93 protein-coding genes, 1 tRNA gene and 1 riboswitch are annotated in these 90,172 nt (G+C 68.3%); of the genes, 51 read left to right on the forward strand and 43 right to left on the reverse strand.

Annotated elements, in window-relative coordinates; all coding sequences use genetic code 11:
• Positions 1–305, forward strand: a 305-nt coding sequence (locus DL991_RS37595; RefSeq protein WP_148106376.1) for a fasciclin domain-containing protein, incomplete at its 5' end; no start/stop codon positions are given.
• Between the two features lie 208 nt (positions 306–513).
• Here the strand turns inward: DL991_RS37595 and DL991_RS37600 are convergent.
• From DL991_RS37600 to DL991_RS37620, 5 genes are read right to left on the reverse strand one after another with little or no spacing between them, the layout of a single operon-like run.
• A complete protein-coding gene (locus tag DL991_RS37600) occupies positions 514–735 on the reverse strand; it encodes a hypothetical protein (protein ID WP_125789103.1) in 222 nt (73 codons plus the stop codon).
• A 58-nt stretch (positions 736–793) separates the two neighbouring features.
• The gene (locus DL991_RS37605) at positions 794–2,212 is read right to left on the reverse strand and encodes an ABC transporter ATP-binding protein (RefSeq protein ID WP_125789104.1); all 1,419 of its coding nucleotides are present in this window, start codon (positions 2,210–2,212) and stop codon (positions 794–796) included.
• Complete coding sequence (locus tag DL991_RS37610) at positions 2,209–2,994, reverse strand: ABC transporter permease (protein WP_125789105.1); 786 nt, start codon at positions 2,992–2,994, stop codon at positions 2,209–2,211. The genes DL991_RS37605 and DL991_RS37610 overlap by 4 nt, the downstream gene beginning before the upstream one ends.
• The gene (locus tag DL991_RS37615) at positions 2,988–3,929 is read right to left on the reverse strand and encodes an ABC transporter permease (RefSeq protein WP_125789106.1); all 942 of its coding nucleotides are present in this window, start codon (positions 3,927–3,929) and stop codon (positions 2,988–2,990) included. The genes DL991_RS37610 and DL991_RS37615 overlap by 7 nt, the downstream gene beginning before the upstream one ends.
• Before the next feature lies 1 nt (position 3,930).
• Complete coding sequence (locus tag DL991_RS37620) at positions 3,931–5,439, reverse strand: ABC transporter substrate-binding protein (protein WP_125789107.1); 1,509 nt, start codon at positions 5,437–5,439, stop codon at positions 3,931–3,933.
• Between the two features lie 83 nt (positions 5,440–5,522).
• A riboswitch (cobalamin riboswitch) is annotated at positions 5,523–5,637 on the reverse strand.
• 57 nt (positions 5,638–5,694) lie between these two features.
• Here DL991_RS37620 and DL991_RS37625 point away from each other — a divergent pair.
• From DL991_RS37625 to DL991_RS37655, 8 genes are all read left to right on the forward strand, one after another.
• Positions 5,695–6,438: a trans-aconitate 2-methyltransferase gene (locus tag DL991_RS37625; protein WP_125789108.1), complete on the forward strand. Its 744-nt coding sequence runs from the start codon at positions 5,695–5,697 to the stop codon at positions 6,436–6,438.
• 291 nt (positions 6,439–6,729) lie between these two features.
• Entirely contained in the window at positions 6,730–7,212 is a 483-nt protein-coding gene (locus DL991_RS42775) for a hypothetical protein (RefSeq protein WP_158634493.1), read from the forward strand.
• A gap of 520 nt (positions 7,213–7,732) precedes the next feature.
• Positions 7,733–7,903, forward strand: a complete 171-nt coding sequence (locus tag DL991_RS42780) for a hypothetical protein (protein ID WP_158634494.1) — start codon at positions 7,733–7,735, stop codon at positions 7,901–7,903.
• 205 nt (positions 7,904–8,108) lie between these two features.
• Positions 8,109–8,750 (forward strand): hypothetical protein, encoded by a 642-nt coding sequence (locus DL991_RS37635; protein WP_125789109.1) that lies wholly within the window; start codon positions 8,109–8,111, stop codon positions 8,748–8,750.
• Positions 8,747–9,949 (forward strand): hypothetical protein, encoded by a 1,203-nt coding sequence (locus tag DL991_RS37640; RefSeq protein WP_125789110.1) that lies wholly within the window; start codon positions 8,747–8,749, stop codon positions 9,947–9,949. The genes DL991_RS37635 and DL991_RS37640 overlap by 4 nt, the downstream gene beginning before the upstream one ends.
• A gap of 75 nt (positions 9,950–10,024) precedes the next feature.
• Positions 10,025–10,714: a Crp/Fnr family transcriptional regulator gene (locus DL991_RS37645; RefSeq protein ID WP_125789111.1), complete on the forward strand. Its 690-nt coding sequence runs from the start codon at positions 10,025–10,027 to the stop codon at positions 10,712–10,714.
• A 129-nt stretch (positions 10,715–10,843) separates the two neighbouring features.
• The gene (locus DL991_RS37650; protein WP_125789112.1) at positions 10,844–11,146 is read left to right on the forward strand and encodes a hypothetical protein; all 303 of its coding nucleotides are present in this window, start codon (positions 10,844–10,846) and stop codon (positions 11,144–11,146) included.
• Positions 11,147–11,180: 34 nt separating this feature from the next.
• Complete coding sequence (locus tag DL991_RS37655; protein WP_125789113.1) at positions 11,181–11,882, forward strand: hypothetical protein; 702 nt, start codon at positions 11,181–11,183, stop codon at positions 11,880–11,882.
• A gap of 60 nt (positions 11,883–11,942) precedes the next feature.
• On the opposite strand, the gene DL991_RS43130 is transcribed toward DL991_RS37655, so the two are convergent.
• Genes DL991_RS43130 through DL991_RS37670 form a run of 3 tightly spaced genes read right to left on the reverse strand, consistent with a single transcriptional unit; the run spans position 11,943 to position 13,750 of the window.
• Entirely contained in the window at positions 11,943–12,290 is a 348-nt protein-coding gene (locus DL991_RS43130) for a hypothetical protein (RefSeq protein WP_233599229.1), read from the reverse strand.
• 13 nt (positions 12,291–12,303) lie between these two features.
• On the reverse strand, positions 12,304–12,885 hold the full coding sequence (locus tag DL991_RS37665; protein WP_125789114.1) for a dihydrofolate reductase family protein: 582 nt from the start codon (positions 12,883–12,885) through the stop codon (positions 12,304–12,306).
• A gap of 40 nt (positions 12,886–12,925) precedes the next feature.
• Positions 12,926–13,750, reverse strand: a complete 825-nt coding sequence (locus DL991_RS37670) for an MBL fold metallo-hydrolase (RefSeq protein WP_125789180.1) — start codon at positions 13,748–13,750, stop codon at positions 12,926–12,928.
• A 160-nt stretch (positions 13,751–13,910) separates the two neighbouring features.
• Between DL991_RS37670 and DL991_RS37675 the strand changes: the two genes are divergently transcribed.
• Entirely contained in the window at positions 13,911–14,495 is a 585-nt protein-coding gene (locus DL991_RS37675; protein ID WP_125789115.1) for a dihydrofolate reductase family protein, read from the forward strand.
• Positions 14,496–14,510: 15 nt separating this feature from the next.
• Here DL991_RS37675 and DL991_RS37680 read toward each other — a convergent pair whose 3' ends face one another.
• From DL991_RS37680 to DL991_RS37695, 4 genes are all read right to left on the reverse strand, one after another.
• Positions 14,511–15,518, reverse strand: a complete 1,008-nt coding sequence (locus tag DL991_RS37680; protein WP_125789116.1) for an RNA polymerase subunit sigma-70 — start codon at positions 15,516–15,518, stop codon at positions 14,511–14,513.
• 173 nt (positions 15,519–15,691) lie between these two features.
• Entirely contained in the window at positions 15,692–16,111 is a 420-nt protein-coding gene (locus tag DL991_RS37685; RefSeq protein WP_125789117.1) for an Lsr2 family protein, read from the reverse strand.
• 129 nt (positions 16,112–16,240) lie between these two features.
• Positions 16,241–17,530 carry a hypothetical protein gene (locus DL991_RS37690; RefSeq protein WP_125789118.1) on the reverse strand — a complete coding sequence of 430 codons (1,290 nt, stop codon included), beginning with the start codon at positions 17,528–17,530 and terminating at the stop codon, positions 16,241–16,243.
• Positions 17,531–17,817: 287 nt separating this feature from the next.
• Complete coding sequence (locus tag DL991_RS37695) at positions 17,818–18,264, reverse strand: STAS domain-containing protein (protein WP_233599231.1); 447 nt, start codon at positions 18,262–18,264, stop codon at positions 17,818–17,820.
• A 498-nt stretch (positions 18,265–18,762) separates the two neighbouring features.
• Between DL991_RS37695 and DL991_RS37700 the strand changes: the two genes are divergently transcribed.
• From DL991_RS37700 to DL991_RS43910, 3 genes are all read left to right on the forward strand, one after another.
• Positions 18,763–19,245, forward strand: a complete 483-nt coding sequence (locus tag DL991_RS37700; protein ID WP_125789119.1) for a DUF5994 family protein — start codon at positions 18,763–18,765, stop codon at positions 19,243–19,245.
• A 91-nt stretch (positions 19,246–19,336) separates the two neighbouring features.
• Positions 19,337–20,248: a universal stress protein gene (locus tag DL991_RS37705; RefSeq protein ID WP_125789120.1), complete on the forward strand. Its 912-nt coding sequence runs from the start codon at positions 19,337–19,339 to the stop codon at positions 20,246–20,248.
• Positions 20,249–20,464: 216 nt separating this feature from the next.
• Positions 20,465–21,790 (forward strand): hypothetical protein, encoded by a 1,326-nt coding sequence (locus tag DL991_RS43910; RefSeq protein WP_125789121.1) that lies wholly within the window; start codon positions 20,465–20,467, stop codon positions 21,788–21,790.
• 879 nt (positions 21,791–22,669) lie between these two features.
• On the opposite strand, the gene DL991_RS37715 is transcribed toward DL991_RS43910, so the two are convergent.
• The 3 genes from DL991_RS37715 to DL991_RS37725 are packed head-to-tail and all read right to left on the reverse strand — an operon-like array spanning position 22,670 to position 25,134.
• Positions 22,670–23,518, reverse strand: coding sequence for a hypothetical protein (locus DL991_RS37715; protein ID WP_125789122.1), 849 nt, complete (start codon positions 23,516–23,518; stop codon positions 22,670–22,672).
• A 53-nt stretch (positions 23,519–23,571) separates the two neighbouring features.
• The gene (locus tag DL991_RS37720; protein WP_125789123.1) at positions 23,572–24,333 is read right to left on the reverse strand and encodes a hypothetical protein; all 762 of its coding nucleotides are present in this window, start codon (positions 24,331–24,333) and stop codon (positions 23,572–23,574) included.
• A gap of 45 nt (positions 24,334–24,378) precedes the next feature.
• Entirely contained in the window at positions 24,379–25,134 is a 756-nt protein-coding gene (locus DL991_RS37725) for a hypothetical protein (protein WP_125789124.1), read from the reverse strand.
• On the opposite strand from DL991_RS37725, the gene DL991_RS37730 reads away from it, so the two are divergent.
• The 5 genes from DL991_RS37730 (at position 25,133) to DL991_RS37750 (ending at position 31,732) form a co-directional block, all read left to right on the forward strand.
• Complete coding sequence (locus DL991_RS37730; RefSeq protein ID WP_125789125.1) at positions 25,133–26,302, forward strand: DUF418 domain-containing protein; 1,170 nt, start codon at positions 25,133–25,135, stop codon at positions 26,300–26,302. The two genes, DL991_RS37725 and DL991_RS37730, sit on opposite strands and share 2 nt — an antisense overlap.
• A gap of 13 nt (positions 26,303–26,315) precedes the next feature.
• Positions 26,316–27,509, forward strand: coding sequence for a sensor histidine kinase (locus DL991_RS37735; protein WP_158634495.1), 1,194 nt, complete (start codon positions 26,316–26,318; stop codon positions 27,507–27,509).
• Positions 27,506–28,156 carry a response regulator transcription factor gene (locus DL991_RS37740; RefSeq protein WP_125789127.1) on the forward strand — a complete coding sequence of 217 codons (651 nt, stop codon included), beginning with the start codon at positions 27,506–27,508 and terminating at the stop codon, positions 28,154–28,156. Before DL991_RS37735 ends, DL991_RS37740 begins: the two co-directional genes overlap by 4 nt.
• A 104-nt stretch (positions 28,157–28,260) precedes the next feature.
• The gene (locus DL991_RS44125) at positions 28,261–30,729 is read left to right on the forward strand and encodes an ABC transporter permease subunit (RefSeq protein ID WP_125789128.1); all 2,469 of its coding nucleotides are present in this window, start codon (positions 28,261–28,263) and stop codon (positions 30,727–30,729) included.
• A gap of 28 nt (positions 30,730–30,757) precedes the next feature.
• Positions 30,758–31,732, forward strand: coding sequence for a glycine betaine ABC transporter substrate-binding protein (locus tag DL991_RS37750; protein WP_125789129.1), 975 nt, complete (start codon positions 30,758–30,760; stop codon positions 31,730–31,732).
• Positions 31,733–32,033: 301 nt separating this feature from the next.
• On the opposite strand, the gene DL991_RS37755 is transcribed toward DL991_RS37750, so the two are convergent.
• Entirely contained in the window at positions 32,034–33,371 is a 1,338-nt protein-coding gene (locus tag DL991_RS37755; RefSeq protein WP_125789130.1) for a serine hydrolase, read from the reverse strand.
• A 178-nt stretch (positions 33,372–33,549) separates the two neighbouring features.
• Positions 33,550–33,705, reverse strand: a complete 156-nt coding sequence (locus tag DL991_RS42785) for a hypothetical protein (protein WP_158634496.1) — start codon at positions 33,703–33,705, stop codon at positions 33,550–33,552.
• Positions 33,706–33,865: 160 nt separating this feature from the next.
• On the opposite strand from DL991_RS42785, the gene DL991_RS37760 reads away from it, so the two are divergent.
• Genes DL991_RS37760 through DL991_RS37770 form a run of 3 tightly spaced genes read left to right on the forward strand, consistent with a single transcriptional unit; the run spans position 33,866 to position 34,861 of the window.
• Positions 33,866–34,192, forward strand: coding sequence for a PadR family transcriptional regulator (locus tag DL991_RS37760; protein ID WP_125789131.1), 327 nt, complete (start codon positions 33,866–33,868; stop codon positions 34,190–34,192).
• On the forward strand, positions 34,189–34,545 hold the full coding sequence (locus DL991_RS37765; protein WP_125789132.1) for a DUF1048 domain-containing protein: 357 nt from the start codon (positions 34,189–34,191) through the stop codon (positions 34,543–34,545). The genes DL991_RS37760 and DL991_RS37765 overlap by 4 nt, the downstream gene beginning before the upstream one ends.
• Before the next feature lies 1 nt (position 34,546).
• A complete protein-coding gene (locus DL991_RS37770; RefSeq protein ID WP_125789133.1) occupies positions 34,547–34,861 on the forward strand; it encodes a DUF1048 domain-containing protein in 315 nt (104 codons plus the stop codon).
• On the opposite strand, the gene DL991_RS44130 is transcribed toward DL991_RS37770, so the two are convergent.
• The 3 genes from DL991_RS44130 to DL991_RS37785 are packed head-to-tail and all read right to left on the reverse strand — an operon-like array spanning position 34,800 to position 36,919.
• Positions 34,800–34,991: a DUF6653 family protein gene (locus DL991_RS44130; RefSeq protein WP_125789134.1), complete on the reverse strand. Its 192-nt coding sequence runs from the start codon at positions 34,989–34,991 to the stop codon at positions 34,800–34,802. The genes DL991_RS37770 and DL991_RS44130 overlap by 62 nt on opposite strands.
• Before the next feature lie 51 nt (positions 34,992–35,042).
• Positions 35,043–36,311 carry a glycosyltransferase gene (locus DL991_RS37780; RefSeq protein ID WP_125789135.1) on the reverse strand — a complete coding sequence of 423 codons (1,269 nt, stop codon included), beginning with the start codon at positions 36,309–36,311 and terminating at the stop codon, positions 35,043–35,045.
• Complete coding sequence (locus DL991_RS37785; RefSeq protein WP_125789136.1) at positions 36,308–36,919, reverse strand: TetR/AcrR family transcriptional regulator; 612 nt, start codon at positions 36,917–36,919, stop codon at positions 36,308–36,310. The genes DL991_RS37780 and DL991_RS37785 overlap by 4 nt, the downstream gene beginning before the upstream one ends.
• Before the next feature lie 716 nt (positions 36,920–37,635).
• On the opposite strand from DL991_RS37785, the gene DL991_RS37790 reads away from it, so the two are divergent.
• Together DL991_RS37790 and phoU are read left to right on the forward strand one after the other, a co-directional pair.
• On the forward strand, positions 37,636–39,615 hold the full coding sequence (locus tag DL991_RS37790; RefSeq protein WP_125789137.1) for an amino acid transporter: 1,980 nt from the start codon (positions 37,636–37,638) through the stop codon (positions 39,613–39,615).
• A 108-nt stretch (positions 39,616–39,723) separates the two neighbouring features.
• Positions 39,724–40,407 carry a phosphate signaling complex protein PhoU gene (phoU, locus tag DL991_RS37795; RefSeq protein WP_125789138.1) on the forward strand — a complete coding sequence of 228 codons (684 nt, stop codon included), beginning with the start codon at positions 39,724–39,726 and terminating at the stop codon, positions 40,405–40,407.
• 253 nt (positions 40,408–40,660) lie between these two features.
• Here the strand turns inward: phoU and DL991_RS37800 are convergent, their stop codons facing one another.
• Positions 40,661–42,460, reverse strand: coding sequence for an APC family permease (locus tag DL991_RS37800; protein WP_199754232.1), 1,800 nt, complete (start codon positions 42,458–42,460; stop codon positions 40,661–40,663).
• Positions 42,457–42,885: a hypothetical protein gene (locus tag DL991_RS37805; protein ID WP_125789140.1), complete on the reverse strand. Its 429-nt coding sequence runs from the start codon at positions 42,883–42,885 to the stop codon at positions 42,457–42,459. The genes DL991_RS37800 and DL991_RS37805 overlap by 4 nt, the downstream gene beginning before the upstream one ends.
• Before the next feature lie 289 nt (positions 42,886–43,174).
• On the opposite strand from DL991_RS37805, the gene DL991_RS43850 reads away from it, so the two are divergent.
• From DL991_RS43850 to DL991_RS37815, 3 genes are read left to right on the forward strand one after another with little or no spacing between them, the layout of a single operon-like run.
• A complete protein-coding gene (locus DL991_RS43850; RefSeq protein ID WP_255433423.1) occupies positions 43,175–43,297 on the forward strand; it encodes a hypothetical protein in 123 nt (40 codons plus the stop codon).
• Positions 43,297–44,058, forward strand: coding sequence for an ABC transporter ATP-binding protein (locus DL991_RS37810; RefSeq protein ID WP_125789141.1), 762 nt, complete (start codon positions 43,297–43,299; stop codon positions 44,056–44,058). The genes DL991_RS43850 and DL991_RS37810 overlap by 1 nt, the downstream gene beginning before the upstream one ends.
• 4 nt (positions 44,059–44,062) lie before the next feature.
• Positions 44,063–44,830, forward strand: a complete 768-nt coding sequence (locus DL991_RS37815) for an ABC transporter permease (RefSeq protein ID WP_199754234.1) — start codon at positions 44,063–44,065, stop codon at positions 44,828–44,830.
• Positions 44,831–44,912: 82 nt separating this feature from the next.
• Here DL991_RS37815 and DL991_RS37820 read toward each other — a convergent pair whose 3' ends face one another.
• Complete coding sequence (locus tag DL991_RS37820; protein ID WP_233599233.1) at positions 44,913–45,989, reverse strand: S9 family peptidase; 1,077 nt, start codon at positions 45,987–45,989, stop codon at positions 44,913–44,915.
• On the opposite strand from DL991_RS37820, the gene DL991_RS37825 reads away from it, so the two are divergent.
• The gene (locus DL991_RS37825; protein ID WP_125789143.1) at positions 45,963–46,502 is read left to right on the forward strand and encodes a helix-turn-helix domain-containing protein; all 540 of its coding nucleotides are present in this window, start codon (positions 45,963–45,965) and stop codon (positions 46,500–46,502) included. The genes DL991_RS37820 and DL991_RS37825 overlap by 27 nt on opposite strands.
• 284 nt (positions 46,503–46,786) lie before the next feature.
• On the opposite strand, the gene DL991_RS37830 is transcribed toward DL991_RS37825, so the two are convergent.
• Positions 46,787–46,863 (reverse strand) — tRNA-Leu (locus DL991_RS37830).
• A gap of 173 nt (positions 46,864–47,036) precedes the next feature.
• Here DL991_RS37830 and DL991_RS37835 point away from each other — a divergent pair.
• On the forward strand, positions 47,037–47,648 hold the full coding sequence (locus tag DL991_RS37835; RefSeq protein WP_005157321.1) for an ANTAR domain-containing response regulator: 612 nt from the start codon (positions 47,037–47,039) through the stop codon (positions 47,646–47,648).
• A 2-nt stretch (positions 47,649–47,650) separates the two neighbouring features.
• Here DL991_RS37835 and DL991_RS43640 read toward each other — a convergent pair whose 3' ends face one another.
• Together DL991_RS43640 and DL991_RS43645 are read right to left on the reverse strand one after the other, a co-directional pair.
• Positions 47,651–47,983 (reverse strand): hypothetical protein, encoded by a 333-nt coding sequence (locus DL991_RS43640; RefSeq protein ID WP_233599235.1) that lies wholly within the window; start codon positions 47,981–47,983, stop codon positions 47,651–47,653.
• 28 nt (positions 47,984–48,011) lie between these two features.
• Positions 48,012–48,254, reverse strand: coding sequence for a hypothetical protein (locus tag DL991_RS43645; protein WP_233599237.1), 243 nt, complete (start codon positions 48,252–48,254; stop codon positions 48,012–48,014).
• 1,208 nt (positions 48,255–49,462) lie between these two features.
• Between DL991_RS43645 and DL991_RS37845 the strand changes: the two genes are divergently transcribed.
• From DL991_RS37845 to DL991_RS37855, 3 genes are all read left to right on the forward strand, one after another.
• Positions 49,463–49,771, forward strand: coding sequence for a hypothetical protein (locus DL991_RS37845; protein WP_125789144.1), 309 nt, complete (start codon positions 49,463–49,465; stop codon positions 49,769–49,771).
• Between the two features lie 34 nt (positions 49,772–49,805).
• Positions 49,806–51,053: a nucleotide sugar dehydrogenase gene (locus tag DL991_RS37850; RefSeq protein ID WP_125789145.1), complete on the forward strand. Its 1,248-nt coding sequence runs from the start codon at positions 49,806–49,808 to the stop codon at positions 51,051–51,053.
• Positions 51,054–51,123: 70 nt separating this feature from the next.
• On the forward strand, positions 51,124–51,660 hold the full coding sequence (locus DL991_RS37855; RefSeq protein ID WP_125789146.1) for an EF-hand domain-containing protein: 537 nt from the start codon (positions 51,124–51,126) through the stop codon (positions 51,658–51,660).
• Between the two features lie 49 nt (positions 51,661–51,709).
• On the opposite strand, the gene DL991_RS37860 is transcribed toward DL991_RS37855, so the two are convergent.
• From DL991_RS37860 to DL991_RS37885, 6 genes are read right to left on the reverse strand one after another with little or no spacing between them, the layout of a single operon-like run.
• Positions 51,710–52,111 (reverse strand): hypothetical protein, encoded by a 402-nt coding sequence (locus tag DL991_RS37860; protein WP_125789147.1) that lies wholly within the window; start codon positions 52,109–52,111, stop codon positions 51,710–51,712.
• Positions 52,044–52,988, reverse strand: a complete 945-nt coding sequence (locus DL991_RS37865) for a Gfo/Idh/MocA family protein (RefSeq protein WP_125789148.1) — start codon at positions 52,986–52,988, stop codon at positions 52,044–52,046. Before DL991_RS37865 ends, DL991_RS37860 begins: the two co-directional genes overlap by 68 nt.
• Entirely contained in the window at positions 52,985–54,034 is a 1,050-nt protein-coding gene (locus DL991_RS37870; protein WP_125789149.1) for an Ldh family oxidoreductase, read from the reverse strand. Before DL991_RS37870 ends, DL991_RS37865 begins: the two co-directional genes overlap by 4 nt.
• Positions 54,031–55,251 (reverse strand): M20/M25/M40 family metallo-hydrolase, encoded by a 1,221-nt coding sequence (locus DL991_RS37875; RefSeq protein WP_125789150.1) that lies wholly within the window; start codon positions 55,249–55,251, stop codon positions 54,031–54,033. Before DL991_RS37875 ends, DL991_RS37870 begins: the two co-directional genes overlap by 4 nt.
• On the reverse strand, positions 55,248–56,066 hold the full coding sequence (locus DL991_RS37880) for a sugar phosphate isomerase/epimerase (RefSeq protein WP_125789151.1): 819 nt from the start codon (positions 56,064–56,066) through the stop codon (positions 55,248–55,250). Before DL991_RS37880 ends, DL991_RS37875 begins: the two co-directional genes overlap by 4 nt.
• Positions 56,056–57,084: a Gfo/Idh/MocA family oxidoreductase gene (locus DL991_RS37885; RefSeq protein WP_125789152.1), complete on the reverse strand. Its 1,029-nt coding sequence runs from the start codon at positions 57,082–57,084 to the stop codon at positions 56,056–56,058. Before DL991_RS37885 ends, DL991_RS37880 begins: the two co-directional genes overlap by 11 nt.
• 249 nt (positions 57,085–57,333) lie before the next feature.
• Here DL991_RS37885 and DL991_RS37890 point away from each other — a divergent pair, with 249 nt between their 5' ends.
• From DL991_RS37890 to DL991_RS37930, 9 genes are read left to right on the forward strand one after another with little or no spacing between them, the layout of a single operon-like run.
• Positions 57,334–58,398, forward strand: a complete 1,065-nt coding sequence (locus DL991_RS37890) for a DegT/DnrJ/EryC1/StrS aminotransferase family protein (protein ID WP_233599238.1) — start codon at positions 57,334–57,336, stop codon at positions 58,396–58,398.
• Positions 58,395–59,516, forward strand: a complete 1,122-nt coding sequence (locus DL991_RS37895; RefSeq protein WP_125789153.1) for a DegT/DnrJ/EryC1/StrS aminotransferase family protein — start codon at positions 58,395–58,397, stop codon at positions 59,514–59,516. Before DL991_RS37890 ends, DL991_RS37895 begins: the two co-directional genes overlap by 4 nt.
• Positions 59,516–60,157: a class I SAM-dependent methyltransferase gene (locus tag DL991_RS37900; protein ID WP_125789154.1), complete on the forward strand. Its 642-nt coding sequence runs from the start codon at positions 59,516–59,518 to the stop codon at positions 60,155–60,157. Before DL991_RS37895 ends, DL991_RS37900 begins: the two co-directional genes overlap by 1 nt.
• Positions 60,154–61,077: a UbiA family prenyltransferase gene (locus DL991_RS37905; protein ID WP_125789155.1), complete on the forward strand. Its 924-nt coding sequence runs from the start codon at positions 60,154–60,156 to the stop codon at positions 61,075–61,077. The genes DL991_RS37900 and DL991_RS37905 overlap by 4 nt, the downstream gene beginning before the upstream one ends.
• Entirely contained in the window at positions 61,074–62,366 is a 1,293-nt protein-coding gene (locus DL991_RS37910; RefSeq protein ID WP_125789156.1) for an NAD(P)/FAD-dependent oxidoreductase, read from the forward strand. Before DL991_RS37905 ends, DL991_RS37910 begins: the two co-directional genes overlap by 4 nt.
• Positions 62,363–63,856 (forward strand): class I adenylate-forming enzyme family protein, encoded by a 1,494-nt coding sequence (locus DL991_RS37915; RefSeq protein ID WP_233599240.1) that lies wholly within the window; start codon positions 62,363–62,365, stop codon positions 63,854–63,856. The genes DL991_RS37910 and DL991_RS37915 overlap by 4 nt, the downstream gene beginning before the upstream one ends.
• Complete coding sequence (locus tag DL991_RS37920; RefSeq protein ID WP_125789157.1) at positions 63,847–64,638, forward strand: class I SAM-dependent methyltransferase; 792 nt, start codon at positions 63,847–63,849, stop codon at positions 64,636–64,638. The genes DL991_RS37915 and DL991_RS37920 overlap by 10 nt, the downstream gene beginning before the upstream one ends.
• Positions 64,635–66,008 (forward strand): CoA transferase, encoded by a 1,374-nt coding sequence (locus tag DL991_RS37925; protein ID WP_125789158.1) that lies wholly within the window; start codon positions 64,635–64,637, stop codon positions 66,006–66,008. Before DL991_RS37920 ends, DL991_RS37925 begins: the two co-directional genes overlap by 4 nt.
• Positions 66,005–67,468, forward strand: a complete 1,464-nt coding sequence (locus tag DL991_RS37930) for a class I adenylate-forming enzyme family protein (RefSeq protein ID WP_125789159.1) — start codon at positions 66,005–66,007, stop codon at positions 67,466–67,468. The genes DL991_RS37925 and DL991_RS37930 overlap by 4 nt, the downstream gene beginning before the upstream one ends.
• A gap of 405 nt (positions 67,469–67,873) precedes the next feature.
• Here DL991_RS37930 and DL991_RS37935 read toward each other — a convergent pair whose 3' ends face one another.
• Both DL991_RS37935 and DL991_RS37940 read right to left on the reverse strand, forming a co-directional pair.
• Positions 67,874–68,530 (reverse strand): response regulator transcription factor, encoded by a 657-nt coding sequence (locus DL991_RS37935; protein WP_125789160.1) that lies wholly within the window; start codon positions 68,528–68,530, stop codon positions 67,874–67,876.
• A 34-nt stretch (positions 68,531–68,564) separates the two neighbouring features.
• Positions 68,565–69,677: a sensor histidine kinase gene (locus tag DL991_RS37940; protein WP_125789161.1), complete on the reverse strand. Its 1,113-nt coding sequence runs from the start codon at positions 69,675–69,677 to the stop codon at positions 68,565–68,567.
• 193 nt (positions 69,678–69,870) lie between these two features.
• Between DL991_RS37940 and DL991_RS37945 the strand changes: the two genes are divergently transcribed.
• On the forward strand, positions 69,871–70,218 hold the full coding sequence (locus tag DL991_RS37945) for a DUF6223 family protein (protein WP_125789162.1): 348 nt from the start codon (positions 69,871–69,873) through the stop codon (positions 70,216–70,218).
• A 149-nt stretch (positions 70,219–70,367) separates the two neighbouring features.
• Here DL991_RS37945 and DL991_RS37950 read toward each other — a convergent pair whose 3' ends face one another.
• Entirely contained in the window at positions 70,368–71,012 is a 645-nt protein-coding gene (locus DL991_RS37950; RefSeq protein WP_125789163.1) for a carbonic anhydrase, read from the reverse strand.
• A gap of 146 nt (positions 71,013–71,158) precedes the next feature.
• Entirely contained in the window at positions 71,159–71,608 is a 450-nt protein-coding gene (locus DL991_RS37955) for a MarR family winged helix-turn-helix transcriptional regulator (protein WP_125789164.1), read from the reverse strand.
• A gap of 82 nt (positions 71,609–71,690) precedes the next feature.
• Here DL991_RS37955 and DL991_RS37960 point away from each other — a divergent pair, with 82 nt between their 5' ends.
• A complete protein-coding gene (locus DL991_RS37960; RefSeq protein ID WP_125789165.1) occupies positions 71,691–72,161 on the forward strand; it encodes a cupin domain-containing protein in 471 nt (156 codons plus the stop codon).
• Between the two features lie 73 nt (positions 72,162–72,234).
• Here the strand turns inward: DL991_RS37960 and DL991_RS37965 are convergent, their stop codons facing one another.
• On the reverse strand, positions 72,235–72,768 hold the full coding sequence (locus DL991_RS37965; RefSeq protein ID WP_125789166.1) for a hypothetical protein: 534 nt from the start codon (positions 72,766–72,768) through the stop codon (positions 72,235–72,237).
• A 153-nt stretch (positions 72,769–72,921) separates the two neighbouring features.
• On the opposite strand from DL991_RS37965, the gene DL991_RS43915 reads away from it, so the two are divergent.
• Positions 72,922–75,207, forward strand: coding sequence for a LuxR C-terminal-related transcriptional regulator (locus DL991_RS43915; protein WP_125789167.1), 2,286 nt, complete (start codon positions 72,922–72,924; stop codon positions 75,205–75,207).
• On the opposite strand, the gene DL991_RS37975 is transcribed toward DL991_RS43915, so the two are convergent.
• The 3 genes from DL991_RS37975 to DL991_RS37985 form a co-directional block, all read right to left on the reverse strand.
• Positions 75,208–76,065, reverse strand: a complete 858-nt coding sequence (locus DL991_RS37975; protein WP_125789168.1) for a dienelactone hydrolase family protein — start codon at positions 76,063–76,065, stop codon at positions 75,208–75,210.
• A gap of 184 nt (positions 76,066–76,249) precedes the next feature.
• A complete protein-coding gene (locus DL991_RS37980) occupies positions 76,250–77,440 on the reverse strand; it encodes an oxygenase MpaB family protein (RefSeq protein WP_125789169.1) in 1,191 nt (396 codons plus the stop codon).
• Positions 77,441–77,574: 134 nt separating this feature from the next.
• A complete protein-coding gene (locus DL991_RS37985) occupies positions 77,575–79,131 on the reverse strand; it encodes a long-chain-fatty-acid--CoA ligase (protein ID WP_125789170.1) in 1,557 nt (518 codons plus the stop codon).
• A gap of 158 nt (positions 79,132–79,289) precedes the next feature.
• Here DL991_RS37985 and DL991_RS37990 point away from each other — a divergent pair, with 158 nt between their 5' ends.
• The gene (locus DL991_RS37990) at positions 79,290–80,456 is read left to right on the forward strand and encodes a TetR/AcrR family transcriptional regulator (RefSeq protein ID WP_370309106.1); all 1,167 of its coding nucleotides are present in this window, start codon (positions 79,290–79,292) and stop codon (positions 80,454–80,456) included.
• A gap of 9 nt (positions 80,457–80,465) precedes the next feature.
• On the opposite strand, the gene DL991_RS37995 is transcribed toward DL991_RS37990, so the two are convergent.
• Positions 80,466–81,227, reverse strand: a complete 762-nt coding sequence (locus tag DL991_RS37995; RefSeq protein WP_125789171.1) for an IclR family transcriptional regulator — start codon at positions 81,225–81,227, stop codon at positions 80,466–80,468.
• Positions 81,228–81,282: 55 nt separating this feature from the next.
• Here DL991_RS37995 and DL991_RS38000 point away from each other — a divergent pair, with 55 nt between their 5' ends.
• The 7 genes from DL991_RS38000 (at position 81,283) to DL991_RS38030 (ending at position 87,942) form a co-directional block, all read left to right on the forward strand.
• A complete protein-coding gene (locus tag DL991_RS38000) occupies positions 81,283–82,263 on the forward strand; it encodes a 2-dehydro-3-deoxygalactonokinase (protein WP_125789172.1) in 981 nt (326 codons plus the stop codon).
• Positions 82,260–82,856: a 2-dehydro-3-deoxy-6-phosphogalactonate aldolase gene (locus DL991_RS38005; RefSeq protein WP_125789173.1), complete on the forward strand. Its 597-nt coding sequence runs from the start codon at positions 82,260–82,262 to the stop codon at positions 82,854–82,856. The genes DL991_RS38000 and DL991_RS38005 overlap by 4 nt, the downstream gene beginning before the upstream one ends.
• An 11-nt stretch (positions 82,857–82,867) precedes the next feature.
• Complete coding sequence (gene dgoD / locus DL991_RS38010; RefSeq protein ID WP_125789174.1) at positions 82,868–84,016, forward strand: galactonate dehydratase; 1,149 nt, start codon at positions 82,868–82,870, stop codon at positions 84,014–84,016.
• A 5-nt stretch (positions 84,017–84,021) separates the two neighbouring features.
• A complete protein-coding gene (locus DL991_RS38015) occupies positions 84,022–85,341 on the forward strand; it encodes an MFS transporter (protein WP_199754236.1) in 1,320 nt (439 codons plus the stop codon).
• A gap of 100 nt (positions 85,342–85,441) precedes the next feature.
• Positions 85,442–86,878 (forward strand): MFS transporter, encoded by a 1,437-nt coding sequence (locus DL991_RS38020; protein WP_125789176.1) that lies wholly within the window; start codon positions 85,442–85,444, stop codon positions 86,876–86,878.
• Between the two features lie 137 nt (positions 86,879–87,015).
• Positions 87,016–87,486, forward strand: coding sequence for a carboxymuconolactone decarboxylase family protein (locus tag DL991_RS38025; protein WP_125789177.1), 471 nt, complete (start codon positions 87,016–87,018; stop codon positions 87,484–87,486).
• Between the two features lie 21 nt (positions 87,487–87,507).
• Entirely contained in the window at positions 87,508–87,942 is a 435-nt protein-coding gene (locus DL991_RS38030; protein ID WP_125789178.1) for an ester cyclase, read from the forward strand.
• 3 nt (positions 87,943–87,945) lie between these two features.
• Here DL991_RS38030 and sigJ read toward each other — a convergent pair whose 3' ends face one another.
• Complete coding sequence (sigJ, locus tag DL991_RS38035; RefSeq protein WP_125789179.1) at positions 87,946–88,866, reverse strand: RNA polymerase sigma factor SigJ; 921 nt, start codon at positions 88,864–88,866, stop codon at positions 87,946–87,948.
• Between the two features lie 110 nt (positions 88,867–88,976).
• A complete protein-coding gene (locus DL991_RS38040) occupies positions 88,977–89,795 on the reverse strand; it encodes an RNA ligase family protein (protein WP_233599242.1) in 819 nt (272 codons plus the stop codon).
• Positions 89,796–90,172: the final 377 nt, after the last annotated feature.

The raw sequence follows: 90,172 nt of genomic DNA on the forward strand, positions 1-90,172 counted from the left end.
CCCCCGCGGACCCGGCCTTCGCCGCACTCGGTGACGCCAAGTTCGCCGAACTGGCGGGCAAGCCGGACCAGCTCGCCCCGATCCTGCAGTACCACGTCGTCGGGAAGCGTTACGACGCCAAGGGCCTCGCCACCGCCGGTTCGGTCGACAGCCTCAACACCTCCGGTGGCCCGGTCAAGATCGAAGGCACCGGCGAGAACATGACCGTCAACGGCGCCAAGATCCTGTGCGGCAACATCCCCACCAAGAACGCGACCGTCTTCGTCATCGACAAGGTGCTGACCCCCGGCACCAACAAGAACTGATCCTTCGTCCGGGCCACATCGAATACTCCCCTTACGGGTGGCCCGGTCATGGTGGCCGCCGCGGCTTCTTCGACCCCCGAGCCGCGGCGGCCATTCCTTGTGTCCACAGTGGCCGGTGAGGGGCATGACCCGGTCGTGCGGCGGATTTCGGGCCTCCGCCGCCGGGGGCGCCGATGCGGCGGCGTCCCGCCGGTCGTCGTCGTGGCCTTCACTCCATGGCCACGGCGGCGGCCGGCCTCCGTTCGTCGCGGTCGCTCATCGCGCAGCTGACCCGGAAGCCCAAGACCCATACCTGGCGCTTCGAGACCGAACCCGCCGCCGGCCGCACCGAGCTGGCCGCGGGTACCGCGATCGAGCCGTTCGTCACCGAGGTGACGAACCATCCCGGTGTCCACGCCGCGCACGCGACGCTCGCGGGGACCCGTGACACACCGGCTGCCGGTGACCGTCGAATTCCGCTTTTCCGCCAAGGCGGGAGCGCGCGCCCTTTAGTGGGTGATCACGCTCGTGGAAAAGCGCCCATCGGTGATGACGAGCGTGCGATCCACGAACGGAGCCAAGGTTTCGTCGTGGCTGATCATGAGCAGCGCGGTGCCGTGCCGGGTCGCCGCGGCGGCGAGGACGTCGAGCAGCCGGGTGCGGTTGGCCGCGTCGAGAGCCGAGGTCACCTCGTCGCAGACGAGGACTCTCGGGTGGGCCATGAGCGCGCGGGCCACGGCACAGCGCTGGAGCTGTCCGCCGGAAAGCAGGCCGGGGCGGGGGCCGGGTGGGCCGAGCGGCTCGACGCCGAGGGAACGCAGGAGCTCCTCCGCTTCGAGCCGGGCGTCCGCGCGGCTGAGGCCGCGGAGGAGGCGGCCGGTGTCGGCCACTTGGTCGAGTACGCCTCGGAATTCGTCGAAAGAGGCGCGGCTGTCCTGGTGGACGTAGTGGACCGCGCGGAGTTGCGCGCGATCGCGACGACGGGCCAGGCGCGGAAGACGGACGCCGTCGACTTCGATCGTGCCCGCGGCCGGTGGGGTCAAACCCGCCAGTGCGCGGCCGAGCGTCGTTTTGCCCGCGCCCGAGGCACCGGTGAGTGTGGTGCGGCTGCCCGCCGCCAGCTCCAGGTCGACGTCCTCGACGAGCGTCGTCCGCCCGGCCCGCACCGTGAGCCCGCGGACGACGAGCACCGGGGACGTCGGCGACGCGGCCGAAGATCCCTCGAAACGTCCGTGTTCGGGAACGGCGGGGGACGGCACCAACCGGTGGTCGCGGAGTTCGGCGACGTCGTCGGCGAGGGCACGCGCCAGTGTGAGGTCATGGGTCAGGATCAGCATCGCCGTCCCGGCACGGGAAAGCGCCGCGAGGCGGGTGGTGAGGGCGGTCCTGTTCGCCGCGTCGAGACCGCTGGTCGGTTCGTCGAGGACGAGCACACGGGGCCTGGTCACGAGGGTGGTGGCGAGGGCCATGCGTTGCTGCTGCCCGCCGGACAGCTGGTGCGGGAACCGGCGCCACAGATCCGGTTCGAGTCCCGCTTCCGCCAAGGCGGAGCGGGCCGCCGCCAGCCGCGCGGCGCGGCCATCGTGGTGAAGCGCGGCGAGTTCGGCCAGCACCGGACCGCAGCGGCGGACCGGGTCCAGCACCGCAGACGGCTGCTGCGGCAGGTGACCGATCACCCCTGCCCGCGCCCGCCGCAGTTCGGACGCGGGCCGGTCCAGCAGCGGGAATCCCGCGAGGCGGACCGAGCCGGACAGCTCGATCCCCGGGCGGGCTCGTCCGGTCGCGGCGAGGCCCAGTGTGGTCTTTCCCGCGCCGGACGCGCCGAGCACGACGAGGACGCGGCCGGGTTCGAGGGCCAGTGAGACGTCCTCCAGCAGAACGGTTTCCCCGGCGCGGGCGGACAGTCCGGCGATCTCCAGTACGGTCACGGGATCATCCGCCGGGTGGCGAGCAGCCGGTCGGTGACGAGGTTGGTGCCGACGCACAGAGCCATCAGCAGCGCGGCGGGCACCAGGACCACCGCGGGGGCGGTGTAGAGGGCTTCGCTGTTGCGTTCGATGACCACGGCCCAGTCCGGGGAGTCGGCCGGCAGGCCGAGCCCGAGGAAGTTCGCCGATGCCAGCAGATAGAGCACGACGCCGAGCCGTGTGCCGGCGTCGGTCGCGACCGGACCGGTGACGTGCCGGGCGACGTATCCGAGCTGGACGCGCCACCACGATCGTCCTTGCAGGGTCAGGGCTTCCACGGCGGTTCGGCAGCCCGGCGCCAGTGCCGCGGCCCGCACCACGCGGGTGATCGCCGGTAGCTGAAGGACGGCGACGGCCGGGACGAGCACGCCGGGCCCGCGGTGTCCGGTCGCGGCGAGCACCATGAGGACCAGCAACGAGGGGAAGGCCAGCACGAGGTCGAGTGATCGCATCACGGTCTCGTCGGCCAGCCGTCCGCGCCCGGCCGCGGCGAGACCGAGCGGTACCCCGACGAGGTAGGCGAGCAGGAGCGCGGTGACCGTCATGCCGATCACGGGAAGGCCACCCGCGAGGATCACGGTGAGCGTGTCGCGGCCGAGGACGTCGGTGCCGAGCGGATGGGCGGTGTCCGGTGCCTGCCACGGTGCCCCGACGGACACAACGGGGCCCGCGATCACCGGCCCGGCCACCGCGAGCAGGAGCGGCACCGCGAGCAGCGGCCAGCCGAGGGCTCTGCTCACCACGTGACCAGCTCCCGGCGTGGGGTCAGCCGGTGCGCGACGAGGTCGGCGACGAGGTTCCCGAGCACGACCACACCGGCGAACACCAGCACGTATCCCTGCACCTGCGGGATGTCCCGGTTCTGCACGGCTTCGACGAAACCCGTGCCGAGGCCGGTGATCGCGAACAGGGACTCGACGATCACCGTGCCGGTCAGCAGCCCTTCGACGGCGCGGGCGAGTTGCTGCACGGCGGGGGCCGCGGCGGCGGGCAGGAGGTGCCGCAGCACCACGGTGCGTTCGGGCAGGCCGAGCAGCCGCAGATGCTCGGCCACCTGCCCCCGGGTCTGCTCGGCGATCCCGATCCGGAGCTGCCGGGCGACATCGCACAGTTGCCTGCCGACGAGCACGATCACCGGCAGCACGAGCACCTCGGGGCGCGCGGCGAGGTCCGTTCCGGCCGCGGTGGCCGGGAGCAACCCGGTGTAGACGGCGAATCCCGCGACCAGCAGCAGGCCGAGGACGAACTCCGGTATCGAATGCAGGAACAGCGTGACGGCGGTGAGCATCCGGTCGATCCGCGACCCTTCGCGGAGTCCGCAGGTGACCCCGATGACGAGCGCGAGCGGTACGAGCACGAGCAGGGTCACTCCGGCGAGCACCGCGGTTGCGGCGAAGCGGCGGACGATCTCGTCGGTCACCGGGGCGCCGGTCACGAGCGACCGGCCGAGATCGCCGGTGACCAGTCCCGAAAGCCAGTTCCCGAACCGGTCGAGGAGCGGCTGGTCGAGGGCGAGCCGTTGGCGTACGGTCGCCACCTGCTCGTCGGTGGCCTGTTCGCCGAGCACGACCGAGGCCGCGTCGCCGGGGAGCAACGCGGTCACGGCGAATGTCGCGATCAGCACGACCATCGCCTGCAGCACGGCGAAACCCAGCCGCCGCACGGTGTGACCCGGCACGTCAGGACAGCCGGGCGCGGTCGAACCTCGCCCACTCGAAGGTGTTCGGCGGTGCGGTCACCAACCCGGAAACCCGCTTCGACACGGCGATCGTCCAGGTGCTGAACCCCCAGGCGAGCAGGCCGCCGGAGTCGTGCACGATCCGCTGGGCGTCGCCGAACAGCGCGAGCCTGGCGGCTTCGTCCGGGGTGGCCGCGGCGCGGTCCATGAGGGCGTCGAATTCCGGTGAGCCGAATCCGTTGACGTTGTTGGAGCCGCCGGTGCGGAAGCGCTGGTTGAGGAACGTCGCCACCGGCAGGGTGGCCGTGCGGGTGAGCGCGGCGACCCCCTTGGTCTTGATCTCGCCGAAGTAGGTGCTCGACGCGCGTGTGTTCGGCGTGACGGTGAGCCCGATTTCCTTGAGCTGCTGGGAAATCAGTGTGGCCGCGGTGGCGAAGCCCGGGTCGACGTCGCTGGTTTCGACGGCGAAGGCGAGCCCCTCGGCTCCTGCCTCCCGCACGAGCGCCCTGGCCAGTTCCACGTCGCGCCGACGTTGCGGGATGCCGGCGGCGTACCCGCGGAGTCCTTTGCCGAACAGGTCGTTGCCGATTTCGCCGCGACCGGCCAGCGCGACCCGGTTCAACGCCTCCCGGTCCACTCCGGACAGTACGGCGCGCAGCAACCTCGGGTCGGTGAACGGCGGCTGCGTCAGGCGCAGGATCAGGCCCTGCATCGTCGTTCCCTTGGCTTCGAGCAGCGAGACACGCCCGTCGCCGGTCAGCCTGGCCGCGGTACCGGCCGCGAGATCGTGGGCGTAGTCGATCTGCCCGGACAGCAAGGCGTTGACGCGCGCGGTTTCGTCGTTGACCGGGACGAACTCCAGCTCGTCGATACTCGGTGCGCCGTCCCAATAGGACTCGTTCTTGCGGAACACCGCCGGGCCGCCGGGAGTGAACGAGACGAAGCGGAACGGGCCGGACCCGATCGGCGCCGTGAAGCCCGTCGTCCCGGCAGGCACGATCTCCGCGCCCGGCGAGCCCCACCCCGACGGGAATTCGAAGTCGGGAGTGGTCAGCGTCAGTTCGAGTTCGGTGGGCGACAACGCCTTGCTGCGGGCGAAGTCCACCTTCGCGAAGTATTGCCGGGACGAGGAAGCCAGCGCGGGATCGGCGATCCGCCGGAAGGTGTAGAGCACGTCGTCCGCGGTGACCGGACGCCCGTCGTGGAAGGCCGCCTGCCGCAGCCTGATCCGCCAGCGCGTACCGGAACCGTCACTTTCCCAGGACTCGGCCAGCCGCGGCCGCAACGAGGTGTCGGCGTTGTAGGCGACCAGCGTGTCGAAGAGCGCTTTGGCCCGCGCCTGGTCGACGAAAAGCGAAACCTGTGCCGGATCCAGGGTTTCCTTCGACCCGCCCGCGGCGAACGCGACCTTCAGCCGTCCCGCGTCCGCGGGTGCGGCCCCGCAGGCGGCCAAGGGCGTGAGCGCGGCCAAAGCGAGCAGGCGCCGACGAGTGAGCGGATGACGCGTCATAGGGACCTCCGGGACATCGAGCACTGTCCCGGGCGCGCGGCCGCACGTGAACGGGACCCCGCTCCGTACTCCACGACAGTTGGGGCTGGCAGCACTCGGCGGGCAGTCCGGCTCACGGCACAGGCCGTTCACGGTTGCGGGTCAGCGCCGGATTCACACCGGCTTCCCCCGACGGGCACCTTCTTACGTTGTGACGCACACGGTAACCCATGATCGAGGTGTGCTACACAGGATGAAGATCACGAGGGGAGCGCGGTGGACCAGGGACTCGCGGCAAGCTGGGTGCGACGGTGGGATGTCCAGCAGGAACGCTACATCGCCGACCGCGAAGAACGCTTCGACGTCCTGATCGATGTCGTCGAGCACGTCTGCCGCGACGTCGCCGAGCCGCTGGTGCTCGACCTCGGCTGTGGTCCGGGTTCGCTGGCCACCAGGCTCGCCCGGCGGCTACCGCGAGCGCGAGTCGTCGGCATCGACAACGATCCGTTCCTGCTCGGCCTAGCCGAGGCCACCCGGCCTGCGCACGCGGACATCGAGTACCTCCAGGCCGACCTCGCCGAACGCGGGTGGCTGAAGTGGCGGCCGATCGACGCCGCGGTCTCGACGACCGCCCTGCACTGGCTGCGTCCCGAGCGGCTCGCCGAGACCTACCGTGACCTCGCCGGCGCGTTGAGGGAAGGCGGGGCGCTCGTCAACGGCGACCACTTCTACGACGCACAACCCGGCATCCGAGACCTCACCGAAACCGTCAAGAACCGTCGTGCCGCGCGGGCCGGAGTCGAGTCCCACGAAGACTGGAAAAGCTGGTGGGCCGCGGTCGCCGCCGATCCCGCGCTGGGGGAGCGGTTCACCGCGGCCGAGTTGCGGGGTATCTCGACCGGCTACGGCAACCGGCTCAGCCCGCAGGAGCACACGAGACTGCTCAGGGAGGCGGGCTTCGCGGAAGCGGCCCCGGTGTGGCAGTTCGGCGACGACTACGTCCTGGCGGCGCTGCGCTGACCCCGCCGGACGGCACACCGAGCTGCCGGTGGTCGGTCCGTGAAGGCCTCCTTGAGGGACTCTGGGTCCCTCAAGGAGGCCTTCACGGACGGGTGAGCGTTCCTCGTCCGGCGGTGCATAGTGGTCCGGATGTGTCCCGTGTGGACAGTCGAGGTGTGCTCGTCTCGTTGCCCTGTTCAGGAATGCGGGCTTCGACCTCATGAGTGAGGGCCCTTACCTATTGCCTTCGGGCTGGCCAGTGCCGCCAACGGCGTAGAAGCTGTGCGGGGACTGCCTGCCGAAGGGAAGACTGTGTCGAAGCGATTCCGGGAGCCCGTGGCGTCCGCTCTCGAGTTGCGTCTGGTCCGGGACCGCATGGTGGCAGGCGTGGTGCGCAGGATGGCCACCATGCCGGACGTCGCCCCTTACCTGCGAGGCTCCTCTCGTCCGGTGGCGGTCCGGCTCATCGGAGAGGTGCTCTCGCGATGCCTCGACGCACTCATGCCGGGCAGCGCGCTCGGCGGAGGAAAGGGCGCGTTGCGCTCACTCCCCGGCGAACCGGCCGCGGTCAGGACCGTGGTCGCCCGGGTGCTGGGCAGGCTCGCCTGGGAGCAGCTTTCCAGGCTCATCGAACCGCTCGACACCACCTCGCAAGCGGTGCGCGACGCGGCGGAGGGCTGGCCGAATTCGGTGTGGTGCGCAGTCACGTCCAGAACGGCGAGGACGGCGCGTTCACCGTCACCGCTGTCACGGTCGATGGCGAGTTGTCGCCGGGCAGCGACGCCCGTCTGCTGAGTGAAGGCCACGCGACGGTGACCGCGCTGAATTCGGTCGCCGAAGACCCTGACCTGGACTGGTGATCACCCGCATGCCTTCTGACGACCGGGGAAACGTCATATCCGCCGCAGCGCTCGCCTTGCTGGGGAGCGACTCGCGCCTCGAACGGAAGATCGACGAAGCGACGGCCGAACTCGCGCGACAGGACGATCGGCGCGGTAGCGCCGGCCTTCCAAGGCCGCCGAAGGGGCCGCGCTGACGCGAACAAACCACTGCTCGGGTCCATCGCCGATCAAGGCGGCCGGATCATCCTCGACTTCATCTCCTGTGTCATGACCGTTCATCGTCCCGGAGAAATACGTGGTAATCGTTTGCCACTCGTTCGGCGCGGTCGCTTCAAGCTGAGCCCGTGCCGGCTCGGGAGAAGCTTCCGGAACTTCATCCGGTCGAGCGCGAGGCCATGTTCACGTCTCGGGGTGTAGCAGTGGCATCACTGGGAACGACTCCCTTACGACCTTGGCCCAAGGAGGATCTTGTAGTGCAACAGATCGAGAGCTTCGTCCACGACGATCTGAACGATTTGGCTTTGAGGATCGGGAAGTGCGCGAAAGACCTGCGCGAAGAGAAGAAGAAACCGGTTCGTGTTTCGTCGATGACGTTGACCAACGTCTTCGTCCCCCGAGGACACGAGGATGCCGGGCTGACGTAGTCCGCGCTCGTTTGCTTCGACATCGGTTGAGACGGACCGGGAGCCCCACACGCGTGAGTGGGGCTCCCGGTCCTTCGTCTGGAGGCGGCTTTGTGGTGGCGGAGTGATCGGGCGGTTGTGCGTACCGTGACGCACAAGAAGTCGCTTCGCTCCGCGTTCTTCGGTTCAATCGCGCTCGACCGCGAACCTGAGGGACTGGAGCTGCATGAGCGACAAGGACGACCGCCCCTTCACCGTGGGTGGCGACTTCTCGGTGAAGGGCTCCAACTTCGCCGGCCGGGATCAACACATCGGTGACACCGTCGGTGGCGACAAAGTCGGCCGCGACAAGGTCACGAACACGAAGGTCCGGTTCGGACTCGGCGTCCTCGCCCTGGCACTGGTGGGTGGTGGTGGGTACATCGTCAGTCAGGAACTCGGCTCGTCACCCACCGACGTGGTGTATCAGGAAGGGCTCGACGGCGCACTCAACACGGTGAGCGCGATCAGACAGGCGGAGATCGATCTCAACGCCGCTGACTGGTGCGTGCTGGCATCCGCGAAGTCCGGAGACACCTGCCGGGACGTCATCGCTTCCGCCTTCACCCGGAACCCGGAGATGCGTGCCGAGATCAACGATGTGGTGATCGGCGGAGTCGCCGGCTCGAACAACGCCGCGCAGGTGAACGTGTCACACCGCGGCGCCAAGGTCGGTGTACTCCCCATGCGCTGGGACGGCAAGCGGTGGGAGATCGACCCTGGCGCCTATCTCCTGGCTGTCAACAATGGCGGTGTGGTCATGACGGCTGTGCTGAACGCCCACCAGTGCGGCGCCTTCCTCGGAACGACCACGGGGTGCAAGAAATGAGCGAGTATCCGTTTCCCGCCACGATCGTGGTCGTGGACCTGCGATCGTTCAGCAAACTGAGGAACCCCGACCAGATCGCCGCTCGGCGACAGCTCTACGGCTTGCTCGCGGACGCGTTCACCGCGGGAGGGGTCGACTGGAAGCTGTGCGCGCACGAAGATCGTGGTGACGGCGTGCTGGTGATCGTGCCGACCGAGACTCCGAGAGCGGTGCTGCTCGGGCCCGTCCTCACAGAGTTCGCGCATCGCGTGGAATCGGCGGAGAGGCTCCCTTCTGGCTGGGCTTGCCAAGTACGGGTGGCGGTCCAGGCAGGCGAGGTGCATCAGGATGAGAACGGTTTCGTCGGCTCGGACGTGAACCATGCCTTTCGGCTCGTGGACTCCGACGTACTTCGCGAAGCGTTGTCCACCACCGACCGAAGGTGTGCCGTCCTAGTCTCGGACGTGCTGTACCAGGCGACCGTCCGGCACGGTTACGACCAAATCGACCCCAATGCCTTCCATTGCACGGTGGTGCACGTAAAGGACGTCACAGCCACGGCATGGCTGTCGATTCCCGGCGACGACGCCGCCGCACGTGCTGTGGCGGCGCGGCAACGCGGCCCCCAGCGATCGGACGCGCAGAACGCCGTCGGCGGGAACGTGACCATTACTGACTCGAACGTCTCCGGCAGAGACCAACACATCGGCGACAAGGTGGCCGGCGCCAAGGTCGGCCGCGACCTCATCAACAACCAGACGTTCGTAGAACAAGTACGCCGCCACCCGCGCGCCGCCATCCTGATCCTGCTCTTGCTCCTCCTCGGTGTCGGCTGGGTTGGTTACGCGTTGCTCAGCGCGGACGACGGAGGCGCGGCCATGCCGGACAACAACTCGTCCTCACCGGACGCCGGTCAACCGCTGCGCGATCCCGGCATTCTCGTTGGCAGCTGGCGATCATCGGACGACACGGGAACAAAGGTGTACAGCGGAAATGGAGGAAGCTGCGAAGGATTCTACTACCACCAAGGTAGGGTCCTTGACATCGGCGGCCAGATGACCTGCCGTATTTCGAGTCAGCCCGACGTCAATGGACGCTACACTTTTCAAGTTACCCAGAAACCCAATCAAGCCAGTTATAAAATCACGTTCGACTCGCCTGATCAGGCAACGATATACGGTTCCGACGGCGCGCCGATCTACCGACTCAGCAGGTTCTGATCACCTCGTTACGTTTAGCCCTGCGACGACGATGTAGTCAGCGACCTCGCAAGCCGGACGGAACGAGACACGAGCGTGACAGCGATTTCGCAGTTGGCCATCGTGACCTCCGGGCACCGCGTCGGCAGTTTCTGGCGAAGGCTCGACGATGCCGAACGTGAAGCCCTGGTCTCCAAGGCCGTCCTGCGCCGATATGAAGTCGGCGCCACGCTGATCCGGGCCGGCGATCCGGACAATTGGGTCGCTGTGCTTCACAGCGGACGAGTCCGGCTGTTGGCAGCTGACGGGAAAACGCCCATCGCGCCACGGTTCGCCGGAGACATTGTGGGCGAACAGGCTGTGCTGGATCGCGAAGTGAGGTCTGCGACAGTCCAAGCGGAGACACCGGTGCGCGCGCTCATCATCGACGGCAGCGCGTTCGACCGCTACCTGGCACAACGTCCCCGCGTGCTCCGCGTCCTTTGCGCCGTAGTGTCCGAGCGCCTGCGCGAGTCGGATCGGAACATCGTCGGCCAGAACGACGATGCTTTCACGAAGATCGTCGAAATGCTGTTGCGTTATGTCGATGATTTCGATCCGGCCTACAGTGATCGGCTCAGGTTCGCCATCGGATCCCAGGCCGCGTTGGGTGAGTCATTGGGGTTGTCGCGAGAATCGGTGGTGCGCGCCCTCAAAACACTTCGAGAAGATAAAGTCATCACGACCGACCGTGGTGTGATCACTATCAAGGACGTCGACGAGTTACGCGCTCGGACCAGTCGATAACAAAGAGGGCCGGTCTGCCACATGTGACGCACATGCACAAGCCGATGAAGCGCCTTCAATGGTTACCTCGGCACGATCCGGTCGAGCATCACATATGTCCAGAACGGACTGGGCAGCGAAGGAGAAATCATGCTCTGGCGTTTGACGGCCTGCGCCGTGATCATCGCGGTGGTCGCGGGTGGGTGCGGGGTATTCGGCGGTAAGCACAAGGTCGGCGAGTGCGTCCGTACCACTGTCGGCGTCGGCGGCACCGACATCAAGCCGGCGGAATGCCCCACGAGTGGGAACGTGATGGACAACCTCGGCGACCCGATCTACAAGATCACCCACGTCGGAGGCTACGAGGAGAGTTGCCCCGAGGACGACAAATACGGGATCCAGCTGAAACACGAGCCGGACGACGCTGTCTACTGCCTCGCGATCGCGCGCTGACGTGGGAAGACCTTCGAATCTCACGACCGGCGCGATGCTCCTGACATTCCTTGTCGTCCTGACATCGTGTGGCGGGGATACGGGCCAAGGCGCTACCACGGCCACGACGACCTCGTCGACGGCAGCGACGACAACGACCAACTCGGCCACGGCCGCTCCGACGACCACAGCCGCGAACTACGGGCCGCTTCATAAAACCGTCACCTTCGCAATCACCACAAAGGACGGCTACAAAGCCGATATCGCGGTCGAGTGGCATCAGGAAATGACCATCAGCGAAGGTAGCCTCTTCCAGGCGTGCCGCGACCTCATGCTCGGTACGAGCGAGAAAGCGGACAGTGGGAAGATCGTGATGTCCGCGGTCGTCGCCGAGGTCACCGCCCAGTTCCCGCAGGTCACGGGGTTCAGCTGGCCGTCGGACAAGACGATCGCCCTGTCGTACGGAGACGGCAAGGAGACCCAATACTGGGACCGCGCCAGCACGTGCTTCGACTCCATGGACCCCAACGGCAGCCCGGCGCAGTTATCCGGACTGGCGATGAGCCCCGCCAGGTCATCGCTGAAGATCATGTGGGTCCGGACTGGCGAGAAGACGCCGAAAAATCCTGAAGGTACCCCGGAAGGCGACCCGCGAACGTATCACGTGGCACCATCGATCGACCTCGACGGAAGCTGCGTCGCGTCCGACACAAAGGGCGATGCCAAGAGCTATTGCAGGACGGCATACGGGTCATGACCGGTTCAGGTGGCGGCCAGAACCGGTGTTGCGACGAAGTTCGTGGTGGTCGGTGTTTCGTCAGCGCATCGGGCGGGACAGGCCGGCCAGGACCTGCTTCGCTGCCCGCTCACCCGACGAGGCCGCGTCGGGTGAGTGAGGGCATATCGAGCCGATAGTCGCCGGCGAGGTGAACGGGGCCGAGGTGTCGGCACAACGTCGGCAAAGAAGGTCCGCGGTGAGCCGGGTGACGATCCCCTCGTCGGTGAGCCCGAACAGGCTGAGAAGACCCGCGCCGCCGACGAACCCAGCGTGACCTGCGACTTCGGCGCACGACGGGGACTCCTCGGTGTCGACGTCGTCCGGGACGTGGCGGTGCTGACGCTCCGGCGTCCCGAGAAGCTCAACCGGCGTCTCCCGGTTCGTCATCGGCAACCCGTGCCTAGCTTCGATCGGGCCCCTTCGCCGTGCCGGCAGGCCGGTACCGCACGTTGACTTCCGAGCTGGGGTCGCCGTCACCGACCTGGTGCAGGTGAATGGGCGCGCGGCCCGGGTTGTGGTAGAGCCGGATGCCCTCGCCGAGCAGGACCGGTGCGATGTGCAGGTCGATCTCGTCGATCAGTCCCAGGTCGAGTAGCTGAGCGCCGATGGTCGGGGACAACACTTCGAGGTTCTTGCCGCCGGCGGCTTCGAGTCCGAGCCGTACCGCCTCCGCGGGGTCACAGTCGAGGAAGGTGACTCCCTCGGCGGGTGCCGCGTCTTCGGGGTGGTGGGTGAGCACGAAGATCGGCCCGTCCCAGTCGCCGCCGTACGGGCGGCCACCACTCGCGGCGGCCATATCCCAGCCGTCTCGACCTCCCAGCACGGCGCCCGTGGTCGTGACGTATTCGCCTTCCAGGCCCGGGCGGTTCGTCCCGGTCATCCAGTCCATCGCGTGGTCCGGGCCCGCCACGAAGCCGTCCAGCGACATCGTGAAGTGCCAGAGCACCTTTCCCGCCGCGGTCTGCGGTTCGGTGTCGTTCATCCGTAGGCTCCTCGGCTTGGTTGCGGCAGCGGGACGTTCGTCAGCCGCGTTCGGTTCTCCCGGCGAAGCGCCGGCGTTGTCCTTCGTGGATGTCGCTCACCCATTCCCAGCCGGGCTCGGCCGCCGGGCCGATTCGCGGGTCATCGGGGTCACGGCCGTCACGCAGGGCGTGCACGTACGCCCGATCCTGGCGCATCCTCGCGCGTACCCGATCACCTCTGCCGACGGAACCATGCCCGGGGACGACGACCTCGACGTCGTCTGCCACACCTTCGAGCAGCCGCAGCCCGACGAGGTACTCCTCGATCGGGTCATTGGTGTCGTGCACGTCGTCGAGCATCGGGATGAAGACATCCGAGAGCATGTCGCCGGCGACGAGAACGCCGCGTTCTTCGATCAACAGTGCCGCGTGGCCCGGGGCATGCGCCGGATGCTCGATGATCCGGACTTCAGGACCATCCCAAGGAATCCTCGCGGTCTCGGCGGGCAGACCCGTGATGAGACCGTACAGGTCCAGCGGTGTCACCTCGGCGATTTCCGGCGGCAACCCCTCGGCGGCGCGGGCCTTCCAATCCGCCTTCGACCGCACATCTCGCATATGAGCCGCACAACGGGCTGTACCGAAACGAGGCACGTCGCCAAGTTCGGCGTGCCACAGCACGTGATCCCAATCAGGATGGGTCGAGAATCCCGCCACGACGGGCTCGCCCAACTCCCGAAGGTCGTTCGCGAGACAGGTCATCTCATCGCCCGTTATCCCGGGGTCGATGAGCAGCACGCCGCCATTGCCCCGCACGACAACGGTGTTGTTCCGAAGCAACTCGCTCTGATGGACCAGCACTCCCTCGGCAACCTGGGTCAGCATGAGGCTCCTTCCGCGGCCTGCGGCTTGATGTCGTTCATTCGTAGTCTCCCGCCTTGCGTCCGAGTCGACGGACTGCGCCCCGACAGGCGACACGCACCGATCAGGTTTTCGCGCCGCGTCCGTCTATACGTGTGAGATCGACTCACAGGAGGCTGACGCCATGCGGAAACTGACCTTCGGCATGAATGTGACCCTGGACGGCTACATCGCCGCACCCGGCGACGACCTCGGCTGGAGCGGGGGTGAGGGACCGGACTCGTCGCCGAGCGACGAGCTGTTCCAGTGGTGGTCCGACCGGGTGGCGGCGACGGGACTGGCGCTGTACGGGCGCAAGTTGTGGGAGGCGATGAGTTCCCACTGGCCGACCGCCGACCGGCAGCCCGGCGCCACACCGGCGGAGATCGAGTTCGCCCGCCGCTGGCGGGACATGCCGAAGGCGGTGTTCTCCTCGACGATCGACAAGGTCGATTGGAACACCCGCCTGGTCACCGGCGACGCGGTCACCGGGATCACCCGGCTCATGGCCGAGGACGGCGGCCCGATGGACATCGGCGGCGCGACGCTCGCCGGGGCGGCCATGCGGGCCGGGCTGATCGACGAGTACCTGCTGGTCACCGTGCCGGTCTTGGTGGGCGGAGGCACGCCGTTCTTCACCGCGTTGGACAGCTGGGTGAAGCTGACCCTGGTGGAGACGCGGACGTTTCCCGGCGGCGTGGTGCTGACCCGATACGAGACGAGGCACTGATGGGGCCGGGTTCGATCACAGTGCCGGGAGCGGGTCCAGCCATGGTTTGCCGGTGGCGTCGAAGCCGGTGAGCTCGGCGATCTTCCCGTCGACGATGCGCAGCACCGCGATGGCGAACAGCCGGTACTCCGTGTCTTCGGGGGCGCGGAGGTACAGCGCGGCGGCCGGCATGCGGTTGACCGTCGTGCCGATACCGCGCCAGTCGTCACGGCCGCGCTCGAAGAGCCCACCGGAGACCCAGCCGTCCACCGCGTCCTTGGCCGTCATGGTCACGGGGCCCAGCTCGGGCAGCATCGCGAAGCGCAGGTCGTCGCGCAGCAGGGACATCAGCCCGTCGAGGTCGTTGCGCTCATGGGCGTCGATGTACGCCTTCACCACGCCGCGCTCGTCATGCGACAGCTCGTGAGGGGCGGGGCTCCTCCAGTCGAGGCGACGGTCGGGCAGCTGCTCGCGCATCGTCACGCGGGCTCGCTGCAGTGCGCTGGTCACCGATGCGACGGTCAGCTCGAGGGCGTCGGCGACCTTCGAGGCGGGCCAGCCGAGGACGTCGCGCAGGATGAACACCGCCCGCTGCCGCGGCGGCAGATGCTGGACGGCGACGATGAACGCCAGCTCGATCGTCTCCCGCGACACCACCGATTCCTGCGGGTCCTCGGGGAGCATCCGGTCGGGGTACGGCTGCAGGTGCGGCACCTCGGAGCCGGAGTCCGACAGCCCGGACGGCACGGGTGTGCGGTCATTGCGCTTCTGAAGGAAGTCGAGGCAGGCGTTCGTCGCGATCCGGTACAGCCAGGTCCGCAGTGCGGCGTGGCCCTTGAACGACTTCCGCTTGTTCCACGCTCGCAGGAACGTCTCCTGCGTCATGTCCTGGGCGTCGTCGTAGTTCGCGAGCATCCGGTAGCAGTGCACCTGCAGCTCACGCCGGTGGCGTTCGGTGATGAGCGCGAACCGCGCGGTATCGCCTGAGCGGGCCAGCGCGATGAACGTGGCCTCGTCAGCGCCCAGCGGGCCGGCGTCGGTCATGGTCGTCAATCCTTCCACCGGTGCGAGGGGGTCACCAGAACTGACGACGTGGCGGAGGATTTCTGATCGGTGGAAGAGCCCCGAATAGCGCGCGGCGCGGCAATTCCCGCGACGCGCCCTTGAGGTCCTGTCCGGTCTATCGGGGAAAGGACGTCAAGGGCGCGATCGGCGATTCAGGACTTCTTGCGAGGTGCACGCTTGCGCTTGACGGGAGCCTCTTCGGCGACCGGTTCGGCGGGGGCCGACTCGGCGTTGTCGAACGCTTCGTAGATCTCGTTGGGAATGCGACCGCGCTCGGCGATCGCGTAACCGTTGGCCGACGCCCAGGCGCGGACCTGCTGGTTGCGTTCGCGGTCGGTGGGCTTCGCCGCGCCACCGGCCACGGTGGACTGTCCGGTTGCGACCTTCACCTTGCGCCCGCCGACTCGCCTGCTGGCGTCGATGAAGCGCTCGAGCTCTTCGCGCAGGGCGCCGGCGTTGTCATCGGAGAGATCGATCTCGTAGGTGACGCCGTCGAGCGCGAAGGGCACGGTCTGGGTGGCTTCGCCACCGTCGATGTCGTCGACGATCTGGACGGATACCTTTTGTGCCATCGAAAGTGCCTTCCGCTAGGTCATGCCACGCCATCTCGGATTGGCGCAGTGCCAATGAGCCTAGGCGTAGGGGGCGTCGCGTGATCGGCGGGACGCCCGGACGACGCCCGCCGGTCGCACGACTGAGCCTTACTTGCCGATTTTCGATTCCAGCGTACGGCGTCGAGCGGTCACCTCGTCGGGGTCGTCCCCGAGGACCAGCAGTTGCAAGGTGCTTTGCCGGCGCGGACTGTCCGTGTGACCGGTGTCATGACCGGCCACGATGAGCAGGCCGCCGGCGGCCAACGCCGGGCGTATCCCGGCGAGCAGGTCGGTGAGTGGGCCGGCGACGGTCAGCTTCACGGATTCGGCGGGGAGGTCGAGAGCGTCGGGGCGGACGGACTGCATCGCCAGCAACGGGATCGAGCCACTGGTGATCCGGAAGTTCAGGTCGAGCACGACCTGCTGGCCGTCCCGGGTTTCGGCGCAGTCGAGGCTGCACAGGCCGCGGTAGCCGACATCGGCCGCGCGCTGGGTGATCGCCAGGCATTCGGCGAGCAGTTCGGCGGGAGGAGTGGTGACCGCGCCGAATCGGCCGCCGGCATAGACCCCGATCGCGTCGACGCGTTGTTCCGTCACAGCCAGCAGGCGAGCCCGCGCGTCCGCTGCCACATAGAACTGCAGGCCCCAGTTACGCAGGATCTGCAAGTACTCCTCGACGACGAACTCGTTGAGCACGTCGGTGAACGCCGGCAGCGTGATCTGCTCGTGGGCCTGGTGCAGATAGACATCAAGGCTGCCGCCGTGCGCGTCGTTGGTCGCGGCCTTGAGCACCCACGACTTCTCCGCCGGTGCCGCCTCCGCGAGTTGCCCGCGGGTCACGACGCTCCGGTGCGCTTGGAAACGTGGATCGACCAATGTGGTGATGCTGGCTTTGTTGTTCAAATAGCCGACGAGTTGCGCGCTTTTGAGCGCGCGTTCGTCCGGGCACAGCGCGGTCGGCTGCGGGTACTCCATCGACATCAGCAGGCCATCGGATATCGCCTCGGTCACGCGGGCGGCGAATTCCCTTTCATTTCGGAACTCGCGCAAATCCGTGCCGACAGGCAGGCCGCTGTCACGCAGGTGTGCCAGCAAATCCGGGTCCGTGCCACCGGCGCTGCAGATCACCGGCATGTCGGCCGCGACGGCGATCGGTCGCGCGGAGACCACGTCGCGGGTGTGGCGGTGCCTGTTCACGGGTTCGGCCGCGGCCAGTTCGGGGCGCGCGCAAACGGCGATGCCCGGACCGTATACATCGGTGAGAGAACGAGGAGCGCTGACGGCATGCGGCAGAACGACTGGGACGCTGATGGAGGATCTCCTGTGGAGTGAGTCGGACCGGTCAGAACCGGCTGTGGCATGCGAGGAGAACCGAGAAGGGAAGGCAGCGTTGATCACTCGACTGCCGCGAGCAGCGGCAGGGAGCTTGCCAGGACCGGCGCCGTGGACAGTGTCACGCCTGCCGCCTGCCACCATGCTACGTCCTGACCTGGTGTATTGGCAGGCGCGGTTGGCGAAAAGCGGCCTTGATCCGGCGTGCCTCGTTCAGCGCGCGGTCACGCCGGCGGCCGCCTGGAGGCAGATCTTCATCGGAGCGTGACGGAAGTTTCGTCTTCCGGCCGAGTCTTTCCTCTCTTTCACCTGTCTCCAGGTGGGGCCGACCGGGTTTGTGGACGGCCTCGAAGTTACCCGGATGGAGAGCCGTCGTCGGTCCCTGCCGGTGTGGCGATGGCTGCCGAGCGTGAGCCGTGGACGGTCAGTTCTTCGTGCAGCCCGGTGATCTGCAGTGGCCGGAAGACGGCGCGCGTGGTGGCGACCAGCCGGAAGTCGGTGTGCGGGGCGGCTTGCCGGTGGGCGGCCAGCAGGACCTCCAACCCGGCGGAGTTCAGGAACCGGACGAGACTCAAGTCCACGATCAACCGTCGCGGCCGTCGGTTCAACGCCGCCTCGATCGCTCGGCGTGCCGTGGGCGCGGTGTGCAGGTCCAGGTCGCCGTCCACGACGAGTACCAGGGTCCGGCCGAGTTGCTCCATCGTCACGGCCAAGGGGGAAGAACGGCGTGCCGGAGGCTCGTGTCCGCCGGTGGGGACCTCGATGACCGCGCGAACCACGCCGAGGCCTGTCCTGGTCACCGGGGGCGCACCGAGTGTCGTGCGATCCGGTCGCGGGCGACGCGACCGTCGTAGGTCGAGCGTAATGATCTTCACGATCCGGGCTCCAGACTGGCCGGCCGTCGCTGAAGCTCGCCGCACGGGAAGAGGCAGGCGCACGGGGCCAAGGGACAGATGCGACCGTTGATGGGCGGTCGTCGTGAGGGCGGTGTCTGGGCACTCCGGCGCTGGCGTCGGGATTCTACCGCATATTCGGGTAAAACGCCTCGTTCAGGGGTTACGCTGACGGTATCGGCCGTCCGGAACCGGCGGAACGGTCACTGTCCTCAATGGACGATGTCTGTTTTCCTGCGCCGATTTCCGTGCTGAACCCGGAGCGGGTGAATTATCGCCGGTTTGCGACGGGATTTCCTCTGTACAATAAAAGTACCGAGAGTATTTCGCGCGTCGGAGAACGACCGATGTCACCTTCGGTTCTTCATCGATTCCGGTCTTCGTGGCCGGAGACCGGAGCCGAATATGCATGCCGACCCTCTCATCCTGGACGCCGCCGAACGGTTGAGGATCAAGCCTCGCAACTCGGAGAGCGGTCGCGTCGATGGTGCCTGGTGGCCGCGGTCGCGTGACTTGACGGTCGAGGTGCCCGAGCTCGCCGCGTCGCTCGACGGCCGGATCGGCCCGGTGTGGCGGGTGGCGTTCCCGCCGTCGGCCTGGGCGGTCACGGTCCGTGAGCTGATCTGGCACGGGCGGCTGGTCAAGCTGGAGGGAATCGGCTCCCAGAACGTTCACATCGTGCACGTGACCGGCGGGAACATGCAGCGGCTCACGTTGCTGGTCGTCCCGCCGGAGGCGGACGCGGCTGCTGCCGAGGGAGTGCTGATGGCGGCCTCCGGGCAGAACAACGTGGCCGGTCCGGAGGCGCTCCTTGACGAGTTCGGCGCGCGGCCGGTCCCGGAGAACGCCCTCGCCCGTTGGGAATCCGAAGGTGGTCGTGGCGATTGACCCGAGCCTGCGAAGGCAGGCCCATCGTCGAACGAGCCCTTGGACAGCGAGGGAAGCGAGAACTCGGCTAGACAGAGCATGAGGAGTGAAAATGCCGGTTGGCACAGAGAGGTCCATCGTCGCTGGGGTCGACGGGTCACGGTCCGCGAGGACCGCCGCGCTCTGGGCGGCGGACGAGGCCGCGAAACGTGGGCTGCCCTTGCGGCTCGTCCACGTGTTCACGATCCCGGTCGTGAAGATGCCGGGCGTGATCCCCTCTTTCGACGGGGTCCGTGAGGGTTTCGAGAGCCGCGGTCGAGCATGGATTCTCGAGGTGAAGGAAGCAGTGTTCGCCAGGCATGCGGATCTCGTCGTCGAGACCGCGGTCCGCGAGTGGCACCCGGCGGCCGCCCTGATCCAGGAGTCGGCGAGGGCGACGGCGGTCGTGCTCGGGTCACGAGGACTCGGCGGTTTCACCGGGATGCTGGTGGGCTCCACCGCGGTCGCGCTCGCCCATCACGGCCATTGCCCGGTCGTCGTGGCCCGAGGTCGGCGACCGGACGATGCCGCACCGGAAGCGGGGCCGGTCGTCGTGGGCACGGACGGTTCGCCGATCAGCGAGGCGGCCCTCGGGTTCGCGTTCGACGAAGCGAAGCTGTGGAACGCTCGCCTGACGGTCGTGCGGACCTGGTCGGAACTGGTCGACCACGGCGCGATCCGGCCTCAGTTCCTCGCCGTCGATCCGGCCGAGATCGAGGCCGCCGACCGGAAATCGACCGAGGAGCAGGTGGCTCCTTGGCGGGAGAAGTGTCCGGACGTTCCGGTCGAAATCGTCGTCCGCAAGGGAAGGCCTGTCCGCGCGTTGCTCGAAATCGGTGCGGGCGCACGGCTTCTCGTCGTCGGCAGCCGGGGCCGCGGTGGATTCGAGGGCATGCTCCTCGGGTCGACCAGTCAGGCGCTGATCGCCCACGCCGAGTGTCCCGTCGCCGTCATCCGGGGAGATCACCTCAACGCGGAACTGTGAAGTCGGCGGGAGACCTGCCACGTACGGGTGACCGACCACCGTTTGCCTTGCCAGGCCCGGTGAAAGAGCGAAGGGTCGGTCAGGTCGAGGGTGTTGGTCGATCCGGTGCCCTCAGGTATGCGGCACCGGGCAGTGACCCCAGACCCCCGGTCATCACACCACCTCGCAGGTCCGTGGCAGCAGTCCCGGATCCCTTTCACAGGTGGAAGGTTGATCATGAGATCGACAGCACGTATCAGCACGGCAGGCCGGGCCGGCCGGGCACTGATCGGTGTGGGCACGGCGGCAGGTTTCGCTCTTCTGGTGCCCTCGCAGGCGTGGGCGCTCCCGCCGGGGTGTACCCAAAGCGGCGCCAACTTCACCTGCACCGCCGGGATTCCCGCCGGTCAGGTGCTGGACGGCACCGCGGGGAACAACATCATCACCGTCACCGGCGGTGCCGTGAACGGCACCGTGAACGGTCTTGCCGGTAACGACACGATCAAGGTCACCGGCGTCGCCGGTGCCGCGGGCACCAACGGCCCGCCGGGAGCCGACGGCACCGCGGGTACTCCCGCGGGCGACGCGGGTGGCAACGGCGGCGCGGGCAACGTCGGCGGTGCCGGTGTGGGGAGCACCGGTGTCATCGACGGCGGCGCCGGTACCGACAGCATCACCGTCACCGGTGGTGCCGGTGGTGCCGGAGGAAACGGCGGCCAGGGCGGGACGGGATTCGCCAGCGGCGCGGGCGGTGCCGGTGGCAACGGCGGCGTCGGCGGGATCGGTGGTGCCGGCAACGCCGGGAACGTCACCGGTGGCGCGGGCAGCGACACCGCGACCTTCACCGCGGGCAGGGGCGGCAACGGCGGTCTCGGCGGTCCGGGTGGCAACAGTGGCCTCGTTGCCGGTGGCGCGGGCGCCGGAGGTATCGGTGGCGCGGGCGCGGCCGGTGGCGTCGGGAACTCCGGAACCTTCACCGGCGATCTCGGCGATCCCGGTCTCGACACGGTCACCGCCAACGGTGGTGCCGGTGGTACGGGAGCGGCCGGTGGCGTCGGCGGTTGCGGTCACGGCGGCGGCGCCGGTGGCGTCGGTGGTGCCGGGGGCGCGGGTGGTACCGGGAATTCCGGGACCATCACCGGCGGTGCCGGTATCGACACGCTGAAGGCCAACGGCGGGCTCGGCGGCAACGGTGGCGTCGGCGGCAAGGGCGGCAACGGTCTCGCCGCCGTCCAGCCTGGCGGTGCCGGCGGTGTCGGCGGCGCGGGAGGTGCCGGCGGGATCGGAAGTTCGGGCACTCTGACGGGCGGAACCGGTGTCGACATCATCACCGCGACCGGCGGCAAGGGCGGCAACGGCGCCGGCGGCGGTAACGGCGGCACGGGCTGCAGTGGCCCCGGCGGTCCTGGTGGCATCGGCGGTGCCGCGGGTGCCGGCGGTCTCGGGAACTCCGGAACCATCAACGACGGGGCGGACACCATCGCCACCCCGGCCGGTACCAGCGGCCTCGCGGGCGGTAGCGGCGTCGCCGGAATCAACAACGGCGGCATCTGCACCTGCTGACCATCAGGCTCGCCGTATCGACGTGCGGCGGCACGATTTCCGGTAGCAGCAGGAGATCGTGCCGCCTCATTCGACAATGCCGGGAAACAGCAGTCCAAAGTGGACAACTCCGCGCGTCACAACCGACAATCACCCTTGCCATGTAAGGAAAGGCGGCGGTTCTACGCGGAGAAAGCAACTGTGTGACATCGATGCTCGGTCGCGTCCTGAGCCGGTGAACGCGACGGTAAGTGCTGACGGCCACCTGTCTCGGTCTCACCGTGGCTGTGCCGTCACCGCTCCAGACCGTGGCGGGTCGTACCCGAACCCGTGGCGTCAGGAGCTTCGTTGTGGACAGTGCCGCCTGGCGGGCATGTCGATTTCGATGAATACGCGGCGTGTTCGCTGAGGCTCTCTTGAGGGGTAGGGCAAAGGTGGCAGGTTGCGAAAGCCACTTTGGCAACGTTCAACGTTGCGAAAGTGGCTTTCGCAACGTCGGGTGCAGGGGTGCGGTAGCGAAGAAGGGCGCCTTCGCTACTCCGGTGCCTTCGCGGAACCCCATGGTCGGGATGTGTCGCGAAAGCCACTTTCGCGACGCCTGAGGTCCCGAAAGTGGCTTTCGCGACACCTGGGTGCACCACGGCCGCGAGCGAATCCCCGCCACCCGCGACACCTTTGCGTTACCCCTCAATACCTCGCATTGGACTGTGAGGTCCGTCTGTCAGGTGATGGCTGGGTGCAGTTGCGCAACGCCGATACCTCTGTGTCGTCGCCTGTGGGCGGACGGCATCGACACCAGCTCATGGGGGCGTCGTTGAACACGGTGGCACCGAAGGCTTTCACGTGACAAGCCCCAGCGGGGGAGTCCGCTGGGGCTTGCCGTGGGACGGCGCCGTTCGATCAGCCGGTGCAGTTGGGCACGGCAGGGGTGCTTCCGACGCAGTTGTTGGGGGTGTTGGCGGTGATGGGCGCGTTGTTGGTGGTCATGGTGCCGTTGATCCGGTAGACGCCGCCCGCGGTGAGCAAAGCGTGGTTCGCGGTCACGGCGGTCTGGGTGATGGTCGTCGCGGTCGAGTCGACCGCGGCGATACCGCCTCCTTGCGCGCCGCTGTTGCCGCTGACGAGCATCGGGGTTCCGGAGACGCCGGTGGTGGTCAGCGTGCCGCGGAGACCGTTGTAGATGCCGCCTCCCTGAAGGAGCGCGGTGTTCCCGAGAACATTGCTTCTGGTGAACGACGCGGCGGGTGCCGTGCCGGACGGGGTGTCGGCGTTGGCGAGGCCGCCGCCGGCGAGGGTGGCGTAGTTGCCGCTCAGGCTGCTGCGGGTGAGCGTCACGGCGCCGTGGTTGAGGATGCCGCCTCCGTTGCCGACCACGCTGCCGTTGGTGAAGGCGACCGAGGTGGTCAGGGTGAGGTTGCCGGTCGGGCCGACTTCGGCGATCCGGAAGGGGAGCAGCGCGGTGCGCGTGATGGTCGCCGGGCCGAGCAGTTCGATCGGTGTGGTGATGACCGGCAGCCCGTTGGCGAGTCCGCCGTGCGGCGCGGTCAGTGTGTAGGTGCAGCCGCCTGCCAGCGTCAGGGTGTCGCTGTCGACCGTGGAGTTGGCGAGGTTGATGGCGTCGACGAGGGCGTTCTCGCCGCACGCCACGGGAATGGTCGTCGCCTGCGCGAGGGGAGCCAGCGCGAGCATGCTCCCGCTCAGGATGGTCGCGCCGACGACGGCCCGCAGAATACCGCGGTTTCTTCGCATCACATCTTCTTTCCTGGAGACGATTCCGCTGGGGTTCAAGAAGGAAACGGCGGTCATCCGACGCAGCCGGGAACGGGAGAGGGACTGCCGGTGCAGTTGGTCGCGGTGTTGGCGGTCACCGTGGAGGTGTTCAGCGTCGCCGAACCCGCCACGTAGTAGATCCCGCCGGGATTCACCGTCGCGGCGTTGGTGCCGACTACACTGCTGGTGAGCGTGAGCGTGCCGTTCACACTGGCGATTCCGCCGCCCTGGCCCGCGGTGTTGCCGTTGACCGTGCTGCTGGTGAACGTCGCCGCAGACGGGGTCCCGGTGCTGTACAAGGCGCCACCTCGGCCGTTGGCGGTGTTGCCGGACAACGCGCCACCGGTGAGGGTCACCGCGCCGAAACTGAGGATGCCGCCGCCGTCGTCAGTGCCCGCGGCAGCCGCATGGCCATTGCTGATGGTGACCGCTTTGAGCGTGATGCCGCCGGTGGGTGCCACCTGGCCGATGCGGAAAGCGGCCGCCGCCGGCGCGCGGGTGATGGTGTTGGCGTTGCCCTCGAAGGTGATGGGCGTGGTGATGACCGGCAGGCCGGCCGGACCGTGGACGCCGTCGTCACCATGGGCGGAGGTGAGGGTGTAAGTACACCCGGGGGTCAAGGTCACGGTGCCGCCACCGGCCGCGTTGGCCGCGTCGACCGCGGAGACCAGCGCCGCCTCGTCGCAGGGAACGGATTCCGCACGGGCCTGAGCCGAGGCGGGGAGGAGAACAACCGATCCGGCAACCAGAACCAAGGCGCCGGCAAGGGTGGAAAACGTGCGATTGTGTCGCATTTCGACTTTCTTGGATCCGAGACCGATGGTGGAGGAGCAAGAAGCTCAAACGTCCCGCTGAAAGCGGTCACCGGCGGTCGATGAACAACCAGCCTGGACCCTACACTGAACGGTCGTGAATAGACAGGTCGGCATTATCGCGGACGGTTCAGTGGAACTTAGGCGTAAAAAGGTTTCCGAGCGAGCGTGGTGGGTACGCCCGGGCGTCGTGATACGGAAACCGTGCGATTTAATGCCGAATTCTTCGAAACGGGGCGGTGTGCCGAATGATCCGGCTATCGCGTTGGCTGGGTCTCTTTCTTCGGTAATACGGCGGCCTGCTCGCCGAAGGTCGCTGGCGCTCTCGGCGAGACCGGTGTTGTGCGTCGGGCGATGAGGTCGCGGATCCGCCTCGCGTGGTCGATGCCGTTGATTTCGGGTGACGGTGGCGGCTCCGGGGTTCCGGCAGGTGGGTCCAGGTGAGGTGGGCCCAGTTCGCTCAGGAACCATGAGATCGTGGGTTGCCCGCGGGTCCAAGCGACCACGCGCCTGGTTTTCGAAGGTGGGGTACAGGCCGTAGCACGGCACCATCGGCAGGGGGACGATGACGAGGTCTTGCCAGAGCAGGCGTTCGCCGGGGGCGAGGGCGAAGTCGCTGTCGGCAGGTGAGGCGGCAGGGCCCGCGGATTCGCCGTCCGGCGGGATGCGGTCGTAAACGAGCGCATCAATCGATCGGTTGATACGCCGGGCCCGCGGTTGATCCGGAAATCCGTCGTTCCGTCGATGTTCGGCGATGAGCCTGGCCAGCACGCTGATGCGCATGTCGTCAAGTGAAGCAAGTGCCGGCCCAGTCGCCCTTCGCGAGCGGGCGCTCGCGCCGGATCTCGCTCGTGGGTTGATGCTCGCGTTGGTCGCGCTGGCGAACTCTGTGCTCTACCTTTATGGCCGCCCGTACGGTGCGCGACAGCACATCGTCGAGCACGACCTGCTCGACCGGGTGGTCAGCCTGCTCAACGTGGTTTTCGTGGAGGTACGCGGCTATCCGATGTTCGCCGCGCTGTTCGCTTATGGCGTCGTGCAAATGGTGCGGCGACAGCAGGCAACGGGCATCCCGGACCACGACATCGACCGGGTGCTGCGGCGACGGTTCCGCTGGCTGATCGTGTTCGGGTTCGTCCATGCGGTACTGCTGTTCCCCGGTGACGTGCTAGGTCTGTACGGGGTGCTGGGGTTCGCGCTGCTGGCGATGCTGCGGGTCAAGGACCGGACGTTGCTCACCATCGCCGCGGGCTGGCTGGTGGTGGTCGCCTTGGTACAGGGGATCGCCTACGTGACCCCGCAGGGCAGCGGACAACGTTCCTTCTTCTGGTCTTTCGCGGTCAGCGACCCGGCCATCGCCCTCGCCCTGCATCCGGTGGAATGGGTGATGACCCCGCTGGGACTGCTCGGCGTCGGCAGCGCCGTCCTGATCGGTGTCTGGGCGGCGCGGCGCGGGGTGCTCACCGAGCCGGAACGGCACCGCACACTGCTGGTCCGCACCGCGATCGGCGGACTCGTCCTGGCGGTGGCCGGTGGCTTGCCGATGGGTCTCGCGGTCGGCGGTTTCTGGACCCCGTCGTCCGGTCTGGTCATGTGGGCGTGTTCGGCCGCGCATTCGGTCACCGGGGTGGCGGGCGGTCTTGGCTATGCGGCGCTGATCGGCTTGCTCGCGTCGCGGTTCCGGGACCGGAGTGGCCCGGTGATCCTGGCGATAACCGCGTGCGGGCAGCGCTCGCTCAGCTGCTATCTGTTCCAGTCGGTGGTTTTCGTCGCGCTGCTGATGCCCTACACCTTGGGCCTCGGCGGCACTTTGGGATCGGCCGGAGTCGCCTTGCTGGCCTTGGGAACCTGGCTGGTATCGGTGCTGCTCGCCGACCGGATGCGGCGGGCGGGCAAGCGCGGACCTGCGGAGGTTCTGCTCCGGCGGCTGACCTATCGGAACTCCCGCTGACAAGATGGGCAGGGTGACGTCGACGGAAGAACGGCTGGAACGACGATGGAACCGGGCGTGGGCGCTCGCTCCCTACGGACTGCTCGGGCTCGCGACCGTCCTTTCCCTGGTCTTCGATCCGGCCACCTGGCCGGACCGACTGGTCACCCTGGCCATCGTCGCGGCGCTGAGCGGGTGGCACGGCTGGTTCATCGTCGCGCATCCGCAGTGGTGGGAACGCCAGACCTTGGCGATGATCGTGTACTTCGCCGGGTTGCTGGCAGGCACCGTGGTTCTCGCGCTCCGCGGCGACAGCTTCCAGTTGTTCGTCCCAGTGTGTTATGTGCTCGCGTTCGTCGCCCTGCCCGGCTGGCTCGCCTACGCCGGGGTGGTGCTCGCGAATGTCCCATGGCTGGTGCTGTCGGGCACCGAGCTCTGGCCGACATTGCTCGACCTCGCGATGGTGACACCGCTGGCCGCGTTGATCGGCTGGGCGATCCGGGCGATGGAACGGGAGGCGATCCGGCGCCGGAAGGCGAACAGCAGGCTCGTCGCCATGGCGGCCGAGAACGCCGAATTGCACGCGAAACTGCTGGCGCGGGCCAAAGACACCGGCACCGCGGAGGAACGCGCCCGGATCGCCAGGGAAATCCACGACACCGTCGCTCAGGGATTGACCGGGATCGTCACTCAGTTGGAGGTCGCCGAGGAACTGGCCCCGGCCGAGGGGCCGCTGCGCGGCCGGATCGGCACCGCCCGGCGGCTGGCCCGCTCTAGCCTGGTGGAGGTCCGCCGTTCGATCGAGGCGCTGCGGCCGGGCCCTCTGCACGACGCCAGGCTCGGAGACGCGGTGGCCGCCGCGGTCGCGACATGGCTGGAGCAGTACGGCGTACCCGCGACTTTCGTCATGACCGGTACACCGCGACCGATACATTCCGAGATCGAGGTGATGGTCCTGCGGGCGGCGCAGGAAACCCTTTCGAACGTCGGCAGGCACGCGCTGGCGAGCAGGGTCGACATCACCCTGTCCTACATGGAGGACGTGATAATCCTGGACGTCCGCGACGACGGCACCGGCTTCGACACCCGGGCTTCATCCGCCGGATTCGGGCTCACCGCCCTCCGCGAGCGGGCACGGCTGCTGTCCGGCACGGTGGACATCGAGTCGGCACCCGGTGCGGGGACGGCGGTCAGCGTCAGCGTTCCGATGATCGAGGTGGCCCGATGACGTCCGTACGGCTGGTGATCGTCGACGACCACCCGGTGGTGCGGGACGGCTTGCGAGGCATGCTCGGCACCCAGCCGGACCTCGAGATCGTCGGAGAGGCAGCGAGCGGCATCGAGGCACTGACCGTGGTGGCCGCCACCAGCCCGGACGTGGTGCTGACCGACCTGCGCATGCCCGCCCCGAGCGGCGCCGCGTTGATCCGGCTGCTCAGGGAACGCGTTCCGGCCACCCGGGTACTGGTGCTGACCACGCACGACACCGACTCCGACGTGTTGCCCGCCGTCGAGGCGGGGGCGATCGGCTATCTGCTCAAGGACGTGCCACGCGAGGAGCTGTTCCGCGCGGTGCGTGCCGCGGCTCGCAACGAGAGCGTGCTTTCCCCGTCGGTGGTCGCGCTGCTCCTGAACCGGGTCCGGCCGCAAAAGCCGGTGACCGAAGCCAAACTGAGCGCGCGGGAACGCGAAGTCCTCGCCCTGATCGCACGCGGCAAGATCAACCGGGAGGCCGCGGCCGAGCTGCACATCAGCGAGGCCACCGTCAAAACGCACCTGCTCCACATCTACGCCAAACTCGAGGTCCCAGACCGGGCCTCCGCGGTCGCCGCCGCGTATCAGCGGGGAATTCTGCGGTCGGACCGCGACGCCTGAAAGCTGCCAAGCCAGTTTAGGCCGAGCTGTGGACAGGAGGCCCGTGGACATGTTGGGCTGAGACCCGGCCGAACCTGACGTGGTCGGCCATTTTCCATCCTGCGATGTCGAGGAGCGGCGCCCTGAGCCTGTGGGAGTACCTCCGAGAGAACTGGATCGACGTCGTGAACGACGCGATCCTGCACGTGGATCTCACCCTGGCGGCGATGGCACTGGCCGTGCTGGTCGGCATGACGATCGGCCTGCTCACCTACCGGCGGCGGTGGCTGGGCGCGATGGCGACCACGACGACGGCGGCGTTCCTGACCGTCCCGTCGATCGCGCTGCTGGGCATCCTGATCGGCCCGTTCGGGCTGGGGTTGACGAATGTCCTGTGCGCACTGGTGCTCTACGCACTTCTGCCGATCACGCGCAACACGATCGTCGGGCTGCGTGGCGTCGATCCGGCCGTGGTGGACGCGGCGCGTGGTATGGGGTTCGGTCGTGTGCGGCTGCTGTTTCGCGTGCGGCTGCCGCTCGCCTGGCCGGTGATCCTTTCCGGCATCCGGGTCTCGACGCAGATCACGATCGGTATCGCCGCCATCGGCGCGTATGTCAAGGGCCCCGGCCTCGGCAACGAGATCTTCGACGGGCTCGGCCGGTTCGGCTCGGTCAACTCGCTGAACCAGGTGCTCACCGGAACGCTCGGGATCATGGTGCTGGCGCTGCTGTTCGACCTGGCCTTCGTGGTGGTCGGCAAGCTGACCACACGGCGACGTCCCCTTGCCCGCCGAGCGGTGGCTCCGGCGACGTCGGGGGGCGCGGCCGGAATGGGTGGCGAGACGATCGAGCTTCGGGACGTCAGCAAGCACTACCCCGGGCGAGCGGTACCGGCGGTCGAAAGCCTGACGATGCGAATCCCCGCGGGTGAGATCGTCGTGCTGACCGGTCCGTCGGGGTGCGGCAAGACGACGACCATGCGGATGATCAACCGGCTCGTCGAGCCCACCGCGGGCGTCGTCACGATCGGCGGCACCGATGTGTCGGCGCTCGACCTCGACGAACACCGCCGCAACATCGGCTACGTCATCCAGCAGGTCGGGCTTTTCCCGCATCTGCGGGTGGACGCCAACATCGGCGTGGTGCCGCGGGTGCTCGGCTGGACTCGACGACGCATCGCCGGCCGCGTGCGCGACCTGCTCGACGTCGTCGGTCTGACCCGCGAGCACGGCATCCGGTACCCGCGTGAGCTTTCCGGTGGTCAGCAGCAGCGCGTCGGTGTGGCACGGGCGATGGCCGCGGACCCGCCGGTCATGCTGATGGACGAGCCGTTCGGCTCCACCGACCCGATCACGCGCGCCCGGCTGCAGGACGAATTCCTTCGCCTGCAACGGGAAGTGCGCAAGACGATCGTGTTCGTCACGCACGACTTCGACGAGGCGCTGAAGGTCGGCGACCGGATCGCCGTGCTGCGGCCGCGGTCGGTGATCGCTCAGTACGACACGCCCCAGGCGATCCTCGCCGCGCCGGCGGACGACTACGTCGCGAGCTTCGTCGGCTCGAAGCGGAACCTGAAGCGGCTCGCGCTGATCCGGGTGGGTGACCTGGGACTCCGGCCGGCGTCAGGGCCGGACGGCCTTCCTCCGGTCCGGCCCGACGCCACCCTGCGGGACGTGCTGGACGTGATGGTGCGGACCGGCAGCACCGAGGTAGTAGTCACCGAGGACGGCACCGCGCGGACGCTGGGGGTGTGCGACGTGCCCAGCCTCGTCGCGGCGCTCCGACCCACCGGCGAGGCGCCCGCGCCCGCGATCGCGGACACAGCGGAGGCGCCTGGGCCGGGCGCGGACACCACGGTGCCCGCGCGGCCTCGTCGGCGACGGCTCGGGCTGCTGGTGCGCCCGGTCCTGCTGACCATCGCCTTGCTGGCGCTCTTCATGATCGTGCGCGCGCACCCGATCGACTCGATCGAACAGCGTTTTCTCAACGCCGGCGAGATCTTCACCGAACTGGGCGCGCACCTGCGGCTCACCCTGATCTCGACGGCGTGCACGATCGCCATCGCGCTCCCGCTCGGCATCCTGCTCACCCGCGCCGGCGCCCGCTGGGCCCGGCCCATCGGCCTGGGGCTGGGCAACCTCGGCCAGGCGATCCCGTCGATCGGGCTCGTCGTGCTGCTCGCGCTCTGGATCGGCACGGGCACCGCGACGGCGGTGACGGCGCTCGTCGTCTACGCGACCTTGCCGGTGCTGCGCAACACGATCGTCGGGCTCGACGACGTCGACCCGGCCCTCGTCGACGCCGCGCGCGGCATGGGCATGGGCAAGACGGCCGTCCTGTGGCGGATAGAACTGCCGCTGGCCGTCCCGGTGATTCTCGCCGGGATCCGGACCGCGCTGGTGCTCACCGTAGCGAGCGCGACGCTGGCGACCTTCATCGACGGCGGCGGTCTCGGCGGAGGGCTTGTCGCCGGGATCGGCCTGGACCGCCCGATCCTGAGCCTGACCTTCGGCATCATCGTCGCCGCACTGGCGCTCTTCGTCGACTGGCTGGGGCTGGTCGCCGAGGAGTTCCTGCACCCGCGCGGCAGGTAGCTCGACCGACTTCAAGGAGGACCGACCCATGCGGATGCTTCAGCGCACGACCGCCGCCGTGTTCGCGCTCGCCGCGGCAACGGCGCTCGCGGCAGGCTGCACGATCGGCAAGGACGAGACCGGCGCCCAGGTGGGCGCGGGTTCCATCACGAAGATCGACGCGCTGAACGGCGCCCAGATCCGCGTCAGCTCCAAGGAGTTCGACGAGCAACTGCTGCTCGGCCAGATCGCCCTCGTCGCACTGCAGGCGGCAGGGGCGAGCCCGCAGGACAAGACCAACATCACCGGCTCGAGCAACGTCCGCCGGGCGCTCACCAGCGGCGCGGTCGACCTGTACTGGGAATACACCGGCACCGCCTGGATCAGCTACCTGAACCAGACGAAGCCGATCAGCGATCCGCAGGCGCAGTACGAAGCGGTCAAACAGGCCGACACCGCCAACGGCGTCACCTGGTGGGCACGTTCGCCTGCCAACGACACCTACGCCCTCGCCGGCAACCCGGCGACACTGGCCCGGACCGGCGTCAAGACGCTGTCCGACTACGCGGCCCTGGTGAAGCGGGACCCGGCCGCGGCATCGACTTGTATGGGCCCGGAGTTCAAGAGCCGGGACGACGGGTTCCCCGGCCTGGCGAAGACCTACGGGTTCGCCTTGCCCGACCCGCACGTGCACCTGCTCAACGACGCCGTCGTCTACCCGAGCATCGGCAAGGGTGACCCCTGTGGCTTCGGCTCGGTCGCCTCCACCGACGGGCGTGTGGCCGCGCAGAATCTCACCGTGCTCGAGGACGACAAGCACTTCTTCCCGACGTACAACCCCGCGATCACGATCGCCACTCCGCTCGCCCAGAAATACCCGCAGCTGGAGCAGGTCTTCACGCCGATCGCCGCGAAGCTCGACACCGCGACGCTCACGGACCTGAACAAGAAGGTCAGCGTCGACGGCCAGAAACCCGCCACGGTCGCCCGCGACTGGCTCAAGGCGGCGGGCTTCATCAGCTGAACCGCCTGTCGCCGCAGCGGGCGGAAAGGTTCGCCGTATTCGCGCAGGTAATTCCTGGAGTGTCCAAGGACCGGAGGCCGCTGGGTGGTCGTGAGCCGGGTAGCGGCCGGCCGGCCCTGCACACCTTCCCCAGTACATGAAGGCCCCCATCCTTGCGCCAGGCGCAAGGATGGGGGCCTTCATGTACTTCACGCGAGCAAACCCGCAGGCCACGCGTAGGTAACCCTTGGCGTAGGACGAGTGATGCGCGTTGAAATGCTTGTCGAATTTGGCATCGGACTCGGAATCGCCCAGCTTCCCGTCATCCGAGGCAGGCGCGGACGGCTTTGGCCAGATTCGCCGCCCTGGGGTCGTCGGGCCGGAAGTTCCAGAGGTTGGTGACGTAGCCGAAGCCGACACCGGCGTCGGGGTCCGCGAAGCCGATCGAGCCGCCGGAGCCAGGGTGGCCGAACGATCCTGGTCCGGTCATCGGCATCGGCGGGCATGCCCGGTGGAAGCCGAGTGACATGTAAAAGGAGCGGTCGGCCGGGATGTCCAGCCCTGGTGGCAGTCCGTGCATCGAAGTCTTGTCGGTCTGGACGGCGGTCATTGTCTTGACCGTCGCCCGGTTCAGCAGGCGGACCCCGTCGACGGTGCTCACCGTGGCCGCGTACATCCGGGCCACCGATCGGGCGTCGGCGAGCATGTTCGAGGCCGGGAATTCCGCGGCACGCCAGGCTCGGGAGGTGAAGTAGTCGGTGGTGGGGTCGAGGGCGCCGCCCAGTTCACCCGCTCGGGCTTGCACGGAGCCAGGCTCCCAGAGCGCTTTGACCCACCTGGTGACGGTGTCCGCGTCCAGTCCGGTCAGTGCGATCATGCCGGCGATCAATTCTTCCAGGGTGAACGGTGCGGCGTAGTGGAGCTTGGCCACTCGGTGCTCGTGTTTCTCGGGAAGCCCGATCCAGGCGCTGAGCCCGAGCGGGCGGGCGACCTCGTCGGCGAAGAACGTGCCGAGTGACTTGCCGGTGATCCGGCGAACGACTTCCCCGACCAGGAATCCGTACGTGACGCTGTGGTAGACGTGCTCGGTTCCCGGTTTCCACAGCGGTTTCTGTGCCTCGAGTGCTCGGATGACCGGGTGCCAGGCGCATGCCTGCTCGAAGGTGAGCGGGCCGTCGACGATCGGAAGGCCTGCCTGGTGCGACAGCAGCCAGCGCACCGGGATCTCTTCCTTGCCCGCGTTGCCGAATTCCGGCCAGTAGCGGGCGACAGGGGCGTCCAGGTCCAGTTCGCCGCGCTGGGCCAGCATGTGCGCGCAGATGGCGGTGGCGCCCTTCGTGGTGGACGCGACCTGGACGATGGTGTTCTTGCGCCACGGCCGGTTCGCCTCGCGGTCGGCGAGGCCGCCCCACAGGTTGACGACCTGGCGGCCGCCAACGTAGACGCTGCACGCCGCGCCGACCTCACCGGGGCTTTCCTTGAAGTTCCTGCGGAAGACGTCGGCGACCTTGCCCCAGCCGTGCTCGACGCCGTTGCCGTCGTGGCCGTCCTCGGCCGCGCCGGCCTGCCCGGCGAGGCCGACGAGCGCGCCTGTGGTCAGTGCTCCGGCCAAGACCGTCCTGCGTCGAACCTGTCCCCGCTCGGATGTTCCGTCCACCATGTCGCATCCCCTTCTGGTGAATGCCTGAGCTCGGATGACTTGCGGGGATCACGATCACCGAGTGCGCTGACGCGGTGCTGACACCGCCCTGACACGGGCTGAACGCCGGGTGCATGGCACACGCCGGGGCTACTCTGACCAAAGTGACCATCGAGCTGTCGCTGTAGTCGCGGGTTTCCTACCGCGACCTGGAGATCACCGGCTCCGGGATGTGCGGCGTCATTCTCAGCACGCCCACCGGTTCCAGGTCGATGCCGTCGGGCACCACCTTGTCTCCGAACGACTTGCGCAGCCCGGTCACCGTGATCGCCGATCGTGCTCGTGTACTGGTCACGTCCCCTCTCTTCTTCGTGGCGCTGTCGGCCACGGATGAAAGGAGAGTGCGAGCGGCTGGTTTCACCATGGCTTCATCGCGGTGTCGCGCCCCGAAGTACTCTGTGATACTTTGTACTGGTACTCGGTGGCACTGGGTACTGGATGTCGAAAGGGGCACGATGGACGATCTGACCGAGATGCTGAAGGGCACGCTCGAGGGTTGTGTGCTGCAGATCGTCGGCGGTGAGGAGACCTACGGGTATGCCATCACGCGTCGCTTGAACGAACTCGGCTTCGTCGACGTCGTCGAAGGGACGGTGTACACCATCCTGCTGAGACTGGAAAAGAACGGGCTGGTCCAGGTGACGAAACGGCCGTCCGAGCAGGGGCCGCCGCGCAAGTTCTACGCGCTCAACGACGCGGGGCGTGAAGAGCTCGCGAGGTTCTGGGCGAAATGGGAGTACGTCAGTTCGCGGATCGACAAGCTCAAGGAGGGCGGGAAATGAACTTCTGGGAGACCATCACCGGTAGCGATCTCACCAGGGAATGGAAGGCGTTCGAAGTCCGGGCCCAGGCCTTGCCCGCCGACCACCGATCGGCGTGGGAAACGATCACGGGGCATCTTTCTGCCTATTCGGACTTCAGCGGACGGAACCTGACGCCGATTCTCGACGCCGCTTTGGGGCTGCTCGAGGAAACGGCGGCGGACGGGCAGAGCGTGCACGACGTGCTGGGCGACGACATCGAGGGCTTCTGCGCGGCGCTGGCCGGGGGAGAACGCGGCCGTGGCTATCGCGACCGCTGGCGCGAGCAGCTGAACAGGAACGTCGCCAGGAAACTGAAGCAGCTGGGAGGCTGACATGGGCATCCAGGACATCATCGAGGGCAAGAAGCAGTGGCGCGCGCACGTGGCACGGGTCAAGGCGCTCCCGCCGGACTATCGGATCGTCTACCAGGAGATGCAGAAGTACCTTTTCAAGGTGGGACCGGTCGACCTCGCCGACGGGCCACTGCTCCCCGGGATCGTGGACTTCTTCGAGGAGGGTGCCGCGTCCGGCAAGGGAGTACTGGAACTCATCGGCGACGACGTCGCCGCCTTCTGCGACGACCTGATCAAGGACTCGCCCACTTACGCGGACCTCTATCAGGAGTCCATCGGCGGGGCGGGGAAGTAGGGCGAAGTTTCGGCCGGCTCACGTTCCCAGCTGTCCGGCTCCAGATGGCGAGCGGCATCAGCGGGATCGCTGCGAAGCGGGCCCATACGCTCCAGGGATTCGCGTGGCGGCGCCAGGCCTCGTCGTCCATGCGGAAAGGTCTTCGCTACCGCATCGGTGAGTTCCACGGTGCCTTTCCTTGTCAGGTCAGGGTTTCGAGTAGATCGACAGCGGCGGAGACACCGTTCTCCGCACGGATATCGAGTCCGAGCCGTTCCGCCCGCTGACGCATCTCGGTGTCGCTGGTGGCTTGTCGCAGTGCGGCGGCGAGCCGGTCCGCGCTGAGGTGCTGTTGACGTATCGACGGTGGTGCGACTCCTGCGGCGTGCATCCGATCCGCCCAGTACGGCTGGTCGGCGACGAAGGGGCACACCACCTGAGGTCTGCCCGCGGCCAGCGCGGCACCCGTTGTTCCGCCGCCCCCGTGATGCACGACCGCGCTCATCCTCGGGAACAGCCAGTCGTGCGGGGCGTGGTCGATCACCAGCACGTCGTCGCTGCCGGCGTCGGCGGCGATACCACCCCATCCGGTGGCGAGTATCGCGCGGACGCCGGCCTGGCGGACCGCTTCGTCGACCACCGCGCGGGTGCGGTGTGAATCCCTGCCCGCCATGCTGCCGAATCCGATGTAGACCGGAGCCGGGCCCGCGTCGAGAAAGTCCCGCAGCCGGTCGGGCGGTATCCAGCCGGCTGCGGCGGGGAGGTACCAGAAACCGGTGGTGTGCACCGAATCCGGCCAATCACGGGCGGCGACGGAGACGTGCGGACTGAATGCCTGCAGGACCAGCCGGTCCTGGCCGTTCGCGTCGTGCAGGACATCATGGCTTCCCCGGCGGCGCGGGAGTCCGAGCTCCTCGGTGCGCCAGGCGGAGGCGATGCCGGAGAAGCTGCGCAGAATCGCGGCCACCGCGAGATACGTGGCGTGGTTGAAGATCTTCGGCAGCCGCGGCAAGGGCAGCAACGGACACGGGAACTCGGTGGTGGGGACCCAGCCGGGTTGCAGCGCGGTGAGCACCGCGGGCGCAGCGAGCATCTCGGCCGCGTGGTGAGCGGGCAGTCCGGTCGTGTGCACGACGACGTCCGCACGGGATACCTTCGCCGCGACTCCGACGTCGTGCAGGACGATGGCCATCAACGGTTTGATCCGCCGCGCTGTCCGGACGGCGGTGATCTTCCCGCGGAGGCCCCGGTATCCGCCCTCGATGGCCTCCTGCACCACTGGGTCGTCCATCAACCGGTTCGGTCCCTCGTCCAGCGGCGCGAACTCGATGTCGTGTTCCACCGCCGTGTCGGCGAACGACTCCGGTGCGGCCAGTACCGCCTCGTGTCCGCGATCGCGCAGGGCGACCGCGAGCGCGAGCATCGGCTGGACGTCGCCTCGGGTGCCGTGGGTGACCAGCAGCGCTCTCACTTCGAGCGCTCCTGGTCCTCGACGGCGGTGAACGCGGTCAGCCAGCGGTCATCGGCGAACAAGCCGTTGGTCAGCATCTCCAGCCCCGCCCTGCCGCCGCGGACCGCCGTCGCGGTCTCCGCCGGATCCCCGCCGAGCAAGCGTCCGACGTGATCTCCGAGTACGAGTGGCGCCAGCAGCCAGGACACATAGACGACGGTGCGGGCGAACGAGTCGTCCGACGGGCACACCCAGCCTTCCTGCTCGCCGTCGGCGAGCCACGCTTCGGTGTGCTCCACGATCTCGGTGAACAACGCCGAGGCCTCGCTGGTTCCGTCCAGGAAGGCGCGTGCCAGATAGCGTCGCACAGGAGTCGCGGCCTGTAGCACCTCCGCCAGCGCCTCGGAGCCGACGGCCCCGCCGGCCCGGATCCCCTCGAGCACATGCTCGTCACACGCCTGCCGCAACCCGTCCTTCGAACCGAAATGATGCAGCACCAAACCCGGAGACACGCCGGCATCCGCGGCTACCGCGCGGACCGAGGTCCCGGCGAGGCCATCGGCACCGAACCTCGCCAACGCCGCGTCCCGGATCCGGGCCCGGGCGGTCAAATCCTCGATTGAACGCATGTTCACAGCATTGAACGTTTGTTCAGCCCGGTCAAAAGCTCCGGAAAGTCTTGATGCGGTTTTGACGGTGCGGCACCCTTCGGCAGTTCAGGCATTGGTCGAACGGATCGGCCCCGCCGGCTGGTAAGCCGACCGGCGGGGCCGAGGAGTCATGTGCCGTGCTGATCGTTGTTCACACTGGTATTCCGCCCCCCGTTTCAACGGGTGGGCTCGCGTCGGGATCGTGGGAGCCGGTGGAACGGAGCAATGCCCTGGGGTGCGATGGTTTCAGTGGCCGGCCAGATCCATCGTGAACAGCAGCAGCCCGAAGAAGAGCTGGAGTGCGGCGATGCAGACGCCTGCGATGACAAGGCCACTTCGCCGTAGGGGAGCAGCCAGCCGAGCAGGCTGAGCACGAGGCAGATGGGACCGAGCAAGCCTTTGATCCCGGGGCGGTCGCCTGCTGACAATCGACGAGTCACAGTGCCCGGATTCCGTTCGGTTCGTCCGGCGTACACGCTACCTCCGAACTCGACCCGTCCGGTGATCAAAGGCATGGTCTGGCCGTCGCCGCGAACGTCGGACCCGCTTGTCACGCGACACTTACGTTTTCTTTACGGTCGGCTCGGTGATTCTTCGCGCTGGATCGTTAGTGTCCGCGTCGGTGTGCGGCCATCACGAGTGGCGTGCCAGGTTCGCCTCGTGGGAGGCGTACGTGCGATTTGGGGAGACACGGCATGACCGAGGTTCCAGAACACGCGGTGCCGGCACGGGTGGACAGCCCGGTCCGGCAAGCGGCACCGTCGGGCAAGGTGGGCCGGTGGCTGATGGAGCACCGGGTCCAGCCTGTGGGGCCGGAGAGCCATGAGGAGCACGCCACGCCGCAGTCGTGGTGGAAGGTCATGTGTCTCACGGGCGTGGATTACTTCTCCACGTTGTCCTATCTGCCCGGGATCGCCGCGCTGGCGGCGGGCGCACTGTCGCCATTGGCGACGTTGCTGATCGTCGCGCTCACCCTGCTCGGCATGCTGCCGATGTACCGGCGGGTGGCGAAGGAGAGCCCGCACGGTCAGGGTTCGGTCGCGATGCTGGAGAATCTGCTGCCGTTCTGGCGCGGCAAGATCTTCGTCTTGGTATTGCTGGGTTTCGTGGCGACCTCGTGGATCATCACCATCACTCTGTCCTCGGCCGATGCCACCGTGCACGCGCTGGAGAACCCGATCGCGCCGTCGTTCCTCCACGGACATGAAGTCCTGATCACGGTGATCCTGCTACTGATCCTCGGCGGGGTGTTCCTGCTCGGATTCAGCGAGGCGGTCGGGGTCGCGATCCCGCTGGTCGCGATCTTCCTGGTGTTGAACGCGGTGGTCGTGGTCGCCGGGATCGGTGAGGTGCTGACCGAACCCGCCGCGTTCGACCGCTGGCTGGACGCGCTGACCTCCGGCGGCGGTGGGATCGGCGGGGTCATCGGACCGGCGATTCTGGCGTTCCCGTTGCTGGTGCTCGGATTGTCCGGTTTCGAGACCGGGGTGAGCATGATGCCGCTGGTGGCGGCGAAGGGCGAGAACGCCGAGCAGAAACTCGCGAACCGGATCCGCAACACCCGCAAGCTGCTCACCGCGGCCGCGCTGATCATGTCGGTGTACCTGATCGCGACCAGTTTCGTCACCACGATCCTGATCCCCGCGGAACAGTTCAAACCGGGCGGCGAAGCGAACGGCCGGGCGCTGGCGTACCTGGCGCATGAGCTGATGGGCGACTGGGTCGGCACCGCCTACGACATCAGCAGCATCCTGATCCTGTGGTTCGCCGGGGCTTCGGCGATGGCCGGTTTGATCAACATCGTGCCGCGGTATCTGCCCGCCTACGGGATGGCGCCGGACTGGGCCAGGGCCGTGCGGCCGGTGGTGCTGGTCTACACCGCGATCTGTGTCCTGGTCACGATCATCTTCAACGCGGACGTCAACGCACAGGCCGGGGCGTACGCCACCGGGATCCTCGCGATGATGGTGTCCGCGTCGGTGGCCGTGGCGATCTCCGCGGCGAAGAGGCGTCAGCGCAAGGCAGCGATCGCGTTCGCCGTGCTGACCCTGATCCTGATCTACGCGCTGGTGGAGAACGTCATCGAGAAGCCCGACGGCCTCACGATCTCCGCGTTCTTCATTCTCGGGATCATCGTGGTGTCGCTGATCTCGCGGGTCACCCGCACCACGGAACTGCGGGTGGAGCACATCGAGTTCGACGAGCCGGCGCGCCGGTTCGTCACCGAGTCGATCGCGCACGATGGCGCGCTGACCATCATCGCGAACCGGCGCCAGGCCGGGGACGCCGACGAATACCGGGCGAAGGAAGCGGAACAGCGCGGTCTGAACCCGGTGCCGGGCGCCGCCGACGTCCTGTTCCTCGAGGTCGACGTCATCGACCCGTCCGGGTTCAGCGACGTGCTGAAGATCCGCGGTGTCGAGATCGAGGGTTTCCGTGTCCTGCGGGTGGAAAGCCCGGCCGCGCCGAACGCGATCGCGGCTGTCCTGCTCGCGCTGCGCGACGCCACCGGTGTGCGGCCGCAGTGCCATTTCGAGTGGAGCGAGGGCAACCCGCTCGGGCATCTGTTCCGCTACCTGATCCTCGGCCGCGGCGACACCGCCCCGGTGGTCCGCGAAATCATCCGCACCAGCGAACGCGACCCGGCACGGCGGCCGGGAATCCACGTCGGCTGACATCAGGCGTCAACGCGAGGTCGTCATCGGGGCCGTCGGCGTTCTGTTCGCGTGAAAAAAGGCCGCACAGCGCCGGGAAACGGGTCCTGGCGCGTGAAGATCGGGTGTATGCGCACCTCGTATCACGAGCGACTCGACCGGCTCGTCGCCCGGCTGCTCCGGACGTCGCGGGTGGTCGCGGACATGATGGACCGTGCCGGAACCGCCCTGTTCGAGGCGGACGGCGAGCTGGCGCGCGAGGTCATCGCCGAGAGCGCCGCCCTGGAACGGGCCAAGGTCGAGGCAGAGGGGCACGCACACGCGATCTTGGCCGTGCAATCCCCGGTGGCGACCGATCTGCGGGTCGTGCTCGCGGCCATCCACGCCGTCGGCGACCTCGACCGGATGGGACGTCTGGCGATTCATGTCGCCGAAGCCGTCCAGCGCAGGTATCCGGACCGGGTGGTGCCGCAGGTGCTGATGCCGCGGTTCGTCGAAATGAGCCGGATAGCGGTGTGGCTGGCGGTGATGGCGGGCCAGGCCGTCGAGAGCCGTGACGCCGTGTTGGCCCGGACTCTGATCAGCGTCGACGACGACATGGACGACTTGCACCGCACGCTCTTCACGGCGATCGATTACCAGGACTGGGCCTACGGAACGGTGAAAGCGGTCGACGCGGCTTTGCTGAGCCGGTACTACGAACGGTTCGCCGATCACGCGGTCTCGCTGGCAAGGCAGACCACGTTCGTCGTCACCGGTCGTCCGAAGTGGACGGATTCCGTGCCGGTTCAGTGCGGCGTGCGGATCGCGTAGTCGAAGTCCTCGACGTGTTGACAGAGCGTCCTCACACGGTGGCGGAGCTACGGCGGACGTTGCAGGACGAGCGTGTCAGTGCCGATACCCGGCTTGGCCCAGGCCGGAGAACGCGTGGCTGATCCGGTTTTACGGATTCCTTCTGTGGGTCCTCAGGCGGGCGGGTGGCGGTCCAGCCAATGCTGCAGCGCACGCAGGCCGAACGCGATGACGAGGAAGAGACCGATCAGGCCGGTGCTGAACACCAGGCCGGTCACCGGGCGCTCAACCGGAAGCGCATGCGGCAGACGACGGCGTCCGAGTGGCGGCGCAGTGCGCGGGCGAGCACGGCTCCGCGCTGATTCTGCAGGATCCGCTGCCACCAGTGCTCCGGTTCGACCTCCGCGATCAGCACGAAGACGTGCCGGTCGCCGACGGTGCGGAGGTGCTCCACCAGCGGCTCGCCGAGACGGCGGCGTTCGGCGTGGAGCTGGACCAGTGTCACTTCGGGATGCCACTTCTCCCAGGCTGCCACGAAGTCCTGCGCCGACTGTTCGTCGCCGGGGTGGGTGACGTGCACGGCCTCGACGTGGTCGCCGAGTGACAGCGCGGCGGCGAGCGCGTCACGGGTCAGGCGGGAGACAGTGTGGACGGGGACGATCACGAGCGAACGGTGCGGCCGTGGGGGAGTGGGTGTCAGGCCGAGTCCGAGCCGATCGCCGATGCGGCGGTAGCTGCGCTCGACCCATTCCATGGCCGCTACCAGCAGCGGCAGCGCGACCACGATCAGCCAGCCGCCTTCGCTGAACTTCGTTGTCGTCACCACGATCGCGGCGACGCCGGTGAGTAGCGCGCCGAAGCCGTTGAGCGTGGCCTTGCCCCGCCAGCCGGACGGGCGGGTGCGCCGCCAGTGCCGGACCATCCCGGACTGGGAGAGCGTGAACCCGACGAACACCCCGATCGCGAACAGCGGGACCAGGGTGTTCATGTCGCCGTTGGTGATGATGAGCAGGAGCGCGGCGGTGATGGCGAGGAAACCGACGCCGTAGCGATACACCTGGCGTTCCGCGCGCAGGGCGAACACGTGCGGCAGCGTGTTGTGTTTGGCGAGCAGCTGGGCCAGCACGGGCAATCCGCCGAAGGAGGTGTTCGCGGCCAAAGCGAGCAGCACCACGGTCGAGAACTGCACCAGGTAGAAGCCGACGCCGTCGCCCAAGGACGCGGTGGTCAACTGCGAGAGCACGGTGACGCCGTCCACCGGATAGATGGCGAACTTCCCGATGAGCACGGCGATCCCGAGCAGCATCACGCCGAGCAGGCCGCCCAGCGCGATCTCCGCGTGCTGCGCGCGCCGTACTCGGGGTTTGCGGAACGACGGCACCGCGTTCGCGATCGCCTCGACTCCGGTCAGCGCCGCGCATCCGTTCGCGAAAGCCTTCAGCAGCAACAGAACCCCGACCGCTTGCAGGTTCTGCGCGTGTTCCGGGGCCGCGATCTGCGCGGCCGGACCGGAACGGAACAGCCCGGCGACGATCACGGTCAGGATCGCGCCGACGTAGATCACGGTGGGTACGACGAACACCCGGGCGCTTTCGGCGATGCCGCGCAGGTTCACCGCGGTGACCAAGGCCAGGACGCCGAGGCACAGCCACAGCGTGTACGGCAGGAGACCGGGGAACGCCGAGGTCAGCGCGGCCACCCCGGCCGCCACCGAGACCGCGACGTTGAGCACGTAGTCGACGATCAGCGATGCCGCGGCCACCAGCGAGGCACGGCGCCCGAGGTAGGTCCGGCTGACCCCGTAGGCGCCGCCGCCGTCGGGGAACGCCGCGATCACCTGACGGTAGGACAGCGTCAAAACACCCAGCAGCACCGCGATCGCGAGCGTGACCGGCAAGGTGAAGCCCAGACCCGCGCCGCCGGCGACGGCCAGCACGATCACGATGGCCTCGGGCCCGTAGGCGACCGAGGCCATCGCGTCCAAGGACAGCGCGGCGAGTCCGCCGACGACGGAAAGACGGTGCCGTTCGGAGCGGTCGGTACCGCTCTCGGGGCGAGCGAGTGTGGTTGTCACGCCGTCAGCGTGGGGTTCTGCTCCTCGTCGGCGCGACGGCGTTGACAGGTTCTTGATACCGATTCCGGTGAACCCGACACCACGCTGACGCGCCGGAGATCCGGGTCACCGCCGCGCCGGACGTCCCGTGACAAGAACGCGAAACCGGTGGCGCCCAGGGCATTGAGCGCGAACACGAGAGCGTCGTGCCCGGACGGATGCCCCAGTACCAGCCAGGAGTGCAGGACCCAGCAGATCACCGCGGTGGCGAAGGCGGCTCGTGCGGTGCTGAACAAGGCGACGGCGTCGATCACCGCGACCATCAGGAGCACGGAAACGAACGGCTGAGGTGAAACGCTGCCCGCCTGTGCGAGAAAGGCCGCGGCGAGAGCGCCGGCGAAACCCAGGGGACAGCTGATCAAGGCGGAGACCGGTCTCCGGCGCACGGTACGCATCCCGATAGCTGAACCTGTCGACGACACCGGCTGAAGAGTCGCTTACGGGCTTCGCATATCGAACGGTCGGGTCTTGACGTCACCACTACGTCAGGCGTCAAACGTGCTTGCGCGATCACTAGTCAGTGCTACTGTGTACTGGTAGTCAGTGTTGCTTAGTAGTGCAAGCAGGCGCGTCCGGTGGGGAAGCGCGTTGCTGGTCCGGGTCGAGCGCAGAACGACTCGACCGGCTCGGTGAAGGGGGTACACGCCGATCCGCGAGATCGTCGGGGACGACCCGGTGGAGTTCGTCGAGACGTTCGCGCAGAACTACGGAGTGGGGCGGTGGATCGCCCGGGAGCGGGAGCGGCTCTCCAAGGGCATCGATCGCGCCGTCACGAGAACAGAAGGGGGAAACGTCTGATGGCGACCCAAGCCCAGGCGATCCAGGTGCGAGGCCTGGAGAAGTCGTACAAGACGCTGCACGTCCTGCGAGGTGTGGACTTCGACGTGGCGCGGGGAAGCATCTTCGCCCTGCTCGGCTCCAATGGGGCGGGCAAGACCACGGTCGTGAGAATCCTGTCCACTTTGCTCAAGGCGGACGCGGGGACGGCGAGTGTCGATGGTTTCGACGTCGCCACGCGATCGGCGGAGGTTCGGGAGGTCATCAGCCTCACCGGGCAGTTCGCCGCCGTCGACGAGATCCTCACCGGCCGCGAGAACCTTGTTCTGGTAGCCCGGCTTCGGCACCTGAAGCAGCCGGGCAAGATCGCGGACGACCTGCTGGAGCGCTTTTCACTGACCGACGCGGCCGGGAGGAAGGTGTCGACCTATTCGGGCGGCATGCGCCGCCGCCTGGACATCGCCATGAGCCTCATCGGGAACCCGCCGGTGATCTTCCTGGACGAGCCGACCACCGGGCTCGACCCCGAGGCCCGCATAGAGGTGTGGGCCTCGGTGAAGGAACTCGCCGCGAACGGCACGACGGTGCTGCTGACGACGCAGTACCTGGAGGAGGCCGAACAGCTCGCCGACCGGATCGCGATCCTCCACAAAGGACTGATCATCGTCGACGGCACCCTCGCCGAACTCAAGCGGCTGCTCCCACCCGCCAAGGTCGAATACGTCGAGAAACAGCCGTCCCTCGAGGACGTCTTCCTGACCATCGTCGGCGCGGACAAGTAAGGGGATGACGGTGAACAAGCACCTCTTCGGCGACACCACCGTCCTGTTGGGACGATCACTGAAACACGTCACGCGCAGCGTGGACACCATCATCACGACCGCGATGATGCCCGTCGCCATGATGCTGATGTTCGTCTACGTGTTCGGAGGCGCGATCAGCACCGGGTCGGATTCGTACGTGAACTACATGCTGCCGGGGATCCTGCTGATCACGGTCGCGTCGGGTGTCGCCTACACCGCGCTCCGGCTCTTCACCGATATGAAAAGCGGGATCTTCGAACGTTTCCAGTCCTTGCCGATCGCACGCTCGGGTGTGCTGTGGGCGCACGTGCTGACGTCGCTCGTCGCCAACCTCCTCTCGCTCGTGATCGTCGTGGGCGTCGCCCTCCTCATGGGTTTCCGCTCAGGAGCGGGACCGTCGACCTGGCTCGCGGTCGCCGGCATCCTGCTCCTGTTCACGCTGGCGTTGACGTGGCTGGCCGTCATCCCGGGTCTCTCCGCGAAATCCGTGGACGGCGCGGGCGCGTTCTCCTACCCGCTCATCTTCCTGCCGTTCCTCAGTTCGGCATTCGTGCCCACCGCCACCATGCCCGGCCCGGTGCGCGCCTTCGCCGAACACCAACCGGTGACGTCGATCGTGAACGCCCTCCGCGCCCTGCTCACCGAGCGGCCGGTCGGCACCGATATCTGGATCGCCCTCGCCTGGTGCGCCGGTCTCCTCGTCGTCGCGTATGTCTTCGCTACGATCACCTACCGCCGCAAGATCTCCTGAGCAACCTCGACTCGAGCGGGCAAGCGGATGTTCCGTGGACCGTCGCGAAGGTATGCGCTCGGGTCGTGCGGATCGGCAGCGGTCAAAGACGAACGCGGGTAGTGAGCCAGTCGGCGATGTCGGCGACGACTTCGGGGTCGACGTGGTGTGGATGTGCGTAGTCCCCGGGCAGCGACGGTCCGGTGCCGGGGAAGAACATGTGATCGTCGGCGGCGTAGGTGCGGAATATGACGTCCGGCCGGTCGGCCAGACCGGCGCGCCATCCGGCCAGATCGCCGTCGATGGTCAGCTGGTAGTCACGCTCGCCTTGCATGAAGAGCATGGGTAGGTCCAGTGTCGCGGCGACTGACACCGGATCGTAGGCGCGCAGGTCCAGCCAATACTGTGCGGGCATTCCGAATGGCAGTTTCGCGGCGGGTGTGGCGGGCGAAAGATCCGGGCTGTCCACCAGTTTCGCGTGTTCGGTGGCCGCTTCGACGGTGGGCAGCAGCGCCGCGGTCGCCGGATCGGCCTTCGTCAGATACTCGATGACGCGCACCATCGACCATTGCATCGGCACCGTGTCCCCGGCGAGAACGACAAGACCGGCCACCCTTGGCCCGGCGGCGGCCACCCGAGGTGCGAACTTGCCGCCCATGCTGTGCCCGATCACGAAGACGTGATCACCGTCCACTGTCGACAGTCCGCGCAGTATCTCGATGCCCGCGACGGCATGGGGAACGTATTCTTCGGTCGGGGTGAAGTCCGGGGTGGCGGCGATCTGTTCGCGGTGCGTGTAGGTGACCTTGTCAAAACGCAAGACCGCCACGCCGCGACTGGCCAGACCCCAGGCGATGTCCTTCACGTTCTTGTTCGGCCCAGCGGTACCGTCCCGATCGAACGGTCCTCCGCCGGCGAGCAATACCGCAGCCGGGTGGGGGCCCGCGCCGCGAGGGACAGCGACTGTGCCGGGTACGGCGAAGGCGCCCGAACCCACAGTCACCGCATGTTCGTCGAACAGGTCCGGATCCGCATAGTCCGGTGACTGCCACGCCTCGAGGTCCGTATCGGTCGATTCGACTGACGCCACCTTGTCCTCCACTCCAACGTTCTCAACTTTGAGAAAGGTATCACGAATGAGAGCATAGGGGTCATGGATTCTCTGGAGCTGCTGGCGCACCCGGTGCGGCTGCGGATCGTGCACGCTCTGTCCGGCAAGCGGACTCTGACGACCGCGCAGCTGTGCGCACGCCTGCCCGACGTGTCGAAGGCGACCGTGTATCGGCATGTCGACCTGCTCGCCGGCGGGGGTGTTCTCGAGGTCGCCGCCGAGCACCGCGTGCGGGGCGCCGTGGAGCGGACCTACCGCCTGCGCCCAGAGCGCGCGACCATCGACGCCGACGCGGTGGCCGCGGCAAAACCCGAAGACCACCGCGAGGTCTTCGCCTTGGCCATGGTCACAATGCTCGCCGAATTCAACAGCTATCTCGATCGTGAAGACGCCGATCCGGTCGCCGATCTGGTCGGCTATCGGCAACACGCGGTGTGGCTCGATCGTGAGGAGGTCGAAAGCCTGATCGACGGCCTGCGCGCGGCGATCCTTCCGCACCTGAGCAACCCCGCCACCCCGGACCGTGCGCAGTATCTACTGAGTCCGATCCTGTTCCCGGCCGGCGGTCAGGCCGACACGTAGCCGCCGGCCTCCCCGCGTCGCAGGTCTCTTCGGAGCTGTCGGACAGTGCTACCTCACCTGGCGATGCACCTGGCCGAAGCACCGAAAGAGTGCCTCAAGGCGCTCTTCGAGGCCGTCCAGCTCGCGATCGTGGTTCACGATGACGGCGAGCATGCGACAATGACGATCAAGCTCCCGGCAGACCAGCTGCCTGAGATCGCTCAGGTGGCGGAGAGGATCACCGAGCCCATGAGTCCCCCAGAAGTCCCAGCCCAGCGGGCTGGAGCTGCTTGTGAGGTTCCTGTTGGTGCCCCCGGTGAGATTCGAACTCACACTGGACGGGTTTTGAATCCGTTGCCTCTGCCAGTTGGGCTACGGGGGCGGTGCCCGGTGAACTTTACGGGATCACGGGAGCGCGCCGTTCGCCGGGCCCGGGAGTGTGACGACCGTCTGACGTGGTGAACGCCATCTAGCCGTCTGGATCGTTCCCGGTAGGCTTCAGGTTCGCGGACAGACCGCGAGCCGAACTGCCCGACGACCTTCAGGAGGACCCCGGTGACCGAGCAGGCTGCCGAGGCCAATGGTGCCGTCGCCGCACCCCAGCGGCGGGTGCTCGTGGCCGAAGACGAGGCCCTCATCCGTCTGGACCTCGTCGAGATGTTGCGCGAAGAGGGCTACGAGGTGGTCGGCGAGGCCGGTGATGGCGAGCAGGCCATCAACCTTGCCACCGAGTTGAAGCCCGATCTGGTGATTCTCGACGTCAAGATGCCCAAGCTCGACGGGATCGAGGCCGCTTCCAAGATCACCGGTGACCGGATCGCGCCGGTCGTCATCCTGACCGCGTTCAGTCAGCGTGACCTGGTCGAGCGGGCGAGGGACGCGGGCACGATGGCGTACCTGGTCAAACCGTTCGCGAAGCGCGACCTTGTGCCCGCGATCGAGTTGGCCGTGAGCCGGTTCGCCGAGCTCCAGGCCCTCGAGTCCGAGGTCGCGGGTCTCACGGACCGGCTCGAGACGCGCAAGGTCATCGACCGCGCCAAGGGGCTGCTGATGAGCCGTCAGGGTCTCACCGAGCCGGACGCGTTCCGGTGGATACAGCGCACCGCGATGGACCGCCGGACCACGATGAAGGCGGTGGCCGAGGCCGTCGTCGAGAGCATCGGCTGACGTCAGCTTTCGGTCTTGACGTACAGGCGCACGGTTCCGCCGCGGTGCGTGCGGAAATAGTTCTGGAGCTGTGCGCTGCTCGCGATGCAACCGGCGCTGGTGAAATCGTCGCCAGCCGTCCTCGGCAAGGCGACGGAACACTGCGCGAGATAGCTGAACTTGTCCGGCCACAGCACGAAGAAGGTCGCGCTTCCGGATCCCGTTCCGCCGTTGTTGCGGAACACGGCGCTCATCGAGCAGGCGTTGTCGTTGCACGGCCCGTTCCACTGCGACGAGCGCACTTGGAATTCCGGCCGGGCCGGCGGCGTCGTCCGGGTGGCTCGGGTGGTGGTCACGTCCGCCACGTCGGTGTTCGACACCGGTTCACGTGTCTTTTCCGGCTCGGTGGTCCGGGTCGTCCGCGGCGCGCTCGTCGCCGCCGCGAACGTCCGTGAAACCGGTGGCTCGCTGGTGGGGGGGCGGGTCGAGGTCCTCGAACGGATTGAACCCGGTCAGCGTATTGACGGCCACGAAAATGGCCAATACCCCGCTGACCGCGCCGATCATGACGGCCCACTTCTTGTATTCGGGCTCGTCGTCGCTTTTCTTCGGTTCGTCCCCCGACATGGGCTCATCGTACGGGATCGCTCCGGCTCGAGGGAGGGCCGAATTCCGTCTCCCTGAGCTGTCCACCGAAGGCCGATTCGTCCCAGGGCGACGCATTGCCGCTGGTCAGCGCGCCGCTGTTTCATTCTCGTGTCCCGATCTTCGCCGTCCGCCTTGCCGTCGGACTGTCCGGTTGATGACGATGGATCCCATCGCGACTCTGATCGTGATAGGCGACTGGGAATCCGACGCAGGGGGTCGAATTCCGCGCCGGAAAATGCCGCGAAGTGCGGTATCGGACAATGAGACGGCGAGGGGAACGGAAATGCGCAAAGTGAAGCGAATCGCTGTTGTCGCGGCGCCGTTGCCCGCCGGGATCCTGATGGGCAAGCATCGTCGATGCCTTCTCCGGCAAGAGGCAGGGCTTCAAGTGAGAGGGCGGTCGCTCTCGGCCGGGAAACGAAGGCCGGTCACTTCATGTACTGGGGAAGGTGTGAAGGTCGAGTTTCCTCGGCTGAGCCGAGGCAAGGGGTCCTTCACGCGCCGCCGTTTGTGGCTGGTGGTGCGGCTGAGGCTCGTGACGGCCGTTCCAGGGTGGGTGAAGGGAACCTTGAGGGACTCTGGGTCCCTCAAGGAGTCCTTCACTGACCGGCTGCCACCCGGCTCACCCCAGAAGGTACCTAAGCGCCCTTGTCAGAACGGCCCAACACTCACGATCCCGCTTGAAAACCGGACATATAGCCATCAAAGGGACATCAAGCTGCCAGAGAGTGTCCTTTGTGGACATTCAGGGCCTTGACTCACCCCTTTGAGTAAGCCGAACCGCCACTCAGGCTCTGCCTCCCTCGGACGGTCGACGACACCCGGTTCGAATCATCAAGAGTGTCACCGGCCAGCGAATATTCGACTCTGCCGGACTCGGCCCTGAAGGTAGCGAAGGAGGCCTTCGCTACCCGCCGCTGTGTTCGTGACGTCAAATCTCCGCTCGGGCCCACAAAGGACGGTCCGGTCCGGTAGTTCTCCGTCGTCCGGGAAAGCATTCGCGCCACTCGTTCATGTGAACAGCGCACGTTCGAAGATCACGTAGAGAGCGCTTGAACCCGCCTCCGAATGATCCGTCCGGGTCGGCCGCAACCTGCGCGCGTGAAGATCCGCCGAGCAGCAAGTTTTACGCGGAGTGACTGTTAGCGTGCGGAGAGAAGTCATGATCTTGGATGTGGAGGCATTCGATGAATCGTCTTGTCATCGCCGCGTTGAGCGTGGCATCCGCCGGCGCTTTGCTGATCGTGCCGAGTCCGCCCGCGGAGGCCGCGGCAGGCAATGTGGTGGTCTTCTCCACCGAATTCCAGCGGCTGGACACCTTCAGGAATCCTGAGGGATGCAACAAACTTCCTCTCGCCGCCCATGTTCTGGCCAACCTGAGCTCTTCGGATCTGCTCATTCACGGCGATCCGTTCTGCCTGACGCCCGGCTTGCCGGTCAGAGCGGGATACGGCTCCCACGTCGCGGCGGGCAGCGGCTCTTTCTCGGTCAACTGATCGGTTCGCGTGACATCGAGACTGAGGGGGTCCCGTGTCTGTCGACGTTGTCGTTGTAGGAGTCGGCTACGTCGGGCTACCGCTGGCAGAGGCCGCCGCCTCGGCGGGGTTGTCGGTGGTCGGGTACGACACTTCGCCGCGGGTGGCGGCGGCGGTGGCCGCGGGCCGGTCACATGTGCCCGACGTGTCCGCGAGCCGATTGCGGTCCATGCGGGCGGGCGGTTTCACGGTGACGACCGATCCCGAGGTTCTCGGCGACGCGAAGACGATCGTGGTCTGCGTGCCGACCGGTCTGGATTCGGCGGGCGGGCCCGATCTCGGCGCCGTGCGAGCCGCGGCGGCGACGGTCGCCGAACAGCTGACACCGGGCACGCTGGTGGTGATCGAGTCGACGAGTTTTCCGGGCACCACCGACGAGATCGTCCGGCCCATCCTGGAGAAATACGGTCTGACCGCGGGAAAGGACTTCGCACTCGCCTATTCACCCGAGCGGGTCGACCCCGGAAACCGGCGCTTCGGCATCCGTAACACCCCGAAGGTGATCAGCGGCCAGACCCCGGCGTGCGCCAAGTACTGCGCCGAGTTCTACGGGCGGTTCGTCGACACGGTGGTGGTGGCGCGCGGCACCAGGGAAGCGGAGATGGCCAAGCTGCTGGAGAACACCTACCGCTACGTGAACATCGCGCTGGTCAACGAGATCGCGATCTTCTGCGACCGGATCGGCGTCGATGTATGGGACGTGCTGCACTGCGCCGCGACCAAGCCGTTCGGCTTCACGCCGTTCGTGCCGGGGCCGGGCGTGGGCGGGCACTGCATCCCGGTCGACCCCAAGTACCTGCTGGACAAGGCCGAGCGGGAAGGAGCCCTGCTCGGCGTCGTCCACGCGGCTCGCCTCGTGGACGACCAGATGCCGGAGCATGTGGTCGAACGGGTGACACGGCTGCTCGCCGAACGGGGAAAACCGTTGCGAGGCGCGAAAGTGCTCCTCCTCGGTGTCGCATACAAGGCCGACGTGCCGGACACCCGCGAGTCCGCCGCCATCCGGATCGCCGTCCGGTTGCGCGCGCTCGGGGCCGACCTGTCCTACCACGATCCGGTGGCCGTCACGGTGCCCGAACTGGGGCCGCCGGTGGCCGATCTCGACGAGGTGCTCCGTACCGCGGACGTCACCGTCCTGCTGGTGGCGCACCGTGCCTATGACCACGGTCGCCTGGCCTCGACGGCCAGGTTGCTGTTCGACGTGACGGGACAGGTTCCCGGAAAGGAGGTCGTCCGTCTTTGAACGTTCCGCCAGGGCGGAACGCCGGTACCGCGAATTCTTCCGAAGCTTCCGCGAAAAGGAGAGTGTACGAATGACCACGGCGGTCAAGAACGACAGGCTCAAGAAGCGTTTCGAGAAGTGGGACGTCAACGGCAACGGCAGGATCGAAAAGTCCGACTTCGAGGCCGAGGCCACCCGGATCGTCGACGCGTTCGGCGAGGACCCCGCGTCGCCACAGGCCCGCGCGGTGAAGGACTCGTTCCTGACGATGTACGAGTACCTGGCAGGCAAGGCGGGTGTCGGCCCGAACGGCTCGTTGAACGAGCAGCAGTTCACCCAGGTGATCGAAGCGCAGATCTTCCAGGAGGGCGACGCGGGATTCGCGCGCGTGGTCCGCCCGACCATCGCGGCGATCGTCGGCCTGTGCGACACCGACGGCGACGGCGAGGTCAACCAGAAGGAGTTCGCCAAGTGGCTGAACGCCATCGGTGTCGAAGCCTCGGCCGTGGCCCCCGCGTTCCGGGCCATCGACGTCAACGGCAACGGCACGCTGACCGTCGACGAACTCGTGCACGCGGTCCGTGACTACCATCTCGGCAAGAGCGACGTGCCACTGCTGGGCAAATGACGGTGACCTGACGGCGTGGTGGTGAGTGGCTCTCCGGCGCGGAGGCCACTCACCACCGGCCGCGGAAGCAGACTTCCCGTTCCGGCTTCAGGCCGAGTTCCTCGCCGGTGACGGGCAGCGCGGTGTGGATGAGAATGTTGTAGTGGTTGGGAAAATGGCAGCCGTCGAAGCCGAGGACGGTGCCGACGAGTTCGCCGCCGATCCACACCTCGTCGCCCCGGTCGATCACGCCGGCCCGTGCCATTTCGGCGAAGCCGAGGAAGCCGACGTGGTCGATGCGCGCCCCCGGCTCCGTGTCGTCGTGGCTGGTCGTGACGAGCTCGTGCACCTCGCCGACGCGGACGCACCGGCTGGCGAACGGTTCGAGACTCATTCCCCGGTCGTCACGGTGATGTACGAGCACCTTCACCACGGTGCCGGTGATCTCCCGTTTCGGCCCGTCTTCCCGCATCGTTCTCCCTCCGGTAACACTCGTCCACTATGGACAGTGCGTCGAGCCCGCTGTCGCGCCAAGCCCCGCCCTCGCGTACGGCCTCCGCGAACTCGCGCAGCAGTCCGGCGTACTCGTGCCACAGCGATTCCTTGAACTCCGGATACCCGGCGAGCAGATCGGCACGCAGGACGGTGCCGTCGGTCAGCCGGACCTCGACATCCTTGACCTCACCGGGAAAAGACCAGTCGAGTTCCACGACGGCGCCCTCCAGCACGAGTGTCGCCCGGCGGTCGACGCCATCCGCGTCACGGCTGATCCGGACGTCCCGCAGCACCATCGAACCCAGGAACAGCCGGACGAGGTCGAGGGCGTTCGGCCCGTTGTCCGCCACGCAGCCACCGCCGCACCGCGTCGCGTCGAGGTACCAGCGATCACCGCCGACGTGCTCTTCGATCCGCTCCAGATAGCGCACCGTCAGCGAAGCGATCGGTGGTCCGCCGACGAGCCGCTCGCGCAGGGCGAGCACGTTGCCGTTGTACCTGCGGTGGAAGGCGGTGAACAGCGCGACGTTTCGCCGCGCCGCCCTCGTCACGAGATCCTCGCCGTCGGCGAGCCTGGTGGCGATCGGCTTCTCCACGCACACCGGCAGGCCGGCGTCCAGCACGTCCCGGCAGACGGTGGCGTGGACGTCGTTGGGCGCGGTCACGATCACCGCGTCGAGCCCGCCGTCGGCGAGCATCTCGCGATGATCGCGATAGCCGGGCACAGCGCTTTTCGCGAGTTGGGCCGGGTCGAGATCGCAGACCGCGGCGAGCGCGAACTCCCGCGATCGCTCCAGCGCGGCGAGGTAGAACTTCGAGATGACCCCGAGTCCGACGACTCCGGCCCGGATCATCCGGGTGTCCTCTCCAGTGCCGCGCGGAGTTCCTCGTAGACCGCGTCGGGAACCGGCACACCGTGCTCGCGGAACCGGGCCGCGCGCTCGCCCTCGTGCCAGCCGGGGTAGGCGACCGGGGCGGCGGGATCACGCGTGGGCCAGCCACGCACGGCGGTGAAGAGCGCGGACGCGTCGGAGGCGAATCCGGAGCGCAGGACCTCCGGGGCGATCGCCAGCGCCAAGACCCCGATGTCGTCGTCTCGGTCCGCGTCTGCGGAGGTCGCGCCGAGCGTGGCGCCGGGCACCAGCGCGCCGAGCACCTCGACGAGCAGGCCGAGCCCGAATCCCTTGTACGCGCCCGTTTCGGGAGCGCCGCCCAGCCACTGCAGATGAGCCTCGCCCCGGTCGAAGGCGGCGGGATCGGTCACCGGTGAACCGTCGTCGTCGGCGAGCCACCCAGGCGGGATCTCCCGGCCTTCACGCGCCGCGGCCCGGATCCGGCCGGTCGGGACGACGGTGGTGCTCATGTCGAGGACGAACGGATGCGCGCCACCGGCGGGACAGGCCAGCGCGAGCGGGTTCGTGCCGAGCATCGCGGCCGTGCCGCCCGGTGGCGGGGCGATGCGCTGCCCGCCGCAGTTCGACGCGATGAGGCCGATCATGCCGTGCGTGACGGCGCGCGCGGCGTGGTGACCGGCGCAGCCGATATGCGTGGCCCCGCGCAGCGACACCATGCCGACGCCGTGCCGTGAAGCCCTGGCACACGCCAGCTCCATCGCCTGCGACGCCGACCACAACCCGAGCGTGCGGCGGGCGTCGGCGAGGACACACGCGCCGAGATCGGTCTCGACGACCATGTCCGCCTTCGGTTCCGCGCGTCCTCGGTCGAGCAGGGGCAGGTACAGCCGGGTCAGATTGACCAGGCCGTGCGAGGTCACCCCGGTCAGGTCGCCGTGGCACAACGCGGTGGCGGCGATCGCCGCCCGGTCCCCGGGGACCCCGCGGTCCACGAAGATCTTGGTGACCTGGGAAAGCAAGGCCGGATAGGGCACCAGCACGGTCACGCTCCTCCGTTCCGGCTGAACCGCACGACGATCTCGCGTACGAGCTCACTGAACCGGTCGAGTTCTTCGACATCGGCGTATTCCCCGCGCGAATGCGCGTTGTTGGCGCCCAGCGAACCGGGGCCGAGAACGGCCGTCCTGGCGCCGGGGACACCGGCGAGCCACAGGGCGTCGCAGGTGAACCCGGGTTCATCGTCCGGCCAACGCGGAACGAACGCGTCCAGCAGCGAAATGTCCTGCACCGGCAAAGCGGGCAGATCGCGTTTCAGCCACCGCAGGCCGGTGATCGCCGCGGCGTCCGTCGCGGTGCGGGTGAGGGACGGTGACTCCCGGAACCGGGAAACGAACCCGGCGATGCCGGTGCGCAGCCCGTCCTCCAGGGCCGAAGTCATCTTCGCCGCTACTTCTTCGCAGTCGTAAGGAATGTTGAGCAGAAGCTCTCCGCTGCCGTACACCCTGTTGTGCAGCCGTCCGGTGTGCAGCCCGGCCACGCAGACCTGACCGTGCTTCGCCAGGTCGTCCGCGAGGTGCTGGGCGAGGAAGCCCAGCAGAACCGTCGCGTTGTGCCCCCGGTGCGGCTCGTCGTCGATGGCGTCTTCACCGTCCACCCGCACGCACGCGGTCATCGACGCCGAGCATCGGGGCAGGTATCGCAGCCCGGTCGGCTCGCAGAAGATGTTGAGAGCGCCGTGAAATCCCGCTTCGACGAGCGGGCGCGTGCCGAAGGTGCCCATCGCGCCACCCTCCTCGCCGGACACGGCCTGGATGAGGACACCGGCATCCCGGCCGACCGCCGGATCCACCGCGAGGGCGGCCCGGACACCGGCGAGCAGCGCCACCGCGGGTCCTTTCGCGTCGATCGCGCCGCGGCCGGTGAACCTGGTGCCGTCGAACCCCGCCGGTTCGAACGGCGCCACCGTGTCGAGGTGCACGTTGAACATCACGGCGGGAGCGGCGGGGCCGATCCGCATTGCGAGGCTCGGCTGGCAAGCGAGGAACCCGGGCCCGGCGTCGCGGACCGCCAGGGGAACACCGGGGCGGTCCAGCACCGACGGGTCCGGGGCGGCGAAACTCAGGACGTCGAAACCGATTTCGGTCGCGGCGTCGGCGTAGGCGCGCATCGTGTCCCAGAGCCGGACTTCGCCGGTGGTCTCGAGCGGACCGGCCGTCGGCAGGTCGAGCAGCCGTACCAGCAGGTCGCGATCCGCGGGGATCACTGGACCAGCCCGGCCATCGCGCGGCCCGCGGCGACGAACGACGACATCGCGTGGGGTGCCAGCACACCCTGTTCGTGCGGTTTGATCGCGAGATGCGGCTCCAACGACCACGCGCCCCGGTAGCCGTTGGCCCGGAGGAGCTTCACACAGTCGGCGACCCGCGCGGCGCCCTGACCGGGAAGGGTGAAGCCGCGCTCGTCCGCGTCCTTGATGTGCACGTGTTCGACGTGGACGGCGATGTCGGCGAGCAGGTCGAACCCGTCGTACCCGTGGGCGACGCCGTTTCCGGTGTCGAACAACAACTTCAGCGCCGGGCTCGCGACCTCGTCCAGCAGTTCGAGCATGCGCTCGGCCCTGGTCCCCGCCCAGCCCGAGCAGTTCTCGTGCAGCAGCGTCACCCCGTGCTTCTCGGCGCGTTCGGCGAGGACGGTGATCCGCGCGATGACCTGAGCGCGCCATCGGTGATCGCTCAGTCCGTCGTTGGGATAGGACATGATCCGGAGGTAGCGGGTGCCGATCGCCTTGGCTCGCCCGGCGAGCAGGTCGAGTTCGGCGAGGTCGTGCCGGAAATCGGTGCCGATCGGCCGGGCCCAGCCACCGATCCGGGACGCCAGGCAGACCACGCTCACCCCCTGGTCCGACAGGGTGGTCGCGACGGCGTCGAACCGTTCGTCGGAGAGGTCGGCGATGGCGTCGTTGTCGACGCTGCGCAGTTCGATCGCCTTCCACCCCAAGGTGCCGAGCACTGAGAGCTGGCCGCCGAGGTCCGCCGCCGCCTCGTCCGTGATGCCGGCGAGCACCGGGTCATCCGGCATGGGTGGCCACCGCGTCGGGTTCGGGACGCCTTGGCCGGGAGACCGGTTCCGCGCAGATGTTCTTGGCCACCGAAAGCAGCCGCACCACTTCGGTGGCGAAGGTGAACCCCTGGGTCTGTTCCCCGTCCAGGCGGAACTTCCGGTAGGCCTCGAACATCCACTCGGTCATCGCGTCGTCCCGCAGCACGACGTGCTCGGACCGGCCGTTCGAAGACAGTGTCAGCTGCGAGTGGTGGTCTTCGCCGCTCACCGCGAAATGCCCGACAGCGGTGCCCTGCTCGAATTCGACGGTGACCCGCCGCTCCCGCACCGGGGAAGTGAGGTCCGAACGGATCTCCGTGTGGATACCCGAATTGTGCCGGAGCCCGACCGCGGCCCCGCCCATCCGGGGGCCGACGTTGCCCTCGACTTCGAGATCGGATCCGGACGCGTGGGTGACCCGGGCGGCCCCCGCGAGCCGCAGCGCGAGCGCGACCCCGTGCGGCAGTTCGACGTCGAAGGCGGTCGGATGCCCGGGCCGGACGAGTGAACGGCGGAATCTCGGCTTGTTCTGGACGATGTCGATCGACTTCGCGGCGCCGAACCGGCCGTCGCGGATCAGCTCGACCAACCGTGCCGTGAGGGTGCTGGCGAGCCAGGGCTCGACGACCTCGACATGCAGCTTGTACTTGCGGCGCAGGCGGATGATGCGGGCGAGGTCGTCGATGTCGGCGGCGAGCGGTTTCTCCACGATCACCTTGCGGAAACCCAACGTGGCGAGCTCGGTGAGCACCGTGAGACGTTCGGTCGGCGGCGTGCAGACGTGGGCGACGGTGCCGTCGGGATCGAGCCCGGTGGCCGCGGCGTCGATGGTCGGCGCGACCACGAGACCCGGCCGGGAGGCGACGATCTGTCGCGGCTCGCACGCCGTGACGGGGCCGTCGTCGAAGAGCTGAGGGGTTCGTTCGCGGAGTTTGGCCAAGACCGGAAGATGCAGACCCGCGCCGGCGCGGCCGAGTCCCACAACGAATGAACGCACTGGTGAGTCTGCTCCTCGAGTTTCGCAATTCGAAATCCATTTCAAAACTGACATCACGAAGATCAAGTGTCAATGCTTCGGTCCCGGGTTGACCAGGAAGTGCGAATCTGCCGGGTGGCCGGATTTCCTCATCTACGCTCGGGAACGGTTCCTACGCCACCGGAGGTGGGTACGCTGTCGGTGTCTTTCCACGACCAATCGGCCACATTCGAGCGAACCTGGACCAGTACCAGGCGACATATTCTCGATGTGATCGAGAATGGCAAGTATTCGCACGGCCGCAAGGTGGCCGAGCTCGAAGCCGCGTTGGTGGCGTACACGGGCGCGAAGTTCGTCATCGGGGTGAACAGCGGAACGGACGCGCTCGTCCTCCTGCTACGGGCGGCGGGTCTGGAGTCCGGTGAGGAAGTGGTCGTCCCGGCCTTCTCGTTCGGCGCGACGGCGACCTCGGTCGTGCTCGCGGGCGGCACCTCGGTCTTCGCCGACATCGAGCCGGACGGCTACGGGATCGACCCGGCCGCGGTGGCCGACGCCGCGGGGGAGCGCACCCGGTTCGTCATGCCGACGCATCTGTTCTCGCAGCTCGCGGACATCGACGGGGTCCTCGACGTCGCGCGCCGCCTCGGGCTCACGGTGGTCGAGGACAGCGCGGAGGCCATCGGCATGCGGCACCGCGGCGCCCACGCGGGCCTGTTCGGCGCCGGTGGTGTGCTGTCCTTCTTCCCGACGAAGACGCTGGGCGCGCTCGGTGACGCGGGCGCGGTCCTCACCGACGACCCGCGGATCGCGGGGACCGTCGACGCGCTCCGCCACCACGGCCGGTTCGGTGCCACGATCGCCGACTTCCCCGCGATCTCGACGGCGACCGGGCTGCCCGGCGTGAACAGCAAGATGGACGACATCCAGGCTGCCGTCCTCCTCTCGAAGCTCACCGGGCTCGACGACGACATCACCCGGCGCGCGGAACTGGCTTCCCGGTACACCGAGGCGCTCTCGGACGTCGCCGGGGTGCGCAAGCTGCCGGTGGCGCGGCCGGACAGCGTGTTCTACGTGTACGTGGTCGAGGTGGACTCGCGGGACGACCTGGCGGCGCATCTGGCGGCGAAAGGCGTGCAGACCGAGGTGTACTACCCGACACCGCTTCATCTGCAACCCTGCTTCGCCGGACTGGGTTACCGGAAGGGTGAATTCCCGAACGCCGAGAATGCCTGCCGTCACACTCTCGCGTTACCGCTGTATCCGGATATGCCGACCGTCGATTGCGAGCGGGTCTGCTACTCGATCCGCGATTTCTTTCAGGGGCGGCGCGGATGACGCTGCCGTTCTTCCCGACGGATCTCTTCGACGACGACCGCGAAGAACTTCTGGACATCGTCAGGATGGTCGGTCTCGCGCCGGAACAGAAATTCATTCTCGGAGTGCATACGGCCCGATTCGAGCAGGTCATCCGTGATTCGGTCGGTGCCGCGGACGCGATTGCCTGCGGAAGTGGAACCTCCGCGCTGATGCTGGTGCTGCGCGCGATGGACGTCGGCGCCGGGGACGAGGTGATCGTGCCCGCCTTCGGTTGCGCACCGCTCGCGGCCGCGCCCGCGCTGCTCGGCGCGACGCCGGTGTTCGCCGACATCGACCCGTGGACCATGGTCGTCGACCCCGCCGAGGTCGCCCACCTGATCACCCCGCGCACCAAGGTGATCATGCCGGCGCACATGTTCTCGGTCATGGCGGACATGCCCGCGTTGCGCCGGATCGCCACCGACGCGGGCGTGCGGCTGCTGGAGGATTCCGCCGTCGCGCAGGGAGGGACGCTCGCGGGCACTCCGGCCGGGCGGTGGGGCGACGCGGGGGTGTACTCGTTCGTGCAGGTCAAGACGTTCGGCATGCCGGGCGAGGGTGGAATGGTCGTCACAGACGACCGTGAGCTCGGTTCGGTGGTGCGGATGCTGCGCAACCACGGCCAGGACGGCAAGACCCGGTTCCGGTATCACCGTGTCGGGTACAACAGCCGGTTCGACGAGATCATGGCGGCGTTCCAGCTGTACCGGTTCCCGACCCTGTCCCAGCGGCTCGAACGCCGGGCGCGGATCGGCGAGTACTACACCGGACGCTTCGCCGAACTGGCCGGTTGCGGCGTGCTCGCGCCGCCTCCAGCCCGCGACGGCCGGTGTTACTACGTCTATTCGCTGCTGAGCGAGCGCCGGGACGAACTCCGGGATCACTTGGCGGCGCAAGGGATCGGCTCGCACGTGTACTACCCGGCGCCGTTGCCGCGGCAGCCCGCTTTCGCCCGCTACACCCGGCCGGGTGACACCTGGCCCGCGGCGGAATCGGCCGCGCGGCGCACGCTGGCCATCCCGATCTACCCGCATCTGACCGACGAGCAGGTGGAACGCATCGCGGACGCGGTGTGCCGATTCGCGAAGGAGTCGTGATGCAGCAGGTAACCCGGACCCCCGCGCCGAGTGAGGTCGCCGACGAGTGGCGCAGACGCGCGGAGCGGCCCGGGCTGGCCCGGGTCATGCGTGCCTCCCAGCCCGCCGAACTCGCGGCCGAAACGACCGCGCGCACCATCCGGCTCGTCACCGGCCTGCTGCGTTCACTCGGCGGGGTGGGGGCCGCGCTGGAGATCGGGTGCGGGATGGGCAGGCTCACCCCGGCGATCGCGGCGCAGGCCCGCACGGTGACGGCGATCGACATGACTCCGCGCATGCTCGCGCTGGCCAGGGAGAACTGCGCCCATCTGTCCACTGTGGACTTCGTGCGGACGACCGTCCAGCGGCTTCCCTGGCAGGACAGGCGATTCGACGCCGCCGTCTGCGTGTGGGTGCTGATGCACGTCCTGGACGACGACGAGATCGCCGAAGCGTGCCGGGCGATCGCCGCGGCGGCCCGGCATCTCGTCCTGGTGGAGTACGAGGAGGCCGACATCCCGGTCGGCAGGTTCTCGAGGTTGCGGACCGTGGAGGAGTACTTGGCCCTTCTTCCCGGCGCCCACCTGCTCGAACGGCGTGAGCTGCATTATGGCGGCGACCGGTCGTTCGCCGCGCTGATCGCGCTGGACGACCCGCGATGACCACCCTTGCCGTCACCCGGGGCAAAGCGTACTTCCGGCTCGCGAAGCTCGACATCGTCGACTACTACCTCGGTGTGGCCGTGGTGTGGACGCTGCTCGCGCCGGCGTCGAGGTTCGACGCGAGTGTCCTGGCGTCGGTCGGGGTGTTCCTGCTCGGCGAGGTGTTCGTGATCGCGGCGATGGTCGCGCTGGACGACCTCACCGGTTACCGCGACGGCAGCGACATCACGAACTACTCGCCCGACGACCTCCGGCGCAAGCGGTACCGCAAGCCACTGGTAGCGGGAACGCTGAACGAGGACCAGGTGTTGCGGTTCGCGTGGGCGACCGGCGTCGTCGGTGCGGCACTGTGGCTCGCGGCCATCGCGATCGCTCCCCACCGTCCTGTGTGGACCGTCGTGCTCGTTGTCGTCACTTACGTCTTCTCGTTGCAGTACTCCTGGGGCGTAAAGCTCAGCTACCACGGCTTCCAGGAGTTCTTCATCGCGGCGCTCGGCTGGGCGCTGGTGCTGGCGCCGTACGGTCTCGCCTCCGGTGAGTTCACCGGATTCACCCTCGCCCAGGCGTTGCTGTTCGGGCTGGGGCCGCTGCTGTTCGGCGTCTACTCCAACACCAACGACGTCGACGGCGACCGGCGGGTCGGCAGGCCGACGGTCGCGGCCCTGACCTCCCCGCGGGGCAACATGTTCTTCGTGATCGCCGTTTCGGCGGCCGAGTTCGCGCTGATCCTCGCCGTACCCGCGCTCGGCGGCCCGTGGTGGTTCCCGTTCGCGCTGTCGCCCACGATCGTGGCGCGGATCCGGCAGGTGTGGCTCGGGTTCGCGCGGGACGACATCCTGCGGGCGCGAATGCTCGGCATCCGGATCCACCGGCTCACCGTGCTGACGCTGGTCGTGGTGAACCTGGTGGTGATCACGTGACCGACGTCGACGTGGCGGTGGTCGGCGCGGGCGTCGCCGGACTCACCACCGCGTACCGGCTCGGCCGGTCGGGGCGGGAAGCGCGGGTCTTCGAAGCGGCCGACGTGGTCGGCGGCCGGATGACGACGCTGCGCGAGGACGGCTACCTGATCGACACCTGTGCCGAGCAGATGGCCGAGCGGGGTTACGAGGCGACCTGGCGGCTGCTGGCGGAACTGGGCGTCGACGACGCCGCGGCGCCCCGGATCGGCCGTGGCATCGCGATGTGGCGGGGCCGGGCACGGTCCGGCGTCGCGCAGCCGCGAGGACTGCTCACCGGAGCGGGGCTGTCCCTCCGGGCGCGGCTGGACGCGGCGCGTGTGATCCGGGGGAGCTTCGACACCGAACGTCCGGAGGCGTCCCGGCTGGGCGAGGCCACGGTCGCGGAGTTCGCCGCGCCGCATCATCCGGACCTGCTGGACTACCTGCTGCAGCCGGTGGTCTCCGGCTTCTTCGGCTGGGATCCGGCGCGTTCGGCGGCCGCGCCCTTGCTCGCCCTGCTGACCGCGGTGGGCCCGCCGCCGACCTGGCGGGCGTACCGCGACGGCATGGACACCCTCGCCCGCGCTCTCGCCGCGAAAACCGACGTCAGCACGGGGTTCCGTGTCGATCAGGTCGTCGATGACGGTTCCCCGGCGCGGATCCTCAGCGGCACGCGCGAGATCACGGCGCGCGCGGTCGTGCTGGCCGTGCCCGCCCCGGTGGCCGCGCGGCTTCGCCCGCGGCACGGCTCGGACTTCCTCGACGCCTGCTCGTTCACCCCGGTCGTCAAGGCGCATCTGCTGCTCGATCGTCCGCTCGGTGGTCCCGACTACGCCTTGGTCGTGCCGACCGCGGAGAACGGCACGGTGTCCACGGTCATCTTCGACCATCTGAAACACCCCGGTCGCGCGCCGGAAGGCCGTGGACTGGTCACGCTCATGGCCCATCCGGCCGTGGTGCCGGATCTGCTCGACGCCTCCGACGAGGACGTGGCGAGCCGGTTGGCCGGTGCCGCCGAGCCTCTCGTTCCCGGCCTGAATGCGGCGACCCACCGCTCGATCGTCCGGCGGGTGCGGCACGCGGCGCCCGAAGCGACGCCTCGGGCGCTCGCCCTGCGAGCCTCGTTCGAGGCGGGTCTCGGCCGTGGCGTCGTCGACTACGCGGGTGACTGGGTGTTCCTGAGCCCGTGCAGCGAGGCGGCCGTCCGCTCCGGTATCCGGGCCGCTCGACGGCTCGCCACTCGCCCGGCGGAGGAAAGGGCCCGATGAAACCGCACGACATGGGCACGCTGTTCGACGAGTGCGCGCACACCCGGACGAGGGTCCACCTCGACCGGCCGTTCGACATCGCGCCGATGCACGGCACCGACTACACGGTCGCCGACCTCGCCGGGCTGGTGCGGGACGCCGCGGGGTGGCTTTCCGAAGCCGGTGTGGGGCCGGGGGACCGGGTGGCCATCGTCAAGCGCAACCACTGGGACTACGACCTGCTCGCCTGCGCCGCGGTGCGGATCGGGGCGGTCCCGGCGAAGCTGTCCGGCCTGCTGCCGGACGACACGGTGGAACTCCTGCTGAAACGCCTCGGCCCCGCGGTGCTCGTCACCGATCGCCCGGCGCCCGGCGCGGACCGGGTCCTGCGGATCGAGGAGTTCGCCGCCGCGTCGCCGCCCGCGCCGCACCGAAGGCACGACGACGAACCGCTGCTCATCTGCCACACCTCGGGGACGACCGGAACACCGAAACTGGTCGTCCACACGACGCGGACGATCATCGACCGGCTGGCGCGGCCGGAGTCGGTCCGCTGGCCCGTCCTCGGTCTCCGGCGTGACGACGTGCTGGGCAACGCCAGCGCGTACGCGCACGGCCGCACCTTCTGCTGGACGGCGTCGGCGCTGTGCCTCGCGCCACGGGAGATCGTGATCCTGAGCGATTCCTCTTCGGCGGCAAGGGTGTTCGGCCGTCGTCGGCCGACCGTCATCGAGGCACTCCCGTCGGCGTACGTGCGCTGGCGGCCGCTCGCGGGCACACCGGAGAACCCGTTCCGCCGGGTGCGGAGGTTCGTCAGCACCTACGACGCCGTGCATCCTCCGGTGATCAGGACGATGCTCCACGCGACTCGTCGAAAGCGTCCACTGTGGATGCAGGGCTGGGGTCAATCGGAGACGGGACCGCTCTCGTTCCGGTTCTTCACCAGACGTTCCGCGCATACGACCCGCGATCTCGGCAGGCCGATGCCGGGCCTCGCCCGGCTCCGGGTCGTCGACCCGGAGACCGCCGAACCGGTGCCGCGGGGCACCGCCGGGCTGGTGCTCGCCCGCACTCGCGCCCGATGCGTGGCGTACGTGGGTGAACAGGACCGGTGGGCGGCCAAGGCCCACGGCCCGTGGTGGAACACCGGAGACCTCGGCGTGGTGAGCCGGACCGGCGCGGTGACCCTGCTGGATCGTGAGGTCGACAGCGTTCCCGGGATGAGCTGTCTCGCCGTGGAGGACCAGATCGAGGACCGCCTCCCGGCCATCGCCGAATGCGTGCTGCTTTCCGCGGCGGGACAGGCGCCGATCCCGGTCGTCGTGACCGACACCGGCCTCGATCCGGCGCGCTGGCGGGCCGCGGTACTCGACCTGCCGCCGCTGGGGGAGCCGGTGGTGCTCCCGTGGGACGAGGTCCCGAGAACAGGAACCGGGAAAGTGCGGCGACTGGAACTGCTGGCGCGGCTGACCGGGACGGCCGAAACGCATGGATCGGGAAGGTGGACGTGAGAACGGCTTACGTGTTCGACAACGACAATGGACATGCCATCGAACAGCATCGCTGTCTTTCCGAGGCGTACGACCCGGTCACGTTCGCACGGCTCGCGGAGACCGGCGTCGGAGACGGCTGGTCCTGTCTGGAGGTCGGCGCGGGTGGCAGCGGCGTCGCACAGTGGCTCGCCGCCAGGGTGGCGCCGACCGGGTCGGTGCTGGCGACCGACATCAAGACCGGGCACCTCGCCTCCGGGCAGGGATTGACCGTGCTTCGGCACGACATCGTCCGGGATCCGTTGCCCCGTCGCGAATTCGACCTCATCCACGCCAGGCTGGTGTTGCAGCATCTGCCCGAGCGGGAGGCCGTGCTCCGCAAGCTGGCGCGTGCCCTCGAACCGGGCGGCTGGATGCAGATCGACGAGTTCGACATCTCCTACGGCCCGGTGCTGCTCGCCCCCGACGCGCGATCGGCGGAACTCTACGAGAAGTTCCTGGCGGCCAAGGAGAAGACGTTCACCATGGCGGGCGGGGACGGCACGTGGGGCCGCCGTGCCGCCGCGTCGATGGCCGCCGCGGGCCTGGTCGACGTCGATCCGGTGCCCGTGCTCTTCCCGTGGCGGGCGGGCTCACCCGGACTGAGGTTGCTCATCCACCACACCCATCACCTGCGGGACAAGCTGATCGCCGCCGGCCTGACCGACGACGAGCTCGCCGAGGTGCGCGCGGTCATGGCGGATCCGGGGTTCCGCGCGTCGTCGTGCGTCGTGTACTCCGTGCACGGCAGGCGCGCCGGATGAGCACCGCACTCGACACGGTGACCGTGGCGGGCCCCGTCGACCTGCCGCTGGCCGGTGAGCTCGACGTGCAAGCCGCCTGCGGGATCATGCACGTACACGGCCGGAGGTCCGGCGGGCCGGCCCGGCTGGGGCTCGACTACGCGTCCATCCTCGCGGCCGAACTCGCCGAACTGGGCGCCGTCGCGCTGAAGCTCGCCCACGGCCGGGGCATCCCGCTGCGCGGCGTGTCCACTTCACTGGCGCAGGCGGCTTTGCTGGCGATCTCGCAGTATCTCGCGGCGGCGACGACCGACGACGATCACCAGGAGCCGCTGATTCCCGGCGGGCCGCCCTTCCGTTCGGCCGATGGGGTCTTCTTCGAGATCGAGACCCTCGATCCGGCGGTGTGGCAGCGGTTCTGGCCGGGGCTCGGGGTCGACGAGCGAACGACTTCCCGTAGCTGGCTGCCGTTCATGCAGCGCTTCGCCACCGCGACCTGCCCCTTGCCGCCGCGGCTGACGGAAACTCTTGCCGCCCGGCCGATCGCCGACATCGAGGACGCCGCCGTCCTGTCCGGCATGACGCTGGTGCGAGTGGCGGACCGCCCGATCGAGATCTCACCCGCGTTCGTCGTGCGCGGCGAGGGCCGCGGGTACCAGCCGGTCCCGCCGGTGGAGCCACTTCCGTTGTCCGGTTTGCTCGTACTCGAATCCTGCCGCCGGGTCCAGGGTCCGTTGGCAGGGCACCTGCTCCGGCTGCTCGGCGCGACCGTGCTGAGGATCGAACCACCGGGCGGCGATCCGCTGCGGTGGGTCCCGCCGATCGCCGGGCGGACGTCGGCAAGGTTCCGCGCGCTCAACGACGGCAAGGAAGTCGTCGAGATCGACCTGAGCACCCCGGAAGGCGGGAACCACCTGCTCGAACTCGCCGTCGGCGCCGACGTGTTCCTGCACAACTGGGCGCCGGGCAAGGCCGGGCAATGGTCGCTGCGCGCCCTCGATCTGGCGCGCGCCCGGCCGGGGATCCTGTACGCCCACGCGTCGGGATGGGGTGCCGAACTGGGCCCGGAACCCCCGGTGGGCACGGATTTCGTCGTGCAGGCCCACGCGGGGGTCCCTTCGTCGCTGATGACGATCGTCGACGTGTTCGGCGGGGTCGTCTGCGCACACGGGATCGTGACGGGACTGGCCCGTGGCGCCACCCGCGTCGACTCGTCGCTCCTGTCCGCGGCGGGCAGGCTCAACGCGGGCGCCCGGCGGTCCTGCGACCGCCCGTTGACCGTTCCGGTGTGCGACGATCTCGCCGCCCTCGCCGCGGATCCCCGCTTTTCCCGCGCGCTGATCCACGCCGACTGCGTACTCGTCGGATCGCCGTGGGAATTCAGGTCATGACCTGGCTGTCGGCGACCGGGGTGATCCTGCGTGACCTCGTGCCCGCCCGGCTGCGCCGCGAATGGGTCCGATGTGGACACTGCCCGGACCGCGAGCTGTACTCGTTGTTCCGTGACCGGGTTCGCGAGCATCCGCTTCGTACGGCGGTGATCGACGACGAGGGCGCGCTCGACTACACGACGCTGGACGCCGCGGTGCGGAAACTGGCGGCCCGGCTTTCGGTCGCCGGATGCGGTTCGACGGACATCGTCGCGGTGCGGGAACCCGACGGACGTGACGCGGTGATCGCCGAACTGGCCGTCCTCGCCCTCGGCGCCGTGGTCTTGCCGCTGCGCTCCGGCTCGGACAGCCTCCTCGACCGCGCGGGTGTCCGCTTCGTCATCGAGAACGGACGAGTGGAGGGCTCCTCGGATCCGCGCCGCGCGGCTCACCTCCGTCCGCACCCGGACGCTCCGGCCAGGATCCTGGTGTCGTCCGGCTCGGAGTCGGAACCGAAGATGGTCGCCTACTCGCACAACGCTTTCGCCGGCGGCCGGGCCAACTATCTCCGTGCCGTCCATGGCGGCACCACGGCGCCTCGAGACCTGGTCCTCGTCTCGCTGACCTCGGGATTCGGCTCGTTCGGAGTACCGGTGACGCTGTGCCGCGCCGGGGGCACACTGGTCTTGACACGCCGGTTCGAGGCGGGAGCGGCGCTCCGGCTGATCACCGAGCACCGTCCGACGCAGGTGTTCGCCGTACCCGCGATGTGGCGGCGCATGGCCGAGCACCCGCTGGACACAGTGGACACGTCCGGACTCGTGTCCATCGTGTCGAGCGGTGACACTCTGCCGCCTTCGACACGCGACGCCTGCCGTCGGCGGTTCGGCGTCCGGATGATCGACATCTACGGCTCGTCCGATGGCGTCAACTGCCATACGACGGAGCCGGAGAACGGTGTCGGCGTCCCGGATCCCGCCGTCTGCGAGATTCGCCTCGTCGACGGCGAGATCTGCGCACGAGGTCCCATGGCACCGTTGTGCTACGTCGCCGCGCCGGAACTGGACGCCGCGAACCGGCTCGACGGGGGCTGGGTGCGGACGGGTGACAACGGCCGGTTCGACGACCAGGGCAGGCTCCACGTCACCGGCAGGCGCAAACGCGTGGTGATCCGCGGCGGGTACACGATCAGCCCGGCCGAGGTCGAGCTCGCGATCGGGGACCATCCCGCGATCAGCGAGGTCGCCTGCGTCCCGGTACCGGACACCGGCCTGGGAGAACGGCTCTGCGCCTGCGTGACCATCCGTGACGGACACTCGCCGACGTTGGCCGAGCTCACGGCGTTCCTCACCGCCGGAGGCCTCGCCGTCCGCAAACTGCCGGAACTCCTGCTCACCTTTCCCGAACTCCCGCTGGGCCGGACCGGCAAGGTCTGCCATCGCACGCTCGCCGGCCTCGCGGCCCGCCGCTGCCCGTCATGATTCGCCTGCCCGCTCCCGGGTACTCGAAGATCGACAACGGAACCGACGAGACAGGAGCTGCCGTGCACAGCTCGTGAGTGGCGTTTCGGGTTCTGGTGCCTCGGTGGAGCCGATGGTGGTGAGAGGGAGGAATCCGGACGTTCAGTGTCCGGAATCCTCCCCTCTCGAGGTGTCGACCGGATGGCGTGGCCTTGATCAAGCTCCGAGACCGGCACGCCCGCTCGACGATGTGGGAATCGGGACACTCAACGTCCCGATTCCCACATCGTCAACACAGGGAACCCTCGCACTGGTCAGATGGTCGAGCGATCCGAGCGTGGAGGATCAGGGACGCTCACCGTCCCGACAGTTCTTCGCGCGACCGCACGGTCAGGGCCGGTATCCGCGCTTTCCGGTGTACACGGCCTAACCCGGTACGACCAGGCCGGATTCGTAGGCGAGCACCACGAGTTGCGCGCGGTCGCGGGCGTGGAGTTTGGTCATGGCGCGATTGACGTGGGTTTTCGCGGTCAACGGGCTGATCACCATCCGGTCGGCGATCTCGTCGTTGGACAGGCCTTGCGCGACCAGGGCGACGGCTTCGCGTTCCCGGTTCGTCAGTTCCTTCAGTCCCTTTCCGGTGCCGGTGTGGGGCGGCCGGGTGACGTACCGGTCGATCAGCTTGCGGGTGATCGACGGCGCGAGCAGGGCGTCGCCGCGCGCGGCGACGCGTACGGCGTGAAGGAAGTCCTCGGGCTCGATGTCCTTGACGAGGAAGCCCGCCGCGCCCGCGCGAAGGGCGTTGAAGACGTACTCGTCCAGGCCGTAGTTGGTCAGGATGACGACGTGCACACCGGACAGAGCCGGGTCGGCGGCGATGCGCCGGGTCGCTTCGATGCCGTCGACGACGGGCATCTGGATATCGATGAGCGCGATGTCGGGAAGGTGTTCCTTGGCGAGTGCCACGCCTTCGCGGCCGTCGGCGGCTTCGGCCACGACCTCGATGTCGTCCTCGACGTCGAGCAGCGCGCGGAACCCGCTGCGCAGGAGCGGCTGGTCGTCGACCAACAGGACGGTGATCACTGCGCCTCCTCGGGGAAAAGTACGTCGGCGCGGATCACGACGTCCGCTCCACGGGGAGTTCGGCCTGGACGGAGAAGCCGCCCGCGGTTCGCGGTCCGGCGTGGAGCCTGCCGCCGAGAGCGGTGACCCGTTCACGCATCCCCAGCAGTCCGACACCGGGGATCGGCTCGGTGTCCGGGGTGGCCTTGCCGTCGTCGTCGACCTGGATGGCGACGGCACCCGGACGGTGATCGATCCGGACCGACGCGGTCGTGGCCCCGGCGTGCCGGGCGATGTTCGTCAAGGACTCCTGGACGATCCGGTACGCGGTGCGGTCCACCGCCGCGGGCAGGTCGTGCCGTTGCCCCTCGACGGTGAGCGTCGCGTCCAGACCGGTCGCCTGTGCCCGTTCCACCAGATCGGCGATCCGGTCGAGCCCGTGCGGAGGATTCGTCTCATCGTCACGCAGGGCTTCCAGGGTCGCCCGCAGTTCCCGGGTCGCTTCCCGGCCCGCCTCCCGGATCGCCAGCAACGATTCCGGCACCGGCTCACCCCGTTTGGCCGCGAGGTGGACGGCGACTTCGGCCTGCACCTTGATGACGGAGATCTGGTGGGTGAGGGAATCGTGCAGTTCCCGCGCGATGTGCAGCCGCTCCTCGTCGGCCCGGCGCCGTGCGGCCTCCTCCCGGGTGCGCTCGGCCTCGTCGGCCCGGCGTTCCGCCTGTCGCAGCGCCTCGCCCGCCGCGCCGGCGGCGATCAGCCAGGCCAGTTGGAGAGCGTCCCGGCTTTGAGTGAGTGCGTCACTCACGGCGGTGGCGTTGCCGGACACCAGGATCACCAGCGGCAACGCGCCGACCATGAGCAGCGACCCGGCCACGGCGACGATCCAGTGACCGGCCCGGACAGCGGCGTAGACGGCGACCAGATAGGCGACGACGGGCACGGTGAAACCGAAGGCCTGGTATCCCAGCGCGCACACGCCGGTCACGGCCAGCACCATGAGCGGAGCCCTGCGGTGCGCGGCGAGCGCCAGGCCACCGGCTGCCAGCAGCACGTAGCCCAGCGGGTCGAGACTCACGGAGGATCCGGACAGGGCCGTGATCAGCAGAACCGCCGTCACCCCGGCGGCGATCGCCCAGTCCCAGATCCCGATCCGGCCCCTGCTCATGCGTGCACACTAGCCAGCCGTCCGGCCGCGCGACTCCTCCGCGGGGACGATCCGCCGACTACCGCGCACGCGGTAGTTCCGGAGCTCCTACGGCGTCGGCGGCAGTCCGGATTGTCTGCGTCCACTGGACGACCGGAGGCAGGCAGACGGACACGATCGAGAGGCATCCAGTCATCGAGCGAAGGAGTGCCCCATGTCGGTCCACCAACTACTGGCCGCGAACGAAGCCACCGGCGCCTACCTGACCGCCGGCCGTCTCTGGTCGCTGGTGGCCGTGCTCGCCGGCGTGATCGGAGTGATCGCCGGCGGGCTCGCTCGCTTCCGTTCCGGCGGCACCCGGCGCGGAGCCGTCGTGGCCCTGACGGCGGGCCTGCTCGGTATGGCGGGCGGCGGTTTCGTGGTGGTCGCCGCCAAGGGTGGCCCCGGCACCGGCTACGGAATCGTCGGCGGCTTCATCGCACTGGCGATCGGACTGCTCGCCGCGGCCCTCGGCGTCTTCACCCTCAAACAGGCTGGGCAGGGGCAAGGCGAAGTCGCATAACCGCTGGTCAAGTGGGCGGTCGGTGCGGAGGCGAGCTTGTCACGGTGGGGTCGTGAGTGGCGATTCGGGTTAGAACCCGAATCGCCACTCACGACCCCGAATCATCAAGAGCGACACCGACCAACAGCTGTGCGACTTCGCCGGGACCCTCACACAGGCTGGGCGTCCGCCGGTCGCTCGCTCAAACCACGGGTGGTGACGACGCGCGCGCTGCCGTCGGCCAGGTGGTAGGACAGTCCGACGACAGCGGTTTCCCCGGCGTCGATCTTGTCTGCGAGCAGCCGCGAACGGTCGACCAGGAGGTCGACGGTGTGCCGGATGTGCTCGTCGATGATCTCGTCGTCGCCGGTGAGCCCGGCGGCGCGGGCGGCGAGGACGCTCGGGGTGACCCGTTCGATGACGTCGCGGACGAAGCCGTTGGTGCCGAGTCCTTCGGTCAGCGCCGCGCGAGTCGCGGCGACGGCGCCACAGGAGTCATGGCCGAGCACGACGACCAGGGGACAGTCGAGGATGCTGACGGCGTATTCGATGCTGCCCAGCACCTCCGAACCGGCGACGTGCCCGGCGGTGCGGACGACGAACAGATCGCCGAGCCCGCGGTCGAAGATGATCTCGGCGGCGAGCCGCGAGTCGGAACAGCCGAAGAGGACAGCGAACGGACGCTGTCCCGGGGCTGTTTCGGCGCGGCGGGTGGCGTCCTGGTTCGGGTGCTCCGGGGTGCCGGCGATGAAACGCCGGTTACCGGCGAGCAGCAGGTCGAAGGCCTCGGAAGGGCTCGGCGGCGCGTCGCTCATGAAACGGAGATTACCGGCTGTCGCCAAGACCGGCTGAGCGTGTGGTCCGGCTCATATCGGCCGTTCGCGACACCGCCGCTGACGGTTTGGGTGGCTCCGGAGGCGGGGCAGGCGGGAAGGAGTTGAGGGGACTTCGCCGCCTCGCGTCACTGATCGAGACGGCCGGCGACGGCGCGCATGGCGCGGCCGACGGCCTGGAGGTCTTCCGGCGCGATCACGTCCACGAAGTGTTCGCGGACGGTGCGGAGGTTGTCCGGTGCCGCGCGGAGCAGGGTCTCGTGCCCTTCGTCGGTGAGCCGGGCGCGCACGCCACGGCCGTCGTCGGCGGTCGATTCCCGCTGGACGAGGCCGCGGGTCTCCAGTCCGTTGACGCGATGCGAGAGCCGGCTGCGCGAGTAGTACGCCGATTTCGCGAGGTCCGCCATGCGCATCGACCTGTCGGTTGCTTCGGACAGTCGCACCAGGAGTTCGAACTCCGCCAGGGAAAGCCCGTGCTCCTCGCGCAGCCGCCGGTCGAGCAGGTCGATGAAGCGCACCGATCCTTCGATGAACGCCCGCCAGTCACGCTGCTGTTCCGTGTCGAGCCAGTTGGTCACGGCCACACCGTAACAGTTGACGCCTTCAACCACTTCGGTCTAGCTTTGGTTGAAGACTTCAACTAGATGGGGAGCGAGCACGATGGTGAACGAAGCCTGGGTCATGCAGGAGAAGGACGCGGAGGTCATCGAGAAGCCCGCGTTGTGGTTGCTGGCCGACGGCGAGCACACGGGCGGGTTCCTCGGCGCGAACCGATTATCCCTGCGCGCCGGCGAACCCGGTACGAAACCGCACTATCACAAGAAATCCGCCGAAGCCTTCTACGTGCTGGAGGGAGCGTTGCGGATGCTGATGGGCGCCGAGACGCTCACGGTCGAGCGGGGTGGCTACGTGGTGGTCCCGCCGGGTGTCCGGCACGCGTTCGCGGCGCCGCCGGACGTCGCCGCGGACGTCCTCATCACGCTGGCGCCCGGCGTCGAACGGTTCGGCTATTTCCGTGTCCTGCCCGAGATCCTGCGGGGGAACGTCGCACCGGAGGAGGTCGAGCGCATTCACGAACGGTATGACGTCCACTTCGTCGACGCGCCGGAATGGGACGAGCGCGTCCGCTAGCTTGAGTTTTAACCTGTTCGTCGTGGTCGAGGTGTGCGCGGCTTGGTGTTCTTGCGGCGTTTGGGCTAGCCGTTCAGTTCGACCGGACCAGGCGCGGGAACCCTGCCGCGTGGAGCCGACGGGTGGCTTCGTCGTCGATGCTGATCCTCCTGACCGAGCCGGCGCCCAGTCCGGTCATCACCATCGCGACGAGCATGAGGGGGGCCAGCACCGTGCGCACGAGCATGGCCCAGCAGGCCGCCGCGCCGACCCGGCCGCCGTCCTTGATCCGGACGAGCCGGGTCCCGGTGAGGACGGCGCCGAGAAGGCGGCCATTGCCGAAGAACAGGCCATAGAGCACCGGAACGGTGATCAGCAGACCGAGCAGTGTCAGGAGCGCCGCCTCGTCGGGCACCGCGCTGTCGCGGGTGACCACCGCGAACACGACGAAACCGATCGCCGCGCTCAGCAGATAGACGGCGAAGTCCACGAACCAGGCCGCCAGTTCCGCCCACTCGCTTGCCGAGACATAGAGGGTCCCGTCGTCGAACGCGCCGAGTCGTTTCGCGACCTTCGGGCCGAGTACGCGTTCGACCTGCTCCTTGGCGACGTCCAGCCGTCCGGTCATGGCGTGCCCACCCGTCTCATGTCGTCGCCGCGTGCGCGGACACTATGCGGGAGAGCCCGGGCTGTGGTGTGAACAGCCCACAGTGACCGCTCGTTCCGGGATCCGCCCGTGCGGCGGACATGCTTCGATATGAGACCACGGGTGAGGAGGTCCATGGCGGGCGGAAGTGAGGTCCACCGGCGGCCACTGACGAGTTATGTCGGCCGCGCGGACGACGAGAACGAGGTACGACGGCTGCTCGGCGCGGGACGTTCGGTCACCTTGACCGGGGTGGGCGGCGTGGGCAAGACACGGTTGGCCGCTCAGGTGGCCAGTTCGCTCACCCGAGCCTTCCCGGGTGGCGTGGCGGTCGCCGGATTGGGGGAGTTGCGGGACGAACGGCTTGTCGCGCGCACGGTCGCCGACGGCCTGGGCCTGCACGACACGGCGGGGCGGACCGACCTGGAGGCGGTGGTGTCGTACCTGCGTCCCCGGCGGTCGTTGCTGGTGCTGGACAACTGCGAACATCTCCTCGCCGGAAGCGCCGACCTGGTGACGGCGTTACTGCGTGACTGTCCGGATCTCGTGGTCTTGGCCACCAGCCGTTGCTCGCTGGGGGTCCCCGGCGAGCACGTCCTGTCGATCCCGCCCCTGGCCGTACCCCACGAACAGAACACGACATCCCAGGAGGCACTCACGTTCGGCGCGGTACGGCTGTTCGCGGAGCGTGCCGCAGTCGTCGTGCCCTCGTTCGAGGTCACCGAAAACAACGTCGCGGACGTCGTACGCCTGTGCCGGCGGCTCGACGGCCTGCCGCTGGCGATCGAGCTCGCGGCCGCCCGGATCCGCGTCCTGTCGCCGTCGCAGATCGCGGACCGGGTCGAGAACGACCCGGGTGTACTGGCCACCGGTCTCCGGGCGCCCGTCGAGCGGCATCGGACGCTGCGCGCCACCCTCGACTGGAGCCACTCCCTGTGTACCGCGACCGAGCGGATCGTCTGGGCGCGCTGTTCGGTGTTCGCCGGGCAGTTCGACCTGTCCGCGGCCGAGGACGTCTGTACCGGAGACGGCGGGCTGGACGCCATGGCCGTGCTCGACGCGGTGGACGGCCTGGTCGACAAATCGGTGCTCGCCCGCATCGACGGCACGGACAGGGTGCATTACCGGATGCTCCGGCTCATCCGTGAATACGGCGGCGGGCGGCTCGCCGATTCCGGTGACGAGCTCGCCATCGCGAGGAAGCATCGTGATCACTACGCCCGGCTGATCGAACAGGCCGCCGACACCTGGTTCGGACCGGGGCAGGACGACGCGTACGAGCGCCTGATCGCGGCGCACGCCGACATCCGCGAGGCGCTGTCTTGGTCGCTCCGCGCCCCCGGGGAAGGCCCGGTGGCGCTGGAGATGGCCACCGGCGTGATCGAGTACTGGGTGGCCCGCGGCGCGGCCTGGGAACTGCGTGACTGGATCGATCGGGCCCTCGACGCGGTCTCGCCGGACACCCGGGGCCGGGCCCGTGGCCTGGCGATCGCGGCCCTTTGCGCCGCGCTGCACGCGGATCTGCCGCGTGCCAGGCGGCGGCTGACCGCCGCCGAGGCGATCGAGGACGATGAAGCCTTGCCGTACATCGCCCACGCGCGGGCCTTCGTGCGGATGCTGTCCATCGAGCCGGACTCGATGACTCAAGCGGCGGAGGCCGTGCGGATCTTCGGTGAGCGAGGGGATGTACGGCGCCAGATGCACCCGATGTTCCTTCAAGGGGTCGCACTGGCTTACCGGGGCGACCTTCCGGGAGCGCGGGCGTTGCTGGGTTCGATGCGCCTGCTGTGCGAGGAAGCGGGGGAGTTCCGGTATCGCTCCATGGCCCTGTTCGGTATGGGGGTCGCCGAGGTCTGCTTCGGCGGCGACCTCGACGACGGCGAACGCTTCATCCGTTCCGCGCTGGAGATCGACCTCCGCACGTCCGACGTGCTGTCCGCGGCGTACCGGGTGGACGGTCTGGCCTGGGTTTCCGCGCGGCGCGGGGAATGGGTCCGGGCGGCGGAGCTGTTCGGAACCGCCGCCACGCTCTGGGACCGCTGCAACGCCGTGCCCGATGTGGCCGTCACCGCGACCCACACGACGTTCTCCGAGGCCACCCGGAAAGCCTTGGGAGCCGAGAAGTTCGACGCCGCGTTCGCCGAAGGACGCCGGCGGAATCCGCACGATGCCCTGGCGGGCCCGCAGGCACGCCCGGAAGTCCCGTCCGACGGTCTCCCGCCGCTGACGCCGCGCGAGTCGGAGATCGCGTGGCTGGTCGCGGCGGGGCTGAGCAACCGGGAGATCGCCGCGCGACTGGTCATCGCGCGGCGCACGGTGGAGACACATCTGCAGCACATCGCGCACAAGCTCGACTTCGCCAACCGGACGCAGCTGGCCGTCTGGGTCGAGCAGCGAGACGCCGCCCGTAGGACGCGGTGATCAGCCGATCGGGCAAGTTCCCCGGTACACGGCGATCTTCGGATCGTTCGCCGGAAGCGGGCACAGGAACCGGTCGTACCTGGTGTCTTCGTCCACGAAGCGTTTCAGCCACGAGATGCTGTACTTCGCGATGGTCACGTTCGGTTTCGTCGGCACCAGATGGCCTGCCCCGGCCAAAAGCACGTACGCCTTGTCCAGCGACTCGGGGAGGCTTTGGTAGAACGGGCGGGAATAGGTGCCGTCCGGCGCGATGAAGTCGTTCTGCGCACTGACGACGAAGGTGGGGACTTTCAGATCGGAGAACGTCGTGTTCGGATTCCAGCCCGTCAACGGGATCGCCGCCTTCAACGCCGGTGCCTTCTGTGACGCGATCAAGGCACCGCCGCCGCCCATCGAGTGTCCCATGACGGCGAGCCTGTCCCGGTCGACGCGGCTCTTGGCCTGACTCGTTTCGGTGACGTAGCGCAGTGCCGCGAGCAGTTGCTCGGACCGGTTGTCCGGAGTGTCCCAGGTGCTCTTCGTCGAGAACGTGATGACGACGAAACCCTGGGAGGCCAGGCGCGGGCCGTACCACGCGATCGCCGCCTCGGATTCCAGGAAGCCGGGGGCGATCGCGATCGCGCCGAACGTGCCCTGGCGGGTGTCCGTCGGATAGTGGATCGTCCCGGCGCCGAAACCCTGTCCGGCCGGGACCTTCTCGGTGGCGATCTCGAACGAGCCGCGGTCCCCTTCGATCGTGGCCGTGGTCGGCTCAGGGCCGCGGGCGTAAGGACTTTCCCCGGCGGCGGCCGGTACCGACACCAGTAGTGCGGTCACCGCGCCGACGACCGCGGCGGTCCACTGTGGTCCACGCTTCATTGCGCTTGTCCTCTCGGGAGAACCGTTCCGAGGATGGAACGGTTTCCCAGATATAGCGGGACCGCGGCCGGGCGCGCGTCGTGGAAACTACTGAGAGGTGACGGCCTCCTCGGGTCGCTTTCTCGAAAATGTCATGCGAAGAAGAATTCCGCGACGTGCGAGTGTCATGCCGGTGAGACCGAGTTCAGGCTCCCGGCCGGTTCCCGGTGGGGATCGTGATGCGGGTCGTCGTCGGTGAGGTCCCCTTGTTGAGGAACAGCATCGCCAGCGCGCGCACCAGTTGGTCGAACATGTAGAAGCCCGCGGGTATGACGGGGATCAGCCCTTCCCGGAACGCGATGTACGCGGGCCACGCGGTGCGGATGAGGGCGGCGGAAGCGTAGTCGCGGCGCAGTCCGAGCCAGTCGCCGATCGCGTCGCTCAGCACGTACCGCACGAACTCGTTGAGGAATCCGCGCGTGACGCCCAAATCGACCTGTGCGGTCAATCCGAGCAGGTCTTCGGCGAGTTCCTTGCCCTCGTGCGACGGGGCAAGGATCGGGGTGAGCACCTGCGCCGACTGCGCGTGCGCGGCGGCCCACGTCTGCGGGATGAACTCCTCCCGCACGCCGAGCAGATGGATCGCGACCTGCCACATGTGGAGGAAGGCGGCCTCGTCCGCGGCCGACATCGGGACCTTCCAATCGCGCAGCTTCTGGTGCACGAAGGTGCCGAGACTGTGGAAGGTGACCAGGATGTCGCCGTTGCTGATCGGGATCCGTTCGTCCGCGACGGCCTTCCAGTGCGCCGACTGCGGCAGCAGGTGCCGTACCGCGGCGTGCACCAGCCGCGTCTTGTTGGCGGTGACCACGAACTGGCCGTCGGGCTCGAAAGCGTTGAGGTCGCTCAGGTCGTAGCCGAAGGTGAAGGTCTTGGCGGCGCGGTCCTGCATGTCGGCCCCGCCCGCGGACCAGTAGACGGATTTGGCCTCGCGCGGGATGACCGTGCTCATGATGCCGCTGCCGAGCCCGTACAGCATGAACAGATAGGTGTCCTTGCGCCGGTTGAAATCGGCCGCGCGACGCAGCTTCGCGGGGTCGGCCCAGGACGGCAACTTGGTGACGCGCTGGAGGTAATCCGCCAGATCGGCGGGAAGGCCCCCGGGCAGCGGATCGTTGTTGTCCACCCACGGACCGATCGCGGTGTTGACCGCCGGAACCTGGCCGGCCTCGAGGACCGCCGCCATGATGCGGTCGATTTCGTCGTCCCACACCCACCAAGGGTCGGCGGCCGACCCGGTCCGGGTCTCGCCCCAGGCGGGGGCGACGCTCGCCGCGCCGACAAGGCCCAACGCGACGCCGAGGGACAGAACATTCCTCCTGCTGAGATCGCTCATTTACTTACCTAACTTCCTTGGTAGGTTCGGGACGCTTCCGTCGCGTCCGATGAGTGATTCCTGATTAACATAACGAAGCGGTCCGGTGGTCGGCAAGGGAGGCCCCGACCTGAATCGGTCCCCTTCGGCCGAGGTCAGACTCGTTTCTCGTCCAGATCGCGAAGGGCGCCCTTGAGTACTTTCCCGCCCGCGTTGCGGGGAAGTTCGGGTACCATCACGAGATCCTTGGGCAGCTTGAACGACGCGAGCCTGCCGTCGAGGAACGTGGTCAGTTCCCCCAGCGACAGTTCGGCCTCCGGCGGGGTGGTGACGAACGCGACCGGCACCTGGCCCCAGCGTTCGTCGGCCCTGCCGATCACGGCGACCTCCAGTACCGACGGATACGCGGAAATCGCGTTCTCCAGTTCGGCGCAGTAGATGTTCTCGCCACCGCTGATGATCATGTCCTTCTTGCGGTCGACCACCCAGACGAAGCCGTCTTCGTCCTGCGTCACCAGGTCGCCGGAGTGGAACCAGCCGCCCGCGAAGGCTTCCGCGGTCTCCTGCGGTTTGTTCCAGTAGCCCTTGGCCACGGTGGGGCCGCGGTAAACGATCTCGCCCACTTCTCCCGGTGCGACGTCGTTCATGTCGTCGTCCACGACGCGGTATTGGAGGGTCGGGATCGGCTTGCCGACGGAACCGAGCTTGCGCACCGAATCCTCGCCGCTGAGCACGCAGGTGATCGGGGAGGTTTCGGTCTGGCCGAACACGGCGACGTTGAGCGCGCCGGGGAACTTCTCGGCCATGGCCAGCAGGGTCGCCCGGCTCGCGGGCGCGGCGCCCCAGCTGATGATCCGCAGCTTCAGGTCCCGCGCGGCGATATCCGGCTGGGCGCAGATCTGGTCCCACTGCTGGGGAACGTTGAACACCACGGTGGCGCCCTCGCGTTCGTAGGCGTCGAGCACCGCTCGGGGGTCGAAGGCGCCCAGCGGGTGGATCACGACCACGCTGCCGACCAGGAAGTTCGCCACGATCGAACCGAGGCCCGCGATGTGGAAGAAGGGCGCGGTCAGGAAACCGACGTCGGAATCGTCGAAGATCTTCATCGCCCGGATGCAGGTGAGCGCCTGCAGCTGCATGTTCCGATGGGAGAGCAGCACGCCTTTCGGCCTGCCGGTGGTGCCCGAGGTGTACATGATCAGCGCCGTCGACTCCTCGCTGACGTCGGGCAGTTCCATCGGCTCCCGCGCGTTCAGGAATTCCTCGTACGCCGTGCGGCCCTCGTCCGGCTCGCCGACGACGAGCACCGTCCCGATCGCCGCGGCGCTCGGCGCGGCCTCGAGCAGGGGGAGCAGCCGCGCGTCGACGACGATGGCGGACGGCGTGCAGTCGGCGAGGATGTAGTCGAGTTCCGCGGGCGCGAGCCGGAAACTGAGCGGGACGGCCATGGCGCCCAGGCTGTTCGCCGCGAACACGGTTTCCACGAACCACGGGTGGTTCAGGGTCAGCGTGGCCACGCGATGGCCTTCGGCGACACCCTCTCCGGAGAGGGCGGCCGCCAAGCGCAACGACCGCTGCGACAGCTGTGCCCAGGTGGTCGTCTCCCCGAGGTGACGCAGGGCGGGCTTGTCCGGTCGCGTCATCGCGTGCGTGGCCGCGTGCGCCATCCAGTGGTGCCGGAAGGACGAGGCGGGAGCCGAAGCGGTCGACATGGCCATCCTCAGGTGTCGGAACGGTACTGGTCGCGAGGCCAGTATGCATGCCAAGCCGCCGGTTGAGAAGCGATAAGTTAATCGAGAATCACATCGTTGGCCGGTCGGCGCCGGGCGGTTCGGGCGGTGTTGATCCGGTTCGTGGTTGACTTCCCCGCATGGTGAGCGCCGACTCGACCGCGGCCGTCCGGCCCCGCAACCGCAAGCAACTGATCGTCGACGCGGCCGGTCGGATCTTCAGCGAACACGGGTACCACGCGGCTTCGATGGAGGAGATCGCCGCCGACGTGGGCATCACCGCGGCGGCCCTGTACCGGCACTTCCCGAACAAGTACGCGCTGTTCGCCGCGTGCGCGAACGTGATGGCGGACCGGCTCGCCGCCACCCTCGACGAGGTGCCGCCCGGCGCGCCGCTGGCGGACGTGCTCGCCGCCGTCACCCAGGGCACGGTGACCCACCGCGCGTCGAGTGGCCTGTACCGCTGGGAATCCCGGTATCTCGACAGCGACGACAGGCACGCGCTGGGGGAGAAGTTCGCGAGAGTCGTCGACCGGGTGACCGAGGCGGTGCGGCGGGAGTACCCGCTCCCCGACCCGGGACTGCGGGCGGTGGCCGCGCTCGGGGTGATCGGGTCCATCACGATGCACCGCACGTCGATCGCCCAGCGCCGCGTCGAAGAGGTACTGGTGGAGTCCGCCCTGCGGGTGGTCACGACCGACCCGACGGCGAGCGTCGCGGGCGCGGGCGCCGTCGAGCTGCCGTCCCGGCCCGTGCCGCGCACACGGCGTTCGGAGATTCTCGCGGCCGCCATCCCGCTGTTCGAACGGGACGGCTTCGCCAACGTCACGAACGGACGGATCGCCGAAGCCGTGGGGCTGGTCCCGTCCGCGCTCTACCGGTATTTCCCCGGCAAGGCCGACATTCTCGCCGCCGCCTGTCTCCAGGCCGCGGGGATACTTGCCCAAGCGGTGGAACAGAACCTTCACGGGGTCGACGGTCCGCACGACGCCCTGCTCGCGCTGGCGCGGACCTATGTGGCCTACAGCTTCGAACACACCGCGCTCACCAGCGTCGCCAACGCCGAACTGGCGGGCCTGCCCGCGGCTCTGCAGCGGCCGTTGGTCAGCGCGCAGCGCGAGCACATCGCCGTCTGGGAACAGCAACTGCGGTCGGCGCGGCCGGAACTCGATCAGCGTCAGGCGAGGGTGCTCGTGCACGCAGGTTTCGGCGTGGTGGTCGAAGCAGGCCGGAGGGTGCGGTGGGAGGACGTCCCCGCCAACCGTGACGCCGTCAGCGCGCTGCTCGTGGGCGCGTTGGGAGTCTGACCCCGGCTGTCAGGGTTCGCGGTAGCCGAGGCCGGCGGAAACCTGTTGTGCCGCACGGCCGACGACGCGGTTCAGGCCGCGCATCCGGGCGGCGGGCATGTACGGCCGGGTCGCCGACACACTGATGGCACCGGCGATCGCGCCGGTGGCGTCCCGGATCGGCGCCGCGACGCAGCGGATCCCCGGCTCGTTGTCCTCGAGGTCCATCGCCACCCCGGACTCCGCGTACTCGCGCATCCGCGCCAGGAACGCGTCGAGGTCTTCAGGGTGCACCCGGCCCGGTTCCGCCGGGGTCTCGGCCAGGTACAGCTCCCGCCATTCCGGCGAGGAGTCCAGCAGGAGCGCCATGCCGACACCGGTGCGGGTCAAGGGCATCCGGTGCCCGATCCGGGAGCGCATCTCCGCGCCCCGTGAACCCGGCAGCTTGTCCAGGTACAGCACCGAATCCCCGTCTCGGACGGCGAGGTGCACCGTGTCGCGCAACTGGGCGGCCAGTTCCTCCAGTACCGGCCGGGCGACCACCGGCAGCGGACTTCCGTGCAGGGCCTGGAAACCCAATTCGATCAGGGTGGGACCGAGTGCGTACCCGTCCCGTCCGCTGCGCAGGTAGCCCTCGCTCACCAGCAGCTGGACGAGCCGATGCGCCGTGCTGCGGCCCAGCCCCGTGCGCTCGATCAAGGTGCGGAGATCGGTCGCGCCGCCCGCGACGGCGCGGATCACCGCGAGACCGCGGGCGAGTGTCTGGGTGCCGGGCGGCGCTGGTTCGGCCATGCCCGGATCCTACATATAGGGACGGCGGTCGCATTATCGGGAACGCCGCCGCACGATGTCGCTCGTGACGGACATCGGACCCGCCTTGATCGCGCTCGACTGGGGAACCACCGGTCAGCGTGCTTGGCTGCTCGGCAGGACCGGCGAGATCCTGGCCGCCCGCGACACCGGGCGCGGACTGCTCACCACGACCGAGGACGTGGACCCGCGGGACCCGCGGGCCAGGGCCGCCGCCTACGAGGCGGCCTTCCGGGAGACCTGCGGCGACTGGCTCACGGCGTTCCCCGGGCTGCCGTCCATCGCCGCCGGCATGGTCGGCAGCGCGCAGGGCTGGGCCGACTCCGGCTATCGCACCGTCCCGGCGAAACCGGACTTCCCCTCGCTCGTCCCGGTGCCCCATCGCGACGGCGTGCTCCATCTCGTGCCGGGACTGCGGATCCCGTCCGGTGAGCACCCCGGCGACGTGATCCGCGGTGAGGAAACGCAACTGGCCGGCGTGCTGGAGGCGCTCGGCGAACCCGCCGGGCCGCTCACGGTGGTGCTGCCCGGTACGCACAGCAAATGGGTCCGTGTCGAGAACGGGCTCGTGACGGACTTCGCCACCGCGATGACCGGCGAACTGTACGGATTGCTGACCACGCACGGCATCCTCGCCCGCACGGCCGCCGGCCCGGTCCCCGACGACGAGGCGTTCTCGCGGGGTTTGGCTGCGGGGCGGCGTTCGCGAGGGCTCGCCACCGAGGCGTTCGGCGCGCGCCCGCTCGTGCTCGACGGCGTACTCGAACCGGCGTCGCTGCCGGACTACCTCTCGGGCGTGCTGATCGCCGACGAGGTTTCCCATCTGCTGCGTGACTCGGATACCCGCGTGGTGCTGTGCGGAGCGAGCGAACTTTGCCGTCGCTACGCCGCCGCACTCGCCGAAAGGGGAGTGGAGGCGACCGTGCTGTCCGAGGAGATCACCGCCAGGGGGCTGTGGCGGATCGCGACGGCCGCCGGACTGCTCGAAGACCGTCTCGAAAGGACAGTGAAGCCGTGACCGGTTTGATCGCGATCCTGCGCGGAGTGACCCCGGCCGAGGTCGTCGGCGTCGGCAGGGCTCTCCTCGACGCGGGCTTCCCCGCCATCGAAGTGCCACTGAATTCGCCGGAACCGTTCGAGAGCGTCCGCCTGCTCGCCGACGCGTTCGGGGAGCGGTGCGCGATCGGCGCGGGCACCGTGCTCACCACCGAAGACGTCGGGCGGGCGCGCGAGGCCGGCGCGCGGATGATCGTGGCGCCCAACGGTGACCCCGCGGTGATCTCCGCCGCCGTGGCCGCGGGCATGACGCCGTATCCCGGCGTGGCCACGCCCACCGAAGCGTTCGCCGCGCTGGCCGCGGGTGCCCGGCACCTCAAGCTGTTCCCCGCCGGCGCGGTCGGGATCGGGGGGATGAAGGCGTGGCGCGCGGTGCTGCCGCGCGAGGTCGAACTGCTGCCGGTCGGCGGCGTCGACGCGACGAACCTGGCGGCCTGGGCCGCCGCCGGTGCGGCCGGGGCGGGGCTGGGTTCCTGCCTCTACCGCCCGGGTGACAGCGCGGACGCGGTCGCCGTCCGTGCTCGCGAATTCTCCGAGATCTGGCACCAGGACTAAGGAAGAAACCGATGAAGATCGTGTCAATGACGACATATCAGGTGCCGCCCCGCTGGTCGTTCCTGAAGATCGAGACCGACGAGGGCGTCACCGGCTGGGGAGAACCGGTCCTGGAGGGCCGGGCCGCCTCCGTGGCCGCCGTCGTGGAGGAGCTTTCCGATTACCTGATCGGCAAGGATCCTTCGCGGATCGAGGATCTGTGGACGGTCCTCTACCGTGGCGGGTTCTATCGCGGCGGTGGTATCCACATGAGCGCGCTGGCCGGCATCGACCAGGCTTTGTGGGACATCAAGGGCAAGGCGCTTGGCATGCCGGTCCACGAACTGCTCGGCGGCCGCGTGCGCGATCGGATCAAGGTGTACTCGTGGATCGGCGGCGACCGTCCCGCCGAGACCGCTCGCGCGGCACGTGACGTGGTGGACCGCGGGTTCAGCGCGGTGAAGATGAACGGTACCGAGGAACTGTCCTATCTGGACACGTGGGACAAGGTCGATCGCTGCGTGGCCAACGTCGACGCCGTCCGCCGGGCGGTGGGCCCGAACGTCGGCATCGGGGTGGACTTCCACGGTCGCGTGCACAAGCCGATGGCCAAGGTCCTGCTGCGCGAACTGGAGCCGTACCGGCTGATGTTCGTCGAGGAACCGGTGCTGTCCGAGCACGTCGACGGCTTCGCCGACGTCCTCCGCAATTCGCCGATCCCCATCGCGCTCGGCGAACGGCTGTACTCGAGGTGGGATTTCAAGGCTGTCCTGGCCTCGGGCGCCGTCGACATCATCCAGCCGGATCCGTCGCACTGCGGCGGCATCACCGAAGCGCGCAAGATCGCGCACATGGCCGAGGCCTACGACGTCGGGCTGGCCCTGCACTGCCCGCTCGGCCCGATCGCGCTGGCGGCCTGCCTGCAGATCGACGCGGGCTGCTACAACGCCACGATCCAGGAACAGAGCCTCGGCATCCACTACAACACGAGCAACGACCTCCTCGACTACTTGGCCGATCCGTCGGTGTTCGCCTACGACGACGGGCAGGTCGCCATCCCCGGCGGGCCGGGTCTCGGCATCGAGATCAACGAGGAGTACGTCGCCGAACGGGCGGCCGAGGGACATCGCTGGCGGAATCCGGTGTGGCGGCACGCCGACGGCTCGTTCGCGGAATGGTGAGCGCGATGACCACCTCCGTCCACACCGGACTCGCCACCCGTCCGTCCCGGTACCGGGTGCTCATCGCGGTGATGCTGTTCGTCACCGTCGTCATCAACTATCTGGACCGCTCGAACCTGTCGATCGCGATGCCCGCGATCGCCGGCGAACTCGAGCTGTCCAAAGCGGAACAGGGCCTGCTCCTGTCTGCCTTCGGCTGGACGTACGCCGCGTTGCAGCTTCCCGGCGGCTGGCTGGTCGACAAGATCCCGCCGCGGCTGCTCTATCCGGCCTGCCTGATCCTGTGGTCGCTCGCGACCTTGTTCATGGGGGTGTTCGGCGGGTTCGTGGCGCTGATCGCGTTGCGGCTGATGGTCGGTGTCTTCGAAGCGCCCGCCTATCCGATCAACAGCAAGATCGCGACCGTCTGGTTCCCGGAACGCGAACGTGCCACGGCGATCGGTTTCTACACCTCGGGCCAGTTCATCGGCCTTGCCCTGCTGACGCCCGTGCTGTCCTGGTTGCAGACCGCGCTGTCGTGGCATTGGGTGTTCATCGCCACCGGCGTGGTCGGCATCATCTGGGCGGTGCTCTGGTACGCGAAGTACCGCGAGCCGCGCGACTCGCGGGCCAACGAGGCCGAGGTGGAGCTGATCCGCTCCGGCGGCGGCCTGGTGGACCTGCCGACCGAGCGGCCGGAGCGGGCGCGGATCACGCGCGCGGATCTGGCGACCGTGCTGGGCAGCCGGAAGCTGTGGGGAATCTACTTCGGACAGTTCTGCCTGACCTCGACGCTCTGGTTCTTCCTCACCTGGTTCCCGACGTATCTCGTCGAATACCGGGAGATGGACTACATCAAGTCCGGCTTCCTGGCGTCGTTGCCGTTCATCGCGGCACTGATCGGCGTGCTGGCTTCCGGTGTGCTGTCGGACTTCCTGGTCCGGCGCGGCGCCTCGCTCGGAGTGGCGCGCAAAGGCCCGATCATCGCCGGGCTGCTGCTGAGCACTGTGATGGTCGGTGCCGGTTTCACCGACTCGACCACACTGGTCATCGTGATCCTCTCGATCGCCTTCTTCGGAAACGGTCTCGCGTCGATCACCTGGTCGCTCGTCTCCGCGCTGGCGCCGCGACGGCTGCTCGGGCTGACCGGCGGGATGTTCAACTTCATCGGGAACCTGTCGTCGATCGCCACGCCGATCGTCATCGGCCTGATCGTCACCGATGACAGCTTCGCGCCCGGCTTCGCCTACATGACCGTGATCACGGTCGCCGGGATCCTGTCGTACGTCTTCCTGGTCGGCAAGGTCGAACGGGTCGCGGAGCGGGGTGTGACCAGCACTACATAGATACCCCCTAGGGGTACTTGTGCCACGTGCGCCCCGAGGCCTAGGTTCATCTCCGTCAGATACCCCCTAGGGGTAACTAGGTCTCGAAAGGACGGACGTCATGGCGGAGACAACCCCGGACCCACGACGGTGGTGGGCGCTGGGACTCATCGCGTTGGCCCAGTTCATGGTCATCATGGACACCTCGATCATCGGCGTCGCACTACCCGCCATGCAGCAGGACCTCGGGTTCTCCCCAGGGGATCTGTCGTGGGTGTTCAACGCCTACGTCATCGCGCTCGCCGGGCTGCTGCTGCTCGGCGGACGCCTGTCGGACCTGTTCGGCGCGCGGAAGATGTTCACCGCGGGCTGGGTGGTCACCCTCGGCGGCTCGGTGGTCGCCGCGGTCGCGGGCACCGCGTGGGTCGAACTTCTCGGGCGGGTGCTGCAGGGCGCGGGCGCGGCGCTGATCGCGCCGTCCGCGCTGACCCTGCTGATGATGCTGTTCGGCGCGCGTCCCCGTGAGCTGACGAAGGCGCTCGCACTCTACGGCGCGGCCGCTCCCGCCGGTGGTACCGCCGGGGTGTTCCTCGGCGGCGTGATCACCGAGTGGCTGTCGTGGCCGTGGATCTTCTGGCTTTACGTCCCGATTTCCCTGGTCGCGATCGTGGCGACGGGCAAGCTGATGCCGTCCGCCCCCGCCCGGCGTGGTTCGGTCGACCTGGCCGGCGCCGTCGCGGCGACCGCCGGCCTCGGGCTGACCGTGTTCGGCGTCGTGCGGGCACCGGAAGCGGGCTGGTCCGCGGCGGGCACCTGGGGTGCGCTGGCAGGCGGTATCGCGCTGCTCGCGGTGTTCGTGCTGATCCAGCGCAGGCGGGAAGTTCCGTTGGTGCGGCTGGGTATCTTCCGGACGCCGAACCTCGGTGGCGCGAACCTCGCGCAGTTCCTGCTCGGCGCGGCGTGGATCCCGATGTGGTACTTCCTCAACCTGTACCTGCAGCAGGTCCTCGGATACGGGGCCTTCGCCAGCGGCGCGGCGTTGCTGCCGATGACGGTGCTGATCGTGGTGCTGATGGTCGCGGTCGCGCCGCGGTTGATCGGCCGGTTCGGGCCGAAGAAGATGATCATCGGTGGCTTGTGGGCGCTCGCGGCGGGTCTGGTGTGGCTGTCGTTCGTCAGCCCGACCGGCAACTTCGTCGTCGATGTCCTGCCCGCGTCGCTGGTCGCGGCACTCGGCCAGGCGCTGGCGTTCATCCCGTCGCTGGGCACCGCGATCTCGAGCGCGAAGCCGGAGGAAGGCGGGCTCGCGTCGGGCATCGTGAACACCTCGTACCAGATCGGGTCGGCACTCGGTCTGGCCGCGATGACCGCGGTCGGCGTGTCCTTCGGCGCGGGGCGGATCGGTGACCCGATCGCGTTGACCGGCGGGTACTCGGCGGCGTTCCTCGGGGCCGCGGGCATCGCGATCGCGGGTGGCTTCCTTGCCATGGCCACCCTGCGCGCTCCGAAGCCCGCGCCCAGTGACGCCGGCGGAGGTGAACCGGCGGTGCTGCGATGACCGGCTGTATCCCCGTGTGGAGGGCGAGACCGTTCCAGGTCCGCCCTCCACACGGCGTTTCAGTGGCGCCGGGCTCACATTTCGCGGGGCTGCTTCGTCGGATGGGCAGAACACCCCTTACGACAAAGGAGATCGCGATGAACGCCCGGCTCGACTATTTCGGCAACCCGGTCGGTGGCAAGTTTCTCAAGGCTCTCGTCTCGGCGAACAGGGCGCTGGTCGACTCGCCGCTGCCGCTCACGATCCAGGAGCTGGTACGGATGCGCGCGAGTCAGATCAACGGATGCGCGGTGTGCCTGGACATCCACACCAAGGAAGCCGCCGCCGCGGGCGAGACGGACGTGCGGATCAATCTGGTCGCGGCGTGGCGGGAGGGGACCGTCTTCACCGAGCCCGAGCGGGCCGCGCTGGAGCTGGCCGAGCAGGCCTGCCGGATGGCCGACGGCGGCGTCGTCACCGATGAGGCATGGGCGAACGTCGCCAAACATTTCGACGAGGACCAGCTCGCCGCGCTGGTGGGCGTGATCTCGCTGATCAACGCCTTCAACCGGTTGAACGCCATCGTCCAGAACCCCGCCGGGGACTACCGGGTCGGCCAGTTCGCCTGACCTCGATCGACGGGAGCGACCATGACCAGCACAGAGACAGCGCGCAATCGGGCGGCGTTCGCCCGTTTCCACGACGCGACCAACACCGGCAGCGTCCAGCTCATCGAGAAGACGATCGACGACGTCGTCGCTCCGGACCTGGTGTTCCACGCGCCGGTGCCGATGGACACGACAGGGGCGGAGGCGCTGAAACAAGTGTGGACGGTGCTGCTTCGCGCCTTCCCCGATCTTCGGGTCAAGGCCGAAGACGTGCTCGCCGACGGGGACAAGATCGTCTGCCGGAACACCGTCACCGGCACCCACCAAGGTGAGTTCCGTGGCCTGCCCGCCACCGGAAAGCAGGTCTCCTACGGCGAGATCTTCATCTTGCGGTTCGCCGGAGGGCGGATCACCGAGATCTGGGGTGTCGTCGACGTCCTCACCCAGCTGCGGCAACTCGGCGCCCTCCCGGCGTAGCGGTCACGCGTCCGTCCAAGGCCGGAGCTTCTCGGGATTCCGTACTCCCCAGATGTGCCGGATCCGGTCTTCGGCGACGTGGAACGCGAATACGGCGACGGTCAGCTCGGCCTGCCGGAGCACCAGGCCGGGCCGGCCGTTGACGGTCTGCTCCAGAAGTTCGAGGCCGGACGTCTTCTCCGCCACCGACATGACATAGGACGCGACCTCCTCGCGGCCCTCGAAGGGGTGGAGCGCGGCGCTGACGAGCCCGCCACCGTCGCCGACCGCCTTGACGTCGGGATCGAGGAGACCGATGAGCGCCTCGATGTCCTTGGCCTCCCAAGCCTTCTTGAAATCCTTGACGAGATCGGCCTGCCGGGCGATCGGGGCCGCGGAAACCCGGGTCGCCCGGATGCGACGGCGTGCCGAGGAAGCGAGCTGACGGCACGCGGCCGGGGTGCGGCCGACGATCTCCGCGACCTCGGCGAAGGCATAGCGGAACACGTCGTGCAGCACGAACGCGACCCGCTCGGCCGGGGTCAGCGATTCGAGTACGACGAGAAACGCCATGTTGATCGACTCGTCGAGGGTGATCCGGTCGGCGGGGTCGGTCGCCGGAGGTCGTCCGGTCGTCCATTCGACCCGCCCCGGCAACGGTTCGGGAAGCCATTCGCCGACGTAGCGTTCCCGTCGCGCGCGTGCCGAACCGAGGAGATCCAGGCAGATGCGGCTGGCGACCGTCGTCAGCCAGGCACCGGGGGACTCGATCGCGTCGCGCCGGGCGGGGGACAAGGCGTACCAGCGGGTGTAGGTCTCCTGCACCACGTCCTCGGCCTCGGACAGGGAACCGACCAGGCGATACGCGAGCCCGATCAGCTGACGCCGCTCACTCACGATCGCCTTCAGGCCCGGATCTTGTTCTTGTTCGGATGGCTGGTTCATCGGATTCGCCCCCCTGTTCGCGTGCGCTGTCCCGGGTACGACGAGACACCGCCGCCGGATGTGAGGTCCCCTCGCCTCCGGCGACGTCGTCAAGGTGGCGATCTCCGGACCTACGCGTTCGCCGTGCGGGGGAAGTCCTTGCGCTTGATCTTGGCCCGGCGCCCGTCCGGATGGTGGAAGACGACGCCTTCGGCCGTATGCCCCGGAGAGAACCGGCTGTCCAATGTGGCGAGGAAGTCCCGGAGTTCGTGGTAGCTGCGCGGTACTTCCGGCAAGGCAGGTGCCTGGAAGTCGAAGGGGACACACCGATGTTCTTCCAGCCCAAGGGGGTTGCCTTGGATGCGGGGACCGAGTGCCTCGCTCGGATGTTCCCCGTCCGGCCAAGCGGAGACGTTGGTGTTCCCCGCCGCCGCGAGGATCCACTTGTCGTCGGCGGATTCACTGTCGGTGTCGACGTACCAGCCGTCCACGATGCCCTGCTGTTTCTGCGCCTTGCTCGGATTGCGGCGCTTCTCGACCCGGACCACCTGACCCGCGCGCACGGTCAGCCGGACGTTGGTGCCGTCGAGCTTCTCGGTGCCGACCCCAGCGCCTTCGAAGACCCACGCGCACTCGGCGCGAGGTCTGTCGACGACGTGGAAGCGCTCATCGCGCTCGAAAAGCGTGGGGATCTTCTCCATGACGGTCTTCCCTTTCACGACTTGCCCGATGAGTTCCTCCGGAGTGATGGCGCCGACGGCCAGGCCGCCGGCGAGCGCCCGTATCAGCTCCGCCACCGGAACGTCGGCTTCGACCGCCACATGCTTCAGCGCCTTCTTCTCTTCCGGGGAGATCCAGGCGACCAGCCGCGACCATCCCTCGGGAGGAGTCCATCGGGCCAGCGCCGCAGGGTCCTTGCGCGGCCTGCCCCGTCCTCGTGCCTGCTCCACGGCTGAACCGTAGTCAGGCGCTAGGAGTTGTGTCAATTGGCATAACAGAAAACGCTTGAGGGGTGATTCGGGTGGTGGTGAGGGGGAAGGCGAAGGTGGCGGGGTTGCGAAAGCCACTTTCGCAACCTTGAAGGTTGCGAAAGTGGCTTTCGCAACGTCGGGGGCAGGGGTGCGGTAGCGAAGAAGGGGGCCTTCGCTGCGCCGGTGCCTTCGCGGGACCCATGGTCGGGTTGTGTCGCGAAAGCCACTTTTGGGGCACCGCATTTGCTTACCCACTACTCGGGGCTCGCGCTCTGAGATCCCCTTGGTCGTCGTGTGGCCTTAGGCGTGACACGCGTGATTGGAAGCGGAACTCGCGTGATTGGAAGCGGAACTCA

It is taken from the genome of Amycolatopsis sp. WAC 01375, assembly GCF_003947325.1.
Lineage (GTDB): Bacteria > Actinomycetota > Actinomycetes > Mycobacteriales > Pseudonocardiaceae > Amycolatopsis.

Coding starts and splice junctions, on each gene's coding strand:
- DL991_RS38015 (WP_199754236.1), top strand. CDS start 84,022: ATGACCACCTCCGTCCACACCGGACTCGCCACCCGTCCGTCCCGGTAC.
- DL991_RS37855 (WP_125789146.1), top strand. CDS start 51,124: ATGACCACGGCGGTCAAGAACGACAGGCTCAAGAAGCGTTTCGAGAAG.
- dgoD (WP_125789174.1), top strand. CDS start 82,868: ATGAAGATCGTGTCAATGACGACATATCAGGTGCCGCCCCGCTGGTCG.
- DL991_RS37655 (WP_125789113.1), top strand. CDS start 11,181: ATGCTCCTGACATTCCTTGTCGTCCTGACATCGTGTGGCGGGGATACG.
- DL991_RS37950 (WP_125789163.1), bottom strand. CDS start 71,012: ATGAGCGACGCGCCGCCGAGCCCTTCCGAGGCCTTCGACCTGCTGCTC.
- DL991_RS37675 (WP_125789115.1), top strand. CDS start 13,911: ATGCGGAAACTGACCTTCGGCATGAATGTGACCCTGGACGGCTACATC.
- DL991_RS37635 (WP_125789109.1), top strand. CDS start 8,109: ATGAGCGACAAGGACGACCGCCCCTTCACCGTGGGTGGCGACTTCTCG.
- DL991_RS37860 (WP_125789147.1), bottom strand. CDS start 52,111: ATGCGGGAAGACGGGCCGAAACGGGAGATCACCGGCACCGTGGTGAAG.
- DL991_RS37895 (WP_125789153.1), top strand. CDS start 58,395: ATGACGCTGCCGTTCTTCCCGACGGATCTCTTCGACGACGACCGCGAA.
- DL991_RS37770 (WP_125789133.1), top strand. CDS start 34,547: ATGGGCATCCAGGACATCATCGAGGGCAAGAAGCAGTGGCGCGCGCAC.
- DL991_RS37790 (WP_125789137.1), top strand. CDS start 37,636: ATGACCGAGGTTCCAGAACACGCGGTGCCGGCACGGGTGGACAGCCCG.
- DL991_RS37845 (WP_125789144.1), top strand. CDS start 49,463: ATGAATCGTCTTGTCATCGCCGCGTTGAGCGTGGCATCCGCCGGCGCT.
- DL991_RS37650 (WP_125789112.1), top strand. CDS start 10,844: ATGCTCTGGCGTTTGACGGCCTGCGCCGTGATCATCGCGGTGGTCGCG.
- DL991_RS37925 (WP_125789158.1), top strand. CDS start 64,635: ATGAGCACCGCACTCGACACGGTGACCGTGGCGGGCCCCGTCGACCTG.
- DL991_RS37995 (WP_125789171.1), bottom strand. CDS start 81,227: ATGGCCGAACCAGCGCCGCCCGGCACCCAGACACTCGCCCGCGGTCTC.
- DL991_RS37715 (WP_125789122.1), bottom strand. CDS start 23,518: ATGCGAAGAAACCGCGGTATTCTGCGGGCCGTCGTCGGCGCGACCATC.
- DL991_RS44125 (WP_125789128.1), top strand. CDS start 28,261: ATGTCGAGGAGCGGCGCCCTGAGCCTGTGGGAGTACCTCCGAGAGAAC.
- DL991_RS37880 (WP_125789151.1), bottom strand. CDS start 56,066: ATGCCGGATGACCCGGTGCTCGCCGGCATCACGGACGAGGCGGCGGCG.
- DL991_RS43910 (WP_125789121.1), top strand. CDS start 20,465: ATGAGATCGACAGCACGTATCAGCACGGCAGGCCGGGCCGGCCGGGCA.
- DL991_RS37990 (WP_370309106.1), top strand. CDS start 79,290: ATGGTGAGCGCCGACTCGACCGCGGCCGTCCGGCCCCGCAACCGCAAG.
- DL991_RS37865 (WP_125789148.1), bottom strand. CDS start 52,988: ATGATCCGGGCCGGAGTCGTCGGACTCGGGGTCATCTCGAAGTTCTAC.
- DL991_RS37965 (WP_125789166.1), bottom strand. CDS start 72,768: ATGACCGGACGGCTGGACGTCGCCAAGGAGCAGGTCGAACGCGTACTC.
- DL991_RS37620 (WP_125789107.1), bottom strand. CDS start 5,439: ATGACGCGTCATCCGCTCACTCGTCGGCGCCTGCTCGCTTTGGCCGCG.
- DL991_RS38020 (WP_125789176.1), top strand. CDS start 85,442: ATGGCGGAGACAACCCCGGACCCACGACGGTGGTGGGCGCTGGGACTC.
- DL991_RS37785 (WP_125789136.1), bottom strand. CDS start 36,919: ATGCGTTCAATCGAGGATTTGACCGCCCGGGCCCGGATCCGGGACGCG.
- DL991_RS43645 (WP_233599237.1), bottom strand. CDS start 48,254: ATGTCGGGGGACGAACCGAAGAAAAGCGACGACGAGCCCGAATACAAG.
- DL991_RS37720 (WP_125789123.1), bottom strand. CDS start 24,333: ATGCGACACAATCGCACGTTTTCCACCCTTGCCGGCGCCTTGGTTCTG.
- DL991_RS38000 (WP_125789172.1), top strand. CDS start 81,283: ATGTCGCTCGTGACGGACATCGGACCCGCCTTGATCGCGCTCGACTGG.
- DL991_RS37975 (WP_125789168.1), bottom strand. CDS start 76,065: ATGAAGCGTGGACCACAGTGGACCGCCGCGGTCGTCGGCGCGGTGACC.
- DL991_RS38030 (WP_125789178.1), top strand. CDS start 87,508: ATGACCAGCACAGAGACAGCGCGCAATCGGGCGGCGTTCGCCCGTTTC.
- DL991_RS37700 (WP_125789119.1), top strand. CDS start 18,763: ATGCATGCCGACCCTCTCATCCTGGACGCCGCCGAACGGTTGAGGATC.
- DL991_RS37940 (WP_125789161.1), bottom strand. CDS start 69,677: ATGAGCAGGGGCCGGATCGGGATCTGGGACTGGGCGATCGCCGCCGGG.
- DL991_RS37665 (WP_125789114.1), bottom strand. CDS start 12,885: ATGAACGACACCGAACCGCAGACCGCGGCGGGAAAGGTGCTCTGGCAC.
- DL991_RS37760 (WP_125789131.1), top strand. CDS start 33,866: ATGGACGATCTGACCGAGATGCTGAAGGGCACGCTCGAGGGTTGTGTG.
- DL991_RS37980 (WP_125789169.1), bottom strand. CDS start 77,440: ATGAGCGATCTCAGCAGGAGGAATGTTCTGTCCCTCGGCGTCGCGTTG.
- DL991_RS37725 (WP_125789124.1), bottom strand. CDS start 25,134: ATGCGCATCAGCGTGCTGGCCAGGCTCATCGCCGAACATCGACGGAAC.
- DL991_RS37915 (WP_233599240.1), top strand. CDS start 62,363: ATGAAACCGCACGACATGGGCACGCTGTTCGACGAGTGCGCGCACACC.
- DL991_RS37730 (WP_125789125.1), top strand. CDS start 25,133: ATGTCGTCAAGTGAAGCAAGTGCCGGCCCAGTCGCCCTTCGCGAGCGG.
- DL991_RS37755 (WP_125789130.1), bottom strand. CDS start 33,371: ATGGTGGACGGAACATCCGAGCGGGGACAGGTTCGACGCAGGACGGTC.
- DL991_RS37815 (WP_199754234.1), top strand. CDS start 44,063: ATGACGGTGAACAAGCACCTCTTCGGCGACACCACCGTCCTGTTGGGA.
- DL991_RS38025 (WP_125789177.1), top strand. CDS start 87,016: ATGAACGCCCGGCTCGACTATTTCGGCAACCCGGTCGGTGGCAAGTTT.
- DL991_RS43130 (WP_233599229.1), bottom strand. CDS start 12,290: ATGACGAACCGGGAGACGCCGGTTGAGCTTCTCGGGACGCCGGAGCGT.
- DL991_RS37930 (WP_125789159.1), top strand. CDS start 66,005: ATGACCTGGCTGTCGGCGACCGGGGTGATCCTGCGTGACCTCGTGCCC.
- DL991_RS37985 (WP_125789170.1), bottom strand. CDS start 79,131: ATGTCGACCGCTTCGGCTCCCGCCTCGTCCTTCCGGCACCACTGGATG.
- DL991_RS43915 (WP_125789167.1), top strand. CDS start 72,922: ATGGCGGGCGGAAGTGAGGTCCACCGGCGGCCACTGACGAGTTATGTC.
- sigJ (WP_125789179.1), bottom strand. CDS start 88,866: ATGAACCAGCCATCCGAACAAGAACAAGATCCGGGCCTGAAGGCGATC.
- DL991_RS44130 (WP_125789134.1), bottom strand. CDS start 34,991: ATGGACGACGAGGCCTGGCGCCGCCACGCGAATCCCTGGAGCGTATGG.
- DL991_RS37740 (WP_125789127.1), top strand. CDS start 27,506: ATGACGTCCGTACGGCTGGTGATCGTCGACGACCACCCGGTGGTGCGG.
- DL991_RS37765 (WP_125789132.1), top strand. CDS start 34,189: ATGAACTTCTGGGAGACCATCACCGGTAGCGATCTCACCAGGGAATGG.
- DL991_RS37900 (WP_125789154.1), top strand. CDS start 59,516: ATGCAGCAGGTAACCCGGACCCCCGCGCCGAGTGAGGTCGCCGACGAG.
- DL991_RS37640 (WP_125789110.1), top strand. CDS start 8,747: ATGAGCGAGTATCCGTTTCCCGCCACGATCGTGGTCGTGGACCTGCGA.
- DL991_RS37810 (WP_125789141.1), top strand. CDS start 43,297: ATGGCGACCCAAGCCCAGGCGATCCAGGTGCGAGGCCTGGAGAAGTCG.
- DL991_RS37685 (WP_125789117.1), bottom strand. CDS start 16,111: ATGGCACAAAAGGTATCCGTCCAGATCGTCGACGACATCGACGGTGGC.
- DL991_RS37670 (WP_125789180.1), bottom strand. CDS start 13,750: ATGCTGACCCAGGTTGCCGAGGGAGTGCTGGTCCATCAGAGCGAGTTG.
- phoU (WP_125789138.1), top strand. CDS start 39,724: ATGCGCACCTCGTATCACGAGCGACTCGACCGGCTCGTCGCCCGGCTG.
- DL991_RS37905 (WP_125789155.1), top strand. CDS start 60,154: ATGACCACCCTTGCCGTCACCCGGGGCAAAGCGTACTTCCGGCTCGCG.
- DL991_RS37945 (WP_125789162.1), top strand. CDS start 69,871: ATGTCGGTCCACCAACTACTGGCCGCGAACGAAGCCACCGGCGCCTAC.
- DL991_RS37750 (WP_125789129.1), top strand. CDS start 30,758: ATGCGGATGCTTCAGCGCACGACCGCCGCCGTGTTCGCGCTCGCCGCG.
- DL991_RS37825 (WP_125789143.1), top strand. CDS start 45,963: ATGGATTCTCTGGAGCTGCTGGCGCACCCGGTGCGGCTGCGGATCGTG.
- DL991_RS37705 (WP_125789120.1), top strand. CDS start 19,337: ATGCCGGTTGGCACAGAGAGGTCCATCGTCGCTGGGGTCGACGGGTCA.
- DL991_RS37960 (WP_125789165.1), top strand. CDS start 71,691: ATGGTGAACGAAGCCTGGGTCATGCAGGAGAAGGACGCGGAGGTCATC.
- DL991_RS37680 (WP_125789116.1), bottom strand. CDS start 15,518: ATGACCGACGCCGGCCCGCTGGGCGCTGACGAGGCCACGTTCATCGCG.